Source organism: Paenibacillus tyrphae, from assembly GCF_000722545.1.
Lineage (GTDB): Bacteria > Bacillota > Bacilli > Paenibacillales > NBRC-103111 > Paenibacillus_G > Paenibacillus_G tyrfis.
In genome coordinates this window covers 1-115,343 of sequence record NZ_JNVM01000036.1, presented here as the reverse complement: position 1 = coordinate 115,343, position 115,343 = coordinate 1, and the positions used below count along the sequence as shown (strand labels likewise).

Sequence of the window (115,343 nt, the reverse complement as noted above, 5' to 3'; positions counted from 1 at the left end):
GCGCTATTCGCCGGCCGTGCTTAAACTCGCGCAAGAAAACAACCTGGATCTTTCCCGTATGGAAGGCTCGGGCGCTGCCGGACGCATCACCAGAAAAGACATCTTGGACATATTGCAAGGAAAGAGGCAGGCCGTGACCACTGTTCCAAAAGCAGAATCTCCGTCTAAGATTGCGTCCCAACCGGTACAATCGGTACAATCAGCCCGCGACATTCCGAAGCCGTCCGTTCCGGTTGATACACTGTCTGCCGTCCATTCTCCGCTTAATCAAGCCGACGAGACGATCCCAGTTACCGCCATCCGCAAGACGATTGCCGAACGAATGGTAAAGAGCAAACAGGATATCCCCCACGCCTGGCTTACAGTTGAATGCGATGTTACCAATCTGGTGCGTTATCGGGACCGGATCAAAGAAGAGTTTAAGCAAAAAGAAGGCATCCATTTAACTTATTTGCCGTTTTTTATCAAATCGGTTGTAGAAGCCTTGAAGGAATTCCCCACCTTGAATTCGCAGTGGGCGGATGATCATATTCTCGTCAAAAAAGCGGTTCATATCTCGATGGCCGTCGCCACCGATCATGCGCTATTCGTTCCCGTCATTAAGAACGCCGACCAAAAAAGCATTTTCGGTCTTGCCAAAGCCATAGATGAATTGGTCAAGAAGGCGAGGGAGGGCAGGCTAGCGTTAGAGGATATCACCGGCGGAACGTTTACCGTCAATAACACGGGCTCTTTTGGCTCCATTCTTTCAGCACCCATCATCAATCCTCCGCAAGTAGCCATTCTAACTGTCGAAGCCATCGTAAAACGTCCGATCGTCATCGATAATATGATTGCCGTTCGCGATATGATGAACATCTGTCTTTCCTTGGATCACCGGGTTTTGGACGGTCTGGTGTGCGGCCGCTTCTTGAAGAGCGTCAAGCAAAAGATTGAAGGCTACGGTACGGACACCGGACTCTATTAACAATTCAGCATGTTTAAGTTAGGGGCGATGAAATCATGCACTTTGATTTAACCGAAGAACAAGCGTTGATCAAGAAGATGATGCGTGATTTTGCGGAAGGCGAGGTGGCTCCGGGGGCAGATGAACGGGATCGTACAAAGCAATTTCCTGAGCCTGTTTTCGATAAATTATCGAAGCTGGGAGTCATGGGTCTGCCTTTTCCCGAACAATACGGCGGCGGGGGAGCGGATACCATAAGCTTTGCTATCGCGGTAGAAGAATTAAGTCGGGTATGCGCCTCCACAGGTATCACGTATTCCGCCCATATTTCGTTAGGCGGGGCGCCCATCCATTTATTCGGAACGGATGAGCAAAAGGAAAATTACTTAATCCCCCTTTGTACAGGAGAATACTTGGGCGCGTTCGGGCTGACGGAACCGAACGCAGGTTCCGATGCAGGCGGAACCCAAACGACAGCGAAGCGGCATGAGGATCAGTGGATCATTTCCGGTTCGAAATGCTTTATTACCAACGCAAGCTATGCCGAGAACTTGGCGCTCACGGCTGTAACGGATCGCTCCAAAGGAACGGATGGAATTAGCGCGTTTATCGTACCTACAGATGCGCCAGGCTTTACGGTCACCAGCAATTACGAAAAGATGGGTCTTCACGCCTCGAATACAACGGAGCTGGTTTTGGATAGTGTAGCCGTTCCCGAAGAAAACCTCTTGGGGAAAGAAGGAAACGGATTTAAGCAATTCTTAGCTACGCTTGACGGAGGAAGAATCGGCATTGGGGCCATGGCCGTCGGGATCGCTCAAGGGGCTTATGAAAAATCGCTCCAATATGTGAAAGTAAGAAAACAATTTGGCCAGAGCTTATCTGCCTTTCAAGCCATCCAATTTAAACTGGCCGACATGGCCATGACGATTGAAGTAGCACGCAACATGGTGTATAAAGCGGCCTGGCTGAAGGATCAAGGAAGAGGCTTTAAGAAGGAAGCGGCGATGGCCAAATTATTTGCTTCGGAAATGTGCATGAAGGTGTGCGATCAGGCCGTTCAGATCCATGGCGGCTATGGGTACATGAAGGAGTATCAGGTGGAGCGGTTTTTCCGGGACGCCAAGCTTTTAGAGATCGGGGAAGGTACTTCGGAAATCCAACGAATGGTGATTGCACGCCAGATCGGCTGTTAAAGGGGATGGATTCTATGTTCAAGAAGATTCTAATCGCCAACCGGGGGGAAATTGCCTCCCGGGTGATCCGTACTTGCAAATCGCTGGGCATTGCCACCGCCTGCATCTACTCGGAAGCGGATAAGGAAGCCCCTCATGTCAAGATGGCGGATGAGGCATACGAGGTGGGAGGTCCCAAAGTAGCGGAGAGCTACTTGAATATCGACAAAATTTTGGAGATCGCCCGTCTCTCCAAAGCGGACGCGATTCACCCCGGCTATGGCCTTCTCTCGGAAAATGCCGAATTTGCCCGCCGCTGCGAGGAAGCCGGTATCGTATTCATCGGTCCGTCGGCGGATGTCATCTCCCGCATGGGCAGTAAAATTGAAGCCCGGAATATCATGGAAAAGGCCGGTGTGCCTGTCGTCCCCGGCATTTCCTATCCATTAGCGGATGCGGAAGAAGCGGCGCGGGCCGCCGATCGTATCGGCTATCCGGTCATGCTTAAGGCTTCAGCCGGCGGCGGCGGGATCGGCATGCAGATCGTTCACAGCGAAGCGGAAATTCACAAAGCGTTTGAAGGGAACCGGAAACGCGCCTCTGATTTCTTCGGGGACGGGGCCATGTATATCGAGAAGGTTGTGGAAAATCCCCGGCATATCGAAATTCAGATTTTGGCCGATTCCTATGGGAATACCGTTTATTTATGGGAACGGGAATGTTCCATTCAACGCCGCCATCAAAAAGTAGTGGAGGAAGCCCCTTCTACCTATCTGGATGAACTGACACGCGGCAAAATGGGAGAAGCGGCGGTAAGGGCGGCTAAATCTATCGGATACCGGAATGCAGGAACCATCGAGTTTTTGGTAGACGAGAACAAAAATTTCTATTTCCTTGAAATGAATACTCGTCTACAGGTCGAGCATACGATTACAGAAGAGATTACCGGCTTGGACTTGGTTGAAGAGCAGCTGCGCATTGCAGCCGGACATTCCTTGAATTTTGGCCAATCCGATGTGAAACGAGACGGTCATGCGATTGAAGTGCGGATTTACGCGGAAGATCCGAAGACGTTCTTCCCATCCCCGGGAACAATTACGAAGTTTGCCATACCCGAAGGAGCGGGAATCCGCCATGAGCTGGCTGTACATGAAGGCTCCGTGGTTACGCCTTTCTATGATCCGATGATTGCCAAGCTTGTGGTCAAAGGGAAGGATCGCGACGAGGCGATGGACCGGCTTCAAGAGGCGTTAGCCCATTATCACGTTCAGGGAATCAAAACAAACATCCCGATGCTGCAAGAAGTCATCGCGCATCCCGCATTCCGTTCAGGCGATACGACAACAGGTTTCGTCGCTAAGTATTTACGATCGTAAAACAGGAGGTCATTCAGGTGGGCAAAATCGTGGCATTTATGGCGGGGAATGTGTATAAAGTTTTGGTCAAGCCCGGGGATCAAGTCGAAGCGGGACAAGATGTGGCCATTTTGGAATCGATGAAAATGGAGATCCCGGTCACGATCAGTTCCGGCGGGACGGTAAAAGAAGTAAAAGTAAGCGAAGGCGACTTTGTGGATGAAGGGGATCTATTGATCGAGCTGGATTAAACGAATGCTGGGGGTTGGGGAGATGAACTGGCCGGCGAATGTAACGATCAAAGAGGTTGGTCCGAGGGATGGATTACAGAATGAGAAGGCCTTTGTTTCCACAGACGATAAAATAGCCTGGATCAACCAATTGTCCGGCACCGGAATGAAGTCCATTGAAATCACTTCGTTTGTGAATCCCAAGTGGATCCCGGCGCTGGCAGATGCCGCTGAAGTTGCGAAAGGAATCGAACGGATGCCTGGCATCATTTATTCGGCTCTCGTTCCGAATCGTCAAGGCTTGGAGCGGGCGTTGGAAGCCGATGTGGATGAAGTGGCCGTCTTTATGTCTGCCAGTGAAACCCATAATCACAAGAACATCAACAAGTCGATTAGCGCTACTTTTCCTATCTTAAGAGAAGTGGCGCAAGAAGCTCTTTCCGCAGGAAAGTCGGTCCGCGGTTATGTATCGACCGTCTTTGGTTGTCCCTATGAAGGTCCGATCTCCGTCGACGAGGTGATCCGGGTATCGGAAGCTTTGTTCGACATGGGGATTGGCGAGCTATCTCTCGGGGATACGATCGGCATTGCCAATCCCAAGCAGGTGCAAGGTGTATTGGATATTCTTTTAAAGCGTTTTGATGCCCGGAAACTGGCTCTGCACTTTCACGATACGCGCGGGGCGGCTCTGGCTAATATTCTGGTGTCTATGGACATGGGGATCACGACGTTTGATGCCTCCGTAGGCGGTTTGGGCGGATGCCCGTATGCGCCCGGGGCCTCGGGCAATGTGGCTTCGGAAGATTTGCTCTACATGCTGGATGCGATGGGGATTCAAACGGGGGTCAATCCGGAAAAGCTGCTCGACGCGGCCCGTTTTATTCAGGGAAAGATCGGAAGAGCTTTGCCAAGCCGTAATCTTAAGGTCGGCAGCTCGAACGAAAACGGATAAGCGGGCGTAGGGTTCGGTTTAGGGAAGGAGGGGGACTATGGAAAAAACTGTATTGTCCACCAGCATCGGAAACGGAATTGTGCTCATCACTTTAAACCGACCGGAAGCCGCCAATGCGCTGTCGATCAAGATGCTGGAAGAATTGCGGGCTGCGGCTGCGGCATGTAAATTTGACCGGTCTGTTCGCTGTATCGTGATCACCGGGGCTGGAGAGAAGGCCTTTTGCGCAGGCGCCGATTTAAAAGAGCGCGCAGGTATGGACATGAACCAGGTGCGCAGGACGGTTGCTTTGATTCGCGAGAGCATCAATGCTTTAGAAGCGTTGCCCCAACCGGTCATTGCCGCGGTGAACGGAGCCGCTTTTGGCGGGGGAACGGAATTGGCGTTGGCCTGCGACATTCGGATCGCCTCCGAGACGGCAACCTTTGCCCTTACGGAGACTTCGCTCGGAATTATTCCCGGCGCAGGCGGAACGCAGCGGCTGCCGAGGCTGATCGGGAAGGGGCGCGCCAAAGAGCTCATTTTCACGGCAAGAAAAATCGATGCCGAAGAGGCAAGGGGCATGGGGCTGGTAGAATATGTGACACCGCCCGAATCCCTTCTCGATAAAGCGCTGGAAATCGCAGGCCGCATTGTCCGCAATGCACCTGTCGCCGTGGCGCAGGCCAAGTTCGCCATCGATAAGGGGCTTAATATGGATCTGGGCACCGGCCTTGCGATTGAACAAAATGCCTATGAAGTCACGATTCCGACAAAGGATCGCCTGGAAGGACTGGAGGCGTTTAAAAATAAGCGTCCCCCCATTTTTAAAGGCGAGTAACAAGCATTTCGAAGATAAGGAGGAGTAGGGATGTCTATGGAAATCAATCCGGGGGAGCTGCAGGAACGTATTTCACGGGTCCTCCAAGGGGGGGCGCAGGCTTATCATCAAAAGAATGCGGCGCAAGGAAAACGATTTGTCCGCGACCGCTTGAAGCTATTGTTTGATCCGGGCTTCGAGCTGGAGGATGCGTTATTTGCCAACTGCGCGGCGGAAGATCTTCCGGCGGATGGCGTGGTTACGGCGATTGGGAGGATTAACGGGAGAATCGTTTGTGCAATGGCCAATGATTCCACCGTCAAAGCTGGTTCTTGGGGATCTCGTACGGTAGAGAAGATCATTCGAATCCAAGAGACGGCCGACAAAATGAGAGTGCCGCTGATTTACCTTGTGGATTCAGCAGGTGCCCGCATAACGGACCAGGTCGAGATGTTCCCCGGTCGGCGCGGGGCGGGCCGTATTTTTTACAATCAGGTCAAATTATCAGGAAAAATTCCCCAAATCTGCCTGCTCTTCGGTCCTTCGGCTGCAGGCGGGGCCTACATTCCGGCATTTTGTGATATCGTGATTATGGTGGATGGCAATGCATCCATGTATCTCGGTTCCCCGAGGATGGCGGAGATGGTTATCGGAGAAAAGGTTACGTTGGAAGAAATGGGCGGCGCGCGCATGCATTGCTCGGTATCCGGCTGCGGTGATGTGCTGGCCCAAAACGAAGAAGAAGCCATTGCGATGGCACGGCAATATCTGTCCTATTTTCCCGCCAATTTTTCCGAAAAACCGCCGATTATGGAAGCAAAGATACCGCAATCCTTTGAGAAATCATTGGAAGAGCTCATCCCGTCCAATCAGAATGCCCCGTTCAATATGTATGACCTGATTGACCGGATTATTGACGAGGGGTCATTCTTTGAGATCAAGAAGCTGTTTGCCGGCGAACTGATTACGGGATTGGCCCGAATGAACGGAAAACCGGTCGGGATCGTTGCCAACCAACCGCGAATTAAAGGTGGCGTGCTGTTTCACGATTCGGCGGATAAGGCAGCCCGATTCATTACCCTTTGCGATGCGTTTCATATTCCGCTTCTGTTTCTCGCCGACGTCCCCGGTTTTATGATCGGCACCAAGGTGGAGCGGGCAGGAATTATCCGACATGGCGCGAAAATGATTTCCGCCATGTCCGAAGCGAGCGTCCCTAAAATCTCGGTGATCGTCCGTAAAGCCTACGGAGCGGGCCTCTATGCGATGGCCGGTCCTGCGTTTGAACCGGATTGCTGTCTCGCCTTGCCTACGGCTCAAATTGCGGTGATGGGACCGGAAGCTGCGGTCAATGCCGTCTATGCCAATAAAATTGCTCAACTGCCTGAAAACGACCGGGCCTCTTTTATCGAACAAAAGCGGGAGGAATATAAGCAGGATATCGATATTTACCGGCTGGCCTCCGAAATGATTATCGACGGGATTATTCCGGCCAATTCGCTGCGCGACGAGTTAGTGAACCGATTCGAGGCTTATTCATCCAAGGTTCTCGTCTTCTCCGAGCGAAAGCACCCGGTATATCCGGTTTAATTCGCGGCATTTCCGAACAGTACCAAGCGTTTAGAAGCGCTTCGGTGCTGTTTTTTGCGTGCACGGCATATCATAATCTTGTACCGGAGGAGGAATGGTTTGGAGACCGCTTTGCCTATAGGGGAAGGAGGCAGACCCGGATCGGATGGATATTAGACAGCTTCAATATTTTGCAGAGGTGGCCAAGCATAAAAATTTTACAAAAGCTTCGCAGGTCCTGTTTGTTTCTCAGCCATCTATCAGCAAGATGATCAAAAGCCTCGAAGATGAATTGGGCGTTACTTTGCTTGACCGTTCCGAGAGGGAGGTTGTACTCACGGATACAGGAAAGCTGGTTAATGAGAAAGCTTTGAACATTTTGCAGCTGCTGAAGGAGCTATCTTCTTCTGTTAATGAGCTCGTTCAAGTACAAAGAGGAAGCGTGAAAATGGGAATCATGCCTACGATCAGCGCGTTGCTGTTCCCGAAAATCATTGCCGGATTCAAGGAGAGATATCCCGGGATTGAGATTCAAATGGTAGAATACAGCGCGAAACAGGTAGAGATGCAGATGGAGCAAGGAAATATCGATTTTGGGGTCACGGTGCTCCCGGTGAACACGCGGCGGTATGAAACCGTTTCCTTGTTATCTGAAGAGCTTGTTGTCATTGTAAGCCGTCAGCACTGGCTTGCCGGAAGAACGTCCGTCAGTTTAGCCGAATTAAAGAATGAACCGTTTATTCTGTTCACCAAGGAGTTCGCCCTTCATGACGTGGTTTGGCAAGCATGCTTGCAGGCCGGGTTCGAACCCGAGGTGGCTCATATGACCTCCCTGTGGGATTTCTGCTGCGAGATGGTGGCGTCTCAATTAGGAATTTCATTAATCCCCCGATCGATGGCGAACCGTTTGCATCATCTTGCCGTTCATCCCGTTTCGATTTCCCATCCGCAGATGGCTTGGGAGTTGGCGCTTATTTATCCTCGGGATAAATATCTTTCTTATGCATCCCGGGAGTTTATTGCCTATATCCAGGCCAATCCGCCAAATCAGCCGGGTGCCGTCTAAAGAATATGTATTATCCGGAAAAAGACAGCGATACAGGGAAAACTCCCGTTACAACAATCTAGTTCAGCAACCTTAGTGAGATTAAAAAAAGTTTACATAATAATTATTATGTAAACTAATATAACTATTGAAACAATCGTTGTCGGAAAGGGTCCCGAGGCCGGAGTGGTGGAGTGGTGGAGGAAGTACTTTAGAGATATAATCATCCCCTAAAGCTGGAGATTAGGGGATTCTTGTGACCAGATACGACAATGTTTACCAAATTCACAAACGATGTCGACGGTACGGCGTACGAAGTAATGCCGACTTGCCCTCCGCCGACGCGTCCTTTGCGCGAAGTCGGCCAAGGGAAGAACGTAATGACCGTCCTCGGGCTGCCCGCTTCGTTGCACGTGATCGACAGAATCATAAGGAGAATCCGCGTAACTTCAGAGATTCTTTAGATTTTCCCCAACGAAATCTTCATATGTTTTTCTTATGCTGAAAGCTAAGACCGATTTTTAGCAGATAACCAGGAGGTTGCAGATGAACAAGGTCACCGTATTGGTTGTGGATGACGACTCCGAAATTAGGGACTTTATACGTATCTTTTTGTGTAATGAAGGATATCATGTGCTGGAAGCGGAGAATGGCTTGCAGGCATTGGAGATTATCAAGACATCATCCGTGCAATTGATCATTCTGGATGTGATGATGGCCCATATGGATGGAATCAGGGCGTGCCTGAAAATCAGAGAAATCTCGAAGATCCCCATTATCATGCTGTCTGCCAAGGAAGAAGACATTGATATTATAACCGGGCTGACTACCGGAGCGGATGACTATATGACCAAGCCGTTTAGTCTCCTGGAATTGGCGGCCCGGGTCAAGGCGCAACTACGCCGGCAAAGCTACTCCGTCAAGAAGCCAGAGGAAGACGTCATTGCCGTCGGAGACTTAATCATAGATAGGGCGATGCACCAAGTAACCGTAAAGGGAAAGGAAATATCCCTGACACCTCTTGAATTTTCCATACTCGAACTGATGGCAAGCCATCGCGGACATGTGTTCAGCGTGGATAAAATTTACGAGCGGGTTTGGAAAGAGTCTTCCAGAATCTCGGATAATACGGTTGTAGTTCATATCCGAAACCTCCGGGAGAAAATTGAAGTGAACCCGCGGGAACCCCGGTACGTCAAGACAGTCTGGGGAGTGGGATACAAAATTGAAAAATAAACTCCTTTCTCTGATTTCCGGAAAACGAAGCATTCGTGTGCGCATGTTCTGGTCGTTTAGCCTAAGCTTAATCATTGCGATGAACGTATCGTCCATACTCAACGAATCTTTGTTAAATCGTCTTCTTGCCGCTAGACACTTTCCCTATTTATCAATCCTGCTATATGGCGTATTATCTTTCATTTCGTTTATCGTCCTCTTTATTTTGAGCTTTTCCCTTATGACCCGGCGCATCGTACAATATTTGCTTAGTCTGGGGGAAGGACTTGATTGTATCGCCGGGGGAAATCTGCGCCATCGCGTTCCGCTCATAAGGAAAGACGAACTGGGCAAGGTTGCGGAAAACATTAACACGATGGCCGAAAAACTGGAACGCCAAATCGCAAAGGAACGGCAAATCGAAAAGTCCAAAATGGACTTGATTACAGGCGTATCCCACGATTTACGGACGCCCCTTACCAACATTATTGGATATCTGGAATTGTTGAAAAACAGAGTCTATCGCAATAAGCAGGAGCAGGAACGTTTCGTCGACATCACCTACAATAAAGCCATGCAACTGAAGAACCTCATTGATGACTTATTTGAGTACACGCGTCTCACAACCAGTGACGCCAAGCTTGTAATGGGCCAGTTCGATGTGCGGGAACTACTCACGCAGATTGTAGCCGAATTTCAGCCCTTCGCTAAAGAACTTGGGGTCACTGTGGAGACGTATTTGGCGTTCAAGTCTATGCCGATACCTATGGATCCGGGAAAAATAAGGAGAGCCATCGACAACCTTCTGATGAATGCTTTGAAGTTCTCCGTGAAGCCGGGAGTTGTTCGCGTTTCATTGGAAGCACGCTCCCTTTTTGTTGCCATCAAGATCGAGAATGAAGGAACTCCGATATCGAAGGAACAGGAGGAGCTGCTATTTGAGCGGTTTTATAAAGCCGATCACTCGCGAACGGCCCATGCGATCCAGGCCGGTTCAGGATTAGGACTATCCATTGCCAAGAATATCGTCGAACGGCACAACGGCACCTTAAGCCTGGTTCATTCATCGGGACATTATGCTTTCATCATTGAACTTCCCATATCCAACCCCGCACAAAATTATTAGTTGTTCACCTTGAAATTCACTTCCGGGTACTTGGCGGCCAAATCTTGCAGCGCAGAATCGTTCTTCCCTTTTAAATACCGATTGAAGAAGGCAACACTGAATTCGTTCACGATGCGGTGATCCCGTCGCGGGTCTGCACCGCTGAGGCCTAGCAGCGGAGAGAATAACGCAAGATCGGAGTAGCTTGCATGCTTTGAACCCGGAATAAGGATCGATAACCCTCCGCCTGCTAAAGCATTGTGCGATTTTTGTATATATTCTTTTCTCGGGGCTTCGAATTCTTCTCTGCTTATCCCGCCTAACTGTTTAGCGACATCATCGTAAGAAGTCATCACCTTGCTGTACGTCTCGTCTGAATACATCATGAAGAACGGCTTTCCGAATCCTTTATCCGAAACTGGCGGACCATAAAACCCTCCATCCATACTAAGGGCAGCCTTCACACGTGAATCATTCTTTAACATTTGCATCGTAACGGCTCCACCGAATGAATGTCCGAGCATACCGATTCGATCGATATCGATTTTACCAGTAAAACGGCCTTCAGGATCGTTCCGATTAAGCTTCTCCACTTGATCAAGCACAAAGGTAGCATCATCGGTCCAAAGCGGTATATGCTGATCGTACTGGGCATTGGAAGTCAGATTGCGGCTCACTTTGCTCACGGTTACCTTTCCGTCAGGATATACGGATGCAGCAGCTTCATAGGCATAATCGATGCCCAGAACAATATAGCCGTGGCTTGCAAGCTCCTCTATCTGGAACATATTTTGATTGCGATATCCGTTCATCCCGTGTGAAAAAATCAAAACCGGATAACGGCTTTCTGAATCCGAAAGCTTGGCTTCCAACAAAGCATGCGTTTTGATCATCCCAAGATGGCTAAACGTAAAAGCTGGAAGGTCCATCATTTTGGATGATATGGCTTCTGTCATTTGCGACGCGTTCAGGAGATAGGGGCTCCTCTTTTCCCCGCCTCCTTGGGCGGCTGGATACCAAATTTGCGCCATCAGCTCGCGCCTATCGGCAGGGTTATCCGAATATGTTTCTCTCCGCTCATCGTCAACCCAATGATAAACCGTCGTTCCGACCGCATAGGGTCCCGTCGGTTCATCAAACGAGAATACCGGCAACACCGCAGACGGCGCAACCGAGACCAACAAATATACGGTCAATAGCACCGCTTGAACCGTAACCGCAATCCGGCTTCTGTTGCCCTCCTTCCGCTTGCCTATGAAGAAATAAACCGCCAATAAGAGTGGCGTCAAGTAGGCTGGAACCATCTCCCACCGTCCACCTTCCAAGACAATCTGCACAATTTCCAAACTGAAGGCGATCCCTAAAGGGATGAGCAATCCCCGGCCACCTTTCTTGTTCGCGATTACCGCCCAGTACAACAGGCCAAAATTAACCACGATCAGGCTTATTTCCCAAAACCTCATGCCGATCTTCCTCCCTTTGCTATAAATACGAACCTGTTCCAGCTTACAAAAAAATTATAAAGATGAAAGGGGGAATTTCATAAATTTCTTATGAATGTCGTGGGAGAATGTCCTTCCGTTATAAGGTGTGGAAACGAGGCAAATATCATCGTTAAGAACAAATAAATAGTCAGAATCCATTTGCGAATAACACAGCTTTTTTGCCGTTCTCGCGCAATTGGCAATTTCATCGGCGTTTGCCGGCGAATCAAAATATTTCAAAAAAATCCTGCCATGCCAAATCTTTTTAGTTACATGCTCGTTATACTAGCCGAAGCATGCTCAACGCACGCGAACACCGAGCAAGCCGGTTATTTTTGGAGGAGGGCGGGAGCCTGTGCAAATTCGGATTACCAACTTGGGGAAAACATACGGCGCCTTGCATGCGATAAGCGGGGTCACCTTAACGATACAAACGGGCATATTCGGGCTGCTCGGTCCGAATGGGGCGGGGAAAACGACGCTCTCGCCACCGTGCTGCCGAAGCGTGGAGATCGGCGACTACAAGCTAGGGCGGGACAATCAGGCGATTCGGGGCGGTGCTCGGGTACTTGCCGCAGGAGTTCGGTTTATACGGCAACTTATCCGGTTATGAGTACCTCGATTATGTGGCGCTGATGAAAGGAATAACGAATTCGCGCAAGCGGAGAGAGGAGGTTGTTTCGCTGCTGGAACAAGTGAATATGACCGATAAAGCGAAGAAGCGGATGGGGAGCTATTCCGGTGGCATGAAGCAGCGGATCGGAATCACTCAAGCGATGCTCGGATCGCCGAAGTTGATTATCGTCGACGAACCGACGGCAGGACCCCATAAAAGGAAGGGGCGGAAGGAGGCCACGTAGAATGAAAGAGAATAGATGTTTATTATCTCCGCAGCAGAGCGGCCGCAACGTTTCTTTATTTCGGTATCCCCGTTATCGCCGCGCCGTTTTACCCGGGTTATAGCTTTATAAGGAATACCGCAAGCGATCTCGGCTCCAATCATGCCGTCTACCCGTTGCCGGTCAACGCGGCGATTATTTTGCTCGGTATCGCGACTCTTATTGCTGCATTCGGTTTTTTGCATGCGTTCCTGCGTCTTGGAACCCGCCCATTTTTGGCGTGGATCGCATCGATCGCCGTTTGTTCAAACGGACTCGGCACCTTATTATCGGGAATATTCCCGAGTCCCGACCCGAGACATAGCGGAGGAATGTGGGGGATCGGCACGTTCCTGCTTCCGCTTATTTTTGCCATCGCATTGTGGAAACAAAGCGATTCGCGGCTTTTGAAAGGCTACCTCGTCGCCAACATCTTGTTGTTTGCGGCTATGATCCCGATCATAAGCGGAATGGTGGAAATCGACAAATCTATGATCAGGGGACTTCTGCAACGAATACTGGCATTTACGGCTTACACCCCGATCGGAGTAGGTGCCTATATGCTCCGAAAGCGGATTCGATCGAAACGGCAAGCCGATACAGACAGTCTCGAGAAATAAGAGCCAAAGAAATGAGCCGGGAGAAGGGAGGGATGCCTATGATTTCCGACGAGGAATTGTTGAACCAGATCACGGATGGGTACGCCTTATCATTTGGTAAGCCTTCAATGACTGTTCACGCAAGGCATTCATTCGCGACTAGGTATCACCAAGAAAACAATGATGTCCCTAAACTAAAAATACAATTAGGTCATAATTCAGTTCAAACTACAATGATATATACTCATCTGACCAATGCTGAGATGAAAGAAGCATTAAATAGGATGGACTCATAGAATGTATTATTATTGACTTTTAAGGGCTTTATGCAACGTAAATTGATTCATTCGCATACCTGCGCTACAGTAATGGTGAAGGGGCTGAATCTGTTGGCCACCGCCGAACTTCTAGGGCACGGAGATCACAGTGACACAAAGCTTCACTTTACAATGAAGTGATCTCTGATCTCTAACCGCTAGCAAAACATTGATTTTTGTTTATAAAAAGGGATAATCTTTGTGACACAAATAGGAGTATGTTTAGACGAGTTTACATAATAATTATTATGTAAACTTTTATTAATAATAACATATTCACAAAACCCGTATTTTGTACAGATGTCTATATGAAGACTCAAAGCCTTGTGCATCAAGTATTCTTATATGATGTGCCACATTATATAAGTTGTTTATTAGTTGTTTTTTATCGCTTCAAATACTAAGTTGTTTTTCTTCCCACAACCTTGTTACCTTAAACAAAGTAAAGCGATACCAACCAGAATGATTGGGACCGCTTATAATGTAAGCTTTAATTTTAAACAACCTTATAGGTTTCACTAAAAAAATTAGGAATGGTATCTCTTTTATTTAAATCATATGTTTCCTTTGCTGCTGTTAATGAATCAGCAAACGGACTATCGGCGACCGAAACGGATGTCGTTTTTGCTACATCTTTCAGGCTTTCATTGCCAAAAATCTCTTGGTCGATTCCTTTATAAAAATAATAATCTTCAGAGTAGCTAAAAATAATGTAATTAATAACCTTCAACTTTTCTTCAGACGATAATTTTTTGAATTGTTTAAAGAATTTCGAGTATCTATTTTCACCATTTCTACAAAACATCATTACTACGCTGTGATTTGCGAGCGGAAAGACACATATATGAACACTTTTTATTACATAGTCACTTAAGTGATTATATATGTCATTGATGGTGCCACCTTCAAGGTCCGAGACTAAGGCGATATTATTCTGGAATGCGATTGGCACAACATAAGGAATGGATTCAAAATACGATAAATAATAATTATTATCCCATTTTGACTGACAAGCTTTTTTAGCATAATTGAATTCGTCAATATACTCCTCCAGGTCTGTTGACCCTATACCTTCCATCTGACTCATCAACTCATGTTTGCCAAATTCTTTTGCCATATTTCTATACAATTGAATTTCCAGTTGCCTTTTACTGATATTTTTCAAGTTATTCTTCATAGCTATTTGAGCGAGCATCTTGTCGGTTGGTCCTTGATAGTAAGCCTCAGGATTTTCATAGTCACTGAAAACCGAACTGTCACACTCTCTACAGATAATCTTAAAAGTACCTGCCTCACCTATTCCTTTGTCTTTATCCAGCATAGGCATATCAACTAAATTACCGGAATGGTAAAATTTACCTTCAACGGATATGTTCTGAAGGCAGAACTGGGGCACTAAATGTGAATTGCAGAAACTACTACATTCCTTCCCACAAATAAAGCACTCAGCATTTTTAGCATCAGCTCTACTTACCTTGAGAAGGCTACCTACTCTTTTGTTAAATTCAACTTTATTCTTATCAAAAGAGTTCTTCTCATCTTCCGATAATCCTAGCTTAAGTAAAGAAACGTCATCCACCTTTAATCTCCCCCAAATTAAAGTATTTTCGCACTTCGCCCCCTGAGACTCTCTTTAGGAAGCCTAGCAAATGCGTTTTTTCTACGATAATTATATCACCATATTGAATTAGCGTAATCTGCCCGTTAGCTTAACGCCGCCGCGCCAGTATAGAACTTTATTTTCATCAGACACGTACGGCGTACTAATGTTTACTGGTGCTTTTCAAATTCTTCTTTCAACCAGAGCTTATTATTCTGTGCGATGTATTGCTCTGATTGGATTAACAACTCCACAAGCTCTGACTTTGAAAGCTTCATATACCGCCTTCTAACGCGTTCTATATCTCGGTCTTCCTTAACCTGTTTAAAGATATTTGAAAGCTCCTCCTGTGGCATTTTAGGCGCTTTCCGAGCTTTAGAACTCTTTGAAGTCGAGTGCTGGGAGATGTATTCATGCAACTCTTTGTTTGAAAGAATAGTATTGGCATGTATTCCGATTCCATCAGGGTCTATTTCTTTCGATTTTTGAGCAACTGCTCGATGAGAAATTCTTTTGGATTCGCTAGCTAAGAGATCTGTAGCTTGTTTTCCCAACTCAAATGCACGCCTCTTCTTTTTTTCATAAACATCATATAACCAATCCATTGTTGGAGAATCGGATTCCCGGTTCATACATTTCGTCCCCTTGGTATTTTTCGATAAGTCGAATTTCATCTAGCTCATGTTTGGCACGGTTTTTAGCTATTTTCATCTTCTTCGCTTCAAGAGCTAAGCCTTGTTTTTCAAACCTCTTCTCACTTTCGTCTGCCCAGTTAAAATAAGCAAGGATCTCCTCTTTGAATTCCGGTCTTGGAACCTTTGCACCGCAACCAACACAGGCCATCTTTGTCGGACATACTGAATCAATCGTGCATATCCCACCGACCACCTTTGACAATGTTCCAACTCTCTCGCGGTACTCTTCAAACATATCCTTGAGCTCATCAGGAGCCCTTAGAATTCCTTTTTGAATATCAATATACGATACCCAGTTTTCATGAAGCGTTTGTATGGACGATGAAATCTGTTGTTTTGTCGGTGCAGAATAATAAGTAGTAACCTCAATGTCTCTTTGGTGGAGTAGGGTTTTCACAATATCCACCGGTATCTTCTCCGTTTGAGCTGCATGAGTCGCAAAAGCATGACGGAGTAAGTGTGCCTTGAAGACAACTTGGCTTCCCTCAGCCGTTTGGACCACAATTCCGTGCAATAAGAACCGCAAAATCGCATTTATTGAGAACTCGTTTATGTGCTGATTCTGATACTGAAAGATGTACTTCTTATTTTGCGACATCAGGTGCTTTCGATTATTCACTCTAAATTCAACATCAGGCAGCGTATCTGACTTATAGGAATCCTTCAACGTCTTCAATATTTCACTCATAAACTTAAAGACGTCCTCAGGCATGTAATAATTTTCCGCCTCTTCTCTTCCCTTAGGGATTAGTCGAAAAATATAATTCTTCCTTGGTGGATCCATGCTTTTATCAATTGTAACCACGCAGCAATCCTTATCGTAACTGATCTGAAGGAGTTCATTCATTCTCGCTCCGGATGAAGTAATGACATCTAAGGCGAATTTTGCAAACATACATGCAACAAAAATAGGCTCTATATTGATTAAGAGTCTATTTGTCAGCCTAGCAGTGCGTGTTGCCTCAAAACCCTGAATCAAGAGTCCTTTATTTCGAGGTAAGAAAGGTGAAGGGATTTCTCCGCCCTCTTTTATGTCATACCCCCATTGATTCAAATAATCAATGCAGTTTTTCTTATGTTCGTCTGAAATGTAATCAGTTGCCCAGTTGCCCAACAATCTCATGCGCAGCAAATCCAAAAACCAAGGACCATCTGCGACAGAACCATCATCGAGCTTTTCGGCTTTAATGAATTCAAGAACGATATCCTCATCATTAAACTCTCGATAAGTTTTCCTTCTCCCCTGGTAACTACCAAGCCCTTTCAAATCAACAAGTTGAAAGTACCATCGCTCACCAGCATATTCAGTTTCGTCGTAATTGAATTCAATAGGCAAGGTAATACGTTCTACTCTAACCTTTGCTACTGTACTTCTGAACGCTTCGCGCAGTCGACGAACCTGATTCCATCGAAGATGACCTTCCGCCCTTATTTCGGGTAATAGCGGCGTTACAGCCGAGGTATCTTCTTTCCGTTTGTTTTTTGCTGTTGTTATTGCCTTCTCGCGCACAGAAAAATCTCGATTGTCAAAAGGCAGTATCGGTAGTACGTATGGTGCCAACTCTTCTTGTTTTTCAGCTGTGAATTTAGATCCAACCCATTTATTAAGGTTAAAAGTGAGTGACCCATAAAAATTCAAAAAAGATTGTCTCTGACGATCGGAATGCTCTTTAAGTATCTGGCCTGATAGATACTGTTCAACGTGTGTAGGTGAAAATTCGTCCATTGATGAAAGTTGAAAATGATGAAACAGATCGCTGAATCGGGCATTTAGGACTGTCGTCATACTTAGAATTGATGCCGGAGACAAATTACGATTCGATAGACTAAGAAGTGCGAGTGCAAAATGATTCCCCCAAGGGGTACCCGCGGATTTTCGTATAAAATATGAAAGATTTTTTTCTTCGACCTTATTCCAAAATGATTCTCCGTCTAAATCGCACAAACATAAAATAACATCGACAATTCTGTTTTCTAACTGAATCTGCCACGTTTTACTCTCGGTTGGTACTTTGTTGTTTACACTCATTATGAATCCATCCCTTCATAAAACTCGCTTAACCAGTCTTCTGCATGTCCCTCGTTTAAAAGCTTTAGATCAGAATGCACACCTGGTTCTTGGTTAATAACTTTCTTTTTCTTTGCCTTGTTTTTAAATTCTTTCTCACGCTTTAAGTAATTTTCTTGCAATCTTTCATGGAGATCTCTAAATTTTTGTTCATCGTAATAATGCTCGTAAATCGATAAGGTTTCTGGATCTCTCCACTTCATGTACTCAATCAGCTGCTTCTTCTTATCTTCAATTTGGCCGGCTGTATCGGATGTTTCATAGATTCCCCTTAGCATCGACGTGACAAACCAATGCCGGGCCTTATGCGGATTCAGTTTTATCCCTGCTTGCTTCGTGAACTTACTCCAATTCCAATAAAATGCAGTATACGTATAATCAGTGCCCCGAGAGGATAAGAATAATGGCTCATCATCCGGGAGATCATTGAATTTCATTTGAGAGCTTGCGGAAAGCCGTCTTTCCGTATTCACATATTTTATTAATAATTTGAGTGTCTCAGGTGAGATGCGAACAAATTTGATCCTTCTTTTAAAACTACCTTTGTTCATAGCAGCTAATTCATGGATATCGCTTCTCTTCCTATAATCGCCTACAGTTAAGTCCAAAATTTCTGATATCCTAGCTCCTGTCTCAAATAAAAATCGGGAGATGACTTCATCTCGCAGGCTCCAATTACTAGCCTCTCCAGCATTATAAATTCGATATGGAAGATCCCAATCTCCGATTATTTCTGGGACCCATTCATCATTAATGACCTTGAAATATGAATCTGTTTGTTTACGATGCGATATAGGATCTTCAGTTCCTGCCGCCTGAGGCATTTTAGGTCGATCGACTCGTACACCAGGTTGTCCACCAAATCTATCTTCGAAGTGAATGTCGACTAGTGGATTATTATGGGCATATAGCTTAAGATATATCATCGACTTGTAAAACCCTTTAACCGCAGCTAAGAACAGGTTCACCGTCTTAGAGCTTTTGCTTGTCAGGTAGATTCCTTCATAACCGTCTCGCCCTCGAACTTTACATTCCATCTTCAAAATTAAGTAATCTCTAACGGCTACTTGGACTGCAGCTGCTTCATCATTCCATTGAACTAATCTTCCCTGATATTGACTCTTATGCTTTAGCCAGTAGAAAAAAGGCTCCAAAGCATTTAAATACGCAATAACAGAACTCTCACCAATCCTAGTAATTTGATGATGATAATATTCGGTGAGAGGTATAAATGGTTTCTTCTCATCATCAAATACGATGAGTCTGTACTTACTAACTGTCCCCTCTGGACAGTATTGATGAAAATAGCTCCCCATATTTCCCCCTTAACAACCGTTCAAAGGCAATAAAAAAAGGCCACTCCCGATAACAAAAACGGGACGCGCCAATATCATGTGACACATTATAAGAGAATACAGGTCTAGCATAGCTTCGTCAATCAAACTTATAACTAAAGAATATATAGTATTTTATACATATGTCTCCAAATCAACCAAACCCCTTTATTCTATATACATTTGTCTAATGACACAAAACAAATCTCCCTAAATTAATGACACAAATTTCCCTACATTCACGCCGCCCCGGCAACGCGTTATTATTTTACAATTGAAAAAACTTTTAATCCAGCAAGATATTTCTCTGCTGCTTTTTTCTCATTAATAAAACCAGGGTTAATGGCAAGCCTCATTGGTAAATGAGAAATTTCTTCCTTCTGGATAACCTTATATTTTTTTTCAGTGTATGGACAATTTAATTTAGTCTTATCGTCTTTAATTTTGCTTTGATGAAGTTCTATGGTCGAGTCTTTTTCGTTAATTACAAATGAAAATATATCAGATGAGCTGAAATTATCATATTTAGTTAGCGGCCTAATACTTTTAGCTGCATTTTCTTTTGCTAAAATGATCCATTCAGAAAAATGATTTTTCGCAACAATCCAAACCATATGCCTAACGATCCAAATTAATGTACTTATGTTTATTTTTTCATAGCTATTTGTGATGTAGTAAATAGTTTCTTTGATACATTCATTGTTAACAAATATTGGAAGTTCGATACTTTTAAGCCCCCTCTTCTTCCGCGGCGCAACTTCATTGTAAAAGGGATTTATATTATAGAATGATTCTTTCCAAAAACATACGCATAAGCGTAAGGACAGATCTCTGGAAATTCCTTCTCCTGTCTTGCTTTATATAAATCCGAGAATCTTCTAATACAATGACAATGATCTGATAAAATCATTTTATTTAGATATTTCTCAAAAGAGTTAACTACCATCCGCTTTGGTTGGCATTGATGATTTTCGCGTATGCGTTAAAAAATTACGATGTGGGCAACGCCGGTTGGCGTAGTTGCTCGGCTATCCGGGGAATGGCGTGCTCCCTTGCTCTCGATCGTACCCGTGGGACAATTGCGATCTTAACCGCTATCATTTAGCTTACTATGGCCTTCTGCTTATGGTTTTTAGCTCTTGAATATAAAATGACGTGAAAACTTTTGCTTTTCCTGATTCGACAAGTTTTTGAATACGTGTGCCAAGTCGAACTTGCGTGCAGTTGAAATATGTTAAAAATGCATCGCGATAAAATAGACAAATATTGTGTTATGTCGACTTATATCAGGCGAAAGTGGTTTTATCTTCTCTTCAATTTCCCGTCGTCATATCTACTTCCATATGATAAAAAATGTAGTCTAGTTGTCTATCATTGAAGCAAAACCAAAAAAATGAGTTTCTATATATTCTATATCCTTCTGAAATTCATTCTTAGCAATAATTTGATTTATGTAATCATTTTTGATTTTTGAACCATCGACTGCTCGCTTTAGATTCCTATTATCTATAACAGCTTCACTAAAATGTTTCAGAGTACAATGTTTAATATCAGCATTAGTTATAGAACGAGTCTGAGCTATCCCATTTAGTTCAGATATAGCTCTTTTTCGTACTTCAGCCCGGAAATCTTGTAATTCTGCAGTCATATATTTTTCATATCTTTCTTCAATCTCAAACAGTTTCAAAAAATTTACAACTTTTTGAGTTGTAAGTCTAGAGTTTTCTTGATTCATAGCAAACTCTATCTCAAATCTATCGGTATCATTTTCCCTAATTATGAATGTGAAGAGGTTAGATATTTCTTCATAATAAGGATGAGCTATTGGAAGATAAATTTTCTCTCCCTTAATAACTTCATTACACGCCTTACATGCTACGATTAAGTTATCAGGAAAAATGGACAATATGGGATAAGCAGCTTTCGGTAAGAAGTGGTCTACTGATACAATATCTTTATTAACTTTGGTAATGTCACAGTAAGGACATACCTGATTAAGTGACATCACAGCTCTAAAATCATCTAAAGAACTGGTTGTTTGAAATAATGCTATATTAAAAGTCTTGTATCCTAACAAATTTTCATATAAGAAAATGAATATAGCTTTAAATTCCTTACTTGTTTCATCAGTTAATTTAGACTTCCCCTTCCATTTACCATTTAGAACAGATTTGTATCTGCTTACAAACTTTCCATACTCTTTACATAAATCTATAGGGCAATTCTTTAATTTATAAATATTATCTATGAAATCTCCCCTATTGATAAATCCACGAACATCAGGATTGATAGAAAGAATGTTCGATTTTAATTCATTAATTGTAAAATTGTGATTAGTTCTTAATGTCATTCTCATTGCTTTTAAAATTTTGCACATGAAATTGTGATATGGGCTAAGAAAATTAATATTTTCTGTAACTTTATACATGACTATTAATTACTCATCCTTGCTTTGTAGAGTTTTTTTTATTTTTAGAAATAAATTAAATTTAGTTGGACTATCACCCAATTGATCGTATAATTCAATAGCTGATTTAATGTTCTCATTTTGAATGTGTTTTAAAATTTCCTTTTCATAGCTTTCAAGCGCAGTGTCTTCCTTTTCGTTAACATCAAATATTTTCTTTAAAATTTCCTCATACTCAAGACCTATAGTTTTCTCTTCGATCGAAGCTTGTTTGACAGAAGATCCTTCTTTCTTAAGTAAAATAATACTTTCTTTTGGTATATCTGAAATGATTAATGGGGCATGTGTAGCAATTATTACATGACAATTAACATCAATTATCTCTTTTAATATGTTAATATAACTATTTATCCATTTTGGATGTAAATTTGTTTCTGGTTCATCGATTAATAAAAGTGAGTTTTCGGAAATTGAGTTCGCTATTTCAATTAGTCTTAAGAATAAACTCAATTCACCGGAACTCCAGTAAGATAAAGGTACAGTATCAGGAGTGTCATTAACTGAACTAAACCATAAGTCAGAAATAGGATACTTATTGAACATCTCTAAACACTCTAGATCCCTATAAAATTCAATCTGTCCATTAAAATAATTCATTAAATTTGAAGAATGTACAAGTCTCTGGGTGTTACCTTTGTAATATGTATCTCTAACTTCAGAATAAATACTTGAAAATTTTTTAATTTTTAACAATATATAAACGTATTCTAAAAACACTCGCTCTTGTTGAGTCGCCGAAAGTCTAGATCTGTCGTTAAATGATCTATTAGTATTTCGAAATTTCATTATGTATTGTGATAATATGTTCCTTGACTTAATTGATCTATCATAAAATCCAATGTTTAGCTCGTATTCTTGAATTAGACTCTCTATCTCTATATTTTGGTCTAATGTTTCTAAAAACTTCTCAGAAACATCATCATACCCCCCCTTCAACAAACCACTCCCGAAAATACCCAGAGTTGACGTGGAGGTTGTTGACTTACTAAATTCAATGAAATATTGGTCAGGATAATATCCAATGTAATCTACAATATGATTCATCTTTTTGGTTTTAACAGAATTCTCAGAGACGAATTCCTTAATTATAAATTTTAATTTACTAAATCCCATTTCTGAATAAATAATTGGACACCTTGGTAATTCCGATTTCTTGGCAAGCATATAGATTTTCTCAATCGGAGTATAAGATGAAATTATAAGATTACTTGGCAGCTGCACAGCTGTATCATATGTAGTTATCGTATGTTCTGTTATTAGATTATCCTTGTTAATTTCATATTCCATATAGGAATCGATCATTTTATTCTTCTCAATAGAGTCAGATAACAGATTCGTAATTGCTTGTAGTATTGTCGTTTTTGCAGTTCCATTTTCACCTATTAAAACCGATAAATTAAATTTTACATTCTTTGCTCTTGAAAAAATCACCTCAAAACCATTTAGTTTTTTGTACTTCCCAATATGTATTTTTTTAATAAACATTCAATTACCTCTCATATCTTAAAAATTCAGCAAATTTGTAGTGAAGCGCCAAATAATGTTCATCCGAATATGTCGTAAACAGCCCCAGCACTCGCCACCATCTTCGTCATTATAGAAAAACTTTGTACATTGGCCATACACAGATCTCGGAGATATTTTAATCAATCTAACCACTTAACTTCTACCAATTCTCTGCCATCTTGCCAAGAATGACGAAGGTGCTCCATTATCACATATATCGGTTGGGTTTGAGAGTTTACACTTTACAGCCTCGCGGATACTAACCAACACAGAATAAAGCCGATTCAAGTTGATCAAGAATAGGCTTTATTATTCGTATTTATTTAATAATATATTATAACTTTATTGAGAAATCTTCTGTTAGCGTTTCGAATTCTTTTAAATATTCTTTACCTAGTATCTTACTAGCAGCATGGTTTGAATAATCAATATGATTTATTGTTTCTATATTATCATATTTACCTACCTCTTCAGATTTAAGGGTGGTAGTGAATATGACTTGTATATCTAATTTTGAGAAAAACTCCAAGACAATTGATTCTTTTTCTGTTGACAAGTCCTCAGCTCTAAAAGAATCTACGATAATCGGTAAGTTATAGTGTAGTTGTTTTGCAAGTGAATATAGCTTGATTAAATGATAAACTGTAGCTTCACTACCCGAAAATATCTGATTGCTTTTTGTGAAAATGGATTCAAAGATAAGATTTCCTGCTGGATCAATTTCTTTATATGTAGCATTCATTATATCAGTAATATTTTTTATTAGGGCTTGTTGTTGTTGTATTATTTCTTCTGAATCATTATGGCTACTGAGTAAAGCTTCCTCTAATTTCTTTATATCACTATCTAAAACGTTAATACGTTTTTCAGCATCAGTAGCATTATACATTTCATCTTTATAAGCAACTATAACCTCTAAACTAATCTTATCTTGCACAAGAATATTATTAATCTCTTCTTGACGCTTATTTATTTGAAAAGTATAAACCTCAATTTCTTCACTATACGAATTAATTTTTTCAGAAATTGATTCCAGAATTTGATTACGAATCTCAGGAGTTGAAACTTCGAAACTATAAGAATGTTTGCCTGCATTATTATAACTAATATGTGTTGAATTGCATTCCATACATCTTAATTCACCAGATTCTATTGTTCTATTTAGGGATTTTAACTCTTTAATTGTTAGTTCATATTTATTTTTTCTTGATAAAGCTGCGTTTCTTGATTTACTAAATTCTAAAATTTGTTCTGCCAAGCTCTCAATTCTTTCCACTTTTGACTTAAAGTTTAATTTATCATTTACACTGCTTAAGTAACTTGCAGCCGTATTTGTTGTCTTTAATATTTTATATTGCTTAAGGAGTGTTTTTCTTTCATCCTTTAAATCATTAATTTTTCTCTTAACAATATCGACATCTTCAATATTTTCGCTATGTGCCTTAATATGAGCAAATGAGAAAAGCATGTTAAAAAAATCAACTTTATTGTAATAGCCCTTATTTGCAATATTGGAGGTATCCTTTTTATCTTGTCCAACAAAATTTAGCTGGTAATACAGTTCTGGATCTACGATCCTCTCAATACCATTTTTATTATAGTTGGAAGTTTAAATATTTTTTTCGTCCAGTATCTTTTTAATTCAGATATACTATCGAACACCATTAAAGTGTTATCGTTTTTCAATATGAATGAATCGGCTTTTCTACAGAGGGTATATTGCTTGTCTTCAACTAAAAATACAACGATGTGATAATAGTCTAAGTAGTTAAAGGTAGATGGAAAAACAGGGACATTACCTAAACAATACATTAGACTTTGAATTAATATAGTTTTACCACGATTATTATCATCGCTTGAAATAACGTTTAAAGATTTTGAAAACGAGGATTCAACGTACGCTTCTTCGGAATTACCGATAGCTACCTTTTGAATAATCATTATTGCACGCCATCCTTTACAATAGATATAAAGTACTTTAATGATATAACATCAAAGTCAATACTTCTTTGAACTAATTCAGGATTTAATTTTCTAATAATCAAATTAATATCATCATTTGGATTAGACGAAATTGTTGAGTATACGTTTTCAAATAATGACCAAAAATCATCTGCACGATTTTTATTAAATAGAGCCCTTGATAATGCGATCTGACAATCTTCTAGAACAATTTTTCTTTTTTCTACAGGTGCTCTATTCAAAGTTGATAAAAAAGAAAGTGGCACACCTTTATCAAATGGATTTCTGTTAATTATCCTGCCTAAAACTAGAAGCTTTATTTCACTACTTGTTAGATGATGATAGTAATCTAGAGCTTCAAAGCTTGTTTCAATAGTAATATTTTCAACTACACCAATATTTTTTTTACTTGACTGCTGATCTCTTATTTCATTAAATATAGCATTAAGTGTTTCTTCGTTCGGAATTATACGAGGATGAATTTTTACAATTGATTTAACATAATCACTAGGTTTTTTATCATCAATAATAAATTGCACTTTTTCTAAAAATGCATTAATTTCTTCATCAGTTATTGAATCATAATCAATGTATGTTTTTTCATTGGATTCCTCTAAAAGCCCTTCCTTAATTTTACTGATTGCGTCGGGTTTAATATTACTAATATCAAAAATGTTAAGAGAATTATTGATACGGACTGTGTTTGATACGCCACCCATAAAAAGAAGAAAACAACTAAAATCAATTTCACTACGAAAATTTTTAAATAATGTAACTAGCTCTTTACCTATAGCTTTTGGAGAGGATGTTTTAGCACCTTTGGATTGCATATCCCAAAGCCTGGTTCCCATCTTATCCATTCCAGTTAAATCATTAAAAAAATCAACAACAAAGAAATATATATCATTACTATCATTTCTAAAATTCATTAAATATAATAATGCTTTGGTTTCATATTCAGCACCAGAAGGTCTTAGTCTCTCTGAAGAAGTTACTTTATAAGCCATTGTCCACTATACTCCTTTCTACCTCACTCTAGTCGAGAAGTTTTCCGTTTATCGGAAAACACCTAAGTTTATGCCGAACTTTCGTACCTTTTATATTACGATGAATCGCTTTAATCGCAAGGGAAAATCTTTTTATGTCCCTGCTCGTCAAATTAAAATACCTTTGTTACCAAAGAATAGTTTTTTTAATTCGACAATAAGTGTTAAACTCCTGTGACTTTATTAAAACTTAATGTAAGACACCATCCTTTACTCGACATGAGCCTTTGATCAAGTCACCGATCCTATTGTAGGATCTTGCCATGATCGAAGTCTTACAATGTAGGTAGTTTTGTGTCACAAGACTACAATGTATGGGAATTTGTGCATTTTTTACTGACACAAATTTCCCTACATAAAAATTAAAAAGCTTGATTTCTCAAGCTTTCTCATAAAAAATTATGTAGGCATTTTTGTGTCATTGGACAGTATGGTTGATCTTCAACAATGTGAAAATCTAACCCTTTTGGGAACTACTCATTTTGCAGCGATTCCTTCAAGATTTTTCTTGCATAGATCATTGGCATCTCGTGCCATATTTAATCAAGCTTTCATGATCTTAAGACAAATCTATGTTTAAAAGCTGTTGCTTTAAAATGGAACCTTCTTCCACTTTCATCAATTATATTAACTCTCTCTGCAAAACGATCTAATGACCGGAGAACTGATAGTTGCAAAACGCCAGCAATTTCGATTAATGCGTCTTGTTTTAGGTTTAAGATATCCACCAATCGAAAGCCGGTGGCCTCCAGCAAAAGTAATATTGGAACAAATATCCATAAGCCAGTTATAATGAATTTCCGTTAACCTTTGAGCCTCATCGATCACAAGCATGATTCGGCGCATCCTGGATCGTTCGCCCTGCTCTAACATCAGATTTACGATTTGTTGTCGCATCGCAGATGGATTTCTTTTCGCTGGAAATGGAAATTTTAAATCTGAAAGCATATCTCCAAAAAACTTTTCTTCGGTTGGTACGCGATAGCTACTACATTTTGTCCTCAAAATCGGAAAGAGCGTCCCCAATTGCATTGGCAAATAGTTTAATGCAAATTCGATGGATATACTTTTACCAATCCGTGGTCTTCCGTACACGATCATGCCTGGAAGCCGATTAATTACGATTTTGGTCAAACTCTCCATAAGTCGTTTTACTTCCATAGTAGGAAGGATATATCCCCCTTGTTCAATGGGATGAGTTCCTGCTGGAATCACTGGTCTATTCATGCCATTCCCTCCCTCCTAACTTATCAGCTTAAAAGGTAATTGTCCTGTATTTTGATAGAAAATCTTCCATGCTGCCTGACTGTTTGTCCTTTTCTTCCCTGACCAACTGCCGAGCTCTATCCAGAGCTTCGTTTGTTTTAATTGCTTGCTCCAATACATCTTTACGATCTTTTGGTAAATTGTTACTTCTTAGTCGGTCCTTAACTAAATTACCCAAGTGAGATTTCGCATTATCGAAACATATTACGTCAAAAACAGCCCACTCCAGCTCCGGGAAGTTCTCATTAGACGATAACCCGTCAATGGCAAGCGTGATTGGCAGGTAAGGCATTATGGCGTTTCGAATGCAAGTCATAACATCGCTCGCGCTATATTCCTTATTTAAGCTAATCGCCTTACCAATAACGCATCGAGTGGCGATGTCTCCATCAGGCGTCACTAATTCAATAGCAAAAACGCCGTCAATCCGATGTGCATCAAATTGAACTCTTTGAAATGGAGTTCTGGTCACAGGATGGTTCTGTTCCCCTATGCCGCTTCTTCTCGATTTTTGCTCTGCATCGTAACCATGTCTTGATGATGCTTTGCTAAAATATTTTAGATTCAATTTCCTTAAGTAACGATACAACGAGCGTATCCCCAAACGATCAGTATTAAAGGGATACTGTGTAAGTGGTATGTTCTTTTCTTTACAGGCATCTATAAATTTTTTGTGAATATGCAGCGGCTTCATCGCGGTATGTGGCGCGCGCGATTCGGGCGCTCATCTGCGACCCCGATGTCGGGCGGTTTGCCGGGCAAACGCTGAGTTCGTGGGGGCTGTCGGAGGTCTATGATTTTGTGGATCTCGACGGACGGAGACCTCATTGGGGACGGTACTTTCGGACGATCTAAGCCTAAAGACCTGAACGCGGGCCTGTCCTCCCTCATGCCTTCTTTTCTCTTCTTGTGAATGCTATAATACTCATATCCATTACCAGATATCGTATAAAAGGAGGGCATCCGTTCATGAACGCGAACCAAATTCTCGAAACGTTGCCGCATCGCTATCCGTTCCTGCTTGTCGATCGAATTGAATCGGTTGAGGAAGGTCAAAAGGCGGTCGGGATCAAGAATGTCAGCATCAACGAACCGTTTTTCCAAGGGCATTTCCCAGGATTTCCGGTGATGCCGGGGGTGCTGGTCGTCGAGGCGATGACACAGGTTGGAGGCGTCGCGATGTTGAGCGTGCCGGACTTTAAAGGCAAGATCGCCTTCCTGGCCGGGATTGACGGTGCTCGCTTCCGCCGCCAAGTCGTTCCGGGCGACCAACTGCGCATCGAAGTCTCGATCACGAAACTCAAAGGCGTCATCGGCAAAGGACAGGCCGTTGCTTATGTCGACGGCGAGCTGGCCGCTGAAGCGGAACTGACCTTCGCGATCAAAAAAGACTAATTTTGAAGACAAAGAAAGGGATTCTCACGACCCGCGTGAGAATCCCTTTTTGGCGTTATGAAGTGGTGCCGACGAGACTGCGATGCTCGTGGGCAAACGTTTCAAGGAACGTCGGTTCCAGGCCGAATGCGGAGTAGAGCTCTTGGCAGAAGGCAAGGATCGACGCAGCTGCTTTTGGTTCCGAGAGCAGCATCATGTGGTTGGACGAGTCGATGTCGAACAGGTGGAAATCGTCGATCTGACGTTCAAATTCGGTCCAATAATCCCCTTGGTCGAATACGGGGCTCGTCTTGACATTGAAGTACGGTTCCAGCGCCCCGAGGAACGAGCCGCTTTTGTTGCGGAAGAAATAGGCGCTGACCTCTTGCGGATTGGGCAACGGCAAGATGGTAAATCCGCTGCGGTCGAACGCTTCCTGCACGTCAGAACTACTCTGAATCATGGTGTTCAGGTAGTCTTCCGTGCGCTTGTAGCCGCGCTCGCGGGCCAGGGTCAGCAACTGCTTGGAATATTCCTCATCCGAGAGCGTCGGGTCCAGATCATCACGGTGAATCAATGTGGTCGGAATCTTCTCCGGCTCGTGCTGAATCTCGGTGAGCAGGGTCATGTTGAACGATTGCAGGATCGCGGTTTTTCTATCGAACATCGCTTCCGGCAACATGGTCTTGGTGTAGATTTTGTCCGAATACAAGGTGTCGAGGAACATGATGGAGTTCACTTTTTGCCCCAGTTCCTGCAACTGACGGGCCACTTCGTAGGCGAGGAGGCCGCCGAGCGAATAGCCGCCGAGGTCATACGGCCCTTCCGGCTGCACGGTCTGAATGATGTGCACGTAATACGCGGCCATCGCGTAGATGCCTCGGATCGGGGTGCGGTTGCTCATCCAACCACGCGCTTTGATGCCGTAGAAGGGTCGGTTGCTCACTTTGGCGATCATCGAGTAGATGCCGACGCCGCCTGCCGTCCCGTGCATCCAGAAGATCGGACGACCTTCCGTGGCTTGGTTCAGCAGGACGAGTTCCGGGAACTGCGACAAGCTGGTCTGCACGGGCTTCTGGGCCGGCGGTGCTGCAAGCGGTGCTTGCGGCGGTGCGGGAGTCTGGCTCACGATCTCCGCTTTCGGTTTCGCCTTGGTCGCCCCATTGGGGACCAGCTCTCGAATCAGGTCTTCCATCGATCGGCATTCGCTCAGTTTGACGAAGGAGAAGGACGGGTCGATCTGCGTTTGTATCTGCTGTAGCAGCTGCATGAACAGAATCGAGTCAAACCCGTAGTGGTCGAGCGGCTTGTTCACCTTCAGCTCCGCAGGCGTGAGGCCCACCAGTTCGGAGATGATGCCGATGACTCGCTCCTGCAGATCCTCCGCGATGGCGAGCTCTTGTTCCTCACAGACGGGAACCGCCTCGGAAGCAGAAGCTGCAGCGACTGCTGGCAGGCTCTGCGTTGCCAGCTCTCGTCTTGCGATTGTCGGAGCGGTCAGCCAGCAGCGGCGGCGCTCAAACGGATAGGTCGGCAAGGAGATGCGACGGGCGGACGCTCCGCCTTGCAGCGCTTCCCAAGGAATCTTGCCGCCTTTCGCCCAGTAGAGGGCTAATTTTCCAAGATTGCCCTCTGCCAGCAAGGCTCGAAGAACGGTCTCTCCGGTGATCCCGGCCAGAAGATCGAGGATCTCGGAATGAGACTCGTTCAGGTCGCCGAGATAGAGCGCGATGGGCGCGTCGCCTTTTTTCAAATAGCCTCGCAGACCTTGCATCAGCTCGTCGCGGCTTTGTACCAGCATCGCAAGTCGCGCCTCCATCTCGTCACGGCCGACTTGCAGCGTGTGCGCGATGTCAGGCAGCTTCAAGCTCTCGTCGGCTTCGAGGAACGCGAGCAGCTGTGCGGCAACCTCGTCCAGACGCTCGCGATTCTTCGCGGAGAGGACGATGATCTGCGGTGCATCCGTCGGTTCGTGGTCGACCGCCTCTTGCTGCGCCGGGATGTATTCTTCGACCACAAGATGCGCGTTCGTGCCGCTGATGCCGGTCGTGCTGACTGCACCGAGGCGCGGGCGCTCATCGGCCGTGGTCCACGATCTGTTCTTGGTATGAATCACGAACGGGCTGTCTGTCAGGTTGATGTAGTCGTTGCTCGACTCATAGTTGTGCAGAGCCGGAATCGTCCGCTCTTTCATCGCCATCAGCATGGAGATCAAGCTGACGACGCCGGATGCGGCGAACGTATGCCCGATCAACGGCTTGATCGAGCCGAGCGCGCAGTATTGCGTCCGGTCGGTGTGTCGGCGGAAGGCGTTGGTGAGCGCCTGCACCTCGATGGGGTCTCCCAATCTGGAACCGACGCTGTGGGAGAGCACATACTGGATGTCGGCCGGGTTGATGCCGAAGCGCTTGTAGACTTGATGAAGCAGGTCTGCTTGGCTCGCAGGGCTCGGCGCGGTGATGCCGTTGGTCTGGCCGTCGTAGTTGACGGCGCTGCCCTTGATGCAGCCGTAGATCTGATCGCCATCCTCCAGCGCTTTGCTCAGCGGCTTGAGCACGACGACAGCTACCGCTTCGCTCGGCACCAGGCCATTTGCACGCCCGTCGAACACAAAGCAGGTGCCATCCGGGGAGAGCATGTCGAGCTTGCCCATGCCGTTGTGGATCATCGGCGAGATCAACAGGCTGACACCGCCGGCCAGCGCCATGTCGCATTCGCCTTGGCGCAGGGCTTGGCAGGCTTGGTGAATCGCGACGAGACCGGACGAGCAGGCGGCGGTGATCGCCATGTTCGGGCCCTTGAGGTTGAGCGCATAGGAGATGCGGGCCGCGAGCGTGGCGTTCTGGTTGCTGTTCAGCGGACTGTCCTCTCCGGCCAAGAACCCGTACTCTCCCTCTTCCACCCCGACATAGACGCCGCATGCGGTTCCACGAATGCGCTCGCCCATATAGCCGGCATCTTCCAACGCATGCCATGCTTCCTGCAGGAACAGGCGCTGTTTCGGATCGATGTACTCCGCTTCTTTGGGCGAGATCTTAAAGAACAAGGGATCGAAGCGGTCGACGTCCGGGACAAATCCGCCCCATTTGCCCATGCCCTTCTCTTCCCGCCAGTCCCAGCGGTCAGACGGGACGACCGTGATCGCTTCCTTTCCGTCTCGGATGTTTTTCCACAGTTCCTGCACGTTGCTCGCCTGCGGGAATCTGCCGCTGATCCCGACAATGGCAATCGGCTCCTGCGCACTGCGCACCGCTCCTCCGGCCGCGAATCGCGCCTTGCCGGTCTTTTTGCGCGAAGGGCGCTTGGACGGGGTGCTGACGATTGGAGCGACAGGTGCTGCCGCGATCGCCGGTGCGGATGCCGCTTGCTCTTGGTAGAAGTTCCGCATGGCCTCCCCATGTGTGACCGCGTAAAACTGGGTCAGAGCTCTGATCGTGGAATGCTCAAAGAACAAGGCGGGCGTCACGGCAATGCTGTAGTGTTTCGACAGGAAACCGGCAAACTCGGCCAAGCTGATCGAATCAAACCCGAAATCGGCCAAGTTCTCCTCGACGTCCAGTTTGGTGCGCGGAATCTTGAGAACGGAGCTGATCTGCTCTTTGAGATCCCACTCCACGCACTGTTCGAGCGTGAATCCTTTCATCTCCGGACGTCTTCCCTTGCCGGAAGAGGTGTTGCTGCCGGAATGCACTGGCACCGGAGTGGGCGCTGCCGACTTCGTGAGGCCCAGCATACGTTCGATGCGGCTCGGCTGGCCGACCATCACAAGATGCTGGGTGCGGTTCTGCGACAGGATGCTGTCAAAGATCGCAAGGCCCTCTTCCACTTCCAAGAAGCGTTGCCCGCTGGTCTTGAAGTAGGCTTCCGTGTTTTCTTTCTTCTCAAAATGCATGCCCCCGGCTTTCCAAAGCGGCCAGTTGATGACGAATGTTGTCCCGTTGCGCAGCTCGCCATAGGCCATTTGGAAGCGGTTGGCAATCGCATAGTCGCACGAGCCGAAGTCCCCGATGATCGCCGACGAAGAGGAGAAGTAGCAGGTAAAATCAAGTTCCGGCTCCCCTTGCAGCAGTTCGTCGAGCAGAAGCGTTCCTTTGACCTTCGGGTCGAGCACTTGCTGGAACCGGCGGTCATCCTTGTCGAGAATGCTCTCGGCTCCGACGAGGCCGGCTGCGTGCAGGACGCCGTGAACACGGCCGAACTGCGACTGGGCTTCTGCAAGCCCCTCCTCCATACGCGTGCGGTCACAGACGTCCGCTTGCAGATAGAAGACGCGGCTGCCTCGTTTTTCAAGCGCTTCGATCTTCGCCTGTTTGGCAGCATCGAGCGCCGAGCGCCCGGTCAGGATCAGGTTGACCGGGTGTTTGCCAGCCAGATGCTCGGCGAACAGGTAGCCCAGACCGCCGAGCCCGCCGGTGATCAGGTAAGTGCCGCCCGATTTCAGCAAGGTGGAAGAGCCGGCTTGGATGCGGGTCGGCTGTACCTTGCAGACGTGGCGCTTGCCGTTTTGGTAGAGGACGCTTTCGATTTTGGAAGCATTGAGCTCGTCCAGAAGGAGATGCATGTTCTCCTGCAAGGAAACGGCCCCGGCTTCTTGCATCACGACAGCCGCTCGGGTATCCGGGAGCACCAAGCCCAAGGAGCGCTCAAAGCCGATCCATGATTCAAGGAACGCACGCTCGGTCGCATTTCGGTGCTGGCCGACGAGCATCAGGCTCTTGGCTTTAAGCTTCGTCGTCGCAAGGGCTTGTACGATGTCGAGGATCGGTTTCGTGTCCTCCACGAGCGAAGCGTCTTCCAGCGGCCAGAGGTAGAGCAAGGCATCAACTTCCCCCTGCTGTTCTTGGACGCTGCGGAGCGCCTGCTGGCAGGATGTCCCTTGCGCGACGAAAAGGACCTGCGTCTGCGGGCTTCGCGCCTGCACCGCTTCCACGACCGCACGCTGAGCCTCCGCATTCGAGAGGAAGCAGAGCAGCGTGTTCAAGTTGGACGGCGCGTGGTTGTTTCGAGCTTGTTCTTGCCAGATCTCCTCAAAGGTCATCAAGGCAAACGGCTCGGCGGATGGAGAGACCGCTTGCGGGCGGTTCTTCTGCGTTTGCAGACCGCTGATTTGCAGACAGACCTTGCCTTGTTCGTCGCAGAACGTGAAGTTGCCGTCGTCTGCCACAACCCACATGGAGGAGGGGCAAGGGGCATAGATCGCGACCTCTTGCAAGGTGGCGGGCACACTCCCTTGCAGCACGGCATCCGGCAAGTGCGGATGGAGCAGAAACTGCGAAGGCACCATCGGCAGCGTGACGCGCGCGCCCCGCTCCTGCAAGGTGGACGCATCGAGGAGTGGCGCTTCGTCCTCTGTCAGCACGGCGCTTCCTGATGCGTGCAGCTCTTCCTCGTCGTTGTAGATCTCAAAGGAGATCTCGCCATTAGCGGCCGGGTACAGTGCGATGTGCACCTGCGACCCGTCAGCACCCACTGCGAGCGGCGACTCCCAGACGATATTTTGCAAACGAAGGCGGGTGCGACCTTCCTTCAGAGCGCCGGACGCCTGTTCCACAGCCGCGCGCGCCATCTCCAACAGGGCGAATTCCGGCACCGTCTGATCGCGAAGGAAGGTCTCCTCGCCGGTGAAGACGGTGCTGTAGCGCATTTCGGTCAGGTCTGACGTGTTGCGATGGAGCAGCGGATGCAAGGCGTTGACGGCAGATTTTGCCTGCTTGTCGAAGCCTGTCTGCACGATTTCAAACGCAGGCAACGGGTAGCGCTCTTGCGCAAACGAATAGGTCGGCAGTCCGATCAGTCGCTTGACCGTCCCCGCCAGGTAGAGCCCTTCCCAGTCGATCCGGTTGCCGATGACCCACAGTTCTGCAACCGTCTTGAGCTTGCGGTTGTGCAGCAGGCTCAGGAGGAACGCTTGTCCCTCTTCGGTGTCGGCCAGATTGATCCCGTTGACGCTGCCGTTCTTGCCGATGGTGCCCACGAAGACTTCTCCAGACTTGCCGGCCCCTGCTAGGTAGCGTTCGAGCTGTCCGATCAGCTGGTCCCGGTCTTTGACAACGAGGGCAAGCCGTTGTGCCATGCTCTCTCTCGCCACTTGGTAGGTGTACAGGAAGTCGGGGAGCGAGACGTCCGGGTGAGAGCGGAGGTAGCGGAGCGCGGCATCGGCATTGGCTTGCAGCGATTCTGCACTTTGGGCCGACAGCACGAACAGACCTGGCATTGCTTCGTTGATCGGCGCTGCAACCGCACGCGACGGATTGGGATAGTCTTCGATCACCACATGGGCATTCGTGCCGCTGTAGCCGAACGAGTTGACGGCAGCCAGGCGCTTGCCATTTCGATTGGGCGTCCACTCGCGACGAGCTGTGTTGACATAGACCGGGCTATTGGCAAAGTCGATGTGCTTGTTGCCCTGTGCATACTGGATGGAGGGCGGCATCTCTCCATGCTTCATGCTCATCAAGACTTTGATCACGCCCAGCACGCCTGCTGCAGCCGTCGTGTGACCAATGTTCGCCTTGAGCGAACCGATTCCGCAGAAGCCTTTCTGAGTCGTGAACTTGCGGAAGGTGTTGTTAAGGGCGTGAATCTCGATCGGATCGCCAAGCTTGGTGCCCGTGCCATGCGCTTCGATGTATTGAATGTCTTCCACGTCGATCTCGTACTTGCGGTAGATCGATTCTTGCAGCTGGCTCTGCGCGAGGAAGCTCGGCGCGGTGATGCCGGAGGTCTGGCCGTCTTGGTTGGTGCCGCTGCCTCGGATGATGCCGTAGATGTGGTCGTTGTCCCGCTCGGCATCGCAGAGGCGCTTGAGAATCAAGACCCCGACTCCGTCGCCGACGACGATGCCGTTCGCTCCATCGTCAAACGGACGACACTCGCCATTGGGAGACAGCATCCCGGCGTTGTGCATGGAGATGAACGAGCCCGGATGGCTGTAGACCGTGATTCCGCCTGCGATGGCGAGGTTGAGCTCCCCGCTCTTCAACTGCTGGCAGGCCAGGTCGATCGCCACCATCGACGAGGAGCAGGCCGTGTTCACCGCCAGCGCCGGCCCTTTCAGATCCAGATAGTACGCCATGCGAGCCGCGAGGATGCTGATGTCATATCCGAGCAAGGAATAATGGGAAAAATCTTGAGCGAGCGCCGAGGAACCGGCGGTGCCGATAAAGGTGCCGACGGGCTGCCCGCGCAGCTGCGTCGGGGTGTAGCCGGCATCTTCTAAAGACTTGTACGTTTCTTCCAGCAAAATACGCTGGGTGACGTCCATCTTCTCAGCTTCGATGGCCGAGATGTTAAAAAAGAGCGGGTCGAAGCGGTCGATGTCGTCCATCTTGCCATAGTTGATCGGAAACGGATTGGACGAATGGGCTTGGATGTATTCCAGCAATTTCGGATCGCTCACTTCGCTGATGCATTTTTTCCCGTCGCGAATCAGGTTCCAGAATTCTTCTTGATCGCTCGCCCCGGCACTCCGGACGGAGAGACCGATGATGGCGATCTCATCGGTCTCGACCCGTGCTTCGCGAGCGGGCGGAGTGGGTGTCGGTGCTGGTGCTGGTGTTGGTTTCGGTGTCGGCGTTGGTGCCGATACCCTCGGCTGTGCTTGTTTTGCAGGTTGTACGAAGGTATGGAACTGCTTTTCCATGTAGACCGCCAGAGACTCAAGGTCTGCACATTCAAATACGATGCTGGTCGGCAGGTTCAGGTCGAACCGGACGTTGATCGCTTCGAGCAGTTCAACCGCATTGAGCGATCCGATCCCCAGTTCCTTGAAGGTATCCGATTGCTCCAGTTCGGTGCGTTCCAAACCCAAGGTCTGTTCGAAGATCTCGAACAGGATCTCTTTGATCTCAGTTCTGGTCATCCCGGAACTCATGCTCCCTCACTCCTTTAGATTTGTTGCAACATGTTGCGCCGAGCTTCCGGATACGGCGTCCTGTTGGACATCTGCTTTGCGTTGTGCTCTCGCAGTTCTGCCAGGCTGAGAGCTGAATTTTTGCTGATGACGAACAGACAGTAGCTGATCCAGCCTTTCTCAAGCGAGATCGAGCTATTGGCAAAGTTCCGAATGGAATTTTGTACGACTTCCGGCAGACCTTTCGTATTCTCCGCGTGCTCAGGATCATGCAGAGAGTTGGCGACCTGCTTGGAGACGTCAATCACTTCGTCAAGAACGAGGTGATGCTCCGCCAGCAGGTCGATCCAGCCTTGTACAGTCGGGATGTAGATGTCGATGCTCGGATCGGCGATGGCTCCGCGCAGGTTCGCGATGAAGTCCATCATCAGCACCTGCCCCCCTTCGTTGAGGGCCGAGGACATGTTCTGGAACAGCCCCTGCTTGTCAGGGATGTGGCAGCTGACTTCGATCCCGATCATCATGTCGTAGCGACCTGGCCTCCACCCAGCATCTACGCTTCACAAATGGATAGGTCGGCAGCGAGACGCGCTGCACGTTCTTGCCGTCATGTAGTCGCTGCCACGGCACTTTGCTGCCGGAGAGCCAGAGGGCGGCCAGCTGCTCAAGATTGCGCTCTTGCAGCGCGGTTTCCACAAGGGCTCTGGCTTGGTGACGATCCGGTGCAGGACGGATCTCGTCCACAACAGGCGAGGAGATGTATTCCTGCAAGCGCTGCAGCAGTTCTTCTTTGGAAGAGACGATGAAGGCTGCGCGCTTTTTCATCGGCTCGCGACCGACTTGCAGCGTGTAGGCGATCTGGGCGAGCGTCAGGGATCGGCCCGCTTCGCTCCCGAGATGCTCGGACAGACGAGCCGCCATGTGCTGCAGGCGGTCGTGGTTTCGGGCCGAGAGGATCACCAGTTGCTGTGCTGCGCCCGGTCGTTCTACCTGCACAGCCATCGCGGTCGGAATGTATTCTTCGATCACGGCATGGGCATTCGTGCCGCTGATCCCTGTCGTGCTGATCGCGCCGACTCGCGGGCGGCCTTCCTGCGTCGTCCACGCTCGGTTCTCGGTGCTGACGACGAACGGACTCTCCTCAAATCGGATGTACTCGTTGCTCGATTCGAATCCGTGCAAGCCCAACAGGGTGCGTTCGCGCATCGCCATCAGCATGCTGATCAGGCTGACGATGCCCGATGCGGCAAACGTGTGCCCGATGAGCGGCTTGATCGAGGAGAGCGCACAGTTCTGCGTTTGAGCGCCAGGCTTGCGGAAGGCGCTGGTCAGCGCTTGGATCTCCATCGGATCGCCTAGCTTCGACCCGGTGCTGTGCGACATGACGAACTGGATGTCAGACGAATCGATTCCATAACGGTCATACACGCTGCGGATCAGATCGGCTTGAGCGTCCGGGTTCGGCGATGTGATACCATTCGATTGGCCGTTGTAGTTGACTCCGGTCGCTGTGATGCAGCCGTAGATCTGGTCGCGATCGGCGATCGCTTTGGACAGAGGCTTGAGCACGACGACGGCAACGGCTTCGCTCGGCACCAACCCGTTCGCACGCGAATCAAACACATACGAGTGTCCGTCCGGGGACAGCATGTCGATCTTGCTCATCCCTTGGTAGATCATCGGGGAGATCAAAAGATTGACCCCGCCGGCCAGCGCCACGTCGCAGTCCCCTGCGCGCAAGGCTTGGCAGGCTTGATGGAGCGCAACCAGCCCGGAGGAGCAAGCGGCGGTCAACGCCAGATTCGGCCCCTTCAAGTCGAGGGCGTAGGCGATGCGGGCGGCCAACGTCGCATTTTGATTGCCGTTGAGCGGGCCGCCATCCCCTGTCAGGAAGCCGTATTCACCCTCTTCGACACCGACGTAGACGCCGCACAACTTGCCGCGAATCTGATCGCCCATGTAGCCGGCATCTTCGAGCGCATGCCATGCTTCCTCCAAGAACAGGCGTTGTTTCGGGTCCATGTACTCCGCTTCTCTCGGCGAGATCTCGAAGAACAGCGGATCGAAGCAGTCGACGTCTTTTACGAATCCGCCCCATTTGGACGTGATTTTGCCTTCTTCAAAGTCACTTTGCCAGTCCCAGCGATCCGAAGGAATCTCGGTGATCGCGTTCTTGCCCGCTTTGAGGTTCTGCCAGAATTCCTGCACGCTGTCCGCTTGCGGGAAGCGTCCGCTCATCCCGATCACGGCGATCGGTTCTTGAACGCCGGATGTCGGCGGCGGCACGAGAATCTCTTTTGTCACCGCGACTTCTTGCCGGGCCGGAGCGACAATCGGAGCGACAACCGGAACGGGTGTCGGTTCGGGGGCTGGTTCGGCAGTCGGTTCAAGGTAGTGCTGCGTCATCAACGCCTCGTGTTCGCGCAGGAAGTGCAGGGTCAATTTTTCCAACGTGGAGTGGCTAAAGAACAAGGCCGGCGTCACTTCGAGGCCGTAGTGCTTGGAAAGACGGTTGCCAAGCTCGGCCAAGCTGATCGAGTCAAACCCGAAGTCGACCAGATTTTCCTCGACATCGAGTTCGTCGCGGGAGATTTTCAGGATCTGGCTGACCTGTTCTTTGAGATCCCACTCGATGCATTGCTCAAGCGAGAATCCTTGCAACTCCGGACGCATCGCTGTGCCCGACGAGACGCTGAAAGTCGGCGGCGGCGTAGTGGGTTGAACCGCTGTCGGCGCTTGTGCAGCCATTCCGAGGAAGCGTTCGACGCGGCTTGGCTGCCCGACGAGGACCAGCTGCTGCACGTCGTTCTGCGAGAGGATCAGGTCAAAGAGCTCCACTCCCTCTTCCGCTTCCAAGAAGCGCTGTCCGCTCGACTTCAGGTAGTTCGCCGTGATCTCTCCTTCATCAAGACCCATTCCGCCTTCTTTCCAGAGCGGCCAGTTGATCACCAGCGTCTGGCCCGGCAACTGCTGTTCGTGACGATGTTGCGCGTAGGCCATCTGGAAGCGGTTGCCGATCGCGTAGTCGCAGGAACCGAAATCGCCCAACACAGCGGATGACGAGGAGAAGTAGCAGACAAAATCAAGCTCGGTCTCCTCCGCCAGCAATTCGTCGAGCAGCAGGGTTCCTGCGATCTTCGGGCTCAGAACCCGTTCAAACGCCTTGATGTCCTTGGCAAAAAGGCTCTCGTCCCCGGACAATCCTGCTGCGTGCAGCACGCCGTGCAGAGGTCCGAAGCGATCGCGTGCACGAACCAGCCCGGCTCGCATCTGCTCTTCGTCACATACGTCCGCTTGCAGGTAGAAGACTTGGCTGCCCAGCGTCTCCAGATCGCTCAGCTTGCTGCGCTTCTCTTCGTCGAGCTCGGAGCGGCCAGTGAGGATGAGGTTCACAGGCTGTTTTTGGGCCAGATGCTCCGCGAACAAGTAGCCGAGCGCACCGAGACCGCCGGTGATCAGGTAGGTGCCGCCTGCCCGCACCGTGCGTTGGCCCGCTTCAAGGCGGGTCGGCTGGACGGTGCAGATGTGGCGCTTGCCTGCTTCGTACAGGACGCTTTGCGCTTGCGGGGCATGGAGTTCACGCCAGAGCAGCGGCATCCAGTCTTGAAGCAAGGAAGAGCCCGCCTGCAAGACCGCCGTCACCTTCGTGTTAGGCAGCACTAGGCCCAAAGATCTTTCAAATCCGATCCACGATTCGAAGTAGCTTCGCTCCACTCCGTTCTCGAATTGCCCAGCCAGCAGCAGGCGTTCGGGCTTCAGACCGGAAGCGTCGAGGAACTTCAGGATGTTCACGATACTGGAATACTCTCGGATCAGAGCCTTGTCTTCAAGCGGCCACAGGTACAGCATCCCGAAGACGTCTCGACGCTCCTCCTGCATGCGTTGGAAGGACTCTGGAATCGAGCTTCCCTGTGCGATGAACTCGACTTGCAGGCTCGGGCTCAGGGACTTGAGCGCCTCCCGCACCGTTTGCTGTAGTGCCGGATCGGACAGGAAGCAGACGAGCGTTCCAGCGTTCCGGGCTGTGACAGAAGGCAGGGATTGCTCTTGCCAGATTTCTCGGAATGTCATCAACTCGAAGGATTCCGGCTGCTTCTTGGCTTGTGCAGGTTTCGCTTGTGCAGGTTCAGCCTGCAGTCCAGTCAGGCGAACGCAGATGTTCCCTTGGGCGTCGCACAGTTCGATGTTGAGCGTGCCATCGCTTCCCTCTTGCACCCTTGCTTGCAGGTTCGTCGAGACCGGGGCCAGCACTTCAAGGTTTTCCACGACGCTCGAAGACATCAGGGTACGTGCCGCTCCCGCCGTTCCTTCCGGCACCCAGTAGCGCTGTTTGGCAAACGGATAGGTCGGCAGGCTGATGCGGCGCGGCTTGTGTTCGCCGTAGAGCTTGTTCCAGTCCAGCTCCAATCCTTTGACCCACAGGTCGACGAGCTTGACGTGCTTGCGGCGCTGAATCCATTTTTCAATCGCTTCCTGCAGCTCTTCATCGGCGAGGAAGAGCGAGAGGGTGTCTCGGTTGGCTTTGACATGGCCGCGATAAAGGGTTGGAACATCCTCTTGGCCGGACACGCAGGCGCGCAACTTGGTCGCGAGGTCTTGAAGCGAGTCGACGAGCAGCGCCATGCGCGCATCGTGCGCTTCTCGACCGATCTGCAAGGTGTAGGCGATGTCAGCGAGGTCCGCATCTGTGAACGGCTGCGTCTCGATGGCGTGAAGCAGGCGCACGGCCAGCTCCTGCAACCGTTCTTCGTTCTTGGCCGACAACACGATCACGGCCGGATTCTGCGGCGTCACCTCGACAGGCGTGCGCAGCGACTCTGCCGGTACGTACTCTTCGATGATCACGTGCGCGTTGGAACCGCCCGCTCCAAACGATGAGATGCCAGCGATGCGCGGCACTTCGCGAACCTGACCGCCGATCTCCACCAGCGGGCGCTTCCACTCCGCCAGCTCCTGCTGCACGACGAACGGGGTCGCGTCAAAGTCGATATTCGGGTTGAGCACCTTGGCGTGCAGCGATGGTGCAAGTTGACGATGCTTCAGTTGCAGCAGTACCTTCGTAACGCCGGCGATGCCCGCCGCGCTCTCACAGTGCCCGATGTTCGACTTGGCCGAGCCGATGGCACAGGATTGCAGTTTAGTGTTTTTCCCTGCTTGGAAAGCCTTGGTCAAGCCGGCGATCTCAATCGGGTCGCCAAGCGAGGTGCCGGTTCCGTGCGCTTCGATGTAAGAGACCATGCTCGGGTCAAGCCCTGCCTTGCGCAACGCCTGCTCGATCACATTCGCCTGCGCATTCGGGTTCGGGACGGTGTACCCGTTGGTTTTGCCCCCGTGGTTGATCGCCGTCGCCTTGATCATGCCGTGGATCTGATCTCCGTCTTCAATCGCCTTGGACAGAGGCTTGAGCAGCACAGCGCCCACGCCTTCGCCCGGCACGTAGCCGTCGCCCCCTTCGCCAAAACTCTCGCATCTGCCCTTGCTCGACGCGAACTTGCCTTGGCCGAGCAGCAGGTACTTGTTCGGGTGAATCGAGACGTTGACACCGCCGGCGATCGCCAGTTCACAGCCGCCTTGCTGCAAGCTCTGGCAGGCCAGATGAATCGACGTCAGCGAAGACGAGCACATCGTATCGACGGCAAGGCTCGGCCCGTGCAGGTTGAAGAAGTACGACACCCGGTTGGCGATCGACGAGGGGTTGCCAGACAGGGCAAGCGGTCGGCCGAGGATCGTCTCCTCTGCGCCGTACAGCTGATACTCTTCGTACATCACGCCGACATAGACCCCGACGTTGCCGTCAAGCCCCAGCCCGCGATGTTTGGCGAGCATCTCGCGCGTATACCCCGCATCTTCCAGCGCCTCGTAGACGGTCTGCAGGAACAGTCGCTCCTGCGGGTCCATGATCTCCGCCTCGCGCGGGGAGATGTTGAAGAACTTCGGATCGAATTGATCCACGCCGTCAATAAATCCGCCCCATTTGCAGTTCGTCTTGCCCGGCTTGCTTTTGTCCGGGTCAAAATAGAGGCTGTGATCCCATCGGTCTTTTGGAATCTCCGTGATGCAGTCCTTGCCATCCCGCAGATTTTGCCAAAACTCCTGAAGGTTGCGCGCCCCCGGATAGCGGCCGGAAACGCCGATGATCGCGATGTCCTGTTCTCCCTTGGCCGCCTTCGCAGGTTGCGCGACCGGCGCTGCATGCACAGCCGTCGAACTCGCGGCCAGCCTCGAACGACTGCGGCTGCTGACAACCGACGGCTCAGGAGTGGACGCGGCCGCCACCGAAGCGGATTCCGAAACCCGCTCCTGCTCCCCGATGCCCAAGAGCTGCTGCAAGAGAACACGATGGGCGTCCAGGAAGTATCCGGTCAGCTCGCGGAGGTTTTGATATTCAAAGAACAGCGTTTTCGGCAAGGAGCCAAACGTCTTTTCCAGTTGGTTGGTCAGCTGCATGACCAGAATCGAATCGATGCCGTATTTTTCAAAAGGCGCATTGGCTTCAATCCGGCTGGCTGGCATCTTCAGGACGGAAGAGAGCAACGTCTTGAAATACTCCATCGCTCTCTCTTCAAAATCGCTCGAAATGAGAGTCGGCTCTTCTTCCAGCCTAGACACTGGCCCAGCTGCGGCTGTCGGTGCTGTTTTTGCAAAAACGGCGCGGATGCGATCCAGATCGCCTTCGACGACAAGAATCTGGTCTTGCTCGGAAGCCATGCCCTGATACAAGGCGCGAATCCCGGTTGCCGTCTGCATCGGGATCATGCCGAGGGTCTCTCGCAACGTCTGCCCCGTCTCCTGCTCCACCTGCATCCCGCCTTCTTGCCAGAGCGGCCAATTGATCGACAGCGTCCGGCCGGAGCGTTTGCCATTTGCGACCCGCTCGTTTCGATACCCCGCAAAAGCATCGAGGAAGGCATTGGCCGTCGCATAGTCCGCTTGTCCCGGGTTGCCGATGGCTCCGGCCACCGAGGAGAACGTCACGAAGAAGTCGAGCGGCAGATGTTGCGTCGCCTCATCGAGATGCACGGCACCGGCCACCTTGGGAGCCAGCACGTCCTGCAACTCCGCTGTCGTCTTCTTGAGGATCAAGTTGTCGCGAATCACGCCTGCGCTGTGCAGGATGCCGTGCAGAGCGCCATGCTCAGCTTGAATGCTCTCGATCAGCTGCATGACCCCCGCGAAGTCGGTCACGTCCACTTGCCTGTACACAACATTTGCGTCCAAGGACTGAAGTTCTGCCTGTTTCTCAGCGCTCAGCGGCCCCCGTCCCGTCAGGACGAGTGTCGCCCTTTTCACTTGCCGTGCGATTTCGCCAGCAAAAATGCGGCCTAGGCCCCCTGCGCCCCCTGTGAGCAGGTAGACGCCTTGGTCCTTCCATGGAATGCGCAACACCTCTTCGCCCGGCTCGACTTCGCTCCATCCTGTTCCCCAGCGTTTGCCGCCTTGGTAACGGACGTGTGCGTCGCCTGCACAGCGAGCATTTTCTCGCAAGGTCTCCGCAAGGTTGCTCGCATCGTCAACTTCGATCAGTTGCCCGACAAGGTTCGGATTCTCCAGCTGAGCGGTCTTCAGCAGTGCAGAGAGGCCGGTGAAGACCTGCCCGTCCCCTTGCGCCGGAACGACGATCTGCACGAGCGCCTTCCCTTTGCGTCTTTCTTGCAAAATCGACTTGATCGCCTCAAACGCATGTGCTGCATAGGCCTCGAAGCGTTGGGCAAGCCCTTTTTCCTCTGTCTGCAAGATCAGGCTCCGCATCCCGCTCTGTTCGATCTCAGCGTCCACTTCGCAGAGCATCACCAGATGGTCCGTATACACCGTCTGCACAGCCTGCAGATTGACCGGACGCTCTGTCCAGTCCGGTCTGAGCATCAGCGTCCCCGCCTCGGCTCCTCGCTCGCGGTCGAGTATGCGGGAGGAATAGCCCTTCATCCGCACGCGGACGCTTCCGCTCTCGTCGCACAGGTCGAGATCGAGCTTGTGTACCTTGTCCCCTGGCTTGTTACCTTCACTGCGGCGCACGAAGGCCCACATCGAAGTGGTGCAAGGCCCGAAGATCTCCAGCTCCTCCAGCGCGAACGGCAGGGCCGGCTGGAGCGTCGTTTCGTCAGTCAGGAAGCCGATGGCCGTCTGCAGAGCCGAGTCCAGCAGGCTCGGGTGCAGGATGAACTGACGCGCGGTGCTCGCGACGGCGGCTGGCAGCGACAAGCAGGCCAAGATCATCTCCTGCCCGACATAGAGGTGCTCCATCCCTTGGAAAGCCGGCCCGTACTCAAGGCCCGCTCGGCGGTACAAGTCATAGCATTCCGCCGCGCCTCGTTCGCGCTGCCCGCACTGCGCTTGCAGAGAAGCAAGGTCGAGCACGGGAGCCTCGACGTCCGACAGAGCCGGTACCGCGCGCCCTTGGCTGTGTACGATCTCGCCGTCCAAGCCGCTGTACACTTCAAATCCGATCTCGCCGTTCTCTTCCGGGAACAGCCCGATCTTCACCGACACCGCGTCTTCTTCTGCGATGATCGGACGCGCCCAGACCACATTTTTCAAAGAGATCGACGGCATGTCGGCGGCCTGCTCCAGCGCGGCGCGCGCCATCTCCAGATAGGCGACACCCGGCAGCACCTTCCGCCCTTGCACCTGATGATCGGACAGGAAAAATTCTCGCCCGGTAAACGTCGAGGAGAAGCGTTGCTCCGTCAGTTTGGAGGTATTGCTGTGCAGCAGCGGATGCAGGGCGGCTGTCAGCGTCGAAGCCCCCCCTTCCTCCATCTCCGGCTCCGGCACCCAGAAGCGCTCTCTGGCAAACGGATAGGTCGGCAGATGAGCACGGCGCGATCTCGAATCGGCATAGAGTTCCGACCAGTCGAGTCGGACGCCCTTCACCCAGAGTTCGGCGATCTCTTGCAGCGGCTTGTTTGCAATGCCCTGCGCCTCCTCCTGCCCCGTTCCCGACTGCGACGTCAAGAGACCGGGGAGTGTCCGCCCCTCTGCATAGGTTTCAAAATTCTGACGCGCTTCGTCTCTCGAACGGGCCACAAACGCCAGCCGCACCTCCCTTGCATCGCGTCCCGTCTGCAGGGTGTACACGATGCTCGCAAGGCTCAGGTCGCGCTCCCGTTCGAGGAAGCCCGCCATCGAGGCTGCATACGTCCGCAGCTGTTCCTCGGTCATGGCAGACAACACAAAGAGCAACGGCGCATCCGCTTCTCCCGCTGCCGAAGCCAGACTCTCTTTTTCCAAATGCTCTTCGATGACGACATGCGCGTTCGTCCCGCTGAATCCGAAAGAGCTCACCCCAGCACGGCGCGGCATCCCGGCTGGCACCTCCCATGGAATCAGGTCGGTATTGATATAAAAAGGACTCTTCGCGAGCCGAATGTGCTCGTTCAATTGGTTAAAATGCACCGTCGGCGGCACCTGTCGATGCTTCATGGCCAGCAGCACCTTGATCACCCCGGCCACTCCGGCTGCCGTCAGCAGGTGTCCGATGTTGCTTTTCACCGAACCGAGAGCGCAATAGCCGGTTTTCTCCGTGAAGTGCCGGAAGGACTCGGTCAGCGCCTCGACTTCAATCGGGTCGCCAAGCTTCGTGCCCGTCCCATGCGCTTCGATCAGGGAGATCGTCTCCGGGTCGATGCCAAATCGTTCATACACGTCCTGCTCCAGCTGGATCTGCGAATTGACGCTCGGCGCGGTGATCCCGTTCGTCTTGCCGTCCTGGTTGACGCCCCAGCCGCGAATCACGCCATAGATCGGGTCTTCGTCCCGCACAGCATCTTCAAGGCGCTTGAGCACCAAGACGCCCACGCCCTCCCCCGGCACAAAGCCGTTGGCGCGCGTATCAAACGAATAGCAGCGTCCGTCGGGCGACAACATGCCCGCCTTGCTCGTCATGATGTGCAAGGTAGGCCCGGCCGCCGCGTACACCCCGCCGCTCAATGCCAAGTCGCTCGTTCCGAGCAGCAGGCTGTTGCAGGCTTCGGCCATCGCCACCAGCGAGGAGGAGCAGGCGGTGTCGATCGCAAGGCAAGGGCCTTTGAGGTTGAGCAGATACGAGATGCGAGCGCTGAGGATCGAGGAAGCCGCCCCCATCAGGCCTTGTGCGTTCAAGCCTTGATGGTTCAGCGCCTGCCCGTAGTCGTTCGTGCCGCAGCCGACGAACACGCCGGTTCGGCTGCCGGACAGAGAGGACGGCGCGATGCCGGCGTCTTCGATGGCCTGCCATGCGCTCTCCAAAAATAGCCGCTGCTGCGGGTCCATCAACTCCGCTTCGGCAGGCGAGATGTTGAAGAACAGCGGGTCGAACTTGTCCGCATCCTCCAGCGCGCCCATCCACTTGGAGTAGGTTTTTCCCGGTGCGCTCGGGTCCGGCGAGTAGTGCTCGTCGAGCGACCAGCGCGTCGCCGGAATCTCGGAGATGCAGTCGCGGCCTTGTGCGAGGTTGTTCCAGAACTCGTCTGCATTCTTGGACTTCGGGAATTGACCGCTCAGCCCGATGATCGCGATCGCCGCCCCTTCAAAACTCGGCACCGCTTCTGCGCCGGCTGCCGAAACGGACGTGGACTGACGGGATTCCAGATGTTCACACGCCTTGCGCATCAGCAGTTCTGCCACCGTGTTCACATGGCGCTGCTGCCAAGACTCGTACGGCGTGCCTTGTACCCACCTGTTGAACGCCCCCATCGCCGGGCCGCAGAAGATCTGAAAATTATCCCGCTCCTGCTCATCCCCTCGCAGGGTCGCCTGTGCGGAATGGGCAAAATACCACTTGAAGATCAGCCCCATCTTGAAACGCGGGTTCTCGGCCGCCTCTTCGAGCTGCTCCGGATGTTTGGCGCGCTTGTAGGCGCAGACGAGATCCCAGACTTCCTCAAACGTCTTCTTAAAATATTTCGTTTCGATCTCATGCCGGATCGACAGCGGAATCTCGTCGATCGAGTTGTATTGGTGGAACAGCTGGTGCAGCTTGTTGGCGCGGGCGGCGAACTGGGTGTGTTTTTTCACCACCTGCACCTTCGCGCCGATCTCAAACATATCGCCTGCAACCGTGATCGCCATGTCGTGGATCGAAACGGACTGCAGCAGGTCCTTGACGACCGGATGGGCCCCGCTCTCCACCGTGCATTGATTGATCGATCCTGTGAAAATAAAATCAGCCCCGAGCATGAAGGCCGACGCGACCGCTTCCGGCGTGCCGATCCCTCCGCCGCAGCCGATGAGAATCTCCTCTTGGTAGCGGTACTGCCGCTGGAGTTGGTCTTTGAGCGCGCGGATGGCGGGCAGGAGGGAGAACGATACGCCTTGGTTCGTGTGACCGCCCGAGTCCGCTTCGATCGCGAGGTCGTCGACCAGCGGAATCGTTTGCGACAGGGCGGCTTCTTCCTCGCTGATCAGGCCGTAGCGCAGCAGCTGCTGGACGAGCGGCTCCGGCGGCGGCGAGAGAAACACGCTCGCCGTGTCCAGATGCGAGCATTTGGCGATCAGACGGCGCGGGAAGATCAGCCGGCCGTTTTGACGGGACAGGCCCTTGAGGCGCAGATAGACCAGCGGGAGCGTCGGAGCGGAGAAGGCGGACACTTCGATCGCCTTCACGCCATACTCGACGTATAGTTCCGCTGTGCGCCGCTCTTCGTCCGGGTCGTTCAGGTTGGCGATCAGGCACATGCCATACGGCTTGTCCGAACCCAGCCGCGCTTGAATGCGCTGCAGGACGGGCTCCAGTTCATGCACCTGAAAACCGGCGCTGCCAAAAAAGGCCAGCAGACCGGCCTGCCCCATGCGCACCACCATCTCCTTAGATGCGATCCCTCGATACATCGAGCCGGCAAAGTAACTCCAAATGGTGCGGTATCTCGTTTGGAACAGCGGATGGCCTAGCGATTCCGGCTGCAGGCGAACCGCCGGATCAACGGACAGTTCGCGCACAGCATTCGCAAGGGGGGCGGACATTTGCAACTCGTGGGATCGAGCCCCTGCAAGGGCCTGTTTGGCCTCTTCAGGGCTGATCTCTTTGGCTTCAAGCGCACGTAAGATCTCTTGTATCTTCATCTGAACCCCTCTTTTACAGCAAAATGTATGGTCGCAAGCACAGCGAGTGCTTGTTAATTTCCGAACAGGGAGATGATTCTGTCTTTCACTTCCGGTTTATGGAATGTCTTTTCATGCATGGCCATCTCTTGCTCGATCACGCGAGGCAGTTCCTCCCGGATCGGTCGGACCAGATGGTCCTTCAAGGTGATCAGCGACACTCTCGGTTTTTCTGCCAGTTGGCGCGCCAGCTGCAGCGCCCGGTTCATCACGTCTTCACGCGGAACGACGGGGAACGGCACGCCCCTTTTTTCCAAATCGGCGCCTCTGTAATTGTTGGCGCTCATCAGCATCTCTTCTCCGAGGGAGAAGCCCAACTTCTTCGGCACGATGTAGGTAGCCCCCATACCGGGTGTGAATCCAAATCGCATAAAACTGGTCGTGTACACGCTCTCACGGCTCAAGATCACAAAGTCGGCAAACAGCCCGACGACAAACCCGCCGCCGATCGCGTGCCCTTGCATCGCGGCGATCACCGGAACCTTGCACTCCAAGGCGAGCGCGAAGACGTTCGCATCGGTGAACCGGCCTCTTCCTTCATGAATCGCCAGCAGCCCTTCCATCGTGCCGCCGGAGCAAAAATAATTGCCATAGCCGGTGAGGATGACCGCCTTGCAGCGTTCATTCGCGGCGATCTCCTCGAACGCTTCGATCAGGCCGCGCACCAGCCCTTCGGTAAAGGTGTTCTTCTGTTCCCGATCCTGTAAGGTCACTTGCACGATCCCCGTCTCGATCTCTCTGCACTCCACCACTGGATTCGTCATGTTCTCCTCCACTCTCCGTGGATCAGCTCTCCCACGGGAATTGACCTGTTTCGATATAACGGAAAATCAGCTCTTGGTTGCGCGGATCTGCAAACACTTCCCGGTTCGCTTCGAGCGCCAACGGCTTGGCGCGGTGCAGACCGTCCTGCAAGCTGTTCATCAAGCGCTTGTATCGCTCGATGCCGCGCTTGGGCACATAGCGCAGCCGCATGAGATGCTTGCGAAGCAATGTCTCGCTCTCTGCATCGCAGGCATCGACAAGCCCCCACTCCACGGCTTGTCGGACGTTGACCGGCTGCGTCATCAGCGTCAGATAGTTCGCCTTCTGAAAACCGATCCGCCGGATCAAAAACGGCAGCACGCATGCCGGCAGAAGTCCGAAGAGCAATTCGGACAAGGAGAACTCCGCCGTTTCATCCGCCAGCACGATATCGCAGGTGGCGACAAACCCGACGCCGCCTGCGTTGACCTTGCCGCGAACGTGCGAGATGGTGATAAACGGGCCAGTCGCCAGATCGAGCCACAGGTCGTACAGCGGCTCCGGTGACGGGTCGAGGCTCTGCCCGCTCGCCTTTTTCTCATGCAGCTCTTGAAAATCGGCCCCGAAGCAGAACACGTCCGGCAACCCCTCCAGCACGAGGATCGAAGCCTGTTCCCGGCAGTGATCGATCACCTGGCGACACTCGTACACCAAGCGCTCGTTGATCGTGTTCTTCGCCTCGGGACGGTTGAACTGCAAAAAGCACACCGGGCCTTGCATCCGCACCCGGATCGTCTCGTATGCGGCCGTGTTCATCAGCACCACCGGTATTCTCGATGGAATTCTGAGATCTCTTCCAGATACAGGCGCTGTCCGGCTTGCCCGGAAGCGAGGGCGCCCGGGATCAGGTTCAAGTCCAGCTTGACATTGCGGGTGCCGAATTTGACGGCGCTGCTGCTGTGGAGAATCTTTTCATATTCGTCCATCGACAGTCGGTAGCGGTTGTTCAGTTGCTCTTGAAGCTTGAAGCCGCGCAGGACTTCTTGACTGCGAGGGGTGACGACGCCGCTGTAAAATTCAGAGCAGCAGCCCGAGCCATAGGAGAAGATCCCGATGCGCTTGTTCCCTTCAAACTGCCCGTTGTCGATCGTGCTCGCCAAGGAGAGCAGAACGGTGGCCCCCATGATGTTACCCACGCGCTGGCAGTAGGTCAGACCCGGCACCACGCGCTGTTGGAAATCGGCTTCGATCTCCGGGCCTTTGACCTTGGCGATCTTGCGCATCATCGTGCGGTGCGCGCCTTTGACCATGCCGCCAAACGGCGTGTGGAAGGACAGGTACTGGAACGTGTCGCGGTACTCGACATCGGCGACGCGGCGCTGGTATTCCAGGAACGCATTCTCGCAGCAATCCAGATACGAGAGCAGGGAGAGGTCCGCGTCGCCCGCTTCACTGTCGGCCACCGGGCGGCAGGTGTCCATCACCTCGTAGCCGTAATATCCGTTGGCTCCGACATCGACTTGGAACACGTGCGGCTTGTCGCTGACCAGAAGCGCCACCGCGCCTGCGCCGCCGCTCGGTTCGGCGAACGACCAGTCTTCGCTGAGCGCATCTCCGCCTTCGACGGCCAGGAACCGGGAGATGTCCGTGGCGACGACGAGCGCTTTGGCTCCGGGCGAGACTTGGGAGAGGATGAAGTTGATCGCCATCTGGAAACCGGCTGTGCCCGAATAGCAGGCTTGCTTGATCTCGAACAGGCGGCAGGTACGGCTCAGTCCCAGATGATGATGCACGTAGGTGCTGAGCGACTTGCCGAAGTCGATCCCGGATTCCGTGCAGGTGATCAGCAGTTCGATGCGGTTTTTTTCTTCCTCGGACAGCGCATCGACCACCGGCTTGGCCGCGTTGACGGCAAATGTCACCGGGTCTTCAAACGGCAAGGCGACCGCCTTTTGCTTCATCAGCAAATTTTCAAATCTGGGGATGTCCAGGTTTCGATGTCTGGCCAGATCCATGACATCGAGATACGCGGTCCCCCCGAATACATTCATCGCTTCGATACCGACGGCAACCATGGTCGTCCTCCTCATACTCGTTGTAAACAGATGGCGGTGTTAACGCCGCCAAATCCCATGCTCAGGCTCAGGGCTCTGTGCATGTCATGCGGCTCCGCTTCTCCACGCACCCAGTTGAACTCGACGTCCATCGGGTCCTCCAAGTTGCGGGTCGGATGCAGCTGAGACGCTCTCATCTGCAGCAGCGTGGCGACGATCTCCACAGCGCCGGCCGCCGTCAGCCCGTGGCCCGTGATCGACTTGGTGGCGTTGATGCGCGCCGCAAGCAGCCCGCATTCGCGCAGAGCCTGCAACTCGGTCTCATCGCCGATCCCCGATCCCGTTCCATGCGGGTTGATGTAGTCGATCTCCTCGGGTGACAGGCCCGCTCGTTCCAGCGCTTGTCGAATCACTCGAACCTCCCCCTCGCACGAGGGGTTCGGGTTGCGGTTGGCATCCATCGCCAGGCCCCAGCCGACCACGCTCGCGTAGGGTCGGACCTGCCGTTGGATCGCATGTTCGGCCCGTTCGATCACGATGACGCCGCATCCTTCCCCGTAAATGAACCCGTCGCGTCCCTTGTCAAACGGACGGCATGCCCGAGCTGGGTCGTCCGCATAGCGGTCGCTTCCCATCGCGCCGAGTGCTCGTAATCCCTGAAGCTCCATGTAGGACAGATCCATCAAGCCTCCCATCGCGAGGCAGACATCAACTTGTCCCGAACGAACCGCTTCAGCGGCCTGCAAGACCGCCAACTGTCCGCTGGCCGAAGCCCCGCCGATCGTGTAGCCGAACCCGCGTATGCCGAACTGTTCGGTACACAGGCCGCTCAGGTCGCTGTCCAGAAAAGAGAGTCCGTAGGTCGGACGCAGAAAGTCGAGCTGGTCCCCGTAGGATTCATGCGTTTGCAGCAGTTCGCGCTGCTGCAGGTTGGAGCCGCCTACCACAAGGCCGATGCGGGACGGGTCGACCGTGCTGAGCTGCGCTTCGTCCCACGCCTCTTGCAAGGTGGCCAGCGCCACTTGCCCGGAAAAAGAGAGCGTGCGCAACAGCCGTTTGGTAAAACGCTCCGGAAGAGACAAGGAAGGAACCTCCGCTCCGAGGAAGGAGGTTCCTTTTTGTCTGCCCGGGCGTTGCATCACGCCGAACGCATGGCGGCCTGCCAGCAGAGCGGAGGTAAAATCCGACTTGCCCTGCCCGATGGCCGAGGTGACGCCAAGGCCCGTGATGAGCAACTCAGGCGGTCTGGAGCTTGCCATAGAGGACCTCGACCAGTTCACCGATGTTTTTCGCCGTGGACAGCTCGACGCGCGGGATCTTCAGGTCCAGCTCTTCGATGGTCATCATGACGATCTCCGCGCGATCCACCGAATTCGCGCCAAGATTGGCCAGTTGGTCCGTCGGCTGGAAGGTGTGACCTTCCAGCTCCGGGAGCACTTCACGGGTATTGCGGACGACGACTTCAAAGATCTCTTGTTTGGTCATTTTACTTCCTCCTTGATTTTGAACTGCTGAAGCAATTGATCGGCTTGTTCGCTGTCAAGATTCCCTTCATACACCTGCAAGAGCAGATCGTCTACGGAGAGCTCCGTTGCCGGCTGTTCCGCGATCGGATGCTTGTGCAGCTGCATGCTCAAGTAGGCGGCGAATTCGCGAAGGGTCGGGTAGCCGTAGACTTTGGTCGCCGGGATGTCGGTGCCGTACTGCTGGTTGATCACGCGAATCCATTCCACTCCGACGATGGAGTCCAGGCCCATGTCGACGAACTTCCTGTCGAGGTCGATGTCGCTTGGCTGCAGGAACAGCGCGTCTGCGAGACTGGTGCGCAGTTCTTCTTGCAACGCCTCTGCGGACGGGGCACTGGGGATCGGGCTCGCCGTTTTGATCTCTGGCTGGCTAGGTTCGCTCGGCTGCACCTTCAGGGATTTTGACAGATAGGTGGCCAATTCGCGGACGGTCGGGTAGTCATAGACTTTGGTCGCCGGGATGTCGGTGCCGTACTGCTGGTTGATCACGCGAATCCATTCCACTCCGACGATGGAATCCAGCCCCATGTCGACGAACTTTTTGTCGAGGTCGATGTCGGCCGCTTGCAGGAACAACGCGTCTGCGAGACTTGCGCGCAAGTCTTCGTGCAGGGTGGCCGCCGAGACGGAAGGAGCCGCCTTGGGAGCTTCGATTTGCGGTGCAGGTGTTGGTGCAGGCGTCGGCGCTGGTGTCGGTGCTGGTACAGGTGCCGTTGCCGCTCTTGGTGCGTTTTTGCTCAACACGTTTGCGATGTAGCCGGCAAACTCGCGGATGGTCGGGTAGTCATAGACTTTGGTCGCCGGGATGTCCGTGCCGTACTGTTGATTGATCACGCGAACCCATTCCACACCGACGATGGAGTCCAGCCCCATGTCCACGAATGCCTTGTTCACGTCGACGTCGCTCGGCTGCAAGAACAGCGCTTCGGCCAGGGTCGCTTGCAGCTCTTTTTGCAAAGACTCCGCCGGGATGGATGCCGGAACAGACGGTGCAGGCACCGCCACTTTGATCTCCACAGGGGCCGGTGCCGTCGTCGTTTGACCTACAGGAGACAGTTGGATCGGTCGACGGGGTGCTGACCGTTCCGAGGACGGCTCGCGGACAGCCGACAGCGGCTGCAGCGCGATCCCGTTCGTTCGGACGGAACGGTTCGATCTGCCGGAACGGTTCGACGACGCTTTGGCCGGTCCGATCGGCTTGAGTTCGCCCTCCGGTGCGACTGGTGCTACCGGTGTTGCCGGTGCTACACGGATCGCCGGGAGCCAGATGCGTTGTTTGGCGAACGGGTACGACGGGAGACTGATCAGGCCGGGCTGGTGTGCACCGTGCAGCTTTTTCCAATCTAAGGTCAATCCCTTGACCCACAAGGAAAGGAGTTTGCCGAACTTGCGCTTTGCAATCCACGCTTCAATCGTCAGCGCCATGTCTTCATCGGCGGCAAACAGCATCAGATCCTCATTGTTGCGTCTGAATTGCCCGCGATACAGGTCTTCTACGCCCGTCTCGCCAACTGCATAGCGCTTCAGCTTGTCAGTCATCTCTTGCAGAGAGCCAACGACCAGCGCCAGCCGCTCTTCCATCGGCTCGCGTCCCACCTGCAGCGTGTAGGCCGCATCGGACAGATTGGCCTCCGTGATTCGCCCGTCCTCGACGGCTGCCAGCAGCTGCAGAGCCTGTTGGCGAAGCTGCTCTTCCTGGCGGGCCGACAGCACGATCACAGCCGGGTTCTGCGGCGTGACCCGCGCCTGCGTCCCAGACGCTTGCTCAGGTCTGTACTCTTCGATGAGGATGTGCGCATTGGCACCCCCTGCACCAAACGAGGACAGACCTGCGATGCGCGGACCTTCCTGTTCTTTGCCGTCGATCTCTACCACCGGACGCTTCCAGTCAGTCAGCTCCTGCCGCACCACAAACGGCGTTTTCCCAAACTGAATGTTCGGGTTCAACTCTTGCGCATGCAGGCTCGGCGCAAGTTGGCCATGCTTCATCTGCATGACGATCTTCGCAAGTCCCGCGATGCCGGCTGCCGCTTCCAGATGTCCGATGTTCGACTTCACCGAGCCGATCGCGCAGAATCCGGTGTCCTTCGTATAGCGTCGGAAAGCTTGTGTCAGCCCGGTGATCTCGATCGGATCGCCGAGCTCTGTGCCCGTGCCGTGCGCTTCGATGTAGCTGACTTGGCGCGCGTTGAGTCCGGCCCGCTCCAAGGTCTCGAAGATCAGGTCGCCTTGCGCAGTCGGGTTGGGCACGGTGTACCCGTTGGTCTTGCCGCCGTGGTTCACGCGGGAGGCTCGGATCAGCGCATGAATCTGGTCGCCGTCCGCGAGCGCTTGCGACAACGGCTTGAGCAATACTGCGCCCACACCTTCGCCCGGCACGAATCCGTTGCCGTTCAGCCCGAAGCTCTTGCACTGCCCGTCCGTCGAGAGCATGCGCTGCGCACTGAGGAACACGTAGGTGGAAGGATGCAGGTACAGGTTCACCCCGCCCGCGATCGCCATCTCGCAGTCCCCGCGATACAAGTGCTCGCAAGCCTCATGAATCGCGCTCAGGGAAGAGGAGCACATCGTATCCACCGGCATGCTCGGCCCGTTGAGGTTGAGGAAATACGACACGCGGTTCGCAACGGAAGCAAAAGACGTGCGCGGGAAGATCTTCTCCCCTTGCTTCCACAGATCCGGCCCATACAGCTCAAAGCCGGTTTTGGTCACGCCGACAAACACCCCGACGCGGCCTTCGTGCTGGTCCGCGATGCGCTCCTTGGTATATCCGGCATCCTCCAGCGCCTTCCAGCTCTCTTCCAAGAAGAGGCGCTCCTGCGGGTCGATGTTGATCGTCTCTCGGGGCGACAGGTTGAAGAACTGCGGATCGAAGTCTGCGAATCCGTCTACAAAACCGCCCCATTTGCTGTAGCTTTTGCCTTGTCTCATCGCTTCGTCTTGATTCGGATGGTAAAAATCATCCAGCGACCAGCGTTCGCTCGGAACCTCGGAGACGCAGTCTCGGCCCGCTTTTAGATTCTCCCAATAGTGCTGTAGCGAAGGCGACTTGGGATAGCGGCCGGAGATCCCAATGATCGCAATCGGTTCACGCTCGTTCGGTTTCGTCGGCAATGGCGCTACAGGCGCGATCCGTTCGACCGGTCTTGCCGGCGGCTGTGCAACAGATGCATCCGCTGCGACGGGTGCTTCATACCCCGTCCACCGCTGGCAGGCCGTCCGTTCTTCCTCGACAAAATAGTCGGCCAGCGCGCCCAGCGTGCGGTATTCAAAGAAGAGCGTCTTGGACAGATCGCCAAAGGTCACGGCGAGCTTCTGGTTGAGCTTGGAGATCATCAGCGAATCGATCCCGTAGCTCTCCAGCGGCTCTTCGGCATCCAGCTGGTTCGCGCGGATGTCGGTGGTCTCGCTGAAGAGAACTTTTAGCGCATGCAAGGTCTTGGCGCGCAGTGCGGCGTCTTGCTCCTTGGCAGGCGTGACGACCTCTGCGGCTTCGGCTTTGGCTGCGCGTGCCTCGATGCGTTCTGCCACTTGACGAAGCGTGGTCTCATAGAGCGAAGCCGACGTGAGTTCCAGCCCGTATTGACGGTTGATCTTTTGCGCCAGTTCGCTGAGCAGGTACGGATCGAAGCCGTATTCCGTCAGTTGGGCATCCGGATCGATCTCGTTCCCCTTCACGTTGAGCAACTCGGAAACCATGTGCAGCAGGGCTGCTTCCAGCGGCGGCAGGACCGCCGTCGAGGAAGCGGACGTTGCGTGAACCGGTTCTGAGTGCAAGGTCTGCTTGATTTGTGCACGTTTGCCTTCCAACACCATCACCTGATCTTTGCCGGTTGCCAGACCGCGATACAAGGCCTGCAACCCGGTTTGAGTTCGCAGAGGGATCATCCCCATGCGTTGCAGCAGCAGCTTTTCCGTCTCTTCGTCAACGCGCATTCCGCCCTCTTGCCAGAGCGGCCAGTTGATGGACAAGATGCGTCCGCCGCGAGAGTTCGCAAAGGCATCCAGGAATGCGTTCGCCGTCGCGTAGTCGGCCTGTCCGAGATTGCCGAAGACGGCTGCGACGGAGGAGAAGAGCACGAAGAAGTCGAGGTTCAGGCCTTTGCTGGCCGCATCCAGATGCACCAGACCTGGAACCTTGGGAGCCAGCACCTCGGCCAGCTCCTCTTGTGTTTTCTTGAAAATGAACTGATCCCGGTTGACGCCCGCACCATGCAAGATGCCGTGCAGGGTGCCGTATTTTTCACAGATGCCTTCGATCAGGCGTGTCACCTCAGGAGCAGAGCTCACGTCGACTTGTCGATATTCCACGCATGCGCCCATGCCCCGCAGTTTCCGCAGACGGGCCTGACCAGCGTCCGACAGCGGGGATCGGCCCGCGAGAATCAGGGTCGGGTTGGCGGCCTGCCGTGCGATCTCCTCGGCGACGATCATCCCGATCCCGCCGGCGCCGCCCGTAAGCAGGTAGATGCCTCCTGAACGCCACGGAACCGGGGCGCGCTCTTGATCGATCTCCACTTCGCGCCACCCGGCAACAAGACGCTTGCCGTTTTGATAGCGGACATGGTCGTCTTGCAGGGCGTGCAGGTTCTCTTGCAGTCTCGCTTCAAGCCCTGCGCCCGACTCCACTTCGATCACTTGCCCGATGAAGTTCGGGTTCTCCAACTGCGCCGTTCGCAACAGGCCGGACAGCGCGGTGAACAGCTGCGAATCCGCCTGTGACGGCACGGCGATTTGCATCAGCACCTTGCCCTTCGGCTTGTTCTGCAGAAGGGTCTGAATCTCCGTGAACACCTGTGCCGCACACGCTTGGAAGCGTTCTGCAAGCGCAGCGGAGCCGGCTTGCAGGATGCGATACTGCAACGAATCGAGCTTCGCCTCGACCTCGCAGAGCAGCACAAGATGCTGCGCGAGAGACGGTGGTGAAGATTGCGGGACCACCGCCTGCTCGGTCCAGATCGGTTCAAACAGCAGCGCTTCATAGGCATCCTGCGCTTGCGAAATCCAGTGGCGCTCCTTCGCGAACGGATAGGTCGGCAGGCTGAGACGGCGCGGTCGGTTCTCGCCGTAGAGTCGGTTCCAGTCAGAAAACTGGCCCTTCACCCAGAGTTCGGCGATCTGCTCCGCCCCTCGCGATTCCGGATGAGCGGCCGCTTCGGCCGAGCTCGCCTTGCCGCGCTTGACCTGTCCTCGCCAGACACCGTTCAGCCCGGTCTGCCCTTGCAAGAACGCCTGCAATCTGCGCTCCATCTCTTCAACCGACGTGACGACCAGCGCCAGGCGCTCTTCCATCGCATCGCGCCCAACTTGCAGCGTGTAGGCGATGGATGCGAGGTCTTCGTCGGCAAACTCCTGCGCGATGAGGGCGTTGCACAGTTGCCGCACCTGCTCCTGCAGGCGCTGTTCATTCTTGGCTGACAGCGCGATGACGACCGGGTTCTCGGTGGAGGTCTCCGTCTTCGATCTCGGCTGCTCCTTCGGCAGATACTCCTCGATCACGACATGCGCGTTGACGCCGCCGAACCCGAAGGAACTGACGCCCGCACGGCGCGGCAGGTCTTGGCCGGCTGCGTCTTGCAGAGCCTCCCATCGCTTCGCCTCCAGCACGAGATAGAACGGGCTGCCCTCCAGTTGGATGTAGGGATTGACCGTTTCGCAATGCAGCGTAGGTGCCAGCGTCCGGTGACGGAGCTGCAGCAGCACTTTGATCACGCCTGCGATGCCGGCCGCGAGTTCAAGGTGGCCGATGTTCGTTTTCACCGAACCCAGCCCGCAGTGAACGCTCTCGACCTCTTGCGTCCCTGTTCTTCTGTACAACTCTTGGAACGCGCTCTTCAATCCGTTGATCTCAATCGGGTCGCCCAATTCGGTGCCCGTTCCGTGCGCCTCGATGTAGGTGACGGTCCGCGGGTCGATGCCGGCTTTGTCGTACGCATTGATCAGCAGGTCCGCTTGGGCCTTCGGGTTGGGAGCCGTCAGCGAGTTCGCGCGTCCCCCGTGGTTGACCGCCGTCGAGCGAATCAAGCCGTAGATATGATCTCCGTCGCGCTCGGCAACCGACAGCTTTTTCAAAACGAGCATGCCGACCCCTTCGCCGCGCACATAGCCGTTCGCCGCGTCCGAGAACGTCTTGCAGCGTCCGTCTTCAGATAGCATGCCGGCCTTGTTGAAGCTGATGTGCGCCTCCGGGGTTACGATCGTGTTCACACCGCCGACGACCGCCATGTCGCAGTCGCCGTTCTGCATCTCGCTGACGGCGCGGTGGATGGCGACCAGCGAACTTGAACAAGCGGTCTCCACCGGCTCGCTCGGGCCGTGAAGGTTCAGGGCATAGCTCATGCGGTTCGGTCCGACCGACGGCACGACGCCCGTGGACGAGTAGCCTTCAATCGGGAAGTTCGCCTGCGTGATCAGTCCGCTGTACCCGCTGCTTCCCGTTCCGACGAAAATCCCCGTCTTGCTGCCCGACAGGCTCTGTGCCGAATAGCCCGCATCCTCGATCGCCTTCCAGACATAGGTCATCAAAAGGCGCTGCTGAGGGTCCATCAGCTTGGCTTCAAGCGGCGAGATGCCGAAGAAGAGCGAATCGAACTTGTCGGTCTCGTCGAGGAAGCCGCCCCACTTGATGTTCGTTTTGTTGGCTTCCGTCTTCGGGTCGCCAAAATAGGCTCTCCAATCCCAGCGTCCCGGAGGAATCTCGGAGATGCAGTCGATGCCTTCCACGAGGTTGTGCCAGAACTCCTGCATGTCGCGGGATTGCGGGAAGGCCCCGCTCATCCCCACGATGGCGATCGGCTCGGTCACCGCCGATTGTGCCTGTTGCACCACAGCGGTACGCGGGCGGCGCTTTTGTCTCGTCGCCCGGGTCGGAGTCGCTTCTTGCAGCAGGGGCGCTGCGACTTCCGCCCGTGCCGTTTCCGCTTGCACGGGGGCAGCCGGGGAGGAAGGAGCCGTCAAGCGCGAGGCGAACACATCTCGGAATTCGTCGGCCAAATAACCGGCAAACTCATGCAGCGTCGGATTCTCGAAGAAGATCGTCGGCATCAGGTCCAGCTTGTACGCCTCGTTTAGATCGTTGGCAAACTCGGTCAGCGTGATCGAATCAAAACCGTACTCGCTCAGCTCTGCATCCGCATCCAGCTCTTCTGCATCGACCTTGAGCAGACGGGAAACCGTCTGAGTCAGCAGGCCCAGCACGCGCTCTCGCAGGTTCATGCTGTCCGCCTTGTCATCGACAGCAACAGCGACAGAGGACGGCGAGACGGAGACAGCTGCCGGCAGCAGTTTCTTCTTGATGCGCTCCGCTTTTCCTTCGATCACCAGCACTTGGTCCTGACCCGATGCCAAGCCTTCATAGAAGGCGCGAAGTCCGCTCTTGGTGCGCAGCGGGATCATGCCGAGGCTCTGTATCATCATCTTCTCGGTTTCCGGATCGACATGCATGCCGCCCTCTTTCCAGAGCGGCCAGTTGATCGACAGCGTCCGGCCAAGGCGACCCCCGGCGGCCACCCGTCTGTTGCGATGCGCCGCGTACTGATCCATGAACGCATTAGCCGCCGCATAGTCGGCCTGCCCCGGATTGCCAAGGCCGCCGGACAGCGAAGAGAACAAGACAAAGAAGTCCAAGGCCATGTCTTGGCTGGCGACATCAAGGTTCACAAGCCCGCGCACCTTCGGTGCCAGCACTTGCGTCAGTTCCGCCGCTGTTTTCTTGATGATGAAGCTGTCTCGGATCACCCCGGCGCTATGCAGGATGCCATTCAGGGTACCATGATCCGCCCGCAGCTCTGCAAACAGCTTCTCGACTGCCGCTCGATCGGTCACATCCACCTGCTTGTACACCACTCGCGCCCCCAGAGACTCCAGTTCGGACAGCGCCTCTCGTTGAGGCTCGCCCAGCACGGATCGACCTGTGAGCACCAGCGTTGCACCCGGCGCCTGTGTGGCGATCTCCTTGGCAAACACCAGTCCAAGACCGCCCGCACCGCCGGTGAGGAGATAGATGCCGCCCTCTTTCCACGGTGTCAAAAGGGCATCTGCATCTGCGGATGCGCGAACTTCGCGCCAGCCCGCCACTTGTCGCGAGCTTCCCTGATATCGAATGTGGTCTTCCTTCCCGCTGTTGCGATCTGCCAGCAGCTTCTCCTCAACCGCTTCGAGCTCATCGACTTCGATCAGCTGCCCGATCAAGTTCGGATTTTCCATCTGGGCGGTTTTCAGCAGACCTGACAGCCCGGCGAGCAGAAGTTGTTCCGCATGGGCCGGCACGACGATCTGCACCAGCACCTTGCCCTTGGGCTTGCCTTGCAAGATGCGCTGAATCTCCTCCAATGCCTGCATCGCATACGCTTCAAAACGCACCTCGATGTCTCTCTCATCCGCTTGCAACGTCAGGCAGCGCGCCCCTTGCACGTCAGCTTCGAACTCGCAGGACAGCACGAGATGATCCGCATAGGCCGTCGCCTCTTGCTGTTCGTGCGCTTGCTCCGTCCAATGCGGTGCCAGCATGAGCGTTTCGAACGCCTCCGAGTCGGCCTGATTTTCCAGCACGCGAGAGGAAAAGCCCTTCATGTGCGCACACACGTTGCCTTGCTCGTCACAAAGGCGAATGTCGAGCTTCTGCACGCTATCCCCCGGCTTGCCCCCCTCGCTGTAGCGAACCTGCGCCCACATCGAAGACGTGCAAGGAGAATAGATGTCAAGCTCCTGCAACGCAAACGGAAGCGCCGGCTTCAGTGGTGCCACGCCGAGCTGGAACCCGATCGCCGCCTGCAAGGCCGCGTCCATCAGGCTCGGGTGCAGGACGTATTGCGAATCGGTTCCCGTCACGCTCGACGGCAGTGTCAAACGAGCCAGAATCTGCCCGTCGCCGACCTGCAACAGATCGAGCGTACGCTGCGTCGGACCATACTCCAAGCCCATCGCGGCAAAGCTCTCATAGCACTCCGACGCGCTGATCTCACGCGTGCTGCAAGCTGCCTTCAACTCCTCAACAGGCAACTGCTCCACCTGTTTCTTGCCCATCACGACAGCACGCCCTTGGCTGTGTATGTTCGCGTCAACGCCGCTGAAGATCTCGTAGGAGATCGTGCCATCTTCCTCTTCGCACAGTCCGATGTGTACCTCGACAGGCCGATCGCCAACTGTGACAGGGTGCGTCCAGACCACATTTTGCAGACGAAGGAATTGCGTGTCCTCGTCGGGAGCTCCGGCCGCCAGTTCGACGGCGGCGCGCGCCATCTCCAGATAGGCGACGCCCGGCAGAACGCGCTGTCCCTTCACCACATGATCGGCGAGGAAAAACTCCTGCCCCGTCAAGCTCGTGCTGTATCTCTGTTCGGAAAAATCGGACGTGTTCCGATGCAAAAGCGGATGAAGCGCGTCCGTCGTCAAGCCTGCTCGAACGACGGACGGACGCTCAAGCTGCGGTGCCCAGCAACGCTGTTTGGCAAACGGATAGGTCGGCAGGCTGATGCGGCGCGGCAATTCCTCGCCCCACAGCTTGCTCCAATCGAGCGCCAGGCCCTTGACCCACAGGTCGGCCAGCTTGGACAGCTTGTGGCGCTGAATCCATTTTTCAATCGCTTCCTGCAGCTCTTCATCTGCGGCGAAGAGCGAGAAGGTGTCTCGGTTGCCTTTGACCTGCCCTCGGAACAGTTTACTGATCTCTTCCTGTCCGCTAATAAACGCCTCCAGCTTGCGAACCAGCTGCTGCACCGAACCTGCAACTATGGCGAGACGCTCTTCCATCGCTTCTCGTCCCACCTGCAAGGTATAGGCCATGTCCGCGAGATCTTCGTCGGCGAATCGTCCCTCCTGCAGTGCGGCGAGCAGGTTCTCCGCCTGTTGACGCAGGCGCTGTTCATTTTTGGCCGACAGCACGAGCAGCACCGGATTCTGCGGCGACACCTCGACAGGCGTGCGCAGCGGCTCTGCCGGAACGTACTCCTCGATGATCACATGCGCGTTGGAACCGCCCGCCCCGAACGACGAGATGCCGGCGATGCGCGGCACTTCGCGAACCTGACCGCCGATCTCCACCAGCGGACGCTTCCACTCCGCCAGCTCCTGCTGCACGACGAACGGGGTCGCGTCAAAGTCGATGTTCGGGTTGAGCACCTTGGCATGCAGTGAAGGCGCGAGTTGGCGATGCTTCATCTGCAGCAACACCTTCGTAACGCCGGCGATGCCCGCTGCGCTCTCGCAGTGACCGATGTTCGACTTGGCCGAGCCGATGGCACAGGATTGCAGTTTGGCGTTTGCCGTGGCCTGGAAGGCCTTGGTCAAGCCTGCGATCTCGATCGGATCGCCAAGCGAGGTGCCGGTACCGTGCGCTTCGATGTAGGAGACCATGCTCGGGTCAAGTCCCGCCTGCCGCAGCGCCTGCTCGATCACATTCGCCTGCGCATTCGGGTTCGGGACGGTATACCCGTTGGTTTTGCCCCCGTGGTTGATCGCCGTCGCCTTGATCACGCCGTAGATCTGATCGCCGTCTTCAATCGCTTTGGACAAAGGCTTGAGCAGCACCGCGCCAACGCCTTCGCCCGGCACGTACCCGTCGCCCCCTTCGCCAAAACTCTCGCATCGCCCTTTGCTCGACGCGAACTTGCCTTGGCCGAGCAAAATGTACTTATTCGGGTGAATCGAGACGTTGACACCGCCGGCGATCGCCAGCTCGCAACCGCCTTGTTGCAAGCTCTGGCAGGCCAGATGAATCGCCGTCAGCGAAGACGAACACATCGTATCGACGGCAAGGCTCGGCCCGTGCAGGTTGAAGAAGTACGACACCCTGTTGGCGATCGAAGCCGGACTTCCCGCCAGCGCGATCGGGCGGCCAAGCAGCGTCTCCTGTGCGCCGTACAGCTGATACTCTTCGTACATCACGCCGACATAGACCCCAACGTTGCCGTCAAGCTCCCGTCCGCGCTGCTTGGCGAGCGTCTCGCGGGTATAACCGGCGTCTTCCAGCGCCTCGTAGACGGTCTGCAGGAACAGTCGCTCCTGCGGGTCCATGATCTCCGCCTCGCGCGGGGAGATGTTGAAGAACAGCGGATCGAATTGATCCACGCCGTCAATAAATCCGCCCCATTTGCTGTTCGTCTTGCCCGCCTTGTTTTTGTCCGGGTCAAAATAGAGGCTATGATCCCAGCGTTCTTGAGGAATCTCCGTGATCGAATCCTCGCCGTCCCGCAGATTGCCCCAGAATTCCTGAAGGTTGCGCGCCCCCGGATAGCGGCCGGAGACGCCGATGATCGCGACGTCCAGCCTGCCGTTCGCTCCCTCTTCTTGTGCATGCGCCATCGAAGCGAACCGCTGGCGTCGACGGCTGACGAGCGCCGTCCGTTCCGGCGTCTCCTTGACCGCAGGCTTGCGGGCCGGCGCGGCGTCTTGCGCCGGTTCCTCGTCCCCTGTCAGCCGCACCAGTTGCGCTCGATGCGAGTCGAGGAAGTACCCAGCCAGGTCTCGGAGGTTCTGGTACTCAAAAAAGAGCGTCTTGGGCAGAGAGCCAAATGTTTTTTCCAACTGGTTGGTCAGCTTCATCACCAGCATGGAATCAATCCCGTACTGTTCGAGCGGCGCATCCGCATCAAGGCGGCTCACCGGCCATTTCAAAACGGTGGACACCTGCTCTTTGAGATACGCGATCGCTCTCTCCTGCAAGGGGTCCGCGCTCGCAGCAGCTACCTCTTCCCGGCTCGTTTCCACTAGCTTCTCCGGCACAGTGGCCTGCTCGTCTTCCGCAACCGCTCCAGCTTCCAGCACGCGGGAGATATACCCTTTGAGACGGATGCGAACGCTTCCTTCCTTGTCGCAGAGGTCGACATCGAGCTTTTGCACCCTGTCTTCCGGCCGGCTGCCCGCGCTGTATCGAACGAGCGCCCACATCTCGGCTTCACACGGCCCGAAGACATCTAGCTCCTGCAGCGCAAACGGCAGTGCCGGCTTGAAGATCTCTTGCCCGATCAGGAACCCGACGGCCGATTGCAAGGCCGCATCTGCAAGGCTCGGATGCAGAAGGTAGTCGGCCAGAGAGTCGGTGACGACGGACGGCAGCCTCAATCCGGCCAGCACGCGCCCTTCACCCACCTGCACCTGCTCGATGCCTTGATAGGCCGGCCCGTACTCCATGCCCATCGCACGGAAAAATTCATAGCAGTCCGCTGCCCCGTACTGTCCCTGCACGAAGGATGCTTGCAGTTCCTTCAGGTCCCACTTCGGCGCTTCTTCCGCCGGTGCATTCCGCACGGCGCGTCCTTGGCTGTGCACGATCTCCTCCCCGTCTTGCAGGGTGTAGACCTCATATCCAACCTCTCCGCCCGCCTCCGGGAAGAGGGCGATGTGCACCTCGACAGGTTCTTCGCCGACGAGGATCGGCCGCGCCCAGACCACATTGCGCAGGCGAACATCCTTCAGGCCAGCCGCCTGCTCGACCGCCTTGCGGGCCATCTCCAGATAGGCTACGCCGGGCAGCACCTTCTGCCCCTTGACCACATGATCGGCCAAGAAGAACTCCGCTCCCGTGAACGTCGAGGAAAAGCGCTGTTCCGCAAAATCAGACGTGTTCCGATGAACCAGCGGATGCAACTGCGACGCCGTCGGAAGAGCGCTGACCTCCGCCTTCTGTGCAACCCAGTATTCTTCCCGCGCGAACGGATAGGTCGGCAGGTTCGTGCGCGTAGGTCTTTCTGCGCCGAACAGCGCGTCTCCCGCGATCTCGCCGCCTTGGCAATACAGACCGGCAAGTGTATGAAGGTGCTCCTGATAGGCCGCAGGGTTCGTCGCCAATTCGCGGCTCTTCCCTGCCAGCTCCAACGCCTGCTCCTGTAGGGCCGGCTCTCCGGCCTTCTCGCGCGCCACCTTGCCGCGGAACACGTTGGCTTCTTGCACACCTTCCCGCGCCTGTTTCAGAACGCGCAGCATCTCCTGCGCATCCTGCACCACGACCGCCAGACGATGGGCAAAATGCTGACGCCCCTCCAGCAACGTGTAGCTGATCTGCGCGAGACTGCCTGCCGCGCCCGAATCGATCTCCAGCATCGCGATCATGTCTTGCAGTTTCTCTTGCAGCGCCTCGTCCGTTTTCGCCGAAAATGCGAGCAGGTAATGCGAGTCTTGGGGACCGGTATTCCTACCCTTTTCAAAACTGCGGACGACCATGTGCGCGTTGGTGCCGCTCATGCCGAACGAACTCAACGCTCCCACACGGCCTGCGCCCGCCCGCTTCGTCCACGGCTTGCTCGTCTTATTCACATAAAAGGCACTGTTCTCCCAACGGATGTACTCGTTCTCCGTCTCGCAATGCAGGCTGGCCGGGATAGTCTCATGCCGCATCGCCTGAACCAAGCTGATCAGGTTGACCAAACCTGACGCCGCAAACGTGTGGCCCAGATTGGTCTTGGTCGAAGTCAGCGCACAATACCCGCGCTTTTGCGTGCGGCGCTTGAAGACGTCCTGCAGCGCATGAACCTCGACCGGGTCCCCGAGCTTCGTCCCGGTGCCATGCGTCACGATGTAGTCGATCTCTTCCGGGTCTACCTCGTGCTGCTCGTACACATCCTGTACGAGATTCGCCTGTGCGACGGTGCTTGGCGCCGTGATGCCGTTCGTCTTGCCGTCATAGTTCACGCCGCTGCCTTGGATGACCGCGTAGACCGGGTCGCCGTCCGCCAGTGCTTGCGAGAGCCGCTTGAGCACGACCACCGCCACGGCTTCCCCCGGCACCAAACCGTTCGCCCCGTTGTCAAACGCCTTGCATTTGCCATCCTCCGACAGCATGCCGGCCTCCGTCATGCCTAGGTAAGCGGCCGGCGTCAGCAGCAAGTTCACGCCTGCGACCACCGCCGCGTCACACTCCCCATTTCGCAGGCTCAAGCAGGCCTGATGGGCTACCACCAACCCGGAGGAGCAGGCGGTATTGATCGCCATCACCGGGCCGCTAAAGTTCAGGAAATACGGCAGGCGCGCCGCAAGAATCGCGTTATGGTTCGACGTGATGCTGGTATCCTCGCCTTGAGACAGCATCTGATAGTCGCCTTCTTCCACGCCGACGAACATGCCGATCTTGCTCTCGTTCAGATGTCGCTTGCCCAATCCCGCATCTTCCAGCGCCCGCCACGCCTCTTGCAGGAGCAGGCGCTGTTTCGGGTCCATCGCTTCGGCTTCCAGCGGCGAGATCTCAAAGAACAGCGGATCGAACTCCCGCACGCCCGGGATCGCACCCAGCCATTTGCTGCGGCTGTGGTCGCCATAATACTCCCGCCAGTCATAGCGGTCTTCCGGAATCTCGGTGACCGCATCCCGTCCTTCGGCGAGGATGTCCCACAGTTCGTCGATGTCGCGCGCCTGCGGGAAGCGCCCGCTCATCCCGATGATCGCTATCGGCTCCGGCCCCGCTCCCGAGGTCTCGGTCGCCGCCGTTTCCGCAATAGTGTCCTCAAGAGACGCTTCCGGCTGTTTCTCCACACGCTCAGGCTCCACTCGCTCCGTCGCGTAGAAGGCGCGCACGACTTCTCCATGCTCGCTCTCCAGATGCGAGACCAGCGCCTGAATCGTCGAATGCCCGAAAAACACCGCCGGGGAGATCTCCACGCCAAAATGCTTCGTCATCGCAGCGGCCAGCTCGGCCAAGCTGACCGACTCAAATCCAAAATCGGCCAGGTTCGTCCCCACGTCCAACTTGTCCCGTGAGACCTTTAGAATTCCGCCGATCAGTTCTTGCAAATCCCACGTCAAGCATTGTGCCACCGTGAATCCCTTCATCTCCGGACGTCTTCCGGAACCGGAAGAGAGGACCGCTTGCGAGGTCGGAGCCTTCGAAGGCTTCGGCTGCGACAGGTCGAGGAAGTGCTCGACTCGACGGCGCTCTCCGGCCATGACCAGATGCTGCGTCCGCTCCTGCGAGAGAAGGAGGTCGAACATCGCCAGCCCTTCTTCCACTTCCAAGAAGCGCTGACCGCTCGTTTTCAGGTAGATCTTGGCGCTCTCCTCATCTTCCAGCCCCATGCCTCCGTCTCTCCAGAGCGGCCAGTTGATCACCAGCGTCTTACCGGGACGCCCCTGTTCGTTTCGCATGGCTGCATAGGCCATCTGGAACCGGTTCGCCAGCGCATAGTCACCCGAACCAAAGTCGCCGAGGACCGCCGAAGACGACGAGAAATAGCAGACGAACTCCAACGCCTCTTCGTCTGCGAGCAGCTCGTCAAGCACTTGGGTGCCCCTGATTTTCGGGTCGAGGATGCGCTTGAAACTCTCCGCATCTTTCTCAAGGATGCTCCGGCCGCTCGTGACACCCGCCGCATGCACAACGCCATGAATCGCGCCAAACTGCTCACGCGCTTGAGCAAGCCCTTCCCGCATCGCATCCGCCTCGCAGACATCCGCTTTCACATACAGGACTTGGCTGCCCAGCTGTTCCAGAGCACGGAGCTTGGCCAGCTTCTCATCGTCAAGCGCAGAGCGGCCAGTCAGGATCAGCTTGACCGGACCTTTTTTCGCAAAATATTCCGAAAATAAATACCCAAGCCCACCGCATCCTCCGGTGATCAGATAAGTGCCCCCTGTTCTCACCTTCAAGTCGCCCGCTTGCAAGTCGGTCGGCTGCACGGAGCAGACATAGCGCTTGCCGGATCGGTAGAGAACGCTGGAGAGCAACGGCGCTTGCAGTTCCGTCAAAATCTTCGGCAGGCATGCAGCGAGCGAGACCTCTCCCTCTTGAATGAACATGGCCGCCTGCGTCTGTGGCAGCACGAGCCGTAGCGAGCGGGTCAGCGCGATCCACGACTCCAGATGACAGCGCTCCAATTCGTTGGCATAAGAACCGAGGAGCAGCAGTCGCTTGGCCTGCACGTTCGACTTCGCCAGATCTTGGACAAGAGGAACGAGCGCAGCCGGGTCCTGACGGCAGCTCGCATCCTCCAGCGGACAGAGGTACAGCACGGCGTCCACCTCTTGCCAGTCCTGCCGCCCGTCGCCGAGCACGTCCTGAAGGCTCTCCCAGCTGGTGACGAACGCAACCTGTGCGCGATCATCGACAGCCTGCACCGCTTCCACGACCGCTTGCTGATGCTCCGGCTCTGTCAGGAAGCAGATCAGCTTGCTCGCACGAAGCGGCGTTCCCTCGGCCGCCTTTTCCTCCTTCCAGACTTCTTCATAGGTCAACAATTCAGAAGCCGGCTCAGAAACGGACTCGTTTCTGCTTGCCGCCTGTGCATTTCGAATCATATCTATCGCTTCGGATTTGGACAAACGATTGTGTTTCACTTCAGACAATAGTTGCTGCAGGAAATCTTTCATATGTGCCTCCTCGCGGTTCGGCGTTCCTTTTCGAATTTCTCTCATAAAATAGAAAAAAGGGAGGATCGCCCCTCCCTTTTCTTAGGTTCTGCTATGAAAATATGTCATGCGGACATACTCTTCCCATGTCATCTGCCCACATGCACACGACACAATGCAACTGGATGTGCCCCTTACACCCGCCAACGCGCCGCAACATCGATTGGAAAGCAAATAAGGAGTTTGTTCCAAACATGCTATCATTTACCTTCTTATACCTAATACTAATCTCGCAACATTCATTTAGTCAAGAGATCAATTCGGGATCAGGGCGCTGCTGATTTTCAGAAGGGCTTCTTCGAGGGTGATCTCTTCGTCCACCATCTCGTCCAGAATCTGCTCATAGAACCCTTCGTCAAAATTCGGCCCCTCCACCGCCCAGCATCTCTTACGGGCAAACGGATAGGTCGGTAGCGAGAGGCGGCGCGGTCTCTCCGTGCCATACAAAGAACCGTACTCCACACGCAGGCCCTTGACCCAGAGGTCGGCCAGCTTGGCAAGCTGGCCGCTCTCCCACCATTTCGTCACGAGCTCCTGCAGATCTTGATCCGCCGCGAACGACAGCGAGCTGTCCGTCGCGCCTTTGACCTGACCGCGGAAGACCGCGCCAAGCGCCGGACGGCCTTGCAGATAGGCGGACAGCTTCTGCTGCAGGTCCTGTGCGGAGGTTGCCACCACGGCGAGCCGCTCTTCCATCACTTCGCGCCCCACCTGCAAGGTATAGGCCGTATCAGCGAGCGTGTCATCCGTCACGACCTGTCTGTCGATCGCCGCCTGAAGGCGCAGCACCTGCTCGTGCAGACGCTGCTCGTCTTTGGCGGACAGCACGAGCAGAGCCGGACGGTTCTGCGCGATACGGGCAGCCGCTCGCGGTGCTACCTCCGGCACATGCTCCTCGATCACAAGATGCGCATTGGAACCTCCCGCTCCGAACGAGGAGATGCCAGCGATGCGCGGAACCTCGCGAAGCTCGCCGCCCACCTCTAGCAGCGGGCGCTTCCACTCCGCCAGTTCCCGCTGCACGACGAACGGCGTCCGACCAAAGTCGATGTTCGGGTTCAGCACGTCTGCGTGCAGAGACGGCACCAGTTGGCGATGCTTCATCTGCAGCAGCACTTTGGTCAGGCCCGCGATGCCAGCCGCACTCTCGCAGTGGCCGATGTTCGATTTGACTGATCCGATCGCGCAGAATTGCGTGTCTGCCGTGTCTTCTTGGAAGACTCTCATCAATCCGGCGATCTCGATCGGGTCGCCGAGCGCCGTTCCCGTGCCGTGCGCTTCCAAGTAAGAGAGGGAGCGCGGGTGAATGCCGGCCTTTTTGAACGCGCGTCCGATCACGCGAGCTTGCAGATTCGGATTCGGGACGGAGTAGCCGTTGGTCTTGCCGCCGTGATTGACCGCCGTCCCCTTGATCACGCCGTAGATCTGGTCGCCGTCCTCCAACGCCTTGGCGAGCGGTTTGAGCAGCACAGCGCCGACGCCTTCACCCGGCACGTACCCGTCGCCCCCTTCACCAAAGCTCTCACAGCGCCCTTTGCTCGATGCGAACTTGCCTTGGCCGAGCATCAGGTACTTGTTCGGATGCAAGGACAGGTTGACCCCGCCGGCCACGGCCAGCTCGCAGTCGCCTTGCTCCAGACTCTGGCAGGCCAGATGAATCGCCGTGAGCGACGAGGAGCACATCGTATCGACCGCAAGGCTCGGGCCGTGCAAGTTGAAGAAATAGGACACGCGGTTGGCGATCGACGACGGGTTGCCCGACAAGGCCATCGGACGGCCCCGCAGCGTCTCCTCCGCTCCGTAGAGCTGATACTCCGAGTACATCACCCCGACGTAGACCCCGACATTGCGCTCCTCGCCCGATTCCCCGCCTGACACGAACGTGTCGCGGGTGTAGCCCGCATCTTCCATCGCCTCATACACGGACTGCAGGAACAGGCGCTCTTGCGGGTCCATGATCTCAGCTTCCCGAGGTGCGATGTTGAAGAACAGCGGGTCGAACTTGTCGACATCGCGCACGAACCCGCCCCACTTGCTGTACGTCTTGCCACGCTTGCTGCGATCCGGGTCATAATACGGGCTGTGATCCCAGCGCTCCATTGGAATCTCGGTGATCGAGTCCCGACCCTCGCGCAAGTTGTTCCAGAATGCCTCCAGATCATCCGCCTGCGGGTAGCGCCCTGACAGGCCGATGATCGCGATGTCGAGCGCGCCGCTCTGTTTGGTCGGCTCCTTGACCGCCGCGCGACCCGGCGCGACGACCTTCCGCACAGGCGCTGCCACCGAAACCGATGCAGGCTCTGCCGGTCGCTCCTCGACCCCGAGCAGGTCGATCAGATGGGCACGGTGATTTTTCAAAAAGTACCCGGTCAGATCGCGAATGTTCTGGTACTCGAAGAACAGCGTCTTCGGCAACGCACCGAACGTTTTTTCCAATTGACGGGTCAGCTGCATCACCATGATCGAGTCGATGCCGTACACTTCCAGCGGCGCAGACGCTTCGATGCTCTCAGCCGGAACTCCCAGGACGGAGGACAGCTGCTTTTTGAAAAAATCGGCCGCTGCGCTCGCCAGAACCGCCTCTTCCTTGGCAGTCGGGAACGGAGCTGCGGGAACCTGCTTGTCGGTCTCGCCTGTCAGCAGGTCGATCACCTGCTGGATCGTCGGCAGTTCCGAGAAGGTGCTCGGCGTCAGATACAGGCCGAACTCCTCGTTGAGACGATCGGCCAGCTCATTCATCAGAAACGCATCGATCCCGTAGTCCAGCCACTCGGCCTCGGCATCCAGTTCATCAGGTCTGACCTGCAGCAAGTCCGAGACGATCTGCAGCACTCTCGCTTGCACATGGTCAGCCACGCTGTGAACCGGGCGGGCAGCAGGGGCAGGGAACAGCGGGTGCAGCTTCTCCGTGATCCGGGCGAGGTCGCCTTGCACCACCATCACCTGATCGCACCCGATGGCCAAGCCCTGATAGAGAGCCCGAATCCCGTTCCGGCTCTCCAGCGGGATCATCCCCGTATGCTCTCTCATCCATTGCTCCGTCTCTGCATCCACCTGCATTCCGCCGTCTTGCCAGAGCGGCCAGTCGATCGCAAGCGTGCGGCCTTGGCGTTGCCCGCGAGCGACCAGACGATTGCGCTCGGCAGCATAAGCATCCAAGAATCCGTTGGCCGCCGCATAATCGGCCTGCCCCGGATTGCCGAGGCAGCCGGCCACAGCGGAGAACAGCACGAAGAAGTCCAGCGGCAGCCCGATGCTCGAACGGTCGAGGTGGACCAATCCGCTCACTTTGGGAGCCAGCACCTCCTGCATCTCCTGCCCGGTCTTGCGGATGATGAAGTTGTCGCGGATCACGCCCGCTCCGTGCAGGATGCCTTGGAGGGTGCCATAGCGCGCCCGGATCTCCTCAAACAGTCCGGCGACCGCCTCTTCCCGCGTCACATCGACCTGTTGGTACTCGATGTGTGCGCCGAGGTCCTTCAACTCCTGCAGAGCCGCTTGCTGCTGCAGGCCCAAGGGGGAGCGGCCGGTGAGGATCAGTCGCGGAGCCTTGACTTGGCTTGCGATCTCTTTGGCAAAAATCAGGCCGAGTCCTCCCGCACCGCCGGTCAGAAGGTAGACGCCGCCATCGCGCCACGGGATGTGGAACGCCTGCTGCGAGACTTCCGCCACATCCCAAGAAGCGACCCAGCGCTGCCCGTATCGGTAGCGGATGCGGTCATCTTGCAGGGAATGGTGATTTTCCAAAAGCTTGTGTTCCAATCCTACCGTGTCCTCGATCTCGATCAGCTGCGCGATCAGGTTCAGGTTCTCGCGGCGGGCGGTGCGAAGCAGTCCGGCAAGGCCGCTGAAGACCTGATCTTCTCCGTCGGCAGGCACCACGACTTGCACCAGCGCCTTGCCCTGTGGCTTGCTGCGCAGAAGGGTCTGAATCTCTTCGAACACGCGCACCGCATACGCTTGGTAGCGCTCGGCGATGTCCTGACGATCCGACTGCAGCGCCACGACCTGTCCGCCGAGCACGAGAGGTGCCGTCAGCTCGCAGAGCAGCACCAGATGCTGCGACAGGGCAGGAAGGGCCGTCTTCTGCGCGATGCCCTGCTGCTTCCAGCTCGGCTGCAGCAAGTGCGCTCCCTGCGTGCGCCCCCCTGCTCCCTCTTCCAGCACGCGCGAGGTGTAGCCTTTCAAGCGCACGCGCACCTGACCATTTTCGTCACACGCGTCCACGTCGAACTTTTGCACCTTGTCTTCCGCTGTGCTGCCTTCGCTGCGGCGTACCACGGCCCACATCGAGGGCGTGCACGAGCCGTAGATCTCGACTTCCTCCAACGCGAAGGGCACAAGCGGCTTGAATGACGCAGTGCCGAGCATCAGGCCGATCGCGGCCTGCAGCGCCGCGTCCATGAGGCTCGGGTGCAGAACGTAGCGGCTCTCTGTGTCAGCCACGCAATCGGGCAGCGACAACTTCGCCAGCACCTGCCCCGTTCCGATCGACAGGCTCTCGATCCCTTGGTGTGCCGGCCCGTAGTCCAGCCCGGCTTGGCGGAAGAGCTCGTACAGCTCGGAAGCGCTGATTCGGTTCTGTGAGCAGGCCGTCTGCAGAGTGGCGAGATCGACGGCAGGAGCATCTGCCTTACCCAAGCGTCTCGCCCGGCCTTGGCTGTGTACGACAGCCCCCCGCCCGTCTCTGACTTCAAAGGAAATCGCCTCGGCCTCTTCCGCCCGCAGCCCGACCTGAACCTCAACCGGCCCGTTCCCTGCGAGGATCGGGCTTGCGAAGCCCACATGCTGCAAGCGCCATGCGCTGCCTTCTTCGCTCGCTCCTGCCGCCAGCTCAAGAGCTGCGCGGACCATTTCGAGATGGGCCACGCCCGGCAGAATCCGCTGTCCGTTGATCACATGATCGGCAAGGAAGAACTCTTTTCCTGTAAAAACAGACGCATAGCGCTGCTCTTCCAGCACCGAAATGTTTTCGTGCAGCAACGGATGCAGCGTGCGGGAGTTTGTGCCGCCCGCCTTCGCGACAGACTGCGCCGAACCCTCCGGCTTCCAATACCGCTCCTTGGCAAACGGAGATGTCGGCAGCGGGATGCGCGCATAGGGCAGCCCTTCAAACAGGCGTCCGTACTCCAGCGCATAGCCTTGTGCATACAGATCGGCCACGGACGCGAGCTGTTCGAGCAGGGCTGCCCCTTGGGCAGCATGGCGACAGTTTTCGATGCACTGGTTGCCGTAGCGTTTGAGCGACGGCTGTTCCCGAAGTTCGTTCTCAAGCAATTCGCCGTGATGCACACCGGCGACTTTTCCCGTCTCCAGCCATTTTTGCAGCGACTTGACCAGTTCCGGCACATCGCGCACCACGCAGGCCAAGCGGTGAGGCAGATGCCTGCGCCCGACGAGCAAGGTGTAGCTGATGTTGCCGCAGTCCGCATTCGGTTCCTGCTCGCAGAAGGCGATCAGATTCTGCACCTGCTTGCGAAGCTGTTCGGCGGTGCGAGCGGACAGCACGATCAGATGCCCAGCTCTGTCAATCGGCGTCCGAACGGTCTGCGGCGCTTCCTCGATAACCATATGCGCATTGGTGCCGCTGAACCCGAAGGCGCTGATCGCCGCGCGGCGCTTGCTCCCCGGCTCGATGCTCCAGTCCCGCAGCTTGGTGTTCACATAGAACGGGCTGCCTTGATGCTCGATGTTTGCATTCCACGCATCAAAATGAATCGAGGGCGGCAGTTGCATGTGTTCCAGCGCGAGCAGGATTTTGAGCACCCCGGCGACCCCGGCCGCCGCAGCTGCGTGTCCGATGTTCGTTTTGATCGAACCGATCGCGCAGTATTCCTTGCGATCCGTGTAGGCGCGGAAGGCGCGGGTCAAGGCGTCGAACTCGATTGGATCGCCGAGCTTCGTTCCGGTGCCGTGCGCTTCGACCAGTTGAATCTGCTCCGGGTTGATCCCATGCGTCTCATAGACTTCGCGCTCCAGACGCTCTTGCGAATTGGCGCTGGGAGCGGTGATTCCGTTCGTCGTGCCGTCCTGGTTGAGCGCTGAGCCTCGAATCACGCCATAGATATGATCTCGGTCGGCGAGCGCGTCTTTCAGTCGTTTGAGGACGACGACCCCCACGCCTTCTCCTGGCACGAATCCGTTCGCCTGGTCATCGAACGTGTGACAGCGCCCCGTCGCCGAGAGCATGCTCGCACGCTCTGCCGTCAAGTAGAAACGAGGCGTGCTCTGGATGAAAACGCCGCCGGCCAGCGCCATGTCCGTCTCCCCCGACCGCAACCCTTGGCAAGCCAAGTGGATGGAGACGAGCGAACTCGAACAAGCCGTGTCGACCGCGACCGCTGGGCCTTGAAGGTCTAGGAAATACGAGATGCGCGCCGGAATCACAGAGGCGGCGTTGCCCCACATCGCTTGTGCCGGTGCCTGTTCAACCATCGACTGCTGGTAGTCGCCTCCGTTGATCCCGACATACACCCCGCAGGAGGCTCCTTTGACCGCGTCGCCGGCATAACCGGCCACTTCGAGCGCTTTCCAAGACTCTTCGAGGAAAATGCGCTGCTGTGGGTCCATGTACGTCGCTTCAACGCCCGAGATGTGGAAGAACAGCGGATCGAAGCGGTCGATGTCATCGAGGAAGCCGCCTTCGTTGCAAAAGCGTGCTCCCTCCGCATGATAAGAGCGAAGATCCCATCGCGTCACCGGGCCAACGAGATCGTCTCCGTTCGCCAGATGCTCCCACAGCTCGCCCAAGTCCCCCGACTTCGGAAAACGCCCGCTCATGCCGACGATCGCAATCGCATCAAGATCTCCGCCTTGTTCAGAGATCTTTTTCCCCGCATCGTCTCGACCGCCTTCTCGAGCACTTTCTCGAGCGCCTTGCTGAACGTCAGCTTGAGCTCTTGCCGTTTGCACCAATGTTGCTGCCGATGCAATTGTATTTGCAATTGCAGGGTCATTTGCGATTGCAGTCGCTGAGGTCGTCGCCGATGTTTGAGGCTTGGTGGGAGCGAACGCTGTGGCAAGCGCTTCTTTGTATTGCCGGAGCATGTAGGAAGCGAGTTGGTTGACCGAGCTGTAATCGAACAGGTTCGTCGTCTTCAACCCGACCGGCAGCTTGTCGTTCAGCGCCTGCACCAGATGAACACCCGTGATCGAATCCAGACCGTAATCGGCAAACGACTTGTCGGAATCAATCCGATCCCGATTCACTTTTAACGAAGAGACGAGCTGGTCCTTGATCGCCTCCATCACCCGCTCCTCGATCAGCGCTTCCGTCACCTCGGAGGCCGTCACCTCGGATGCCGGAGCCTCGCCCGCTTCTCTCGACACAACGGGGGTCTCCGTTTTCGGCGACTTCGCTGCGGTGGAGGCCACCGTCGGCCCTTGCCCCTGTTTCTGTCGCACCACCCCGTCGCTTTCCGCCACGATGATCTGCTGGCCGAGAGCGTGCGCCTTTTGCGCCGGATGATCGACCGCGCGGAATCCTTCCGCTTTCAGCACCGAGGACCAGGCCTCCGGAGACAAGCCCGGGCAACCCGGCATGCGCAGCTCCGCATCCTCATACCGCCACCATCCATCGAGCAGGCCAAAGGTCAGGTGCGTGAACACCGAATTGCGGCTCATCTCGTTGAGCAGCAACAGGCCGTTTTTTGCTAAAACAGCCTTGGCATTGCGCAAGGTCTGGCGAATGTTCTTGGTGGCATGTAGGCAATTGGTCGCCAACACGAGGTCATACGCCCCCGCGTCCAGTCCCTGCCCGGCGATCGGCTCCTCCACATTGAACACTCGATAGGTCAGATACGGAGCCTTCGGAGCATACTCCCGTTCGGCATGGAGCAAAAACGCCTTGGAGATGTCCGTGTAGCAATATTCTTCGACGTGCTGCTGATAAGGTTGTAGCTTGTCAAACACCATCGCGCTCGTCCCGCCGGTTCCGGCTCCGATCTCCAAGATGCGGATGCGCGCCGCCGGTTCGTTTTTCAAACGCTCCTGCAGGTAGAGGACCACCGTGTCGGCCAGCACTTCGTTGAAGCCGTCGGAGATCGCGTTGTTTTTATACACGCCTTCCACCAGCTTCATCGAGGCATCAGGGAACAGAATGTCCGTCGCCGCCCGCTTGCCCGTCAGAATGTCCGGCAGTGCGCGCATCGTCGTCTCGACCAGCACGACCTGCGCCTTGAGTTCCGCTTTTTCCAGCCAGCGAGACTTTCTCGCCTCCCACTCCTGCCAGAGCGTTTCCGACGATGCGTCGAAGCTGAGATGCGCATAACGGGTCAAGAGGGCGAGGCTTTCTTCGTACCACTTGTTATATAAGACGGCCAACCCGCGAGCCGGGTTCTTGGCCGGATGCAGTCCCAGTTCGCGCAGGTGCGCCCCGAGCAGACGACAGAGGAGTTCATCCAGTTCCTCGCGATCACGGCTGCCTTCCGCCCAGACGCGAAGGAGGGTGGCGTCATCAGACACGAACTCCTTGCGGATCTGTTTCACAATGGAGGGATGCTTCTGCGGATAGACGGTGATGATGTCTCCTGCTCTTGTCCCTAGATACCGGTTCATGATCTTGCCCCCTCAAGTCAGGTGATTTGCTTTCCTATCTTTTGCATAAAAAAAAGCGCCCCCCTTCCCGGACAGGAAGAGGAGCGCTTTTCATCTAGTTCAAAATCTTCATCAGTGCCATCTGATCCATCGGACCTTCCAGCAGCGCCTCTAGCGCCTGCATGCCCTCAGGCGGCTCGATCGAGCCGATCCCCGCCTGGGTCATGCGTTCCTGATAGGCCGGAGATGCGACGACCCCGACCGAGCCCCAGTAGCCCCAGTTCATCACTTTCACGGCACAAGGCCATTCCTGTGCGAGCCGGTGCGCAAACGCGTCGGTAAAGGTGCAGCCGGCCACATAGTTGCTCTGGCCTGCCGCTTTGAGAAACGCGTTCACCGAGGAGAAGATCATCACGAAGTCGAGCGGTTCTTCGCCAAACACCTGCGCCATGCGGACGCTGACATCCACCTTGGCTGCGAGCGAGGCGCGGAACTGCCCCTCCTCCATGTTGGCCAGGCTGCTGTCCGCCAGCACGATCGCGGAGTGTACGATCCCGTCGACCTGTACGTAGCGAGCCTTGATCTCCTCATAGGCGCGCTCCAGCGACTGTCGATCCGTCGCATCCGCCGCGATGTAGTGCGGTGCAGGCCCCAGTTTGGACAGGGCGATCCGCTTGGCTTCAATCGCGGCATCCTGCGAACGGCGGCCGATCCAGACGATCTGCGCCGCGTAAGTACGGATCATGTACTCGCTCCAGACTTCGCCGATGCCGCCGGCCCCGCCGATCACCACGTATACGCCGCCCGGCTTGTAGATCGTCTGATCCGGCTGTGGGCAACTCAGCTCCGCCAGTTGCTGGCGATGCCATTGCCGTCCTCGATAGACCCATGCATCCCCTTGCGGGTCTGCCGGGATCGTGAACAGGTCGGGCAGCGGCCATGCCTCCTCTGCGTCCAGATCGACCAGGCGAATGTTCCAGTTCGGATACTCCTTGGCCATCGAACCGATCAGGCCATGCAAACCGGCGTGAACCGGGTTGACCGCCTCTTCGCGGTGCAGAGCCTGCGTCTGCGTCGTCAGCACCGTCCAGCCAAGGCTTCGAGCTCCGTACCCGAGATCGAGCACCGCTTTGATCAGGCGGAAGGCGAGCAGAACCCCTTCGTGCTGCCCGGCGATCACCGCCTCCAGCTCCAGCCCGTCAGAAGAACGGTCGGGCGCGATCCAGAAAATGTGATCGAGCGCACCGCGCGCCTGCAGCTTGCTGGCGATGGCCTCCACGCTCTCTCCCGGCTTGATGTCAAGTTCGCGCGCGTTCGGCAGATACTGCCGGATCGCTTGCTGCTGCTCCGGCGTGCCGCCTACGATGGCGATCTGATCGAGCGGGGATGGGTGCAAGGGGCCTCGCTCCAAGGGAACCGCATCCCAGACAGGAACCAGACTCACAACCTCGCCTTGCTCATCGTGCAGAAGGTTCGCTTCTGCGCTTGAAGTCTGCGGTGCAAAGGAAGCCACTCCCGGATTCTCCATCAGCGGCTCCACCCAGCAGCGCTGCTTGGCGAACGGGTAGGTCGGCAGGGAGATGCGTCGCGGTCTGTTTCCTTCGTAGAGCCGGCTCCAGTCAAACGCCAATCCTTTGACCCACAGGTCGAGCAGCTTCGCATATTTGCGCTTGCTCACCCACGCCTCGATCGCCGCCTGCAAGTCTTCATCGGCCGCAAACAAGGACAGGGTCTCTTTGTTGCCTTTGAGCTGACCACGGTACAAGCCGTCGATGCCGTCCTCCCCATTCAGGAAGCCCGCCAGCTTTTCCACCAACTCCCCGACGCTCGAAGCCGTCAGGGCCAACCGCTCCTCCATCGCTTCTCGTCCGACCTGCAAGGTGTAGGCGAGATCGACGAGGTCGGCTTCGGTGAACGCTTCCTCTTGCAAAACGGTCAGGAGATGCCTTGCCTGCTCGATCAGGCGCGGCTCTTCTTTGGCCGACAGCACAACGACCGCCGGGTTCTCTGCGGTGACCTTCCGCTGCACGCGAACCTCCGCTTCGGGAACGTATTCCTCCAGCAAGAGGCAGGCATTGGAGCCACCCGCGCCAAAGCTGCTTACAGTTGCCCTCCTCGGCACTTCCCGCCCGTCGATCACCGGCCGCTTCCATTCCGCCAGCTCCTGCTGGACGACGAACGGCGTGCGGTCAAAGTCGATGTGCGGGTTGAGCACGGCTGAATGCAGAGAAGGCACGAGCTGACGATGTTTCATTTGCAGCAGCACCTTCGTCAGACCGGCGATGCCCGCGGCGCTCTCCGAGTGCCCGATGTTCGATTTGACCGAACCGATCGCATACTTCTGCCCGCCGACACGCGATTCTTGGAAGACCTTGGTGAGACCGGCGATCTCAATCGGGTCGCCCAGCGACGTTCCGGTGCCGTGCGCTTCCACATAGGAGAGCGTGCCCGGATCGATGCCGGCCTCTTTAAAGGCGCGGCCGACCACGCTCGCCTGCGCGTTCGGGTTCGGGACCGTATAGCCGTTGGTCTTGCCGCCGTGGTTGATGGCGGTCGCTTTCAGCACGCCGTAGATCTGGTCTCCGTCTTCCAGCGCTTTGGCCAGCGGCTTGAGCAGCACAGCGCCCACGCCTTCGCCCGGCACATATCCGTCGCCGCCTTCGCCAAAGCTCTCGCAGCGCCCTTTGCTCGACGCGAAGTTGTTCTGCCCGAGCAGCAGGTACTTGTTCGGGTGCACCGACACGTTGACGCCGCCGGCAATCGCCACCTCGCACCCGCCATGCAGCAAGCTCTGGCAAGCCAGATGAATCGCGGTCAAGGACGAAGAGCACATCGTGTCGACCGCCAGGCTCGGCCCGTGCAGGTTCAGGAAATAGGACACGCGATTGGCGATCGAAGACGGGTTGCCGGCCAGCGCCATCGGCTTGCCGAGCAGCGTCTGCTGCGCCCCGTACAGCTGATACTCTTCATACATCACGCCGACGAACACCCCGACATTGCCGTCGAGCCCATAGGCGCGGTGCTTGGCGAGCGCATCGCGGGTGTAGCCCGCATCTTCCATCGCTTCATAGACGGTCTGCAGGAACAGCCGCTCTTGCGGGTCCATGAACTCCGCATCGCGAGGGGAGATGTTGAAGAACAGCGGATCGAACTTGTCCACATCTTGGAGGAAGCCACCCCACTTGCTGTTCGTTTTGCCCGGTTTGCGCTTGTCGGCGTCGTAAAACGGGCTGTGATCCCAGCGGTCAGCCGGAATCTCCGTGATCGAGTCCCGACCGTCGCGCAGGTTTTTCCAAAACTCGCGCAGGTTCTGCGCCTCCGGGTAGCGGCCGGATACGCCGATGATCGCGATATCCAGCGGTTTTGCATCAGAAGTTGCTTCAACGGTCGGCACGTTTGCACGCACCTTCGAAGGAGCTTGTACGAAACGGCCTCTCCCTCGCTTGCTGAGCACGGGCGCTTCCCGCTCTGCGATCGGCTCGGCTGCGGCGACCGGCTCAGCGGCTGCCGGAGCTGGCTGATCTGTCGGCACCTCGACCCCGAGCAGCTTTTTCATCGGCTCCGGATAGGAGTCGATGAAGTACCCGGTCAGGTCTTCGATGTTCTGATATTCGAAGAACAAGGTCTTCGGCAGCGAACCGAACGTTTTTTCCAGCTGGTTGGTCATCTGCATGACCATGATCGAATCGATGCCATAGTCCTCCAGTGGCGCATCCGCTTCGATGCGGGCCGTCGGCATCTTCAGGACGGTCGATAGCAATTTTTTGAAAAAGAGAATCGACTTGTCCCGCAGGATCTCTTCCGACACCGAAGACGTGCTCAGCACAGAAGCCGATGCAGTCGGAACTGCCGTCTCTTGCGGCTGCTCCAACAGGGAAGCCCGCAGCTGTCTCATGTCGCCGTGAAACACGACAACCTGATCCTGTTCCACCGCGAGGCTCTGATACAGCGCCTGTACGCCGCTCAAGGTCGGCATCGCGGTCATGCCTAGCTGCTCTTGCAAGGTTCGCTCCGTCTCGGCATCCAAGCGCATGCCGCCGTCCTGCCAGAGCGGCCAGTTGATCGACAGCGTGCGACCTTGGCGCTGCTTGGCTGCCACCTGCCCGTTGCGATACTGGGCATATGCATCCAAGAAGGCATTGGCCATGCTGTAGTCTGCTTGGCCCGGATTGCCGAGCACACCGGCGATCGACGAGAAGGTGACGAAGAAGTCGAGAGGCATGTCGCCGCTCGCTTGATCCAGATTCACCAGACCCGCCACTTTGGGAGCCAGCACCTCGGCCAGTTCCGCTTCCGTTTTCTTCAGCATGAAGTTGTCGCGGATCACGCCGGCGCTGTGGACGAGGCCGTCCAGCTTGCCGGAGTCGGCGCGGATGGCGTCAAACAGGCGCGCGACCTGTGCTCTGTCGGTCACATCCACACGCTTGTACTCGATGCGAGCACCTGTCGCTTGCAGCTCCTGCATCGCGGTCTGCTGTGCCGCTCCAAGAGCAGAGCGGCCGGTGAGATACAAGGTCGTGCCGCTGACTTGCTGCACGATCTCCCGAGCCACGATCAGGCCGAGACCGCCTGCGCCGCCCGTGATCAGGTACGTCCCGCCATCTTTCCACGGGATGTGCACCTCCTGCCGGGAGACCTCCGCTTCGCTCCAGCCTGCCACCCAGCGCTTGCCATCTTGGTAGCGAACGTGACGGTCTTCCAAGCGGGCGAGATTCTCTTGCAGGCGAGCGGCCACTTCCGTCGCGTCGGACGTGCGCTCCAGTTCGATCAGTTGCCCGATCAGGTTCGGATTCTCTTGCGACGCCGTTCGCAGCAGAGCGGAGAGTCCTGCGCTCAAGCGATGCTCCGGCTCGGTGCCGACTGCGATCTGCACAAGCACTTGGCCTTTGGGCTTCTGTTGGAGCAGAGCTTTGATCTCTCGGAACGCTTGGGTCGCGTGCGCTTCATAACGCGCTGCCGGATCGGATGTCTCCGAGCGCAAAGTTATGCAGCGAGCGTCGTGCACGTCTGCCTCCATGTCGCAGAGGAGCACCAAGCGCTGGCTGTAGCTCGGCTGTTGTGCCGGCTCGCCGACCGGTTGCTCCGTCCAGCTCGGGAGCAGCATCAGCGTTCCTTCCCGGCCGCGCCCATCGTCCAGTTGTCGTGCGGAATAGCCCTTGATGCGAACGCGGACATCGCCTTCTGCGGCGCAGAGGTCAAGGTCGAACTTCTGCACCTTGTCCCCCGGACGGCTGCCAGCGCTGCGGCGCACGAGCACCCACATCTCGTCCGTGCACGAACCGAGGATGTCCACTTCCTCCAACGCGAACGGCAGAGCCGGACGCTTGATGTCGGCACCGTCGGACAGCAGGGCCAGCGTGACCTGCAAGGCCGAATCCATCAGGCTCGGATGCAGCACAAACGAGCTTTCCTGCTCAACGGAAGCCGGCAGCACAAGGCGGGCGAGCGCTCGATCCGTGCCCAGATGCACGCGCTCGACGCCGCGATGTGCCGGCCCGTGGTCGATGCCAAGCGACTCAAACATCGAGTAGAACGCGGAGGCATCGAGCGTCTTCAGGGAGCACTGAGACTGCAAAGTCTTGAGGTCAAGGCTTGGCATGGCTTCAAACGACTTCCAGACCACACGCCCTTGCGAGTGAATGACCGGCTCCTGACCTGCCTCCTCCTCGCGATAGACCTCAAACCCGATCTCGCCATCCGCTTCCGGGAACAGGCTCAGATGCACATCCAGCGGCTGCTCCCCGAGGAGGAGCGGGCTTGCCCAGATGACATGCTTCAGGCGCAGGCCGTCTCTTCCATCTTTCAGAGAAGCGGCCGCCAGTTCGACAGCTTCGCGCGCCATCTCCAGATACGCCACGCCCGGCAGCATGCGCTGGCCTTGCACAACATGGTCGGCCAAGAAGAACTCCTCCCCTGTGAAGGTCGAGGTAAATCGCTGCTCGGTCAGGTCGGACGTGTTGCGGTGAAGCAGCGGGTGAAGCGCCGTGTTCATCGCGTGCGACGAACGGCGTCCGCTGCCTGCCGTCCCCTCCTCCTTGGACATCCAGTAACGCTCTTTGGCGAACGGATAGGTGGGCAGGTAGATGCGCTGCGGTAGGGTTTGATACAGCTCGTTCCAGTCAATGCTGCCACCAAGGACCCAGAATTCGGCGAGCTTGTCGTGCTGACGATTCTGCATCCAATCGCTTGCCTCGGATGCGAGGTGACCAAGGCTCGGCTTGTCCTTGCTGCGTCTGACCTGACCACGGTACAGCCCGGCGATGTTTTCCTGCCCTTGCACGTACGCTTCCAAACGGTCTGTCAGCTCTTGCAAGGATCGGACCACGAGGGCCATCCGCTCTTCCATCTTTTCGCGTCCCACCTGCAACGTGTAGGCCGCGTCCACCAGATCGGCATCCGTGATGCGTCCTTCCGCCACGAAGGCGAGCAGTTGGCGGCTCTTTTCCTGCAGGCGCTCCTCATTCTTCGCCGACAGCACGACGATCACCGGCTGCTCCGGCGCGGTGCCTTTGGTCTGGCGTGCTCCGCTCGGGATATATTCCTCGATCACCAGATGCGCGTTCGAACCGCCGGCGCCGAACGACGAGATCCCTGCGATGCGCGGATATTCTCGACGAACCCCATCCAGTTCCAGAACCGGACGCGGCCACTCTCCCAGTTCCTGCTGCACGACAAACGGCGTCTTGCCGAAGTTGATGTTCGGGTTCAGCGTCTTGGCGTGCAGGGTCGGCGCGATCTGTCCATGCATCATCTGCAGCAACACTTTGGTCACGCCCGCGATGCCTGAAGCGCTCTCGCAATGGCCGATGTTCGACTTGGCCGAGCCGATCGCGCAGAACTGCTTGTCCTCCGTGCCTTTTTCAAATGCTTTGGTCAGGCCGGTGATCTCGATCGGGTCGCCCAGCGACGTGCCGGTTCCATGCGCTTCGAGATACGAGACCGTCCGCGGGTGAACGCCCGCCCGCTGCAGAGCGTCTGCGATGACGCGAGACTGCGCGTTCGGGTTCGGCACCGTGTAGCCGTTGGTTTTGCCGCCCGCGTTCACCATACTGCCCTTGATGACGCCATAGATGTGGTCGCCGTCGGCGATCGCCTTGTGCAGCGGCTTCAGGAGGATCGCCCCGACGCCCTCTCCGTCGACAAAGCCGTCGGCCCCATCGCCGAACGCCTTGCACGCATCGGTCGCCGAGAGCATGGTCATCGCCGAGAGCCGCAGATAGTGCGCCGGATCAGAGATCAGGTTGACACCGCCTGCGATCGCACAATCGCTCGTGCCGCTGTACAAGCTCTCCAAGGCGAGATGAATCGCCGTCAAAGAGGACGAGCAAGCCGTGTCCACATTGATGCTCGGCCCTTGGAAGTTAAAGAGATACGAGACGCGGTTCGCCAGCGACCAGAAGTTCGCACCCGTCGGGTAAAAAGCGTTCATGATCCCGGCGAACACCCCGACCTTGCCACTCTCCGCGAGAGTGCCCGGCGTGTACCCCGCATCTTCGATGCTCGCGTATACCGTCTCCAGGAACAACCGCTCCTGCGGGTCCATCTTCTCCGCTTCGGCAGGGGAGATCTGGAAGAACAAAGGATCGAACTTGTCGATGTCCTTCAGGAACGCTCCCCATCGGGTGTACATCGTCCCCGCTTTTCCTTTTTCCGGGTCAAAATAGTCCTGCCAGTTCCAGCGTTCTTGCGGAATCTCGCCCACGCTGCTGCGGCCCTGCTTCAGATTGTTCCAGAAGCTGTTCACATCGTCAGCGCCTGGGTAGCGCCCGGCCAGCCCGACGATCGCGATGTCCTGCAGGCGCATCGGCGGCTCTTCAGCTCTCACTTCGCGGGCGACAGGTGCCTCTTCTTGCCGCTGCAGATAGCGCTTGGAGGACGTGCGGAAGGTCAGGTTCGTGCGTGTTTGCGCCGCCTGTGCAGGCACGGAAGCCTCCGTGCGCGGCATCTGCTGCACCTCCGTCTGCCCGGCCAGCCCGAGCTTTGCGACAAGCGCCTCGCGCTGCCTGTCGACCAGATGATCGGCCAGCGAGTCTAGGGTCTGGTATTCAAAGAACAGCGTGCTGTTGAGATCCTCCCCGATCCCTTCGCGCAACGCATTGGTCAGCTGGACGACGAGGATCGAATCGATGCCATACTCCTCCAGCGATTCGGACGGGTCGATCTGGTCACTCGGAATTTTCAGCGTGTCACCGACCACATTTTGAAGGTAGGCGATGACGTTTTCACGCAGGCGTTCTTTCGTAACAGGAGCCTTCGTAACAGGAGCCTGCGCGACAGGCGCGACGGATGCCGGCTGCACAACCGCAATCGGTTCTGCTCTCACCGGTTCCGGCTCGAAGCCGATCGCCTTTTGCAAAGCGTCCTTGTGCGCCTTGACAAAATAGTCGGCCAGCTCGCCGAGCGTCTGATATTCAAAGAACAAGGTGCTGCTGATCTCCCCGAACACCTCGCGCAGAGCATTGGTCAGCTGCACGACGAGGATCGAGTCGATGCCGTACTCCTCCAACGCTTCCGTCTCGTCGATCTTGTGCACCGGAATCTTCAGCGTGTCGCTGACGAGCTCTTTCAGATACGTCACGCTCTTCTCGCGCAGAGATTCAGGAGAAAGCGCGGCGACCGTCGCCTGCACAGGGGCCGGCTTGATCGATACCGCTTGCGGTTTTGCTGCTTGTGGCTTGGTCGCCTGCTTGGCCACCGGCTTGCTTTTCTTCGCCGCCTGCTTCTGGCGAACGACGCCGTCGCTCATGGCGACGACAACCTGCTGGCCGAACTCATGCGCCTGCTCTGCCGGATGGAACACGCCGGAGAAGCCTTCGCTCGCCAGCACCTTGCCCCAGACCTCCGGGAACAGGCCCGGGTTGCCCGGAATGCGCAACTCTGCATCTTCGTAGAGCCACCAGCCTTCGAGCAGGCCGAACGTCAGATGCGTGAACAGCGCATTTTGCGAGATCTCGTTCAGCAAAAAGAGGCCGTTCGGTCGAAGCACGGCTTTGGCGTTGCGAATCGTCTGCCGGATGTTCTTGGTCGCATGCAGGACGTTGGTCGCGATGACAAGGTCGTAGGCCCCCGCTTCAATGTCCTGTCCGGCGAGCGGTGCTTCGACGTTGAAGATCTTCGGTGCGAGATACGGATTGTCAGCCCCGTACTCACGCTCTGCATGCAGTAGAAACGCACGCGAGATGTCGGTGTAGCAGTACTCCACAATGCGATCCTGATACGGCCGCAGCTTGCGGAAGACCATCGCGCTCGTGCCTCCCGTGCCGGCGCCGATCTCCAGAATGCGCAGGGAGACGGCCGGATCGTCCGCCATCCGTTCCTGCAGATAGGTCACCACCGTGTCGGCGAGCACCTCGTTGAAGTAGTCGGAGATCTGGTTGTTCTTGTAGATCCCCTCCACCAGCGCCATCGAGGAGTTGGGGAACATGATCTCCGTCGCCGGCACGCGGCCGGTCAGGATATCCGGCAAGGCGCGCAAGGTGGCCTCAATGAGCTGCACCTGGGCTTTCAGGTTCGGGTTGGTGAGCCAGTGCGGCTTGTTCGCTTCCCATTCCTGCCAGAGCACCTGTGCCGGCGTATCGAACTTGAGCGCATGGTCGCGCTCCAGAACGGCGACGCTCTCCGCCAGCCATTTGCGGTAAAATCCGCGCACCGCATTTCCGTCCTGCAATTGCGGCGCTTGCAGCTGCGCGCCGAGCAGACGAACCAGTAACTCCTCCATGTCCGTCTTGTCCAAGCTCTCGTCCGCCTTCATGCGCGCCACGCGACCGTTCTGATCCGGCAGGCGCTTTTGCAGCGACTCTGCAAGCGCAGGCAGAACGTCCGTCCCGATCTGCATCGTTTCGGTCGCGTTCACCCCTTCGACCTGCACGGCCTTGGTGGTTTTCATCAGCCCGAATTGGACGATCGGGCGCGTCAGCAGCGTCTCCAGAGCTTCCATCGCTTCCTTCGGCTCGACAAATCCGATGCCGACCTGCGACAACAGCTCCCCTTCTTTGGAATGCACGATCTCCTCGGCGTTCCAGTAGCCCCAGTTCATCACCTTCACGCGGCAAGACATCTCGCGCGCCATCTGATGGGCAAAAGCATCCATGAACGTGCAACCAGCCGCATAGTGGCTCTGGTTCGCATTTTTGATGAACGAGATGATCGAAGAGAAGAACAGGACAAAATCAAGCGGCTCGTCGCGGAACACCTGGGCCACGCGCAAAGAGACGTCCGCCTTCGCCGAGAATCCGGTGCGGAATTGCGCCTCCTCCATGCGATCCAGTCCTGCGTCCTGCAACACCATCGCCGAGTGGATGATCCCGTCAATTCGGCCATACCGCTGCTTGATCTCGTCACGCGCCCGCTGGAGCGACGCGGCATCGGTCGCATCGGCGGCCACATAGTGCGGAGCCTTGCCATGCCGTCCGAGGGCTTCGAGCTTGGCTCGAATGGAGGCATCCGGTTGACGGCGACCGATCCAGACGACCTGCGCCTCGTAGCGGCGGATCATGTACTCGGTCCATGCTTCTCCGATCCGTCCGGCCCCACCGATCACCACATACACGCCGCCCTGTCGGTACAGCGTGCCGTCAGCCGGCGCCGCTTGGAGCAAGACGAGCTGTTGGCGGTGCCATTCGCCGCCTCGATAGACCCAAGAGCGACCACGGCGATCCGTCGGGAGCTGCAGCAAGTCAACCAGCGGCCAGGCGCCCGCTTCGAGATCGACCAGGCGGATTTTCCAGCGCGGGTACTCCTTCGCCAGAGAGCCGACCAATCCGTGCAAGCTGGCGTGGGTCGGGTTGACCTGCTCCTGCGCGTGCAACGGTTGGGCCTGCGTCGTGAGTACCGTCCAGCCCAGCGGACGGGATTCGTATCCCGCTTGCAAAAGAGCTTTGACCGTGCGGAAGAGCAGCAGCACGCCTTCTTCCTGCTCGCGGACCAGCGCCTCGTTCGTCACCGAGGAGAGAGCGCGCTCCGGAGCGATCCAGAAAATGTGGTCGAAGCTGCCCAGGCGCTGCAGCTTGTCCCCGATCTCTGCGATGGAATCGCTCGGCTGCAGGTCGAGCGACAGCACGTTCGAAAGGTGCAAGCGCACGGAACGCTGCTGCTCCGAAGTGCCTCCGACCACCAGCACGCGATCGGCAGAAGCCGGGAAAGACGGCACGCGTTCCGGCGTGACGACATCCCATACCGGTGCCAAGGTCAAGTTGCCGACCAGCGGGTCGTTTTTGCCCTCCTGCCCGGACGGCGTTTTCGCATCTAGCGCACGGTACGTGAAACCTTTGATTCGAACCGAAACGCGGCCTGCCTCGTCGCACAGATCGATGTCGAGCTTTTCCACCGCGCCGCCTGCTTGGCTGCCTTCGCTGTGGCGGAGCACCGCCCACATCTCAGAGGTGCAGGCTTGGTAGACCTCCAGCTTTTGCAGCACGAACGGCAAAATCGGGTTCGGCGAGAGGTCTCCGCGCGCGCCAAGCAGGAAGCCGACCGACGCCTGCAGCGCAGAATCCATCAGGCTCGGATGCAGAACATACCGGCTGGCGGATGCTGACAGCGCGGACGGCAGAGACAGTCGAGCCAGCACGAGACCTGCGCCGACGTAGAGCTCTTGAATGCCGCGATGACCTTCCCCGTACTCGATGCCCATCGACGAGAAGGCTTCATAGCAGGCTGCCGAAGTCAGCACCTGCGAGGACGCTTGCTTCTGGAACGAGGCAAAATCGACCGTCGGAGGAGCCGCAACAGAAGCGAGCAGCGCGCGGCCTTCGCCATGCACCACCGGCTCGGAGTCCTGCCCCACGGTGTAGATCTCATACGCGACCTCGCCGTTCTCTTCCGGGAACAGTCCGATGTGCACCTGCACAGGCTGCTCTCCTACCGTGATCGGGCGAACCCATGCGACATTCTGCAGTTGCACCTCGCTCGGCCCTTCGACCAGCCCGCCGGCTGCATGCTCGACTGCGGCCCGCGCCATCTCCAGATAAGCCACGCCCGGCAGGACGCGATTGCCTTGCACCCGATGATCGTTCAGGAAGAACTCCTCGCCGGTAAAGGTCGACGAGAAACGCTGTTCGGCAAAATCGGACGTGTTCTGATGCAGCAGCGGATGAAGCACGCTCTGCACGCCCGCCGTTTCGGCCGCGACCTGTGCCGTCGCTCTGTTTGCAGCCTTGGGAACCCAATAGCGCTCCTTGGCAAACGGGTAGGTCGGCAGGCTGATGCGCTGCGGACGCCCTTGACGGTAGAGGCGATTCCAGTCGATCTCCACGCCTTTGACCCAGAGGTCTGCCAGCTTGTCATGCTTGCCTTTGGCGATCCATCGGTTCAGGAGTTCCCGCGAGTCTTCGTCTGCGCTGAAGAGCGCAACCGTCTCTTTGTTCTGCTTGACGGAGCCGCGATGCACGCCCGCCTGCCCGTCCGGGTCTGCCAGATACGCTTCGAGCTCTTGCTTCAGCTCCGAGAGGTCGCGGACGACAAAGGCCACGCGCTCCTCCATCGCCTCCCGACCGACTTGCAGAGTGTACGCGAGGTCGATCAGGTTGAGGCGTTGAAGAGCCTCCGCAGCCGGGGTGACAGACTCTAGATGCAGGCCGGCCGCCGCCGTTTCCCGCACCGCTCCCTCAAGCCCTGCCACGTGGGCCACCGCCGCCGCGATCGACTCTTGCTCCAGCAGTTCTTTAGGATCGACCTCCAGTTGGAATTCCGCTTGCAGACGCTCGCTCAGCTGGGCGAGGTGAATCGGTTCGATGCCATATTCGCTCCACTCGACATCCGCTTCCAACGCGTCTGCCTTCACGTGGATCAGCTCCGCGAGCATCTCCCGCATCACCGCTTCCAAACGCAGTTCCATCCCTTGCGCTTGTACAGGCTTCACAGCTTGCACAGCCACCCGCACCGGATTCTGACGCTGCGCCTCCTCGTTCTTGTTCAGAGCCGCCAGCAAGCGGCCCGCATAGGCGACCAGGCGCTCTTTGTTCTTCGCGGACAGAGGAACCAGCGCGGCACCCTGCCCTTCCGTGCTCGTCACCGCTTGCGGCGGGATGTATTCCTCCAAGATCACGTACGCGTTCGAGCCGTACGCCCCGAACGAGCTCAGCCCGGCACGGCGCGGGTATTCGACCCGCTCACCGTTTTCGATGAGCGTCGGACGCTGCCACTCTTCCGTCTTGTGCTGGACGTAAAAAGGCGAATTTTCCAGTTCGATATACGGGTTGAGCTCCACCGAATGCAGCGACGGCACGAGCTTTTTGTGATGAAGCTGCAGGGCGACTTTGTGTAGACCGCTGATGCCGGCCGCCGATTCGCCGTGGCCGATGTTGGACTTGACCGAACCGATCGAGCAGTATTGCTTGTCCGGCGTGAAGTGTCGGAACGCCTTGACCAGCCCTTGGATCTCGATCGGGTCGCCGAGCGACGTCCCGGTGCCGTGCGCTTCCATATACGAGATCGTGCGCGGATCGACACCCGTTTTTTCCAAACATGCCTGAATCATGTCCGCTTGGGCCACCGGGCTCGGGACGGTGATCCCGCTCACCGCGCCCACGTGGTTGGTCGTGCTTCCTTTGACCACCGCATAGATGTGGTCGTTGTCCGCAATCGCCTTGCTCAGCGGCTTGAGCAGCACCGCGCCGATGCCTTCGCCCGACACATACCCGTCGCCGCCCTTGCCGAACGTGTGGCAGTACCCGTCGCTGGAATGCATGTCCATCATGCCATACGTCATGTACTTGTTCGGATGCAGCGACAGGTTCACCCCGCCGGCCAGCGCCACTTCACACTCGCCGCGCTTGATGCTCTCCAGCGCCAGATGCACGGCGATCAGCGAAGACGAGCAGACGGTGTCGATCGCCATGCTCGGTCCGTGAAAATTGCAAAAATACGACACACGGTTCGCGATCGACGCATAGCTGAGCGACAAAGGCTGCGGCCGTCCGTCGCGCACCGCTTCGGCTTGAATCAGCGTGTAGTCCTTGTGCATCACCCCGACGAACACGCCGACGTTGCGGCGCTTGTTCGGCCCTTTTGGCGTCACCACCGTCTTCGGGGTGTAGCCGGCGTCTTCCACCGCTTCCCAGCAGGTCTCCAGGAACAAGCGCTCCTGCGGGTCGATCGTCTCCGCCTCCCGTGGCGAGATGCGGAAGAATTGCGGGTCGAAGCGGTCCGGATCATGGATAAAACCGCCCCACCGCGACATCGGCTTGCCGGACGGAGACTTGACGCCCTCCAGCCGCTCCCACTCCCAGCGCGACTTCGGAACCTCCGTGATGCAGTCTTTGCCAGCCAGAAGATTCTCCCAGAACTCGTGAAGGTCGCGCGATTGCGGATACTTGCCGGACATCCCGATGATCGCGATGTCCTCTCCCGCATCCGGCACGCCATAGCTGCCGGTCTCCGGGAGTTCGCGCTCAGCTTCGTACAGCTCGTCCGCCGGCTCGCTCCACTCTGCCTCTGCCTGATTCGCTCCGCTTGCACCGCCGCCGAAACGATCCGCATGATGCTCAGCGAGGTACTCGGCCAGCTCCGTGATCGTCGTGTACTCGAACAACAGCGTCGGCATGAGCTGCGTTTCGAGCTTGCTGCCGATCGCCGTCACGACTTCCAGCAGCATCGACGAGTCGAGGCCGATCTCGTAGTACCCGACATCTGTCGCCACTTGATCTTCCGGTTTGCCCAGCTTTTCGGCGATCAACCGGCGCAGGAATGCGGACGCCTCCTCGACCGCCGAACCGCCTCCCGACGCATACGCAGGAGGTGCGACCGGTGCGGAAGGTCGGGGCTGTGGTTTTGGCTTCGGCTTTTCTTGCACAGCGGCCTCCGCCTTGCGGGCCGGATTGATCAGCCCTGCCCCGCGCACCAGCTTGCCCTTGTAATTGAGCAGCTCCGCGATCTTCTTTCCGTTCGTGTCAAAAAACTCCATCGTCAGAAAATTGAGCTCTTTCTTCCGCTCAACCGGCTTGGCGATGCGAGTCCAGCACTCCGTTCCGAGCAGAGCGGCGGCGCGGAATTTTTCATAAAAGAGCGGCAGGAACAGCCGCTGCTCCTCCTCGTTCGTGTTGTCGAACAAGACACCGGTGCCAACGCCGCTGCCATCGATCAGCGTCGGGTGGAACATGAAGCCCTCCGCACTGCGGCGCGCCTCGTCCCCCAGCGCGATCTCGATGTAAGACGCCCCGTTCTCGCCCTCATAGACCACGCCGTCCGCCAGCATGAACCCAGTATGCACGAGCTCTTGGTGGCGGCACTGCGCATAAAACGAATCAAGCGATACCGAGCGCGCGGCCGTCTGCTTAATCCGGCTGATATCAAGAACCTCGTCGAACGTCAGCGGATCGCACAGATGCATCTCCGCCGTGATGTGCAACTTGCGCTCCGGGGACAAGACCCCCTTGCGCTGCTCCTGCCCTTCCACGCGAATCTGCCAGCGGCCGGCTTCCGTCTCGTCGCACTGAACGCGGAGCAGGACGTTCAGATCCTGCCCCACGACCAGTGGGTTATAAATGGAAAGATTGAGAAGATCCAGCCGTGCGAAATCATAGCCCCGCTCTCGAAACAGCTGATAGAGCAGATCGATGTACGCAAATCCCGGAAACAGCTCTTGACCGTAGGCCTTGTGATGCTTGACGACCGGATGATCCTTGCCGATTAGAATTTGATCTTCCATGTTACACCTCTACTCCAATTTGCTTCCAGATATTCATCGCGCTCTCTGCCTGTTCGCCCTGTCCGCGCCCGCTCACATCGCGGCGCTGCAAGACAGGAAGCGGAATCGGCTTGCGAAGGATCGAACGCTCCTCAGACTCTTCCCAGCCTTCGAGGATCACGTGCGCGTTGGTGCCGCCGTCGGCAAAGCAGTTGATCGCCGCGATGCGAGCCGTGTCCGTCCAAGGCATGAGTTGACGGGCCATCTCAAACGGCGACGCCTGCAGATCATAATGCGTCATCGCCTCTTCGCCCGACAGGAACGGCACCATCTGCCGGCGCTGTAGCATCAAGACGACTTTGATAAATCCGGCGATCCCTTCCGCGCACAACGGATGCCCGATGTTCGGTTTCATCGACCCCAATCCCAGCGGGAGGTTCGAGGAAGCGCGATACACCGATTGGATCGTCTTCAGTTCCAAGAGGTCGGTCACTTCCGTGCCCGAACCGTTTGTTTCGATATAGCGAACCGCTTCAGGCGATACCCCGCCTTTTCGGAGCGCCGCCTGCAGCACTTGTTTCTGTGCCTCAAGGCTCGGGGTGGCAGGTCCGGCGGTCCGTCCGTTGTTGTTGACAGCGACCGCTTTGATGACGGCGTAGATCGCATCGCCATCGCGCAAAGCCTGCTCCACCGTCTTCAGCAAGACCATACCACACCCTTCCCCGACCACGATGCCGTCCGCTCGACGGTCAAAGAGGTGGAACGCCCCTTCTCGGTTCAGGATGTTGCGCTGTTCAAAGATGCGGTGCGTCTCATCGGTGGTCAGCAGAGAGACCCCGCCGACGATCGCCGACTCGATCTCCCCGCTCTGAAGCGCCTGCGCTGCCATGTTCATCCCCACCAGAGCGGAGGAGCAAGCGGTGTCCACTACGACACACGGGCCGCGCAAGTCAAAATACTGCGAGATGTTCGCCGCCAGATAGTTCTGTCCGACAGCCAAAATCGGGTTGCGCGTCTGGCCCAGATCCGCCGTGCTCGGCGAGTGCTTGCTGCGCGCCCCGAGGTAGACGCCGACCGAGCGGCCTTTGACCTCCTGCTGGGTGTAGCCGGCGTGGCACAAGAGCTTGAGGCTCTCTTCCAGCACCAGAAGGGCTTGCGGGTCCATCGCTTTGGCGTCTTCCTCCGAGAGATGGAAGAACGACGGGTCATACTGCGTGATGTCGTCGAGCAATCCGGCATAGAAGCCGCACGAATACCCCCAGCGCCCCTGCGGTACCTCGCGAATGGCGGAACGGCCCTCGGACAGCAACTGCCAATACTGCTCCAGAGAAGCCGCCCCCGGCAGTCGGCAAGACAGGCCGACGACGGCCAGATCAGCGGCCCCAGAGGCCGGAGCCGCTTTGCGCACGGCTGCTTGTCCTTGCTTCGCGACACGCGGCTTGGCAGGACGACTCGGCGCACGATAAGAAGGTGCCGCCGGCTCTTCTTGCTGAACCTGCGTGGCCCCCGTCGCGTTGGCGAGGGCTGGCCCATGCAGAGCCTCCAAATGCTTCGCCAGCGATTCGATCGTTGGGAACTCCAGCAGGAGAGACGGGTCGAGCTTCACTTGCAACGCCTGCGCGATCTGACGCAGCAATTGCGCTTGCAAAATGGAATCGACCCCGTAGTCTGCAATCTGCGCATCGACCTCGATCTTGGCCGGGTCCATTTTCAACTCTTTTGCAAAAATCGACCGAACCCAAGCCTCCGCTGTCTGCCCTTGGCCGCTTGCCACCACGCTTGCTTTCTGCGCAGGGGCCGCCGGACGCTGTGCCGGAACCACAGGGGATGTCGGGAGCGCCGCCGTCTGCTTTTTGCGCTGCATCAGCGTTTGCGGATTCCAGAGCGATGGGTTGACCACGGCGGACATGACGACCGGGCCGATTTTTCTCGCCAGCACATAATCGAGGAACTCCAGCCCCTCGGCGTTGGTCATCGTCAGAAGGCCTGTCTGCTCGTAGGCTTTGCTCTTGACTTCGCCCATGCCCGCCTCTTTCCAGCTCGGCCATTGCACGCTGACGATCGGACATTCCGGACGCTTCGCTTCCGCCAGATAATCCATGTAGGCATTGGCCATCGCATAGTCGCTCAACCCCGCCGCGAGCGACGGGATCGTGGCCGACACAGACGAGAACGCGACGAAGAACTGCAGCGGCTCTGCGCGGAGACTGCGGTACAACGCGTCAAGTCCCGCCACTTTCGGCTCCAGCACCTGCTCGATGCCTTCGACCGTCTTGCGAATGAAGGCCGAGTTCTCTTCATCGAGCAGGCCCGCCGCATGCAGCACCCCGCCGATCGGGCCGAGGCTGCGGCGAACCGCCTGCACGCTCTCTTCGACCGCCTGAACATCGGACAGCGGCACAGACAGAACCATCACCTGCGCCCCTTCTCGCTCCAGAGCTTGGATGCCCTGAATCTTCCGGGAAACAGGCGTCTGCTCCCGAAGGTGCGCCGCCCACGTCTCGCGCGGCGGCAAGGTTTCCCGTCCGGTCAGCACCAGGCGCTTGACGCCATAGTGTTTGACAAAATGCTGCGCGCACAGATACCCAAGGCCCCGCGTGCCCCCGGTGATCCAGAGCACTTGATCTTCCGGGAACGGCGTTCGCGCTTGCTGCTCGCCTTTTTCCCATTCCTTGAGCCGCGCGCGATAACGCAGCCTGTTTCGCCAGCACGCTTCCGTCTCCTCATCTTCGACAAGGAACTCAGTGGCAATCTGCTCGGCCAGCCTCGTCTCATCAGAGACCGACTCCAGATCGAGATGGCGGGATTGCACATGGCCATATTCGCTCTGCAGCATGCGATAGAGCGCCGCACAGGAGGCACCTGTGAGGTTGACCGTCGCATTCTGATACCCTTCCAGCCCCTTGGTGACACCCAAAAGCATCATCCCATCGCGGCGGCCGTGTTCGATCAGCAGCTGAAGCCAGCTCATCCATTCCGCCGACTCCTTGCGCTCCTGACCGCAGCCGACAAGATCGATCAGGCCGTCATACGCCTGCCAATCCAGCTCTTGCGGCTCTTGCGCCACATCGAACAGGCGGCTTTGCGGCAGTCTCTTCGCCAGCTCGGTGGCCAAACTGCGCGTCTCCGGCGTGGTCAGGATCGCCACCGCCCGGTTGACGCTGCGGCTTGGAGCTGCCGAACATGGCTCCCACACTTTTTTCAGAAAATACATCTTGCGCTTTGCCGCCGTGCTGTTTCCTTGCCACTCGCCTTCGACCGGCTCCAGCACCAATCCGTGCATCTGCACGCAGACCTCGCCCGTTTCGTCGCAGAGGTCGAGGTCATAGCCGGCCTCGCCGCTTCGAATCAGCGCCCACATCGCAGACGGGCACGGACGGAGGATGTCCAGCGACTGCAGGGAGATCGGTCGGGTCGGCTTGCGGTCGGTCTGTTTCAGCGTAAAAGCGTTCACGGCCTGAACCGCAGCTTCCAGCAAGGTCGGGTGCAGCACATAGTTCGCTTCCGTGGCAAGAGCTGCTGACGGCAGGGCGAGCTTGGCCAGCACGTGGCTCTCTCCCAGATAGAGCGTCTCGATCCCTTGCAGGCTCGGTCCATAGGCCGTCCCCATCGCGCGGAAGGCATCGTAGCATTGCTCAGCCGTCAGAACGCCGAGTCCCGACTGCACCTGCAAGGCGTGCAGATCGAGCGGCGGTGCCGGATCGAACACGCAGATCTCGACTTCGCCATAGCTATACAGCGTCGGAGCTTCCTCCCCCTGTGGGATGTCACCGCTGATCTCATAGGCGATCTCGCCGTCCTCCAGCGCATGGAGTCCGACATGCAGACGTATAGATTCGCCTGCTGCGACGATCGGTTGCGGCCAGACGACATCTTTCAAACGCATGGATGTCGGATCGTTCGCTTCAAGACCCGTCGCCAGCAGAGCAGCCGCTCGCGCCAGCTCCAGTTCTGCGACGCCCGGCAGTACCGGGTTGCCATAGGCGACGTGATCGCGGAGGAAGAATTCGCGGCCCGTCAGCGTCGAACGGAACCGCACTTCGGTCAGGTCGGACGTGTTCTCGTGCACCAGCGGATGCAGCATCGCGGCGCGTCCTACGCCCGTCCCGCTCTGCACAGCTCCGTCGATCGGAAGCCAGTAGCGCTCCTTGGCAAACGGATAGCCCGGCAGCGAGATGCGACCTGGCTTGCCTGTTGCATATTGCCGGCTCCAATCGATCGACAGCCCTTTAGCCCACAGGTCGAGCAGCTTGCCGAACTTGCCTTTTGCCTGCCATGCCTCGATCACCGCCTGCATGTCCTCGTCCTGCGCGAAGAGGGCCAGCGTGTCCTTGTAGTGCTTGACATGTCTGTGGAACAGGCCGTCGATGCCTCGTTTGCCGGACAGGAAATCTTGCAGTTTGGCACTCAGTTCCTTGAGCGACGAGGCCAGCACGGCCAGACGCTCCTCCATCGTCTCGCGGCCCAGCTGCAAGGTGTAGGCGATCGCCGGCATGTCCGCGTCGCTGTATGCACCGCTCTCGACAGCCTGCAGCAAGCGCTGTGCCTGTTCTTGCAGACGGTCTGCGTTCTTGGCCGAGAGCACGATGACGTGCGGAGCCGTTCCGAAATGGTCACGCTGTTGCTCTACCGCTTGGTATTCCTCGATGATCACATGCGCGTTCGCACCGCCGGCCCCAAACGACGAGAGGCCCGCAAGGCGCGGGAACTCCCTTGTCTGACCGTCGATCTCCACCAGAGGGCGCTTCCATTCCATCAGCTCTTGCGGCACGACAAACGGGCTGTTCCGGAAGTCGATGTTTGCGTTGAGCTGTTGAGAGTGCAAGGACGGAGCGATTCTGCGGTGCTTGAGCTGGAGCAGCACTTTGGTCAGGCCGGCGATGCCGGCGCTCGCTTCCAGATGCCCGATGTTCGACTTGACAGAGCCGATCGCGCAGAACTGCTTGTCTCGCGTGTACTTGCCAAACGCGCGGGAGAGCCCGGTGATCTCGATCGGGTCGCCCAGCGCCGTGCCGGTGCCGTGCGCCTCGATGTAGCTGATCGCGCGCGGGTTGATCTTCGCCCGCTCCAGCGCTTTCAGAATCATGTCCGACTGCGCCGTCGGGTTCGGCACCGTATACCCGTTGGTCTTGCCTCCGTGATTGACAGCGGTCGCCTTGATGACGCCGTAGATGTGGTCGCCGTCCTTCACCGCTTGGTCGAGCGGCTTGAGCAGCACTGCGCCGATGCCTTCGCCCGGCACATACCCGTCGCCATCCGCGCCAAAACTTCTGCATCTGCCATCCGTCGCCAGGAACTTGTACTGGCTCAGGAACAGATATTTCCCCGCGCCGATCGACAGGTTGACGCCGCCGGCGATGGCGACGCTGCTCTCTCCGTTCAGAAGGCTCTGGCAGGCGAGATGCAGCGCGGTCAGGGACGAAGAGCACGCGGTATCTACCGTCAGGCTCGGCCCGTTGAAGTTGCAGAAATACGAAACGCGGTTGGCGATGCTGTAGAGCAGCGTGCTTGGGCTGAGCACATGGCCCTGCGCCTGTGCGAGCACACCAAGCTCTTGATACGGCTGCCACAGCGCCCCGACGAACACGCCGACCGACTGATCCCTGAGGCTCTGTCTCGTATAGCCGGCATCTTCGAGCGCATGCCAGACCACCTCAAGGAACAAACGCTCCTGTGGGTCCATCAGCTCGGCTTCACGCGGCGGGATGTTGAAGAACATCGGGTCGAACTTGTCCACATCATCGAGGAAACTACCCCATTTGCTGTATAGCTTGTCGTTTTGCTTGTCCGGATCATAGTAGCGCACATAATCAAATCGATCCGGTCGGATCTCTTCGATGCAGTCCTTGCCCACTTGGATGTTCGCCCAGAATTCCGCCAGCGATCCGGCCTGCGGATAGCGCCCGGCAAGGCCGATGATCGCGATATCCCGCACAGCCGGAGCGTGCGGTGTCATCGCGACCGTCTCGACCACATCTGCGGAACGCGCGGTCTCTTGAGCACTCGCCACAGCCGCTACTGTCGATTCAACCGACGCCTCTACCACCTCATCCACTTCAACCGTTTCCGGCAATTGCAGCAGCGAACGCAGCGTCTCTTCATACTCCTCCAGGAAATAACCCGTCAGGTCTTCCAAGTTGCGGTACTCAAAGAACAGAGTCTTGGACAGCCCGGACCCGAACGCATCCTCGAACAGCTTGTTCAGCTCCAAGATCATCACCGAGTTGATGCCATACGCTTCGAACGCTTCCTCCGGCCGGATCATCGACGGCTCCAGCCCGATCGCCTCAGACAGCAGACCCCGCACGAATTCCTGTGCGCGAGATCTCAGCACAGCCACTCCACGGTCGCGAACCGCCTGCGTTTGGGCCGTCGACACCGGGGCCGCCGCCTGCACCAAGGCCGATTTTTCATAATTCGTCGCCTTGATCGAGAAATTGACGAGCCGCGCCACTACGCGCCCCTCCTCGTCGCAAACGGTCAGGTTAAACTTCTTGATGTCCGGGTTGTTCTTCGTCTTCGGGCTGACTTCGCTGTAAACGTGGCATCTGCGCGGCACGATTCCCCACATCTCCAAGCTTTCGATCGCAATCGGGATAAAATCGCGCTCGTCATCGCCGTGGAAGCGGTTGTTGATCAGCGCCGTCTGGAACACGCCCGTCAGCATCGTCGGGTGCAGCAGGTACTCATCATACGTGTCTGCGATCATCTCCGGCAGTTCCAGCGTCGCCAGCGCTTCCTGCTCGTTGAGCACCATCTCCTGCATCGGCATGAAGCTCTCCCCGACGATCAAGCCCTCCGCATGAATCTGCTGATAGACCTGCTCGCGCGTCCAGCTCGCCGTGCATCGCTCTCGAATCGCCGCGAGATCGAGCGTTTCCACCTCACTCTGCGCCAGCTGCCACGGAGCATATTCCAACGCCCCGGTCGCATGCACGACGCGCTCGGCCCCTTCCATTCTGTAGATCTCGTAGTCGGTGCGCTCCCCTTTTGGCAGCAGTTGAATGAACACATCAAACGGCTCTCCGCTCGAAGACAGTTGCTTCGCCCAGTAGCAGTTGAACAGCTTGCTCACCCGCTGGCCCGGAAGAGCGAGTGCGCCGGCCTGTCTGGCCATCTCGGCATAGCACGCGCCTGGCACGTTGTATTTGTTGTCCACCACATGATCGACCTGATAGAACTCTGTGTTGTCATAACGTCGCTGGTACAGCCCCTGCTCGCCAGCGACCTTGTTCAGATCGATCAGCCCCGAGCTGCGATACAGCGGAGCCAGAGCCCCCAGCTCGGCATAGTGCGCCTCGATGACCGCGCGCTGCCTGTCTTGCAGCAGATAGTCCAGAATCTGTTGCGAGGTTCCATGCTCAAACAGCAACGGCGGTTTGAAATCGACGCCAAAATACTGCGAGATCAGGTTCGCGATCTGCAGCAGCGACAGCGACGCCACCCCGAGCTGCTGCAGCTGCTGGCCGGCACCGATCTCCGCCGGAGCCAGGTGTAGCGCTTGTGCGAGGATGCTGTAGAGATCCCGACGGATCATCGTCGGCACATCCAGTTCTCGCACAGTCTCCGCCTTCTTGCGGATGCCAAAGTGCTGGTTGATTTTCATCTGGTCACCTTCGATCCCTACGATGTGAGCGAAACCTTCCTGACTTGCCAGATGCAGCGCTTCCCGGAGCAGGACCAAGCCCTGCGGCGTTTCCAGCGGCTGCATCCCGAACACCTTCCAGAGGTGCTCCTTCTCCTCCGGCTCCACGGTCATCCCGCCGTTCGCCCAGAGCGGCCAGTTGATCGCCAGCGACAGACCGCTGCGCCTGCCCTCGGCGACGAGCTGCTGCCGGTGCGCCGCATACGCATCCATGAAGCTGTTGCCCGAAGAATAATCGCACTGCCCTTGATTGGGCATCAGCGCTGCAATCGACGAGAACATGACAAAAAAGTCCAGTTCGTCGCCGGCCGTCGCGTCGTCCAGATGGAGCGTCCCCGCGAGTTTGGGCTGCAGGATTTTTTCAAAAGACTCGGTTGTTTTGCGCAGGATGAAGCTGTCTTCAATCAACCCGCTTCCCTGCAAAACGCCGTGGATGCTGCCATAGGTCGCACGCGCTTGCTCCACCGCCGCACGCACTTGTCCGGCATCGCCGAGGTCCGCCCGAATGTACAGGCCGGAGCCGCCCAGACTTGCCAGCCTGTCAAGCTGTGCCGCGATTCTCTCATCCTGCTCTCTTCGCCCGAGCAACACGACCTTCGCCTGATATTCCTTGGCCAGATAGTCGGAGAAAATCTGCCCCAGGCCGCCCGTGCCGCCTGCGATCAGATACACCCCGCCTTGGCGCAGCGCATAAGCCTGCTTCTGCAAGCCGCCCGCCACGGTCACCATCTCGCGCAGCTGCCTTGTCCCGCCTACATATCTCACTTCATGCAGCGGGGCCGGAGCACTCGCAAACAGCTCCTCCAGCAGCGCCCGGCCGCAGTTTTCAAAGCGATCCGTGAACGCCGCCACCTCCAGATGAAGGCGCGGGTACTCATACTTCAGCGTGCGAGCCAGCCCGCCGGCCGCATACAGGGCGGGCAGCGCCTCGGACGACATGCTCTCGCCGGCGTAGAGGATCTTGATCGGCTCTTTAAACCGGCTCTTAATCAGAGCTCCTGCCAGCACGAGCAGCCCCCGCAGGTCTTCCCCCCCCGGACGGACGGCCGGCACGAGAATCTGCCGCACGGCAAACCCGCTCGCCTTGACCTCCTGCAGCGCTTCCAGATAGCGATCCGGGTCCTGCTCGGCGATCGTCAAGCGCCGGAACGGCACCTCCTCGCCCAGTTCGCCGCGCATCCAATCGGCCAGTGACTCCGAACCGTTGAGGAGGAGCAAGCCCTTCGCCTCCGCTTCCGGACCGCAGGCTTCCTCCCGCCACTTCGAGGTGTAATAGAGCAGCCCCTGTTTGCTCGGCGCTTCTTTTCTCGTTTCTTTGTTCCTTGCTTCTTCTTTTCTCACCAACGCCCGCTTCGTAAAATTCTTCACCGAAGCCAGCACGCGACCTTCGCCGTCGCAGAGATACAGGTCGAACTGGATCGAACCGCTCTGCTGCACCTGACGCTGCTTAACATAGTAATAGCGCACCGCTTCCAAGCTTCCCGCAACCGTGAAGCTCTCCGCATAATACGGCACATACTGCGATTCGCTCGCCGTGCCGTTTCGCACGCTCAAGCACACCGCCGTCTGCAGCGCCCCGTCCAGAATGCCGGCTGCAATGCGCCCGTAATTCCGGACGTCCACCTCCGCAATCGCCTCGTCAGCCGAGCAGTGCAGCGTCTCGATCACCTGGAACGAAGGCCCGTACACCAGACCGTTTTCGGAAAAGAGACCATACAGCTCGGCCTTCGATTCCTTCGTCTCGCAGCGCTTGCGAATCTCCTCCACCTCGATGCGCTCTTCCGTCCGCGCCACCTGCTTGAGCAGGCGGCCTTGGCAGTGCAGGTCCGCACCCGAACGGATGCGCACAGCCCAGTCGCTTCCTTCCTCCTTCACGTTCAAGAGGAGGGTGCGCGGCTCGTCGAGAACGGCCAGCGGCTTCAGCCAGTACACATCTTGGAACGTCACACCGGCTGTCCACTCTTCCTTCAGCTCTCCGACGATCAGGTCCAGATAGCCCACGCCCGGCAGCACTTTCTGCCGCTGAACGAGATGGTCTTGCACCATCCGCTCCGTAGCAGGGAGCAGGATCTGCTTGTCGCCGGAAGCCGTATTCGCATCCGCCTTCACCGTCTTCGGCTCAAACCAGCAGCGCAACCGCTCAAACGGATACCCCGGCACCTCGATGCGAGAACCGTGGAAGCTCGCCTGCTCCCATTCGATCCCCTCGCCCTTCACCCAAGCCTCGGCGAGCAGGAGCAGATCGTCCGTCGACGTAGCGACCTGCACAGGCGCGTCAGGCTTCGTCCCCGCGACGCCTTGGAACAGCGACAGCGAGGCCTGCTCGCTCACATACCGCTCCAGCTCCTCCACCACCTGCTCCACCGACGAAGCGACCATCGCCAGACGCTCCTCGAACTCCTCGCGCCCGAACATCAGCGTGAACGCGAGATCGTCCACATGCACAGACTGTCCGGCTTCGCTTTGCAAAAATGTGAGCAGTCGCTCAGCCGATGCCCGCAACTTCCCTTTTTTCGCAGACAAAAGCACCAACCGCTTCTGCGACGCACTCTTGGCGCGAGGTCTGTTGCTGCGCGGCGGCTCTTCCAAGATCACATGCGCATTGACGCCGCCCATGCCAAACCCGCTGACCCCCGCCTGTCTCGGCAGCAGCTTGCCTTCGATTCGCCGCTTCTTCCACGCGGTCGGAGCCGTGACGAGGCCAAACGGCGACCCCTCAAACGAGATGTACGGATTGATCTCTGTAAAATTGAGCAGCTCCGGCAGCACGCCATGCTTCATCGCCAGCAGCACCTTGATGATCGAAGCCATCCCGGCCGCGCTCTCCAGATGGCCGATGTTCGTCTTAACCGAGCCGAGCAAGCAAGAGTTCTCGCGCGGCTGCAGGCCCCGCTCCTCATAGTACTGCCCGTATGCTTTCTTCAGCGCATTGATCTCGATCGGGTCGCCCAGCGGCGTGCCTGTGCCGTGCGCTTCGATGTAGGAGATGTTGCGCGGGTCCGCTTCGGAGCGCTGCAGCGCCGTGTAGACCACCTCAGACTGAGCGGTCACATTGGGGGCCGTCAGGAAATTCGAGCGCCCACCATGATTGATCGCCGTCGCCTTGATCACGCCCAAGATGTTGTCACGGTCTTCCACCGCCTTGTCCAGCGGCTTGAGGAACAGGGCCGCCACGCCTTCACCGCGCACATAGCCGTTCGCCGACGTATCAAACGTTTTGCATTGCCCGTCCACCGACAGCATGCCGGACTTGGCATGGGAGATGTACATCCGCGGGCTGAGCAGCGCATTGACGCCCCCGACGATCGCCGCCTCGCATTCCCCTTCCCGAATATCGCGCACCGCGTTGTGCAGGGCGACCAGAGAACTGGAGCACGCGGTGTCCACGGCTTCGCTCGGCCCTCTGAAGTTGAAAAAATACGACACGCGGTTCGCGAGGATCGAGTGTACCGTTCCTGTGGAAACAAAGGCGCTGATGTTCTCCCCCATCAGCTCGGCATAGTCGTTTTTCGAAACGCCCGCATAGACGCCGATCTTCCGGCCTGACAGACTCTTCGGGCTGTAGCCAGCGTTTTCAATCACCTGCCAGACCGTTTCTAGGAACAGGCGGTGCTGCGGGTCGATAAAATTCGCCTCTTTGGGCGAGATGCCAAAAAACAGCGGGTCGAATCGATCGACCTCCTCGATGAATCCGCCCCACTTGCTGTTCGTCTTGTTCTCTTCCTTTTGCGGGTCGCCGTACACATCCTCCCACTTCCAGCGGTCTTGCGGAATGACAGAGATGCTGTTGAGGCCTGCATTGAGGTTGTTCCAGAATTCCTGCGTGTTCTTCGCCCCCGGAAAACGACCGGCGATTCCGACGATGGCAACTTCTCGCTTTGGCGTTTGAGTCATCCAGATCCGCTCCTCTTTTTGCTTACAATCCGACCAGTTCAGAGATGCGCCGGTTCAGCAGGTCTGCCGTTTCGCGCATCAGTTTTTCGCCGATCACATCGACATGGCGCGCTCTCCAGCTTTCCAGCGGCGTGCCTTTCACCCAGCGGTTGAACGCCCCCAAGGACGGGCCGCAATGCACCTGATAATCCACCGTGTGCTCGGCGTCCCCGCTGAGCGCCATGCGCGACGAATAGCCAAAATACCATTTGAAGATCAGCGCCATCTTGTGCTTGGGATTGCGCTCCGCCTTCTCGATCTCCTGCGGGGCCACATAGGCTTGCACTTCGCGGTAGACCTCGTCGAAACTGCGCTTGAAGTAACGCTCTTGCAAAATGCGGCGGGTCTTCTCATCGATCTCCTCCAGCGAGTTGAACTGGCGGTAGAGATCGTACAGCTTGTTCGCACGGGCCGGGAAAAAGACGCCTTTTTTCAAAACCTGCACGCGAGCGCCGATCTCAAACATGTCGCCCGCCGGCGCATAGGCCGTGTCCTGCACGTTCATCTCCTGCAGCAGATCCTTCACCGACTCGGACGTCTGCGCTTCCACCGTGCATTGGTTGATCGAGCCGGTCACGAGATAATCCGCCCCGAGCACGAGCGTCGCCACCGCCGCTTCCGGGGTTCCGATGCCGCCGGCCGCTCCGATGCGAATCTTCTTCTTGTATCCGTATTTGGCCATCATCTCATCGCGCAGGCGAACGATCGACGGAAGCAGCACGGAAGAGACCCCCTGATCGGTATGTCCGCCGGAATCGGCCTCGACGGTGATGTCATCCGCCATCGGAACTTCGCGGAGCAGATCTGCTTCCTCGCGCGTGATCCGCTGTTCCAGCAACAGCTTGTCGACGATGCGCTCCGGTGCCGGGCTCAGAAACGCCTCGGCAACTTCCGGGCGCGAGACTTTGGCGAGGATGCGGTTTTCGACGATCACGCCGCCTTCTGCCGAGCGTTTCAGCCCTTTCGCCCGGTAGCGGACCAATGCGGAGTTCACCGCCATGTAGGCGCTTGCCTCCACGTTCCGCACGCCGGTGCGCAGGAAGAGATCGACCGTCATGTCCTCCATCGATGGGTTGCCTTGGTTATGCAGCAGGTTCATGCCATACGCCTCACCGCGCGTCAACGCCTGCTGAATCGTGCGGATCGCCTGTTCGATCTGCTCCAGCTTCATGCCGCCGGTCCCGTAAAAACCCAGCATGCCCGCCTTGCCGACCTGAATGACCAAGCGCTCAGAAGCCACGCCGCGATACATCGAGCCCGTGACATAGGCATACTTCAAGTTATAATCCTTCTTGAACTCCTCATCGCCCAGCGATTCTGCCGTGCTCGCCCTTCTCGACACACGCACGATCGGCTCGCTCACAGCTTCCCTCACCGGCACGACCTCCACCGGAGCCGGAGCAGGCGCCGCAGCAGGCGCCTCAACAGCGACTGCCACCTCCACCTCCGCGATCGACGCTTTCGTCACCTCAGGCACAGTCACAGACGCCGCCACAGCCACCAGCACCGCCTCTTCCGCCTCCTCCACGTCATCCGCTTCCGGCTCGATCACGAGCGGTTCCGCTTTGCGGCGGATCGTGGTGACGAGCTTGGTCAGGACATTGCCCGGCCCGACCTCTTCGATCTCGATCTCGCCAAGGCCCATCAGATAGCGCACGCTGTCCGTCCACTTGACCGGAGACACGATCTGCTGCACCAAATTATCCTTCACCTGCCGTTGCTTGTACGGACACGCATAAATGTTCGAGATGACCGGAATCTCCAGTTTTGAAAATTCAAACGATTCCAGATACGCTTCAAAACTCCGCTTGCTCTCCGCCATATACCGGGAATGGAAAGCCCCGCTCACATTGAGCGGAATGTACATGCGCACGCCCGCTTCCTCAAAAAACGGCTGCGCGCGCAGGATGTCCGTCTTCAAGCCCGCGATGACGATCTGGTCCGGCGAATTGTGGTTGGCGATGTCGATCCCGTCCAGCCCGTTCTCCATCAGCACCCGGTCGATCTGCTCCACCGTAAACCCGATCACCGCCGCCATGCCCCCACCGCTCGCAAGGCTCATCAGTTCGCCCCGCTTCTTGACCATCCGCAGACCGGTAGCAAAATCAAACGCCCCTGCCGCAAACAGCGCATTGTACTCACCCAAGCTATGCCCGGCCACATAATCCGGCTTGCATCCCGTCTCCTGCACCTTCTTGAGAAAACTCAGTGCGCTGACCACATACAGAGCCGGCTGCGTGTACTGCGTCTGGCCCAGCTGATTGTCCGGGTCCTCCAAGCACAGCCTTTTGATCGAATAGCCCAAGATCTCATCCGCTTGTGCCATCAGATCTGCAAACTCGTCAAACAGCGTACCTCCCATGCCTTTGTGCTGAGAACCTTGTCCAGGAAACACGTATGCTTTCATAGGTTGTCCTCCCTTTCTGATGGGCGATGAAATGAGTTGCTCCAGTTGCTCGCAAACCTTGTTGAAGTTCTTGAGATCCTGCTGATACGGCGTGAGGACCGCATAGCTTTGCGAGAGCGAATCCTGTTTAAAATTCCGCTTGGCCAGATTGGCCAGCGTTCCCGAAGGACCCAAGTCCACGTACAGGCAATCGTCTCCCTGCTCCAGCGCCTGCACCGCTTCGGCAAAGCGAATCGGCTGTCGCGCCACCTCCCAGAAATACTCGCTCCTCAACGCTGTCTCCCGCCGCCCGGTCACCCCGGAATAAAATCGCACCCAAGGCTGGCGATACGAGAGCCCGCGCAGCCGCGCCACATAGGAAGCGGCAGCCGGATCAATCCATGAGGAATGGTACGCAAAGGAGACCGGCAGAATCTGATAGGCGATGCCTTTCTCCCGCAGCGCCTCCCCGATGCTCGGCAGCATCGCCGCCGGGCCGGCCACCACAAAATGCGCGTCCGAATTGATCGACGCCATCTCCGTGTTCTGACGCAAGAGCGGCATCCTGTCATAGAGGCTCGGCTCCTGCAGAATCCCGATCATCCCGCCGGGGAGACAGGTAGCCTCAAACGCCTTGGCCTGCTCCACCACCAGCTCCAACGCGACCTCCACATCGAGCACACCTGCCACAGCCGCCGCCGCGAACTCGCCCATGCTGCTGCCAAGGACCGCATCTGGCTTGACCCCGCGGGCCATCAGCGCCAGCGCCAGCGCATATTCCACCATGAAGATCACGGGGTGGGTCAGCAGCGTCCGTTCAAACGGCTCGTCTCGGCGCTTGTCCTCCGCATACAGACGCGCCAGCACCGACTCCCCGACGAGCGGCGTGACCATCTCGTCCAACTTGTTCATCCACTTGCGAAACTCAGATACCTCCTCATAGAGCCCTCGACCCATCTGGTAAAACTGAGAACCCTGCCCGGAGAAAAGAAACACGACCGGCTTGCCCATCCATGCCCCTCCTGAACGCGACTCGTCTGCCTTGATTTATTTAAAATTGAACAATTGCCCCTGATTCTTGCGCATCCGAAACCGGACAAAATGCTCTTTTTGCTCAATCTGAAAATAGATGTTGTGCTCCAGCACATCCCGAAACGCCATGCCCGGCTCCTTGCCATAAGAATGACCCGGATACACCCGCACATGAGGGGGAGTGGACTTGCGAATCCTCTGAAAACTGTCATGCATCTGCTCCGGGGAACCTCCGGCCCCATCGCAGACGCCGCAGCCTTCAATAAACACCGTATCCCCCGTGATCAGATCGTCTGCGAGCCGAAAACAAGCCCCGCCGGCCGTGTGCCCTGGCGTCAGCATGCAGGTGATCGGCGTCTCTCCCAGCCAGATCGTCTCCCCCTCCTCAAACGGATGCAGATTCCGACATGCGAACCCGTAGGCATCGATCTCCTTGACCGACATGTACGCCCGCGCCGACGGGTAGAGCTCCAACAGCGTATCCACCTTGTTGACATGATCGTGATGCGAATGTGTCAGCAGGATGCAAGCCAACTCCGCCTCCAATGAGCGAAGCATCCCGTCGATCAACTCCAAGTCCCAAGCCGGGTCCACCACAGCCGCCTGCCGGGCGGCTTTGTCCACAAGTATGTACGCATAATTTTTCATGAACAAAAACTCAACCTTCAACGGGTGCAACTCATAGCTCCGCTTCATCCTTCCCCCCCTCTCAAAAAGCAAGCACAAAAAAATAGAGGAACGATCTCCTCTACTTTTTTGTGCTTGCTTTGGCTATTTTATATAACTTCTTCCACCTTGCACAACAGATCCTGCACGGCCTCCAAGTTCAAACGGCAGTCCTTGGGATAGGCGATCGCAAAGACGCGCTCCCCCACGACCCAGCCCGCAACTCGGAACTGCGGAAAATGAGAGTAAGCCGCCACCCAAGCCGTTCCCTGCTGTTCGAGCCCTGTGATCTCCAAAAACTCGAACGGCACCGCAAGGCCAGTTTTCAAGACTTTGGACAAGGCTTCCTTGGCCGACCAGTACAGCGTCATCAAGAGCGCCTCAGACCCCGGCTGCGCACCGATCCGCTCGCGTTCCCGCTCCGTCATCTGAGCCGCCAGCACGGCTTGCCGGGCCGGACGGATCTGCTCGACATCCAACCCCATCGGCAGCGCTTCCGGAAACACGAGCGCCGCCCCCAGCTCGTCGCAATGAGAGATGCTCACCTGCAGATTGAGAGCGGCAGGGTGTACGATCAGCGGCTGGTGAAGAATCCCCCGATCAATCCAGATCCGATCCAGACGTTCTTCCTGCACAGAGGCCGCCACCGCTCGCTTGGCCGCATAGCGTCCGGCCAGATAGCTGGTGATCCGCCGCTCAAACTGCAGCCCTTCATAAAACGCCAGCTCGTTCGGATGCAGAAACGGGATCGTGGCCTGATACTCCGCCGCCGATTGCGCACAGCAAACGCTCAACCAAGCGCTGTACGGCTCCTCTCCCCCTCGCACGTCAAGTCCCTGCACGAAGCTCTCCGGAGGACACACTTCACCCATGCCCCTTCCTCTCAATGCGATTCAATATGATACCCTAAGTTCCTTCAACGTGCCGAAACATCGATTAAATTAGCTTAGGGATTTTCTAAGATTCAACCAAATATTCTATCAATGAACTTACGAATTGAACAACATAACCCATTACACTAATACAGCTTAATACTACCCTCATTCAACTTTGTTCGTCAAGGATTACTTACCAGAGACCTATTTATTCTATCCCCACGTCTTGGTATGATATGGGCAAATAAAATATGGTATAATGTTGTAAAATATACTGTTTTTTGTTTTATTGACTATTTGTTTAACAACATACACATGTTAGGGGATGGCTATTTTGAATTGGTACGCACTATTCGTTGAATCCGGTCAAGAAGAGGTCGTGCAAAAGTTCCTGAACCTGTACTTTGATGAAACTTCCCTCCACTCTGTCGTACCGAAACGCAGAGTCCCCGAGAAGAAGGCAGGCGCTGTCAAGCACGTGCTGAAGAAAATGTTCCCCGGCTACGTGTTGATCAAGACCCGCATGACCGATGAAGTTTTTCACACCTTGAAAAAAGTCCCCAAGTGCTACAAGCTGCTCAGCCAAGGCACGCTCTACTCCAAAGATAAAGGAACCTATTACTCCAAAATTGACGAACGCGAGATGTCGCTGATCTTGCAACTGATCGGAGACGGAGAGATCGTTGGCTATTCGGGCATCTACATAGAAAATTCACGTGTCTCCGTAACCTCCGGCCCGCTGCAGAGCATGGAAGGCATCATCACCAAAATAGACCGTCACAAAAAGCGGGCGAAGATCCGCCTCAACTTCATGGGTGCCGAGAAGATCATCGACGTAGGCGTGGAGATCCTCTCCCCTTGCATCCCGCAGCTACAAAAGGCCACGTAAAAAACATCCCAGTTCCGGTAAGGAACTGGGATGTTTGTTTTAAGCGCTGCTCAGACGAGAATTACCAGCAGATGATCGTGCAGAAGTAGCACGTTTGCGTATCGACATCTGTCTCACAGCCGCCTACAGTGAATCCGGCAACGCCTTGGTTGTCGTTAAGTTGAACTTGAACGTCGAGATCGAACATGTTTGCCATTTGAAATCACCTCCCCCCATGAGTTAGAGCGTATGGTTCTCTTCATAGAGATTGTTTTGCACGCGATACATCTCGGCATAACAGCCGTCGCGCGCCATCAGCTCGTCATGCGTGCCCTGCTCGATGACCGATCCGTTTTCCATCACCAGGATCTTGTCAGCAAAGCGGGCACTCGCAAGGCGATGCGCGATGTAGATCCCCAGCCGGTCGCGCAGTAGGTCGCGGAGGCGTCCAAACACTTCGCTCTCGGCGATTGGGTCAAGCGCCGAGTTCGGCTCGTCCAGCACGTACAGATCGGCCTCGCGGACGAAGGCCCGCGCGATGGCGATCCGCTGCCACTGGCGCCCGACAGTTGCTCGCCGTTGACCACCCAGTGCCCGAGCTCCGTGTTGAGCTGTTTTGGCAATTTTCGAACGAACTCGCCGATGCCGGTCCGATCGCTCGCCGCCAACAGCTTGTCATCCTCCTCAAGCACGGCTGTATTGCCTAGTCCGATGTTGTTGCGCACCGTCATCTCATACTGGACAAAATCTTGGAACACCACGCCGATGCGCTTTTGCACCTGCTCGACATCCCACGCGCTCGCCGGCTCCCCGTTGACCAGAATCTGGCCCTCATACCCTTCATAGAGCTGAGTCGCGAGCTTGCCATTTCCTCTAACCAGTCCTTTTTTCTGAGGAAGGTGCAAGTACGTCTGACGGATTGCTTCCCGATCGAAGGTGAAGTCTTGCTGCACAAGTCGTTCCGCTTCCTTAGCGATTTCCAAAAAGTGCCCCATCGTCTTTCTGCAAAATGAAATGACCGGCGCAAGTTGCGGACAAGTCTCGCGAGTCGCCGCGACATAATGATGTTGGTTAGTCGGTCTAAACGTGGCAAGACTCTTGCTCAAAGAGATCTGATGCTTCGTGCAGACCAGTACACCCGGGAGTTGGTGAGGGAGATGCCAATACATCTCCCCGTAGGTTTGCAGGTCGTCCTCTGCACAGATCGGGCAGTAGTAAAAGAACTCTTTTTCTGTGAAGGTACTCGCCATGACCCCCGTTATCATGTGAAGTGCGCCTTCCCTAGCGCCTGAACGCATCGCTGTATGAGTGCGTTCTCTGAATTCAGGGAGTACGAATGCTGTGTAATATCTGAAAAAGGTATGATTGGAGATCCATTCTTCGGCTGTTTGATTGATGAAATGTCGGAGTCGGCTATTGAGTTCTTCGAGATTAGTCGGCAGATCGGGTACTGCCAATTGTGTCTCGTCCCCATAAAGGTCAACCATAGTTTGCTTGGGACCGGAATTGATCGAATACAAATGGTATCTGGCCAGCCAACTGTAGAGCAATTCTTCTGGATATAGCCTCGGGAAAAATCCAAGCATGCTGTCCCTCCTAGATAGCAAACTCCTGCATCGGGTCTTTTATAATACCTGCCTCTTTCATGGATTCGTAAGCCGAGAGTTTTCGGTGTTTCCCCTGTTCGATGATCTCTGCCAATTTATTGAGTTGGGGTCCCTTGATTTTTGTCTGCTGAAGCTGTTGTTTTTCAGTCTCAAGCTTTGCCAAGGCTTGTTTGACAACCTGAGCCGGTTGCATGTCGCTTCCTTCTTTGATGATTTTGAGTACAATTTTTTCTGCTGTTTTTGCATCCACGTCCAATGAAATTAGAGCGTGAATCGCTTTCTCTGTGATGGAAGATTCATACTTTTGACGAGCTTCCTCCTGTTGCTCCTTCTTCTTTTGAATAGTGGCCCGAATATCGATCTGGCTCTGTCGCATTTGGATGACACTCGATAAATCCATAGGCATGATGTCCTCATATTTCTCAATCTCAGAAATGAGTCCGCTACGGAGGGCATTTAGCATTGGCTGCACAAGTCTCAGATCCTCACGTGCCACCTTACGAACCAGAGATGGGCCTATCGTTTCGTTCTCGCCGATGGCACGGCTTTGTGCAAGGGTGTAGAGCTTGACTGCGATATCCACGATTCCTTGACTCTCTTCATAGATCGCGGTTCGAAGCTCGTCGGTAAGTGGGACTTTTTCTTGAGTCCATTGGTACTCCCACATCTGCTCGATCAGCATATCCCAGTCGTCCCCAGGCTTCATTTGTTCCCAAACCATGTCTCCCATTCCACTGCCTCGACGTGCTTGACGAAAATCTTGTTGGAGGACAGTGCGGGCACGCATCGTACCGATGAGAATGATTGGAATGCCTACCTCGTTGATTAACGTGACGAAGAAGTTCATCATCTTCTCTGACCCTTTGTCCTTTGCCGTGAGCAAGTGCTGAATCTCATCAATAATCAACGCTCCGATGCAATGTCGCCTTGCAATGCGTCCCATAAGATTGACCATCGAACTGATTCATGAGGGCAATTCAGTTTGAGCCACACAATCTGAAACAAGTTAACTGGATGAGTGTGTAAAATGGACTGAGGGTACAGCGACAGAACTCGTTCGATCGCTGTTGTTTTGCCAATCCCCGAAAACCCCATGAAAGTTAAACTTGAAGCACTCGACCTGACTCCCGGCACGACGTTACCAGTAACCTGTTGCACGAATGCAGGGTCAAGTGGATTACGCGAGAGAGATCCCGAACGGATAAGGCTTGAGAACTTTCGCTCCAACTCTAAATGCTGCATGACTGGTTGGAAGAATTGCTGAAGACGAAATAGAGCCGTGTATCTCAGTTCTGGACTCAATTTTCGCTCCTCGTCGTTGTAGATCGGAGTCAAACAAAGACGCTCGTAGGCTTCCATCGCGGATAAGATTGGTGGCAACGCTTCGATTAATGGGTTCCCACGGAATTCTGGAAGAGATTGTTCCAGATATACGACTGTTGGCCATGGGGAGTTTTGCAATGGGAGTCTCTGATATTCATCATTCATCTTGATCCTGCTCCTTTTGGCGCCGGAGGAAATCTTTTATTGACGGTCGTTTTTGTTCTTCATTCAATTTGGAAGTGAACGGGACGACATCTGCTGGTGGCTTGTCTGCGGGAGTCACATCGACAAATGATTCCTCTCTTCGTCGCTCCTCACGCTCCATACCACGATGATCTTTTATATTTTTGATCCGTTTGGATTTGTTGTTTGTGGATTATCGCCCTTTGACTTCTTTGACAGCCGTCTTCACGATATCTTCCACTTCAGAATAGAAGTTTACCTCTGCCTGCAACTCGGAATATGTGGCAGCATGTCGCATCTTTCTCTCATGTGCAATGAGGTTCTGCACTTCGTTAAGCGTTTTATTCATATATCGCTCTTGGTGATCAAGCAGGTGGCACGCCTCAAATGCTCCAGTGCTCTCATCCCACAAATACACGATAGACACGTTGCGAGGATCGTAGGATATTGACACTTTCCAACTTCCCCGGTGTCTAGCCTCAGGGAACCACCCTTCTTTAAGAGCCCGATCTGATCCATACAGCATCTGCATGAATTTGATACCTTTATGAGTAACTGTCGCGGACTCTTGTGGTAAGAGGTGGAGTCGAATCAACTCCTTCGGGAAGATTCGTAATTTTCCTGAACGGTTCTCGATCCCCCCAATTCCAAAGTTGTAGTGGAATTGGCTCTATGCCATCTCGTATCATATCTTCATCTCGGGTGTAGGACTCCAAGTAGTGGGACGTGTTGTACTTGAGAATCTGCTTGATCATGATCTGCGTGAACTGCTCCAATGTCAGTTTTGCGTCCAAACGATAATCGCGGGCCCCACGTTCCTGAAAATCCTTGTCTACATAGCCCGGCAAAAATGACTTTACTTTCTTTTGCACAATATCGAACTGTTTCTCCACGATCCCTTTCCAATCGGCGCGATAAGGAGCAGCATTCTCTACATGCAGGTTAAATGCGTTGATCAATCGTTCGACATTGTAGCCTTCTAATTCTCCACGGCAAGACCATGCTAAACGTTACCTTTATGCAAGCTTATGATTTCTAAAGGTAAAGACAAAAGACCAGGCTGCCCATTATTCTGATATGCTCCCCTTTAGGTAG

47 protein-coding genes and 5 pseudogenes (1 of these 52 running past the window's edge) are annotated in these 115,343 nt (G+C 55.5%); 16 read left to right on the top strand and 36 right to left on the bottom strand.

Translation table 11 applies throughout. The features are described 5' to 3' along the window. The 8 genes from ET33_RS30420 to ET33_RS30385 all read left to right on the top strand — a co-directional run. Window positions 1–967: the 3' portion of a dihydrolipoamide acetyltransferase family protein gene (locus tag ET33_RS30420; protein ID WP_036691093.1), read on the top strand. It extends 329 nt beyond the left edge of the window; only the last 967 of its 1,296 coding nucleotides appear in the window; the start codon falls outside the window, past its left edge; the stop codon is at window positions 965–967. Window positions 968–1,002: 35 nt separating this feature from the next. Next, entirely contained in the window at window positions 1,003–2,142 is a 1,140-nt protein-coding gene (locus ET33_RS30415) for an acyl-CoA dehydrogenase (RefSeq protein WP_036691091.1), read from the top strand. A gap of 14 nt (window positions 2,143–2,156) precedes the next feature. Next, complete coding sequence (locus ET33_RS30410) at window positions 2,157–3,497, top strand: acetyl-CoA carboxylase biotin carboxylase subunit (protein ID WP_036691088.1); 1,341 nt, start codon at window positions 2,157–2,159, stop codon at window positions 3,495–3,497. Between the two features lie 17 nt (window positions 3,498–3,514). Then, entirely contained in the window at window positions 3,515–3,727 is a 213-nt protein-coding gene (locus ET33_RS30405; RefSeq protein WP_036691085.1) for an acetyl-CoA carboxylase biotin carboxyl carrier protein subunit, read from the top strand. A gap of 22 nt (window positions 3,728–3,749) precedes the next feature. Further along, window positions 3,750–4,658, top strand: a complete 909-nt coding sequence (locus ET33_RS30400) for a hydroxymethylglutaryl-CoA lyase (protein WP_036691082.1) — start codon at window positions 3,750–3,752, stop codon at window positions 4,656–4,658. A gap of 37 nt (window positions 4,659–4,695) precedes the next feature. Beyond that, window positions 4,696–5,478 carry an enoyl-CoA hydratase gene (locus tag ET33_RS30395; protein ID WP_036691079.1) on the top strand — a complete coding sequence of 261 codons (783 nt, stop codon included), beginning with the start codon at window positions 4,696–4,698 and terminating at the stop codon, window positions 5,476–5,478. A gap of 30 nt (window positions 5,479–5,508) precedes the next feature. After that, on the top strand, window positions 5,509–7,047 hold the full coding sequence (locus tag ET33_RS30390; protein ID WP_036691077.1) for an acyl-CoA carboxylase subunit beta: 1,539 nt from the start codon (window positions 5,509–5,511) through the stop codon (window positions 7,045–7,047). Window positions 7,048–7,192: 145 nt separating this feature from the next. Then, window positions 7,193–8,092: a LysR family transcriptional regulator gene (locus tag ET33_RS30385; protein ID WP_036691075.1), complete on the top strand. Its 900-nt coding sequence runs from the start codon at window positions 7,193–7,195 to the stop codon at window positions 8,090–8,092. A gap of 277 nt (window positions 8,093–8,369) precedes the next feature. Here ET33_RS30385 and ET33_RS38010 read toward each other — a convergent pair. After that, a pseudogene (locus ET33_RS38010) lies at window positions 8,370–8,480 on the bottom strand (ring-cleaving dioxygenase); the annotation flags it as partial. Window positions 8,481–8,617: 137 nt separating this feature from the next. Here ET33_RS38010 and ET33_RS30375 point away from each other — a divergent pair. Both ET33_RS30375 and ET33_RS30370 read left to right on the top strand, forming a co-directional pair. Beyond that, entirely contained in the window at window positions 8,618–9,307 is a 690-nt protein-coding gene (locus tag ET33_RS30375; protein WP_036691069.1) for a response regulator transcription factor, read from the top strand. After that, window positions 9,297–10,412, top strand: coding sequence for a sensor histidine kinase (locus tag ET33_RS30370; protein WP_036691066.1), 1,116 nt, complete (start codon window positions 9,297–9,299; stop codon window positions 10,410–10,412). The genes ET33_RS30375 and ET33_RS30370 overlap by 11 nt, the downstream gene beginning before the upstream one ends. Here ET33_RS30370 and ET33_RS30365 read toward each other — a convergent pair. Beyond that, window positions 10,409–11,854, bottom strand: a complete 1,446-nt coding sequence (locus ET33_RS30365; RefSeq protein WP_036691063.1) for an alpha/beta hydrolase family protein — start codon at window positions 11,852–11,854, stop codon at window positions 10,409–10,411. The two genes, ET33_RS30370 and ET33_RS30365, sit on opposite strands and share 4 nt — an antisense overlap. Before the next feature lie 376 nt (window positions 11,855–12,230). Here ET33_RS30365 and ET33_RS38705 point away from each other — a divergent pair, with 376 nt between their 5' ends. The 4 genes and pseudogenes from ET33_RS38705 to ET33_RS30350 all read left to right on the top strand — a co-directional run. Next, window positions 12,231–12,488 (top strand): ATP-binding cassette domain-containing protein, encoded by a 258-nt coding sequence (locus ET33_RS38705; protein ID WP_152570729.1) that lies wholly within the window; start codon window positions 12,231–12,233, stop codon window positions 12,486–12,488. After that, window positions 12,433–12,735 carry an ATP-binding cassette domain-containing protein gene (locus tag ET33_RS36785; protein WP_051775836.1) on the top strand — a complete coding sequence of 101 codons (303 nt, stop codon included), beginning with the start codon at window positions 12,433–12,435 and terminating at the stop codon, window positions 12,733–12,735. The genes ET33_RS38705 and ET33_RS36785 overlap by 56 nt, the downstream gene beginning before the upstream one ends. 11 nt (window positions 12,736–12,746) lie before the next feature. After that, the gene (locus ET33_RS38005; RefSeq protein WP_081890571.1) at window positions 12,747–13,373 is read left to right on the top strand and encodes a DUF998 domain-containing protein; all 627 of its coding nucleotides are present in this window, start codon (window positions 12,747–12,749) and stop codon (window positions 13,371–13,373) included. 80 nt (window positions 13,374–13,453) lie between these two features. After that, window positions 13,454–13,648 (top strand): annotated as a pseudogene (locus ET33_RS30350) (tyrosine-type recombinase/integrase); the annotation flags it as partial. A gap of 517 nt (window positions 13,649–14,165) precedes the next feature. Here the strand turns inward: ET33_RS30350 and ET33_RS30345 are convergent. From ET33_RS30345 to ET33_RS30295, 12 genes are all read right to left on the bottom strand, one after another. After that, complete coding sequence (locus tag ET33_RS30345; RefSeq protein ID WP_036691055.1) at window positions 14,166–15,248, bottom strand: hypothetical protein; 1,083 nt, start codon at window positions 15,246–15,248, stop codon at window positions 14,166–14,168. 191 nt (window positions 15,249–15,439) lie between these two features. Beyond that, window positions 15,440–15,901, bottom strand: a complete 462-nt coding sequence (locus tag ET33_RS30340; RefSeq protein ID WP_036691053.1) for a hypothetical protein — start codon at window positions 15,899–15,901, stop codon at window positions 15,440–15,442. Beyond that, on the bottom strand, window positions 15,858–17,993 hold the full coding sequence (locus tag ET33_RS30335; RefSeq protein ID WP_036691050.1) for a site-specific integrase: 2,136 nt from the start codon (window positions 17,991–17,993) through the stop codon (window positions 15,858–15,860). Before ET33_RS30335 ends, ET33_RS30340 begins: the two co-directional genes overlap by 44 nt. Next, window positions 17,993–19,348, bottom strand: a complete 1,356-nt coding sequence (locus ET33_RS30330) for a tyrosine-type recombinase/integrase (RefSeq protein WP_036691046.1) — start codon at window positions 19,346–19,348, stop codon at window positions 17,993–17,995. Before ET33_RS30330 ends, ET33_RS30335 begins: the two co-directional genes overlap by 1 nt. Before the next feature lie 281 nt (window positions 19,349–19,629). Then, a complete protein-coding gene (locus ET33_RS30325) occupies window positions 19,630–19,980 on the bottom strand; it encodes a hypothetical protein (RefSeq protein WP_036691042.1) in 351 nt (116 codons plus the stop codon). A gap of 746 nt (window positions 19,981–20,726) precedes the next feature. After that, a complete protein-coding gene (locus ET33_RS30320) occupies window positions 20,727–21,794 on the bottom strand; it encodes an HNH endonuclease (protein WP_036691038.1) in 1,068 nt (355 codons plus the stop codon). A gap of 9 nt (window positions 21,795–21,803) precedes the next feature. Continuing rightward, window positions 21,804–23,318, bottom strand: a complete 1,515-nt coding sequence (locus ET33_RS30315; protein WP_036691034.1) for an AAA family ATPase — start codon at window positions 23,316–23,318, stop codon at window positions 21,804–21,806. Window positions 23,319–23,673: 355 nt separating this feature from the next. Next, window positions 23,674–24,807, bottom strand: a complete 1,134-nt coding sequence (locus ET33_RS30310; RefSeq protein ID WP_235206859.1) for a hypothetical protein — start codon at window positions 24,805–24,807, stop codon at window positions 23,674–23,676. A gap of 101 nt (window positions 24,808–24,908) precedes the next feature. Further along, on the bottom strand, window positions 24,909–25,280 hold the full coding sequence (locus tag ET33_RS40045) for a hypothetical protein (protein ID WP_235206858.1): 372 nt from the start codon (window positions 25,278–25,280) through the stop codon (window positions 24,909–24,911). Then, window positions 25,280–26,308: a hypothetical protein gene (locus tag ET33_RS30305; RefSeq protein ID WP_036691030.1), complete on the bottom strand. Its 1,029-nt coding sequence runs from the start codon at window positions 26,306–26,308 to the stop codon at window positions 25,280–25,282. Before ET33_RS30305 ends, ET33_RS40045 begins: the two co-directional genes overlap by 1 nt. A 666-nt stretch (window positions 26,309–26,974) precedes the next feature. After that, the gene (locus ET33_RS30300; RefSeq protein ID WP_036691025.1) at window positions 26,975–27,574 is read right to left on the bottom strand and encodes an AAA family ATPase; all 600 of its coding nucleotides are present in this window, start codon (window positions 27,572–27,574) and stop codon (window positions 26,975–26,977) included. A 28-nt stretch (window positions 27,575–27,602) separates the two neighbouring features. Then, the gene (locus tag ET33_RS30295; RefSeq protein WP_036691021.1) at window positions 27,603–28,307 is read right to left on the bottom strand and encodes a hypothetical protein; all 705 of its coding nucleotides are present in this window, start codon (window positions 28,305–28,307) and stop codon (window positions 27,603–27,605) included. Between the two features lie 275 nt (window positions 28,308–28,582). On the opposite strand from ET33_RS30295, the gene fabZ reads away from it, so the two are divergent. Beyond that, entirely contained in the window at window positions 28,583–29,008 is a 426-nt protein-coding gene (gene fabZ / locus ET33_RS30290) for a 3-hydroxyacyl-ACP dehydratase FabZ (RefSeq protein WP_036691017.1), read from the top strand. A gap of 55 nt (window positions 29,009–29,063) precedes the next feature. On the opposite strand, the gene ET33_RS30285 is transcribed toward fabZ, so the two are convergent. The 15 genes and pseudogenes from ET33_RS30285 to ET33_RS30215 form a co-directional block, all read right to left on the bottom strand. Then, the gene (locus ET33_RS30285; RefSeq protein WP_051775834.1) at window positions 29,064–36,860 is read right to left on the bottom strand and encodes an SDR family NAD(P)-dependent oxidoreductase; all 7,797 of its coding nucleotides are present in this window, start codon (window positions 36,858–36,860) and stop codon (window positions 29,064–29,066) included. Between the two features lie 14 nt (window positions 36,861–36,874). Continuing rightward, window positions 36,875–37,363, bottom strand: a complete 489-nt coding sequence (locus tag ET33_RS30280) for a hypothetical protein (RefSeq protein WP_036691014.1) — start codon at window positions 37,361–37,363, stop codon at window positions 36,875–36,877. Next, entirely contained in the window at window positions 37,326–48,875 is an 11,550-nt protein-coding gene (locus tag ET33_RS30275) for a PfaD family polyunsaturated fatty acid/polyketide biosynthesis protein (RefSeq protein ID WP_051775832.1), read from the bottom strand. The genes ET33_RS30280 and ET33_RS30275 overlap by 38 nt, the downstream gene beginning before the upstream one ends. 53 nt (window positions 48,876–48,928) lie before the next feature. Next, complete coding sequence (locus ET33_RS30270; RefSeq protein ID WP_036691012.1) at window positions 48,929–49,678, bottom strand: polyketide synthase; 750 nt, start codon at window positions 49,676–49,678, stop codon at window positions 48,929–48,931. 22 nt (window positions 49,679–49,700) lie between these two features. After that, complete coding sequence (locus tag ET33_RS30265) at window positions 49,701–50,474, bottom strand: enoyl-CoA hydratase/isomerase (protein ID WP_036691009.1); 774 nt, start codon at window positions 50,472–50,474, stop codon at window positions 49,701–49,703. Beyond that, window positions 50,474–51,733, bottom strand: coding sequence for a hydroxymethylglutaryl-CoA synthase family protein (locus ET33_RS30260; protein ID WP_036691007.1), 1,260 nt, complete (start codon window positions 51,731–51,733; stop codon window positions 50,474–50,476). The genes ET33_RS30265 and ET33_RS30260 overlap by 1 nt, the downstream gene beginning before the upstream one ends. Window positions 51,734–51,744: 11 nt before the next feature. Then, entirely contained in the window at window positions 51,745–52,971 is a 1,227-nt protein-coding gene (locus tag ET33_RS30255; protein ID WP_036691003.1) for a beta-ketoacyl synthase N-terminal-like domain-containing protein, read from the bottom strand. Further along, window positions 52,949–53,197: an acyl carrier protein gene (locus ET33_RS30250; protein WP_025683541.1), complete on the bottom strand. Its 249-nt coding sequence runs from the start codon at window positions 53,195–53,197 to the stop codon at window positions 52,949–52,951. Before ET33_RS30250 ends, ET33_RS30255 begins: the two co-directional genes overlap by 23 nt. Continuing rightward, window positions 53,194–69,576, bottom strand: coding sequence for an SDR family NAD(P)-dependent oxidoreductase (locus ET33_RS38695; protein ID WP_152570728.1), 16,383 nt, complete (start codon window positions 69,574–69,576; stop codon window positions 53,194–53,196). Before ET33_RS38695 ends, ET33_RS30250 begins: the two co-directional genes overlap by 4 nt. Before the next feature lie 249 nt (window positions 69,577–69,825). After that, window positions 69,826–78,126 (bottom strand): SDR family NAD(P)-dependent oxidoreductase, encoded by an 8,301-nt coding sequence (locus ET33_RS40505; RefSeq protein ID WP_051775830.1) that lies wholly within the window; start codon window positions 78,124–78,126, stop codon window positions 69,826–69,828. Between the two features lie 97 nt (window positions 78,127–78,223). Further along, window positions 78,224–93,751 (bottom strand): annotated as a pseudogene (locus ET33_RS40025) (SDR family NAD(P)-dependent oxidoreductase); the annotation flags it as partial. A gap of 1 nt (window position 93,752) precedes the next feature. Continuing rightward, window positions 93,753–105,239: pseudogene (locus tag ET33_RS30230) on the bottom strand (SDR family NAD(P)-dependent oxidoreductase); the annotation flags it as partial. Window positions 105,240–105,291: 52 nt separating this feature from the next. Beyond that, window positions 105,292–108,705 (bottom strand): ACP S-malonyltransferase, encoded by a 3,414-nt coding sequence (gene fabD / locus ET33_RS30225; RefSeq protein WP_063761703.1) that lies wholly within the window; start codon window positions 108,703–108,705, stop codon window positions 105,292–105,294. A gap of 36 nt (window positions 108,706–108,741) precedes the next feature. Next, window positions 108,742–109,422: an MBL fold metallo-hydrolase gene (locus tag ET33_RS30220; protein WP_036690990.1), complete on the bottom strand. Its 681-nt coding sequence runs from the start codon at window positions 109,420–109,422 to the stop codon at window positions 108,742–108,744. An 80-nt stretch (window positions 109,423–109,502) separates the two neighbouring features. After that, the gene (locus tag ET33_RS30215) at window positions 109,503–110,264 is read right to left on the bottom strand and encodes a 4'-phosphopantetheinyl transferase family protein (RefSeq protein ID WP_036690986.1); all 762 of its coding nucleotides are present in this window, start codon (window positions 110,262–110,264) and stop codon (window positions 109,503–109,505) included. Between the two features lie 337 nt (window positions 110,265–110,601). Here ET33_RS30215 and loaP point away from each other — a divergent pair, with 337 nt between their 5' ends. After that, window positions 110,602–111,156: an antiterminator LoaP gene (gene loaP / locus ET33_RS30210; protein WP_036690984.1), complete on the top strand. Its 555-nt coding sequence runs from the start codon at window positions 110,602–110,604 to the stop codon at window positions 111,154–111,156. Between the two features lie 61 nt (window positions 111,157–111,217). Here loaP and ET33_RS39540 read toward each other — a convergent pair whose 3' ends face one another. The 7 genes and pseudogenes from ET33_RS39540 to ET33_RS39385 form a co-directional block, all read right to left on the bottom strand. Next, complete coding sequence (locus ET33_RS39540; protein ID WP_200879252.1) at window positions 111,218–111,352, bottom strand: FDLD family class I lanthipeptide; 135 nt, start codon at window positions 111,350–111,352, stop codon at window positions 111,218–111,220. A 142-nt stretch (window positions 111,353–111,494) separates the two neighbouring features. After that, window positions 111,495–112,118, bottom strand: a complete 624-nt coding sequence (locus ET33_RS40020) for an ATP-binding cassette domain-containing protein (protein WP_235206857.1) — start codon at window positions 112,116–112,118, stop codon at window positions 111,495–111,497. Between the two features lie 132 nt (window positions 112,119–112,250). Next, window positions 112,251–112,721 (bottom strand): annotated as a pseudogene (locus ET33_RS40715) (TniQ family protein); the annotation flags it as partial. A gap of 10 nt (window positions 112,722–112,731) precedes the next feature. Next, window positions 112,732–113,685, bottom strand: coding sequence for a TniB family NTP-binding protein (locus ET33_RS40500; RefSeq protein ID WP_327204073.1), 954 nt, complete (start codon window positions 113,683–113,685; stop codon window positions 112,732–112,734). Further along, window positions 113,646–114,230, bottom strand: a complete 585-nt coding sequence (locus tag ET33_RS40495; RefSeq protein ID WP_327204072.1) for a P-loop NTPase family protein — start codon at window positions 114,228–114,230, stop codon at window positions 113,646–113,648. Before ET33_RS40495 ends, ET33_RS40500 begins: the two co-directional genes overlap by 40 nt. A 211-nt stretch (window positions 114,231–114,441) precedes the next feature. Further along, a complete protein-coding gene (locus ET33_RS40710) occupies window positions 114,442–114,780 on the bottom strand; it encodes a hypothetical protein (protein ID WP_051775823.1) in 339 nt (112 codons plus the stop codon). 13 nt (window positions 114,781–114,793) lie between these two features. Next, a complete protein-coding gene (locus tag ET33_RS39385) occupies window positions 114,794–115,207 on the bottom strand; it encodes a hypothetical protein (RefSeq protein WP_051775821.1) in 414 nt (137 codons plus the stop codon). Window positions 115,208–115,343 lie beyond the last annotated feature (136 nt).

What these genes read in the sequence shown, in the direction of transcription:
- ET33_RS30415 (WP_036691091.1), top strand. Translation starts at nt 1,003, where the DNA reads ATGCACTTTGATTTAACCGAAGAACAAGCGTTGATCAAGAAGATGATG.
- ET33_RS30410 (WP_036691088.1), top strand. Translation starts at nt 2,157, where the DNA reads ATGTTCAAGAAGATTCTAATCGCCAACCGGGGGGAAATTGCCTCCCGG.
- ET33_RS30400 (WP_036691082.1), top strand. Translation starts at nt 3,750, where the DNA reads ATGAACTGGCCGGCGAATGTAACGATCAAAGAGGTTGGTCCGAGGGAT.
- ET33_RS30395 (WP_036691079.1), top strand. Translation starts at nt 4,696, where the DNA reads ATGGAAAAAACTGTATTGTCCACCAGCATCGGAAACGGAATTGTGCTC.
- ET33_RS30390 (WP_036691077.1), top strand. Translation starts at nt 5,509, where the DNA reads ATGTCTATGGAAATCAATCCGGGGGAGCTGCAGGAACGTATTTCACGG.
- ET33_RS30385 (WP_036691075.1), top strand. Translation starts at nt 7,193, where the DNA reads ATGGATATTAGACAGCTTCAATATTTTGCAGAGGTGGCCAAGCATAAA.
- ET33_RS30375 (WP_036691069.1), top strand. Translation starts at nt 8,618, where the DNA reads ATGAACAAGGTCACCGTATTGGTTGTGGATGACGACTCCGAAATTAGG.
- ET33_RS30365 (WP_036691063.1), bottom strand. Translation starts at nt 11,854, where the DNA reads ATGAGGTTTTGGGAAATAAGCCTGATCGTGGTTAATTTTGGCCTGTTG.
- ET33_RS30340 (WP_036691053.1), bottom strand. Translation starts at nt 15,901, where the DNA reads ATGAACCGGGAATCCGATTCTCCAACAATGGATTGGTTATATGATGTT.
- ET33_RS30335 (WP_036691050.1), bottom strand. Translation starts at nt 17,993, where the DNA reads ATGAGTGTAAACAACAAAGTACCAACCGAGAGTAAAACGTGGCAGATT.
- ET33_RS30330 (WP_036691046.1), bottom strand. Translation starts at nt 19,348, where the DNA reads ATGGGGAGCTATTTTCATCAATACTGTCCAGAGGGGACAGTTAGTAAG.
- ET33_RS30325 (WP_036691042.1), bottom strand. Translation starts at nt 19,980, where the DNA reads ATGGTTTGGATTGTTGCGAAAAATCATTTTTCTGAATGGATCATTTTA.
- ET33_RS30320 (WP_036691038.1), bottom strand. Translation starts at nt 21,794, where the DNA reads ATGTATAAAGTTACAGAAAATATTAATTTTCTTAGCCCATATCACAAT.
- ET33_RS30315 (WP_036691034.1), bottom strand. Translation starts at nt 23,318, where the DNA reads ATGTTTATTAAAAAAATACATATTGGGAAGTACAAAAAACTAAATGGT.
- ET33_RS30310 (WP_235206859.1), bottom strand. Translation starts at nt 24,807, where the DNA reads ATGCTTTTCTCATTTGCTCATATTAAGGCACATAGCGAAAATATTGAA.
- ET33_RS40045 (WP_235206858.1), bottom strand. Translation starts at nt 25,280, where the DNA reads ATGATTATTCAAAAGGTAGCTATCGGTAATTCCGAAGAAGCGTACGTT.
- ET33_RS30305 (WP_036691030.1), bottom strand. Translation starts at nt 26,308, where the DNA reads ATGGCTTATAAAGTAACTTCTTCAGAGAGACTAAGACCTTCTGGTGCT.
- ET33_RS30300 (WP_036691025.1), bottom strand. Translation starts at nt 27,574, where the DNA reads ATGAATAGACCAGTGATTCCAGCAGGAACTCATCCCATTGAACAAGGG.
- ET33_RS30295 (WP_036691021.1), bottom strand. Translation starts at nt 28,307, where the DNA reads ATGAAGCCGCTGCATATTCACAAAAAATTTATAGATGCCTGTAAAGAA.
- fabZ (WP_036691017.1), top strand. Translation starts at nt 28,583, where the DNA reads ATGAACGCGAACCAAATTCTCGAAACGTTGCCGCATCGCTATCCGTTC.
- ET33_RS30285 (WP_051775834.1), bottom strand. Translation starts at nt 36,860, where the DNA reads ATGAGTTCCGGGATGACCAGAACTGAGATCAAAGAGATCCTGTTCGAG.
- ET33_RS30280 (WP_036691014.1), bottom strand. Translation starts at nt 37,363, where the DNA reads ATGATGATCGGGATCGAAGTCAGCTGCCACATCCCTGACAAGCAGGGG.
- ET33_RS30275 (WP_051775832.1), bottom strand. Translation starts at nt 48,875, where the DNA reads ATGAAGATACAAGAGATCTTACGTGCGCTTGAAGCCAAAGAGATCAGC.
- ET33_RS30270 (WP_036691012.1), bottom strand. Translation starts at nt 49,678, where the DNA reads ATGACGAATCCAGTGGTGGAGTGCAGAGAGATCGAGACGGGGATCGTG.
- ET33_RS30265 (WP_036691009.1), bottom strand. Translation starts at nt 50,474, where the DNA reads ATGAACACGGCCGCATACGAGACGATCCGGGTGCGGATGCAAGGCCCG.
- ET33_RS30260 (WP_036691007.1), bottom strand. Translation starts at nt 51,733, where the DNA reads ATGGTTGCCGTCGGTATCGAAGCGATGAATGTATTCGGGGGGACCGCG.
- ET33_RS30255 (WP_036691003.1), bottom strand. Translation starts at nt 52,971, where the DNA reads ATGGCAAGCTCCAGACCGCCTGAGTTGCTCATCACGGGCCTTGGCGTC.
- ET33_RS30250 (WP_025683541.1), bottom strand. Translation starts at nt 53,197, where the DNA reads ATGACCAAACAAGAGATCTTTGAAGTCGTCGTCCGCAATACCCGTGAA.
- ET33_RS38695 (WP_152570728.1), bottom strand. Translation starts at nt 69,576, where the DNA reads ATGAGAGAAATTCGAAAAGGAACGCCGAACCGCGAGGAGGCACATATG.
- ET33_RS40505 (WP_051775830.1), bottom strand. Translation starts at nt 78,126, where the DNA reads ATGAACCGGTATCTAGGGACAAGAGCAGGAGACATCATCACCGTCTAT.
- fabD (WP_063761703.1), bottom strand. Translation starts at nt 108,705, where the DNA reads ATGGGCAAGCCGGTCGTGTTTCTTTTCTCCGGGCAGGGTTCTCAGTTT.
- ET33_RS30220 (WP_036690990.1), bottom strand. Translation starts at nt 109,422, where the DNA reads ATGAAGCGGAGCTATGAGTTGCACCCGTTGAAGGTTGAGTTTTTGTTC.
- ET33_RS30215 (WP_036690986.1), bottom strand. Translation starts at nt 110,264, where the DNA reads ATGGGTGAAGTGTGTCCTCCGGAGAGCTTCGTGCAGGGACTTGACGTG.
- ET33_RS39540 (WP_200879252.1), bottom strand. Translation starts at nt 111,352, where the DNA reads ATGGCAAACATGTTCGATCTCGACGTTCAAGTTCAACTTAACGACAAC.
- ET33_RS40500 (WP_327204073.1), bottom strand. Translation starts at nt 113,685, where the DNA reads ATGGGACGCATTGCAAGGCGACATTGCATCGGAGCGTTGATTATTGAT.
- ET33_RS40495 (WP_327204072.1), bottom strand. Translation starts at nt 114,230, where the DNA reads ATGAATGATGAATATCAGAGACTCCCATTGCAAAACTCCCCATGGCCA.
- ET33_RS40710 (WP_051775823.1), bottom strand. Translation starts at nt 114,780, where the DNA reads ATGCAGATGCTGTATGGATCAGATCGGGCTCTTAAAGAAGGGTGGTTC.